This window comes from Novilysobacter antarcticus (assembly GCF_019802285.1).
Classification (GTDB): Bacteria; Pseudomonadota; Gammaproteobacteria; order Xanthomonadales; family Xanthomonadaceae; genus Novilysobacter; species Novilysobacter antarcticus.
In genome coordinates, this window is sequence record NZ_JAIEUJ010000002.1 from 857,751 (window position 1) to 958,600 (window position 100,850).

Annotated in this window: 83 protein-coding genes, 1 tRNA gene, 1 pseudogene and 1 riboswitch (1 of these 86 only partly in view); of the genes and pseudogenes, 40 read left to right on the forward strand and 45 right to left on the reverse strand. The window is 67.7% G+C overall.

The window, feature by feature from the left end:
* Positions 1 to 461, reverse strand: partial view of a helix-turn-helix transcriptional regulator gene (locus KZ491_RS08660; protein WP_222565405.1) — the beginning only. 517 nt of this gene lie to the left of the window's left edge; 461 of the gene's 978 nt are visible here — the first part of the coding sequence; its start codon is at positions 459 to 461; its stop codon lies off the left edge, out of view.
* A gap of 177 nt (positions 462 to 638) precedes the next feature.
* Between KZ491_RS08660 and KZ491_RS08665 the strand changes: the two genes are divergently transcribed.
* From KZ491_RS08665 to hemC, 4 genes are all read left to right on the forward strand, one after another.
* Positions 639 to 2,402, forward strand: a complete 1,764-nt coding sequence (locus KZ491_RS08665) for an SLC13 family permease (RefSeq protein WP_222565406.1) — start codon at positions 639 to 641, stop codon at positions 2,400 to 2,402.
* A 94-nt stretch (positions 2,403 to 2,496) separates the two neighbouring features.
* The gene (locus tag KZ491_RS08670) at positions 2,497 to 3,162 is read left to right on the forward strand and encodes an alpha/beta hydrolase (protein ID WP_222565556.1); all 666 of its coding nucleotides are present in this window, start codon (positions 2,497 to 2,499) and stop codon (positions 3,160 to 3,162) included.
* 39 nt (positions 3,163 to 3,201) lie between these two features.
* A complete protein-coding gene (locus KZ491_RS08675; RefSeq protein ID WP_222565407.1) occupies positions 3,202 to 3,957 on the forward strand; it encodes a LytR/AlgR family response regulator transcription factor in 756 nt (251 codons plus the stop codon).
* A 17-nt stretch (positions 3,958 to 3,974) separates the two neighbouring features.
* Positions 3,975 to 4,892, forward strand: a complete 918-nt coding sequence (gene hemC / locus KZ491_RS08680; protein WP_222565408.1) for a hydroxymethylbilane synthase — start codon at positions 3,975 to 3,977, stop codon at positions 4,890 to 4,892.
* Between the two features lie 48 nt (positions 4,893 to 4,940).
* Here hemC and KZ491_RS08685 read toward each other — a convergent pair whose 3' ends face one another.
* The 4 genes from KZ491_RS08685 to KZ491_RS08700 form a co-directional block, all read right to left on the reverse strand.
* Positions 4,941 to 5,606: a DUF481 domain-containing protein gene (locus tag KZ491_RS08685; protein ID WP_222565409.1), complete on the reverse strand. Its 666-nt coding sequence runs from the start codon at positions 5,604 to 5,606 to the stop codon at positions 4,941 to 4,943.
* A 97-nt stretch (positions 5,607 to 5,703) separates the two neighbouring features.
* Positions 5,704 to 7,029 carry an NTP/NDP exchange transporter gene (locus KZ491_RS08690; protein ID WP_222565557.1) on the reverse strand — a complete coding sequence of 442 codons (1,326 nt, stop codon included), beginning with the start codon at positions 7,027 to 7,029 and terminating at the stop codon, positions 5,704 to 5,706.
* A 14-nt stretch (positions 7,030 to 7,043) separates the two neighbouring features.
* Positions 7,044 to 8,948, reverse strand: a complete 1,905-nt coding sequence (locus KZ491_RS08695) for a M48 family metallopeptidase (protein ID WP_222565410.1) — start codon at positions 8,946 to 8,948, stop codon at positions 7,044 to 7,046.
* 33 nt (positions 8,949 to 8,981) lie between these two features.
* Complete coding sequence (locus KZ491_RS08700) at positions 8,982 to 9,581, reverse strand: LemA family protein (RefSeq protein WP_246606634.1); 600 nt, start codon at positions 9,579 to 9,581, stop codon at positions 8,982 to 8,984.
* Positions 9,582 to 9,648: 67 nt separating this feature from the next.
* On the opposite strand from KZ491_RS08700, the gene KZ491_RS08705 reads away from it, so the two are divergent.
* Positions 9,649 to 11,079 (forward strand): serine hydrolase domain-containing protein, encoded by a 1,431-nt coding sequence (locus KZ491_RS08705; RefSeq protein ID WP_222565411.1) that lies wholly within the window; start codon positions 9,649 to 9,651, stop codon positions 11,077 to 11,079.
* A gap of 121 nt (positions 11,080 to 11,200) precedes the next feature.
* Here KZ491_RS08705 and KZ491_RS08710 read toward each other — a convergent pair whose 3' ends face one another.
* From KZ491_RS08710 to KZ491_RS08735, 6 genes are all read right to left on the reverse strand, one after another.
* Complete coding sequence (locus KZ491_RS08710; protein WP_343225589.1) at positions 11,201 to 12,349, reverse strand: hypothetical protein; 1,149 nt, start codon at positions 12,347 to 12,349, stop codon at positions 11,201 to 11,203.
* Positions 12,350 to 12,847: 498 nt separating this feature from the next.
* Complete coding sequence (gene gcvH, locus KZ491_RS08715; protein WP_222565412.1) at positions 12,848 to 13,243, reverse strand: glycine cleavage system protein GcvH; 396 nt, start codon at positions 13,241 to 13,243, stop codon at positions 12,848 to 12,850.
* Between the two features lie 87 nt (positions 13,244 to 13,330).
* Complete coding sequence (gcvT, locus tag KZ491_RS08720) at positions 13,331 to 14,467, reverse strand: glycine cleavage system aminomethyltransferase GcvT (RefSeq protein ID WP_222565413.1); 1,137 nt, start codon at positions 14,465 to 14,467, stop codon at positions 13,331 to 13,333.
* A 102-nt stretch (positions 14,468 to 14,569) separates the two neighbouring features.
* The gene (locus KZ491_RS08725; protein WP_222565414.1) at positions 14,570 to 15,007 is read right to left on the reverse strand and encodes an NfeD family protein; all 438 of its coding nucleotides are present in this window, start codon (positions 15,005 to 15,007) and stop codon (positions 14,570 to 14,572) included.
* A gap of 3 nt (positions 15,008 to 15,010) precedes the next feature.
* A complete protein-coding gene (locus tag KZ491_RS08730; protein WP_222565415.1) occupies positions 15,011 to 15,964 on the reverse strand; it encodes an SPFH domain-containing protein in 954 nt (317 codons plus the stop codon).
* A 102-nt stretch (positions 15,965 to 16,066) separates the two neighbouring features.
* Positions 16,067 to 17,038: a potassium channel beta subunit family protein gene (locus KZ491_RS08735; RefSeq protein ID WP_222565416.1), complete on the reverse strand. Its 972-nt coding sequence runs from the start codon at positions 17,036 to 17,038 to the stop codon at positions 16,067 to 16,069.
* 113 nt (positions 17,039 to 17,151) lie between these two features.
* A riboswitch (yybP-ykoY riboswitch) is annotated at positions 17,152 to 17,251 on the forward strand.
* 108 nt (positions 17,252 to 17,359) lie between these two features.
* Between KZ491_RS08735 and KZ491_RS08740 the strand changes: the two genes are divergently transcribed.
* From KZ491_RS08740 to KZ491_RS08805, 14 genes are all read left to right on the forward strand, one after another.
* Positions 17,360 to 17,938, forward strand: a complete 579-nt coding sequence (locus tag KZ491_RS08740; protein WP_222565417.1) for a TMEM165/GDT1 family protein — start codon at positions 17,360 to 17,362, stop codon at positions 17,936 to 17,938.
* 49 nt (positions 17,939 to 17,987) lie between these two features.
* On the forward strand, positions 17,988 to 19,121 hold the full coding sequence (locus KZ491_RS08745; protein ID WP_222565418.1) for a sensor domain-containing diguanylate cyclase: 1,134 nt from the start codon (positions 17,988 to 17,990) through the stop codon (positions 19,119 to 19,121).
* A gap of 84 nt (positions 19,122 to 19,205) precedes the next feature.
* Positions 19,206 to 20,477 (forward strand): nucleoside permease, encoded by a 1,272-nt coding sequence (locus KZ491_RS08750; RefSeq protein WP_222565419.1) that lies wholly within the window; start codon positions 19,206 to 19,208, stop codon positions 20,475 to 20,477.
* Between the two features lie 10 nt (positions 20,478 to 20,487).
* Entirely contained in the window at positions 20,488 to 21,456 is a 969-nt protein-coding gene (locus KZ491_RS08755) for a ribokinase (protein WP_222565560.1), read from the forward strand.
* Between the two features lie 44 nt (positions 21,457 to 21,500).
* Positions 21,501 to 22,499, forward strand: a complete 999-nt coding sequence (dusB, locus tag KZ491_RS08760) for a tRNA dihydrouridine synthase DusB (RefSeq protein WP_222565420.1) — start codon at positions 21,501 to 21,503, stop codon at positions 22,497 to 22,499.
* Between the two features lie 121 nt (positions 22,500 to 22,620).
* Positions 22,621 to 23,856 (forward strand): methionine adenosyltransferase, encoded by a 1,236-nt coding sequence (gene metK, locus KZ491_RS08765; protein WP_222565421.1) that lies wholly within the window; start codon positions 22,621 to 22,623, stop codon positions 23,854 to 23,856.
* A gap of 674 nt (positions 23,857 to 24,530) precedes the next feature.
* Entirely contained in the window at positions 24,531 to 30,197 is a 5,667-nt protein-coding gene (locus KZ491_RS12860) for a hypothetical protein (protein WP_222565422.1), read from the forward strand.
* A 146-nt stretch (positions 30,198 to 30,343) separates the two neighbouring features.
* A complete protein-coding gene (locus KZ491_RS08775) occupies positions 30,344 to 32,200 on the forward strand; it encodes a S8 family peptidase (protein ID WP_222565423.1) in 1,857 nt (618 codons plus the stop codon).
* A 120-nt stretch (positions 32,201 to 32,320) separates the two neighbouring features.
* Positions 32,321 to 33,226: a 5'-nucleotidase, lipoprotein e(P4) family gene (locus KZ491_RS08780; RefSeq protein ID WP_222565424.1), complete on the forward strand. Its 906-nt coding sequence runs from the start codon at positions 32,321 to 32,323 to the stop codon at positions 33,224 to 33,226.
* Positions 33,227 to 33,334: 108 nt separating this feature from the next.
* Positions 33,335 to 34,273, forward strand: a complete 939-nt coding sequence (locus tag KZ491_RS08785; protein ID WP_222565425.1) for a hypothetical protein — start codon at positions 33,335 to 33,337, stop codon at positions 34,271 to 34,273.
* A gap of 29 nt (positions 34,274 to 34,302) precedes the next feature.
* Positions 34,303 to 37,044, forward strand: coding sequence for a glycerol-3-phosphate 1-O-acyltransferase PlsB (gene plsB, locus KZ491_RS08790; RefSeq protein WP_222565426.1), 2,742 nt, complete (start codon positions 34,303 to 34,305; stop codon positions 37,042 to 37,044).
* A 222-nt stretch (positions 37,045 to 37,266) separates the two neighbouring features.
* Entirely contained in the window at positions 37,267 to 38,397 is a 1,131-nt protein-coding gene (gene cfa / locus KZ491_RS08795) for a cyclopropane fatty acyl phospholipid synthase (protein ID WP_222565561.1), read from the forward strand.
* Positions 38,398 to 38,509: 112 nt separating this feature from the next.
* Positions 38,510 to 39,412, forward strand: coding sequence for a recombination-associated protein RdgC (locus KZ491_RS08800; RefSeq protein WP_222565427.1), 903 nt, complete (start codon positions 38,510 to 38,512; stop codon positions 39,410 to 39,412).
* 22 nt (positions 39,413 to 39,434) lie between these two features.
* Positions 39,435 to 40,247, forward strand: coding sequence for a YgjP family zinc-dependent metalloprotease (locus KZ491_RS08805; protein ID WP_343225582.1), 813 nt, complete (start codon positions 39,435 to 39,437; stop codon positions 40,245 to 40,247).
* Positions 40,248 to 40,295: 48 nt separating this feature from the next.
* Here the strand turns inward: KZ491_RS08805 and KZ491_RS08810 are convergent, their stop codons facing one another.
* Together KZ491_RS08810 and hemH are read right to left on the reverse strand one after the other, a co-directional pair.
* Positions 40,296 to 41,168 carry an alpha/beta fold hydrolase gene (locus tag KZ491_RS08810; protein ID WP_343225583.1) on the reverse strand — a complete coding sequence of 291 codons (873 nt, stop codon included), beginning with the start codon at positions 41,166 to 41,168 and terminating at the stop codon, positions 40,296 to 40,298.
* On the reverse strand, positions 41,165 to 42,148 hold the full coding sequence (hemH, locus tag KZ491_RS08815) for a ferrochelatase (protein WP_222565428.1): 984 nt from the start codon (positions 42,146 to 42,148) through the stop codon (positions 41,165 to 41,167). The genes KZ491_RS08810 and hemH overlap by 4 nt, the downstream gene beginning before the upstream one ends.
* A gap of 159 nt (positions 42,149 to 42,307) precedes the next feature.
* Between hemH and KZ491_RS08820 the strand changes: the two genes are divergently transcribed.
* From KZ491_RS08820 to KZ491_RS08840, 5 genes are all read left to right on the forward strand, one after another.
* On the forward strand, positions 42,308 to 43,195 hold the full coding sequence (locus KZ491_RS08820) for a lipid-binding SYLF domain-containing protein (RefSeq protein WP_222565429.1): 888 nt from the start codon (positions 42,308 to 42,310) through the stop codon (positions 43,193 to 43,195).
* Positions 43,196 to 43,268: 73 nt separating this feature from the next.
* A complete protein-coding gene (tatA, locus tag KZ491_RS08825) occupies positions 43,269 to 43,520 on the forward strand; it encodes a Sec-independent protein translocase subunit TatA (RefSeq protein ID WP_222565430.1) in 252 nt (83 codons plus the stop codon).
* Positions 43,521 to 43,564: 44 nt separating this feature from the next.
* Positions 43,565 to 43,999 carry a Sec-independent protein translocase protein TatB gene (tatB, locus tag KZ491_RS12780; protein WP_246606635.1) on the forward strand — a complete coding sequence of 145 codons (435 nt, stop codon included), beginning with the start codon at positions 43,565 to 43,567 and terminating at the stop codon, positions 43,997 to 43,999.
* Between the two features lie 32 nt (positions 44,000 to 44,031).
* Entirely contained in the window at positions 44,032 to 44,787 is a 756-nt protein-coding gene (tatC, locus tag KZ491_RS08835; RefSeq protein WP_222565564.1) for a twin-arginine translocase subunit TatC, read from the forward strand.
* Complete coding sequence (locus KZ491_RS08840) at positions 44,784 to 45,476, forward strand: RDD family protein (protein ID WP_222565431.1); 693 nt, start codon at positions 44,784 to 44,786, stop codon at positions 45,474 to 45,476. The genes tatC and KZ491_RS08840 overlap by 4 nt, the downstream gene beginning before the upstream one ends.
* Positions 45,477 to 45,521: 45 nt before the next feature.
* Here KZ491_RS08840 and KZ491_RS08845 read toward each other — a convergent pair whose 3' ends face one another.
* The 3 genes from KZ491_RS08845 to KZ491_RS08855 form a co-directional block, all read right to left on the reverse strand.
* A complete protein-coding gene (locus KZ491_RS08845) occupies positions 45,522 to 46,442 on the reverse strand; it encodes a hypothetical protein (protein ID WP_222565432.1) in 921 nt (306 codons plus the stop codon).
* A gap of 89 nt (positions 46,443 to 46,531) precedes the next feature.
* Positions 46,532 to 47,368 carry a BPSS1780 family membrane protein gene (locus KZ491_RS08850; RefSeq protein WP_222565433.1) on the reverse strand — a complete coding sequence of 279 codons (837 nt, stop codon included), beginning with the start codon at positions 47,366 to 47,368 and terminating at the stop codon, positions 46,532 to 46,534.
* A 106-nt stretch (positions 47,369 to 47,474) separates the two neighbouring features.
* Positions 47,475 to 48,206, reverse strand: coding sequence for a glutamine amidotransferase (locus KZ491_RS08855; protein ID WP_222565434.1), 732 nt, complete (start codon positions 48,204 to 48,206; stop codon positions 47,475 to 47,477).
* Positions 48,207 to 48,310: 104 nt separating this feature from the next.
* On the opposite strand from KZ491_RS08855, the gene glyQ reads away from it, so the two are divergent.
* Together glyQ and glyS are read left to right on the forward strand one after the other, a co-directional pair.
* The gene (glyQ, locus tag KZ491_RS08860) at positions 48,311 to 49,261 is read left to right on the forward strand and encodes a glycine--tRNA ligase subunit alpha (protein WP_222565435.1); all 951 of its coding nucleotides are present in this window, start codon (positions 48,311 to 48,313) and stop codon (positions 49,259 to 49,261) included.
* Entirely contained in the window at positions 49,261 to 51,351 is a 2,091-nt protein-coding gene (gene glyS, locus KZ491_RS08865; protein WP_246606636.1) for a glycine--tRNA ligase subunit beta, read from the forward strand. Before glyQ ends, glyS begins: the two co-directional genes overlap by 1 nt.
* Positions 51,352 to 51,504: 153 nt before the next feature.
* Here the strand turns inward: glyS and oleC are convergent, their stop codons facing one another.
* On the reverse strand, positions 51,505 to 53,211 hold the full coding sequence (gene oleC / locus KZ491_RS08870; RefSeq protein WP_222565436.1) for an olefin beta-lactone synthetase: 1,707 nt from the start codon (positions 53,209 to 53,211) through the stop codon (positions 51,505 to 51,507).
* The gene (locus KZ491_RS08875; protein WP_222565437.1) at positions 53,204 to 54,124 is read right to left on the reverse strand and encodes an alpha/beta fold hydrolase; all 921 of its coding nucleotides are present in this window, start codon (positions 54,122 to 54,124) and stop codon (positions 53,204 to 53,206) included. The genes oleC and KZ491_RS08875 overlap by 8 nt, the downstream gene beginning before the upstream one ends.
* 231 nt (positions 54,125 to 54,355) lie before the next feature.
* On the opposite strand from KZ491_RS08875, the gene argS reads away from it, so the two are divergent.
* Both argS and KZ491_RS08885 read left to right on the forward strand, forming a co-directional pair.
* Positions 54,356 to 56,041, forward strand: a complete 1,686-nt coding sequence (gene argS / locus KZ491_RS08880; RefSeq protein WP_222565438.1) for an arginine--tRNA ligase — start codon at positions 54,356 to 54,358, stop codon at positions 56,039 to 56,041.
* The gene (locus tag KZ491_RS08885; RefSeq protein ID WP_222565439.1) at positions 56,042 to 56,854 is read left to right on the forward strand and encodes an SPOR domain-containing protein; all 813 of its coding nucleotides are present in this window, start codon (positions 56,042 to 56,044) and stop codon (positions 56,852 to 56,854) included.
* 98 nt (positions 56,855 to 56,952) lie between these two features.
* On the opposite strand, the gene KZ491_RS08890 is transcribed toward KZ491_RS08885, so the two are convergent.
* Together KZ491_RS08890 and speA are read right to left on the reverse strand one after the other, a co-directional pair.
* Positions 56,953 to 57,807, reverse strand: coding sequence for an NAD(P)-dependent oxidoreductase (locus KZ491_RS08890; RefSeq protein ID WP_222565440.1), 855 nt, complete (start codon positions 57,805 to 57,807; stop codon positions 56,953 to 56,955).
* Between the two features lie 46 nt (positions 57,808 to 57,853).
* Entirely contained in the window at positions 57,854 to 59,743 is a 1,890-nt protein-coding gene (gene speA, locus KZ491_RS08895) for an arginine decarboxylase (protein ID WP_222565441.1), read from the reverse strand.
* Between the two features lie 214 nt (positions 59,744 to 59,957).
* On the opposite strand from speA, the gene speE reads away from it, so the two are divergent.
* On the forward strand, positions 59,958 to 60,809 hold the full coding sequence (speE, locus tag KZ491_RS08900; protein WP_222565442.1) for a polyamine aminopropyltransferase: 852 nt from the start codon (positions 59,958 to 59,960) through the stop codon (positions 60,807 to 60,809).
* Positions 60,810 to 60,815: 6 nt separating this feature from the next.
* On the opposite strand, the gene KZ491_RS08905 is transcribed toward speE, so the two are convergent.
* Both KZ491_RS08905 and KZ491_RS08910 read right to left on the reverse strand, forming a co-directional pair.
* Entirely contained in the window at positions 60,816 to 62,636 is a 1,821-nt protein-coding gene (locus KZ491_RS08905) for a DUF4153 domain-containing protein (RefSeq protein ID WP_246606638.1), read from the reverse strand.
* Complete coding sequence (locus KZ491_RS08910; RefSeq protein ID WP_222565443.1) at positions 62,620 to 62,958, reverse strand: P-II family nitrogen regulator; 339 nt, start codon at positions 62,956 to 62,958, stop codon at positions 62,620 to 62,622. Before KZ491_RS08910 ends, KZ491_RS08905 begins: the two co-directional genes overlap by 17 nt.
* Before the next feature lie 176 nt (positions 62,959 to 63,134).
* On the opposite strand from KZ491_RS08910, the gene ubiK reads away from it, so the two are divergent.
* Entirely contained in the window at positions 63,135 to 63,434 is a 300-nt protein-coding gene (gene ubiK / locus KZ491_RS08915) for a ubiquinone biosynthesis accessory factor UbiK (RefSeq protein WP_222565444.1), read from the forward strand.
* A 9-nt stretch (positions 63,435 to 63,443) separates the two neighbouring features.
* Positions 63,444 to 64,955, forward strand: coding sequence for a YifB family Mg chelatase-like AAA ATPase (locus KZ491_RS08920; RefSeq protein ID WP_222565445.1), 1,512 nt, complete (start codon positions 63,444 to 63,446; stop codon positions 64,953 to 64,955).
* A gap of 25 nt (positions 64,956 to 64,980) precedes the next feature.
* On the opposite strand, the gene KZ491_RS08925 is transcribed toward KZ491_RS08920, so the two are convergent.
* From KZ491_RS08925 to aceB, 3 genes are all read right to left on the reverse strand, one after another.
* On the reverse strand, positions 64,981 to 65,190 hold the full coding sequence (locus KZ491_RS08925) for a hypervirulence associated TUDOR domain-containing protein (RefSeq protein WP_222565446.1): 210 nt from the start codon (positions 65,188 to 65,190) through the stop codon (positions 64,981 to 64,983).
* A gap of 128 nt (positions 65,191 to 65,318) precedes the next feature.
* Entirely contained in the window at positions 65,319 to 66,614 is a 1,296-nt protein-coding gene (gene aceA / locus KZ491_RS08930; RefSeq protein WP_222565447.1) for an isocitrate lyase, read from the reverse strand.
* 55 nt (positions 66,615 to 66,669) lie between these two features.
* Positions 66,670 to 68,352 (reverse strand): malate synthase A, encoded by a 1,683-nt coding sequence (gene aceB / locus KZ491_RS08935; protein WP_222565448.1) that lies wholly within the window; start codon positions 68,350 to 68,352, stop codon positions 66,670 to 66,672.
* A 146-nt stretch (positions 68,353 to 68,498) separates the two neighbouring features.
* Between aceB and KZ491_RS08940 the strand changes: the two genes are divergently transcribed.
* Positions 68,499 to 69,467 carry a LysR family transcriptional regulator gene (locus tag KZ491_RS08940; protein ID WP_222565449.1) on the forward strand — a complete coding sequence of 323 codons (969 nt, stop codon included), beginning with the start codon at positions 68,499 to 68,501 and terminating at the stop codon, positions 69,465 to 69,467.
* Between the two features lie 10 nt (positions 69,468 to 69,477).
* On the opposite strand, the gene KZ491_RS08945 is transcribed toward KZ491_RS08940, so the two are convergent.
* The 7 genes from KZ491_RS08945 to oleD all read right to left on the reverse strand — a co-directional run bounded on the left by KZ491_RS08945 (position 69,478) and on the right by oleD (position 76,334).
* Positions 69,478 to 70,917, reverse strand: coding sequence for a glycosyltransferase (locus tag KZ491_RS08945; protein WP_222565450.1), 1,440 nt, complete (start codon positions 70,915 to 70,917; stop codon positions 69,478 to 69,480).
* Positions 70,918 to 71,055: 138 nt separating this feature from the next.
* Positions 71,056 to 71,679, reverse strand: a complete 624-nt coding sequence (locus KZ491_RS08950; protein WP_222565451.1) for a 1-acyl-sn-glycerol-3-phosphate acyltransferase — start codon at positions 71,677 to 71,679, stop codon at positions 71,056 to 71,058.
* A 57-nt stretch (positions 71,680 to 71,736) separates the two neighbouring features.
* Positions 71,737 to 72,153 carry an alternative ribosome rescue aminoacyl-tRNA hydrolase ArfB gene (gene arfB, locus KZ491_RS08955; RefSeq protein WP_222565452.1) on the reverse strand — a complete coding sequence of 139 codons (417 nt, stop codon included), beginning with the start codon at positions 72,151 to 72,153 and terminating at the stop codon, positions 71,737 to 71,739.
* Positions 72,154 to 72,162: 9 nt separating this feature from the next.
* Positions 72,163 to 72,957 (reverse strand): pseudouridine synthase, encoded by a 795-nt coding sequence (locus KZ491_RS08960; protein WP_425493113.1) that lies wholly within the window; start codon positions 72,955 to 72,957, stop codon positions 72,163 to 72,165.
* Positions 72,900 to 74,588, reverse strand: coding sequence for a ubiquinone biosynthesis regulatory protein kinase UbiB (gene ubiB / locus KZ491_RS08965; protein ID WP_222565453.1), 1,689 nt, complete (start codon positions 74,586 to 74,588; stop codon positions 72,900 to 72,902). Before ubiB ends, KZ491_RS08960 begins: the two co-directional genes overlap by 58 nt.
* Positions 74,585 to 75,253 carry a ubiquinone biosynthesis accessory factor UbiJ gene (locus tag KZ491_RS08970; protein ID WP_222565454.1) on the reverse strand — a complete coding sequence of 223 codons (669 nt, stop codon included), beginning with the start codon at positions 75,251 to 75,253 and terminating at the stop codon, positions 74,585 to 74,587. The genes ubiB and KZ491_RS08970 overlap by 4 nt, the downstream gene beginning before the upstream one ends.
* Before the next feature lie 82 nt (positions 75,254 to 75,335).
* Positions 75,336 to 76,334 (reverse strand): 2-alkyl-3-oxoalkanoate reductase, encoded by a 999-nt coding sequence (oleD, locus tag KZ491_RS08975; protein WP_222565455.1) that lies wholly within the window; start codon positions 76,332 to 76,334, stop codon positions 75,336 to 75,338.
* Between the two features lie 96 nt (positions 76,335 to 76,430).
* Here oleD and KZ491_RS08980 point away from each other — a divergent pair, with 96 nt between their 5' ends.
* Together KZ491_RS08980 and KZ491_RS08985 are read left to right on the forward strand one after the other, a co-directional pair.
* Entirely contained in the window at positions 76,431 to 78,221 is a 1,791-nt protein-coding gene (locus KZ491_RS08980; RefSeq protein ID WP_222565456.1) for an autotransporter assembly complex protein TamA, read from the forward strand.
* Positions 78,222 to 78,223: 2 nt separating this feature from the next.
* Complete coding sequence (locus KZ491_RS08985; RefSeq protein WP_246606640.1) at positions 78,224 to 82,159, forward strand: translocation/assembly module TamB domain-containing protein; 3,936 nt, start codon at positions 78,224 to 78,226, stop codon at positions 82,157 to 82,159.
* 36 nt (positions 82,160 to 82,195) lie between these two features.
* Here KZ491_RS08985 and ribA read toward each other — a convergent pair whose 3' ends face one another.
* From ribA to KZ491_RS09005, 4 genes are all read right to left on the reverse strand, one after another.
* Positions 82,196 to 82,891 carry a GTP cyclohydrolase II gene (ribA, locus tag KZ491_RS08990; protein WP_222565457.1) on the reverse strand — a complete coding sequence of 232 codons (696 nt, stop codon included), beginning with the start codon at positions 82,889 to 82,891 and terminating at the stop codon, positions 82,196 to 82,198.
* A 138-nt stretch (positions 82,892 to 83,029) separates the two neighbouring features.
* Positions 83,030 to 84,463 (reverse strand): magnesium transporter, encoded by a 1,434-nt coding sequence (mgtE, locus tag KZ491_RS08995; protein WP_222565458.1) that lies wholly within the window; start codon positions 84,461 to 84,463, stop codon positions 83,030 to 83,032.
* A gap of 236 nt (positions 84,464 to 84,699) precedes the next feature.
* Positions 84,700 to 86,589, reverse strand: a complete 1,890-nt coding sequence (gene mnmG / locus KZ491_RS09000; protein WP_222565459.1) for a tRNA uridine-5-carboxymethylaminomethyl(34) synthesis enzyme MnmG — start codon at positions 86,587 to 86,589, stop codon at positions 84,700 to 84,702.
* 593 nt (positions 86,590 to 87,182) lie between these two features.
* Positions 87,183 to 87,752 carry a hypothetical protein gene (locus KZ491_RS09005; protein WP_222565460.1) on the reverse strand — a complete coding sequence of 190 codons (570 nt, stop codon included), beginning with the start codon at positions 87,750 to 87,752 and terminating at the stop codon, positions 87,183 to 87,185.
* Positions 87,753 to 87,873: 121 nt separating this feature from the next.
* Between KZ491_RS09005 and KZ491_RS09010 the strand changes: the two genes are divergently transcribed.
* Positions 87,874 to 88,881, forward strand: a complete 1,008-nt coding sequence (locus KZ491_RS09010; protein WP_222565461.1) for a pyridoxal-phosphate dependent enzyme — start codon at positions 87,874 to 87,876, stop codon at positions 88,879 to 88,881.
* A gap of 11 nt (positions 88,882 to 88,892) precedes the next feature.
* Here KZ491_RS09010 and KZ491_RS09015 read toward each other — a convergent pair whose 3' ends face one another.
* From KZ491_RS09015 to bioB, 6 genes are all read right to left on the reverse strand, one after another.
* Positions 88,893 to 89,513 carry a hypothetical protein gene (locus KZ491_RS09015; RefSeq protein WP_222565462.1) on the reverse strand — a complete coding sequence of 207 codons (621 nt, stop codon included), beginning with the start codon at positions 89,511 to 89,513 and terminating at the stop codon, positions 88,893 to 88,895.
* A gap of 96 nt (positions 89,514 to 89,609) precedes the next feature.
* Entirely contained in the window at positions 89,610 to 90,626 is a 1,017-nt protein-coding gene (locus KZ491_RS09020) for a multidrug resistance efflux transporter family protein (protein ID WP_222565463.1), read from the reverse strand.
* Between the two features lie 45 nt (positions 90,627 to 90,671).
* Positions 90,672 to 91,583 (reverse strand): methyltransferase domain-containing protein, encoded by a 912-nt coding sequence (locus KZ491_RS09025; RefSeq protein ID WP_222565464.1) that lies wholly within the window; start codon positions 91,581 to 91,583, stop codon positions 90,672 to 90,674.
* Positions 91,580 to 92,359 (reverse strand): pimeloyl-ACP methyl ester esterase BioH, encoded by a 780-nt coding sequence (gene bioH / locus KZ491_RS09030; RefSeq protein WP_222565465.1) that lies wholly within the window; start codon positions 92,357 to 92,359, stop codon positions 91,580 to 91,582. Before bioH ends, KZ491_RS09025 begins: the two co-directional genes overlap by 4 nt.
* A 16-nt stretch (positions 92,360 to 92,375) precedes the next feature.
* Positions 92,376 to 93,596, reverse strand: coding sequence for an aminotransferase class I/II-fold pyridoxal phosphate-dependent enzyme (locus KZ491_RS09035; RefSeq protein WP_222565466.1), 1,221 nt, complete (start codon positions 93,594 to 93,596; stop codon positions 92,376 to 92,378).
* Between the two features lie 3 nt (positions 93,597 to 93,599).
* Complete coding sequence (gene bioB, locus KZ491_RS09040) at positions 93,600 to 94,748, reverse strand: biotin synthase BioB (RefSeq protein WP_246606641.1); 1,149 nt, start codon at positions 94,746 to 94,748, stop codon at positions 93,600 to 93,602.
* A 77-nt stretch (positions 94,749 to 94,825) separates the two neighbouring features.
* Here bioB and KZ491_RS09045 point away from each other — a divergent pair, with 77 nt between their 5' ends.
* Both KZ491_RS09045 and KZ491_RS09050 read left to right on the forward strand, forming a co-directional pair.
* Entirely contained in the window at positions 94,826 to 95,584 is a 759-nt protein-coding gene (locus KZ491_RS09045; protein ID WP_222565570.1) for a ComF family protein, read from the forward strand.
* Between the two features lie 59 nt (positions 95,585 to 95,643).
* The gene (locus KZ491_RS09050; RefSeq protein WP_222565571.1) at positions 95,644 to 96,177 is read left to right on the forward strand and encodes an HdeD family acid-resistance protein; all 534 of its coding nucleotides are present in this window, start codon (positions 95,644 to 95,646) and stop codon (positions 96,175 to 96,177) included.
* A gap of 37 nt (positions 96,178 to 96,214) precedes the next feature.
* On the opposite strand, the gene ubiA is transcribed toward KZ491_RS09050, so the two are convergent.
* Positions 96,215 to 97,117: a 4-hydroxybenzoate octaprenyltransferase gene (gene ubiA, locus KZ491_RS09055; RefSeq protein ID WP_222565467.1), complete on the reverse strand. Its 903-nt coding sequence runs from the start codon at positions 97,115 to 97,117 to the stop codon at positions 96,215 to 96,217.
* An 82-nt stretch (positions 97,118 to 97,199) separates the two neighbouring features.
* On the opposite strand from ubiA, the gene KZ491_RS09060 reads away from it, so the two are divergent.
* Positions 97,200 to 97,276 (forward strand) — tRNA-Arg (locus tag KZ491_RS09060).
* 55 nt (positions 97,277 to 97,331) lie between these two features.
* On the opposite strand, the gene KZ491_RS09065 is transcribed toward KZ491_RS09060, so the two are convergent.
* Complete coding sequence (locus KZ491_RS09065; RefSeq protein ID WP_222565468.1) at positions 97,332 to 98,120, reverse strand: extensin-like domain-containing protein; 789 nt, start codon at positions 98,118 to 98,120, stop codon at positions 97,332 to 97,334.
* Between KZ491_RS09065 and KZ491_RS09070 the strand changes: the two genes are divergently transcribed.
* Together KZ491_RS09070 and KZ491_RS09075 are read left to right on the forward strand one after the other, a co-directional pair.
* Positions 98,119 to 98,856 carry an SOS response-associated peptidase gene (locus KZ491_RS09070; RefSeq protein WP_222565469.1) on the forward strand — a complete coding sequence of 246 codons (738 nt, stop codon included), beginning with the start codon at positions 98,119 to 98,121 and terminating at the stop codon, positions 98,854 to 98,856. The genes KZ491_RS09065 and KZ491_RS09070 overlap by 2 nt on opposite strands.
* Before the next feature lie 63 nt (positions 98,857 to 98,919).
* Positions 98,920 to 100,641, forward strand: a complete 1,722-nt coding sequence (locus KZ491_RS09075) for a hypothetical protein (RefSeq protein WP_222565470.1) — start codon at positions 98,920 to 98,922, stop codon at positions 100,639 to 100,641.
* 81 nt (positions 100,642 to 100,722) lie between these two features.
* On the opposite strand, the pseudogene KZ491_RS09080 reads toward KZ491_RS09075, so the two are convergent.
* Positions 100,723 to 100,850 (reverse strand): annotated as a pseudogene (locus tag KZ491_RS09080) (acyl-CoA dehydrogenase); the annotation flags it as partial.

Here is a 100,850-nt window from a genome sequence, read left to right on the forward strand (position 1 = left end):
CTGTCCAATACCGCGGTGGCGACATGGCGGAACGCGGTCTCTTCCAGCCGGCGGGTGCGATGGGCGACCACCCTGACCCGCTCCACCGGCACGCGTCGCCCGCCGGCGTGATCGTCCAGCAGCTTCTCAATGCGCTGCTGCAGCGGCGCCAGGGCATTGGCCAACACTCCGCCGCCGCTGCGCAGCATCAGTTGCTGCGCCGCCAGCAAGGAGTGCAGCTCGTCGGAACTCAGCCACAGTCCGGGCAGCTCGAAGCGGTGGCTGTCCTCGGGGTCGTAGCGGAAGCCGGCCTCGCCGTTGCCGATCACCGGCGCCATCAACTGGTCGCGCAGGTAGGCCAGGTCGCGGTAGACCGTGGCCCGCGAGCACTCGAGCTCTTCCTGCAGGCGCGGCACCGTGACCGGATAGCGGGCGCCGGTCAGGATGCGGTGCAGGGCGTGGATGCGTTCGATGCGTTCCATGGTGCGCACTTTAGACGGTTCCGGAGGTTCCTACGCCAACTGCGCCCTGCGGCGCAACTCGCCCAGCGTCCCGCCTGCGGGCACAATGCGCCCCATGCATGACAGTCCCCGCCCCATGACAGCGCCGGCCCCCGCCATGCGAACGCCCGAGCCCCGCACCGCGCGAGCCAGCCGCTGATGCAGATCGACCTCTGGCTGACGCTGGCCGTCCTGGCCGGCGCGGTTTACCTGTTTGTCAGCGAGAAGCTGGCGACCGACGTGGTCGCCCTGCTGGTACTGGCGTCGTTGCTGGTGCTGGGACTTGTGTCGCCAACCGAGGCGCTGTCGGGCTTCAGCAGCGAGGCGACGATCACTGTGGCAGCGATGTTCGTGCTCAGCGCCGGCCTGCAACGCAGCGGCGCGCTGGAAGGCCTGGGCGAGGCACTGGCGCGGATCCGCTGGAGCTGGCTGTTCGCGCTGGTGATGATGGTGGTGATCGCCTTCATCTCCGCTTTCGTCAACAACACCGCGGCGGTTGCGGTGTTCCTGCCGCTGGTGATCGCGGCGGCGATTTCCCAACGCCGCGCGCCCTCCAAGCTTCTGATTCCGCTGTCCTACGCCGCCCAGTTCGGCGGCGTGTGCACGCTGGTGGGCACATCGACCAACCTGCTGGTCAACTCGCTGGCGGTGCAATCGGGCCGCGAGGGCTTCGGCCTGTTCGAGTTCGCGCCGCTGGGAATCATTTTCGTCGGCATCGGCATCACCTACCTGATGCTGGTCGGGAACTTCCTACTACCCGACCTGGGCGTGCCGGAAGTCGATGATGACGGGCTGGACGGCATCTTCCTGGTCGAATTGCTGGTGCCTGAAGGCTCCCCGGTCATCGGCACTGACGCGATGAAGGCGCTGCCGGAGGACATGGCATCCAAGATGACCCTCAAGCTGGTCCGCGACGGCGCGATCCGGGCGCGCCGCAATACCAGCATCGAAGCCGGTGACCGGCTGCTGCTGCGCGGGGAGTGGAGTCTGATCCAGCGCCTGCGCAAGCAGTACAAGCTGGAGTTCGACCACGTCGCGCGCGACCTGGAAGGCGACGTGGAAGCAGCGCGCCTGCACGCCAAGGTGATGATCGCGCCCGGCTCGCACCTGGTCGGCCACACCCTGGCCAGCCTGCGGTTCGGCCATGTCTACCGGGCCCGCGTGCGCGGCATGCAGCGGCAACAGCGCGCGCCCTTCTGGCAACACATCGACCACGCGCCGCTGGCCGTGGGCGACATCCTGCTGGTGGACAGCACCGAGGCCGCACTGTCGACCCTGCGCGACGATGCCAACTTCGTCGTCCTGGCCGAGCGCGCGCAGCCGCGGGTGGACAAGCAACGCGCCTGGACTTCGTTCCTGGTCATGTTCGCGGTGATCGGCGCCGCCGGCCTCGGCCTGTTGCCGATCGTTGCCTCGGCGATCCTGGGCTGCGTGGCGCTGATCGTCCTGCGCTGTCTGGAGCCCGACGAGGCCTATGCGGCGGTGGACTGGCGGGTGGTGATGCTGCTGGCCGGCGTCCTGCCATTGGGCATCGCGTTGGAGCGTTCCGGTGGTGCGGACTGGCTGGCCCAGAACGCCATCGGTCTGGTCGGCCAGATGGGCCCGGTGGCGTCTCTGGCGGTGATCTACCTGATGACCTCGGTGCTGACGGAGATGATGAGCAACAACGCCGCCGCGGTGTTGATCGTGCCCATCGCGATCGCCACCGCGGAGTCGCTGGGCGTGGATGCCAAGCCGTTCCTGGTTGCGGTCGCCTTCGCCGCCTCAACCGCGTTCGCCACCCCGGTGGGCTACCAGACCAACGCCATGGTCCACGCGGCCGGTGGCTACAAGTTCTCCGACTTCATGCGCATCGGCCTGCCGCTGACGGTGATCTTCTGGGTCACTGCGGTGCTGCTGATTCCGATCTACTTCCCGTTCTGACCTCACCGCGCCCGTCACGGCCGGACCGGCAACGGGCCAACTGGCCCGCGGCGGCGCAAGCGGGGACAATGGCGGGATGGAAACTACCGCTGCAATGCTCGAGACCGTCGAGCACGAGACCGGCCCGGCGCCGGAATGGTCCGTCATCTGGCTGCATGGCCTGGGCGCCGACGGCAACGACTTCGCCTCGATCGTCCCCGAACTGGTGGACCGCGACTGGCCCGCGCTGCGCTTCGTGTTCCCGCATGCGCCGGTGCGCGCGGTGACCGTCAACAACGGCGCCCGGATGCGGGCCTGGTATGACATCCGCGATTTCGACCTGGCCAACCGCGCCGACGAGGTCGGGGTGGAAGAATCGATCGCCCAGGTCGAGGCACTGATCGCGCGCGAGGTGCAGCGCGGGGTGCCGGTCGGCCACATCCTGCTGGCGGGTTTCTCCCAGGGCGGCGCGATCGTGCTGGCTACCGGGCTGCGCCGACGCGAACCATTGGCCGGGCTGGTCGCGTTGTCGACCTACCTGCCGATGGCGAACCGCGCCGGGGAACTCCTGCAGGCGGGCGCAAGCGCGCAGCCGTTGTTCATGGCCCACGGCACGCACGATCCGGTCGTGCCCTTCCAGGCCGGCGAACGCAGCGCGGAGGCGATGCGGAAACTGGGCTTCAATGTCGAGTGGCACGCCTACCCGATGGCCCATCAGGTGTGTGCCGAACAGATCAAGGCGCTGGGTGAGTGGATGGCGGCGCGTTTCGCCGCGGCTTGAACGGGGCTGCGGCTGCAAGGCCGCGATGGGGGATACGCGATGAAGGTGGTCATAGCCGACGATGAGCCGCTGGCACGCACGCGCCTGCGCAGCCTGCTGAACGACATGCCCGGCATCGAGCTGGTCGGCGAAGCGGGCGACGGGCATCAGGCACTGCAGGCGTGCGCCGAACACGCGCCGGATCTGGTCTTGCTGGATATCGCCATGCCCGGCATGGACGGGCTGGAAGCCGCGCGCCACATGGCGACACTGCCGGCGCGACCGGCGGTCGTGTTCTGCACCGCCTACGACGCGCATGCCCTGTCCGCCTTCGAGGCCGAAGCCATCGATTACCTGGTCAAACCGGTGCGTGCGGAACGGCTGACCGCAGCGCTGGAGCGCGTGCGCACCTTCCGCGCCGGCGTGGCCCGCGCCGGGAACACCCTGGCCAGTTCGAGTCCGCCGTCCAGCGTGGATAGCGCCCCTCGCAGCCACCTGTGCGCGCGTCTGCGCGGCGGCCTGCGACTGATTCCGCTGGCTGAGGTGCGGTACCTGTTCGCGGACGAGAAGTACGTCGTCGTCCACCACGCCGGCGGCGAGGACCTGATCGAGGAATCCCTGCGCTCGCTGGAAGAGGAATTCGGCGATCGCTTCGTGCGCATCCATCGCAACTGCCTGGTGGCCCGAGACCGCATCGTCGAACTTCGGCGCAGTCCCGAAGGCCAGGTGACGGTGATCCTGCGCGCGGTGGAGCAGCCGCTGGAAGTCAGCCGCCGCTGCGCTCCCGCGGTGCGCGACACCCTGCTCCAGCTGTAACCGGCGATAATGCCCGCATGACCATCCTGCGCATCGCCACCCGTAAAAGCCCGCTCGCCCTGTGGCAGAGCGAACACGTCGCCACCGCCCTGCGTGCCGCCCATCCGGGCCTGCAGGTTGAGCTGGTACCGATGAGCACCCGCGGCGATGAGGTGCTGGACCGGCCGCTGGCGGCGATCGGCGGCAAGGGCCTGTTCCTGAAAGAGCTGGAAGTGGCGATGCTGCGCGGCGAGGCCGACTGCGCGGTGCACTCACTCAAGGACGTGCCGATGGACCTGGAGCCGGGCTTCGCCTTGCCGTCCATCCTGGAGCGCGCGGACTACGCCGATGCGTTCATCAGCAACCGCTACGACGCTATCGGCAGCCTGCCCGAGGGCGCGGTGGTTGGCACCTCGTCCTTGCGCCGCCAGGCCCAGCTGCGTGCGCTGCGACCGGACCTGCAGCTGCGCGACCTGCGCGGCAACGTCAATACCCGCCTGGCCAAGCTGGATGCCGGCGAGTACGACGCCATCGTGCTCGCCTGCGCTGGTCTGCACCGGCTCGGCCTGGGCGACCGGATCCGCTCCCGGCTGCTGGTGCCCGACTGGCTCCCGGCACCAGCCCAGGGCGCCATCGCGATCGAATGCCGGGACGACGATCCGGCCATCGCCGCCCTCTGCGTTGCCCTCGACCATGCCGAGACCCGCATCTGTGTCGAGGCCGAGCGGGCGATGAACCGGGCCCTGCACGGCAGTTGCCACGTTCCGGTCGCCGGCTACGCCGCGCTGGACGGGGATGCGTTGTCGCTGCATGGCATGGTCGGCTGCGCCGAGGACGGCCGCTCGGTGCGTGCGTTCAGTACCGGCCGCGCCGATGACCCCGCCGCTGTGGGCCGTGACGTCGCCGCGGGGCTGCTAAGGCAGGGGGCTGGCGAGTTCCTGCCGCCGCAGGCCTGACAGCGCCCGGAACCTCGGGCCGCTTAGCGAGGGGCCGCATAGCGAGGTTCAGAAACGCCGGCGCAGCTTGAGCGAGGACTCGGCCGACTCCGTGCCGGTTTGCCCGGTTTCCCGGTGGCGGATCTGGAAGTCGCTTTCCAGCGTCCATTCCGGCCACAGCGACACGTCCAGCCCGAAGGACTGCTTGACGAAGGTGCTGCCGTTCTGGCCGGCTTCGAACTGGATGCGCTGCGACCAGTTGGCCCGGTCGTTGATGCGGTGACCGAAATCCACTGCCCCCCGCAGCACCGGGCCACGATGCTCAATGCCGTCATCGTTCAGCGGCGCCAACCGGTAGCCCGCCCCCACCTGCAGGCCAAGCCGCGTCGGGCCGTCGCGCAGGGCATCCACGTGGTAGCGCGTGCCAACCCGCCAGTTATTGGAGTAGCTGGCGGTGCGATCCCGCGGCCGTGCCGGTGCCCACAGGCTGATCCAGCGCTGGCTGCCCGGCAGCGTCGGCCGCGCCTTGCGCTTGTCATGGAACGTCAGTGACGGCGACAGAGCCGAGCCCCGCCGCCACTCCTCATCGCCACAGCGGGTGGAGTAGCAGAACTGCCGCAGCTGCGCCGGATCGCTTCCCAGCTGCACCAGCGCGGGATCACCGGATACGGCGGAGGCGGCGGGCAAGGTGGTGAACGGAATGACCGCCAGGGCCATCCCCAGTACGACGCTCATCGTTGAACATGCTTAATGGCGGCACATGAGTATGCCCCGTAGCCCACGCCAGGTTGAATACCGCGCTTAAACGGACCGCCCGCCGCCGATGCCGACCTCAGGGTTCTTCGCGCGGGCGCTCGTCGGGCAGATCGCGCTGCGCACGCACGATTCCCCACGCGCCCAGGGTCATGCCCAGGGCGACGAAAATGCCGGCCGCAAACACCATGCTCGAGCCCAGCACCGCGATGGCCTTGTGCAACCACACGAAGGTGAGGTCGCCGCCTCGATAGACCACCGTGTCGATTACCGCCTTGGCCTTGTAGCGCGACTCCCGATCGACCCGCGTATAGAGCGTCTCGCGGGCCGGCTTGGCCAGCGAGAACTCGCCGGACCGGGTCACCACCTGCACGATCGCCACCATCAGCGGCAGCGGCGACGCGGCCAGAAGGCAGTAGCCCAGGAGAATCGCAATCGCCGGGCCCAGCAGTGCCGGTGCCACCCCGAAGCGCTGCAGCAGCGCGCGCGTGACAAAGACCTGCACCAGCAGGGTCACACCGTTGACCGCCCAGTCCACCGTCGCGTAGTACCACGTGCCCGCCTCCGCGCCGGGATAGAACTGCTTCACTATCGCCGCCTGCTCGTTGTAGAGCAGCGTGCCCACGCCGACCCCGAAGAACATGGTGACCGCCAGTGCGCGCAGCAACGGCCGCTGCCAGACGAGTTTCAGCCCGGCCAGCATCGAACCACCCATCGCCTGGTCGCCGCCGCTCTCGCCGTGCTGCGCCTCGCGCCGCCGCGCCCACGGCCGCAGCTTGAGGATGCACAGCAGGCATATCGCCAGGAAGCCGGCGGACACCAGCAACAGGTTGGCCACCCCGATCACCTCGACCAGCAGGCGGGTGATGCCAGGTCCGACCAGCGCACCGATCGTGCCTCCCGCGCCGATGTAGCCGTACACCAGCTTGGCCTGCTGGTTGTCGAACACATCGGCCATGAAGCTCCAGAACACCGTCACCGCGAACAGGTTGAATACCGCCGTCCAGATGAAGAACGCACCGCCCCGGCCGGAGACGCCGGTATGGAAAAGGCCGAAGAAAAACACCAGGCAGGCGATGAAGAACAGGTACACGACCGGCAGGAACACGCGCCGCGGGAATCGCGCGACCAGCGCGCCATAGACCGGCTGCAGGACCACCATGGTCACGAAGGTGCCGGTGAACAGCAGTTGCAGGGTGTAGTCGCCCAAGGCGAAGCCCGCGCCATCGGCCAGAGTCAGCAGCCACTGCGGGAACACGGTGCTGGCATCACCGGAGGCACCCATCGCGTCGCGCACCGGACGCACCACGTAGTAGCCGCACAGCAGGCTGAAGAAATACAGCAACGACCACCACAGCGGCGGCGACTCGGCCAGCGCCGCGCGCAGTCGCCGGACCCGGCCCATTCCGCTGGAACCGCTCACGCCTGGGCCAGCATTGGCGGCAACGGACAATGCAATACGCCGCACACCGTACGCAGCAGCTCGGACTCCGCGACAGTGATCCGACCGTCATGACCGATGGCCAGCGCGATTGCCTCCACCAGCAGGCGTTTGGCCAAGGGATCGAGGGCATCCAGCGGCAGCCAGACGTCCTCCAGCGCCAGCACTCCGCGCGCGGGAACGCTGTAGGGACGGATGTGATTGGGCAGGATGCGCTGCATGCCAGCGATGTAGGCACGCCGCGCCAACGCGGCATCCCGATGCCCCGCGTCCGCCACCACGGCCAGCAAGGTGGCGATCTCGGCCTGCAGTTTGGCCGGTTTGCGGCGACCGGTGCGGGCGTAGCGCGACGGGTCCAGCGACTCGCGCAGCTGCACGGTCAACAGGCGCCCCAGGCAATACTCGAACAGCGAGACGTTTCCATCAGCGAAGACCATCGCGTTGGCCGCATCCAGGAACAGCTCCAGCTCGGGACGCGGCCTGCGCCGCAGGACCGGGAAGGCCAGCGCCGCCAGCGGCAGCCGCAGCATCGGATGCAGGCCGTGCAATGCATCGCGCATCTGGTCCAGCTCCAGGGCCACCGACTTTCCCATGCGCGCGCCCACCGCAAACAGCTGCTTGTCGGCGATCTGCGCGCGCTCGTCCAGCAGCAGACCCAGCACCAGCGGCATCACCCGCTCGCGGTCCGCCGCCACGGCGCGCAGCGGGTCAGGGATTCCGGCGACGATTGCATCGGCGTAGCGGTAGCTGTCGATGTCCGGCTGGCCCACCCGCTGTGACATCTGCTGCTCATCCAGAGCCTGGTCACTGGCAGCCACGGGCAACGGCAGCCCCTCGTGCAGGCCGAGCGCAAGATCCTCGTCCAGCCCGTGCGGCGGCCGGTCCATCCATCGCCGGGCCAGCGTATCCAGCGCGGCGTTGTTGAAGGACGGATCCAGCACCCGGATGCGCTCCAGCAACGGCGGATGGGTGGAAAGCATGCGCCCAAACAGGCCGCCGAACTGGAGGCCCTCGCCAAACAGCATGTGGCTGATCTCCTCGGCATCGCCGGCGGCCACCAGATGCGAGCCATCCGGCAGCCCGGCGATTTTCTTCAACGCGCCGGCCAGTCCCGCGGTCTGGCGGGTGAACTGCACCGCACTGGCGTCCGCCAGACGCTCGCGGCTGCGGCTGATGCCGGCGCGGATCATGCGCGCAAAAAACAGGCCGATCCAGCCCACGACCAGCGCCGCGACCGCGGCGACCACGACGAACACCGCGCCCGAGCCCCGCCCGCGTCCGCGTCCGCCCAACACGCCGAAGTGCAGGACCTTCCGGCCGATCAGCGCGATCATCGAGATGCCGAACAACACCCCGACCAGACGCAGGTTCAGGCGCATATCGCCGTTGAGGATATGGCTGAACTCGTGCGCGACCACGCCCTGCAACTCGTCGCGGTTGAGCCGCTCCAGCGCGCCACGGGTGACCGCGACCACCGCATCGGAGGGTGAGTAGCCGGCCGCGAATGCGTTGATGCCGGCATCGTGCTCGAGCACGTAGAGACGCGGCATCGGCACCCCGGAGGCGATGGTCATCTCCTCCACGACATTGCGGAAACGGCGCAGATCCGGGTCGGCGCTGTCCTCCGGCACCGGCTCGCCGCCCATTTCCAGCGCGATCGACTCACCCCCGCGCCCGAGGCTGGAAAGCCGGTACAGCGAGCCCAGCCCGATCACCAGCAAGGTGAGCACGCTGCACCAGACCAGCACCGTGGCGTTGGCGCCGATCACGAACCAGGCGACCAGGTCGACCGCTGCCACAACCCCGAGCACCGCCAGCGAAAACAGCACGACCAGTCGAGTGGAGCTGCGCCGGGCCGCGGCCTGGTGCTCGAAGAAATTCATCGGATCAGCCTGTCACCGGAACAGCCGTGCCGGTCAGAAAGCCACCTGCGGTGCCTGACGCATATGGGCGGCCTGGTCGGTCGGGATTTCCAGCAGGCCCGCGGGCTTGAAGCCGAAATTGCCGGCGATCACGCTGGCCGGGAACACTTCGCGCCGGTTGTTGTAGCTGGTGACGGCGTCGTTGTACGCCTGACGCGAGAACGCGACTTTGTTCTCGGTGCTGCTGAGCTCCTCGGTCAGCTGCATCATGGTCTGGTTGGCCTTCAGGTCGGGATAGGCCTCGGCCACCGCGAGCAGGCGCCCCAGCGCACCACCGAGCAGGCCTTCGCTACTGCCCATGCGCGCCATCGCCGCCGGATCGCCGGGCAGGTTCTTGGCCGCGGCCGCACCGGACATCGCCGCCGAGCGCGCGGTCATCACCGCTTCCAAGGTCTCGCGCTCATGGGACATATAGCCCTTGGCGATCTCTACCAGATTGGGAATCAGCTCGAAGCGCCGCTGCAGCTGAACATCGATCTGCGCGAACGCGTTCCTGTAGGCGTTGCGGGCTCCGATCAGGCCGTTGTAGATCGACACCGCCCAGAAGATGAACAGGAGCACTAACCCCAATAGAATCAGGAAGCTGAACATCATTGCTCGCAAACCTCTGGAAAACGGCGTTATGATCGGGTGAACCCAGCATACGCAGGCGATGCGACCGATGAAAGACGAATCGAACCGGCGGACAACGCTCGCCCGGCGCGTGGCCGCACTGACCTTCCTGCTTACGGTGGCATTGGCGTCCACGGCGCAGACTTCGCTACTGGGCGGAGACCCGCAGGCCAGCGCACCCCTGCCCGCCGACAGCTCGCCGATGGACGCGTTTATCGCTACGCAGGTGGTGCCGGATCTGCGCCCGGAGCAGCACCTGCCCGTGCCGGTACCGGTCAAGTCCAAGGGCCCTGCACTGCCGGCCGGATTCGATGTCGCCACCTTTGAGGCGATCGCCCAGCAGATGGTCGCCGACCAGCACGTACCGGGTATGGCGATGGCGATCGTGCACAACGGCGAGGTGCTCAGCGCTCGTGGCTACGGCATCACCGATGTCAGCGACGCGCAGCCGGTCGATGCGCATACCGTGTTCCGCCTGGCGTCGCTGTCAAAGGGCTTCGCCGGCACCATGGCCGGGCTGTTGGTCAACAACGGTACGCTGCGCTGGGACAGCCGACTGACCGACTACGTACCCGACTTCCGCCTGAGCCAGCCCGATGCCGCGCAGCAGATTACCGTCGCCGACATCCTCAGCCATCGGGTTGGCCTGACCAACAACGCCTACGACCGCGATCTTGAGCGCTACGTGCCCTATCGCGACCTCAGCCGCAAGCTCGCTACGGCGCCGATGAAGTGCGCGCCGGGCACCTGCTACGCCTACCAGAACGTCGCCTTCAGCCTGATCGGCGACATCGTGTTCGCGACCACGGGCGACTTCTACAGTCAGGAAGTCAGCCGTCGGCTACTTAAGCCGCTCGGAATGAATGACGCCAGCCTGGGCCTTGAAGGGATCGAATCGAGCGCGCGCTGGGCCAAGCCGCACGTGCGCGGCAAGGGCGGCTGGGTATCGGTGATGCCCAAGTCCACCTATTACGAAGTGGCGCCCGCCGCGGGCGTCAACGCCAGCGCCAGCGATATGGCGCAATGGTTGCTCGCCCACACCGGCCATCGCCCGGACGTGCTGCCGGCGCCGCTGGTGGCGACCCTGCATGAGCCACTGGTGGCTACGCCTGACCAGACGCGTTCGTCGCCCTGGCGGCGCGCGCGCCTGGATTCCGCCGGCTATGCGTTGGGTTGGCGGGTGTACGAGTACGCCGGCCATCGCGTGGTCTATCACGCCGGCGCGGTGCAGGGTTATCGCGGGATGATCGCGCTGGTTCCCGACACCGACCTGGGTATCGTGCTGTTGTGGAATGGCGAAAGCACGCTGCCGACGGGCCTGATGCCGACGATGCTCGACCGCGCGCTGAACATTCCGTCTTCATTGACGGCGTGGCTCGATCCGAAGATCGATCCCAACATCCGCTATGCCGCTGGCCCACAACAGAACAGCGACGCGCCCGGCTCGACCGCGACGCGCTCGACCGCCGCTCCGCAGTAATCGCCGCGCTGGCGGCTCCGTCGGTCCATCGACCTGACGAAGACCGGACTGAAAAAGCCCTCTACCGCACTGGTCGGTAGAGGGCTTTTTTGCTGCAGCCTGTTCGGCTACGTGTAGCTCTCTAGAGCAGGGCCTTCGGCGTCTCTGGTGTGGCGGTCGGTGGCATGACCGACTTCTTCTTGCTGGCGGACTTCCGGGCTGCTGCCGGCTTCTTGTCTGCGGCGGAATTGCCCGCTGACTTTGCCGCGGTCTTCGCTGGCGTCTTCGAGGTCGCGGACGTGCCGGACTTCTTCGCTGCGACCTTCTTTGCCGGAGCCTTCTTGCTCGCCGCCTTGCTGGCCGCCGCCTTCTTCGCAGGGGCCTTCTTGGCTGCCACCTTCTTTGTTGTGGCCTTCTTGGCTACGGTTTTCTTCGCACTGGTCTTGGCTGCGGCGCTCTTGCTGGCGACGGCTTTTTTCGTTGCGCTCTTCTTGGTCGCGGTCTTTCCGGCTGTCGCTTTCTTCGCCGGGGCCTTCTTGGCCGACGCCTTCTTGGCCGACGCCTTCTTCGCAGTCACCTTCTTGGCCGCTGTGCTCTTGGTCGCCTTTGCTGCAGTCGCGGCCTTGGCCGTGGCCTTCTTCGCAGGCGCCTTGCCTGCCGCGGTCTTCTTCACCGTCGCCTTCTTGGCAGCGACCTTTTTTACCGCCGGCTTTTTCACGCTGGCTTTTTTTGCCGTCGCTTTTTTCGCGGTGGCTTTGGTGGCTGCGGCTTTTTTCACCGTGGCCTTCTTTGCCGTGGCGCCAGCGGAGGCCGACTTGCTGGCAGCGGATTTCTTGGTGGCGGTTTTCTTTGCGGCCGCTTTCTTCGCCGGTGATTTTGCCGTCGCTGTCTTCTTGGATGGTGTCTTGCGCGGTGCCGGTTTGGCCGCGCCCGTCGTCGTGTCCGTCTGCGCGGAACTGGCATCCATCGCAGCGGAACCTGAGCCGTTGACGCCGGAGTTGGTGGCCGAGGTTTGTGCGCCAGACTTGCTTGCCGTCTTTCTCGGAGTGGGTGCTTTCGTTGCAGCTTTTCTCATGGCCATGCGATGGTTCCTCGTCAGTGGTCTATCGTCGATACAACCCGGTTCCAGGCAACGCCGTCTGCACGGCTTTCCGCCGCCAATACGCCTCACCCTGAAATACAAAAACCCGGCTCTCCGCAAGGGAAAAACCGGGCTCGGCGCGATACGTATTGCGGAGCTTCGACCCCGCCCTGTCACCATTCGACGTCGGCGACATGACCGCCACGCCATCAATCCGGGCGGTGGTCGGTTCAACAATGCGACTGGTCGTGGTGGCTTTGCTCACTCTTATCCGCGCAAGTCTGTACTTCGCGCAACCTAGTCACGCGATTTGTCGGTGTCAACAAAGTTGATGCGACGCGCGCAGTCACCGATCGGCTTGAGTTCTCCGTGTGCCATCGCATCAACGGAGGCTCATCGCGATCCATACCAGGAAAAATCCAGACACTGCGCTGCAGACAACGCTGCAAACCGCGCGGTGCAAGGCTGACACGACTGATTGACCGCGCCGACCCAGATGGCGAAATTTTCACCACCCCAAATTCACTGGTGACTTTTTGACCAGTATGCAGTCGATCGAAATGTCGCCAATCCGTCCCTGGTTTCGCGCTGCACCAAACCATTTGCGCAGCGCCGACGCAATTCTTGCGCCGCTTACGCGATGCGCATTGGACAAAAAAACACCCGCGCCGTTTCCGGCGCAGGTGCGATCGCGCAATGTCGCGAAATTCAGCCTTCGTCGTCTTCCACCATCGCGGCGTACGCGTCGGGGTCGAGCAGGTCGTTGAGCTGGTCGGGATCCTCGATCTTGATGGTGAACATCCAGCCTTCGCCGAACGCATCCTCGTTGATCGTCTCCGGCTTGCCGTCGAGGGCGTCGTTGATCGACTCGATGGTGCCGGTGACCGGGGCGTAGATGTCCGATGCGGCCTTGACCGACTCCACCACCGCGCAGGCGTTGCCGGCCTCGACGTGATCGCCCACCGCGGGCAGCTCGACATAGACCAGGTCGCCGAGCATGCCCTGGGCGTGGTCGGAAATACCTATGGTGACCGTACCGTCATCTTCGACGCGCACCCACTCGTGTGATTTCAGGAACTTCAGGTCGCCGGGGATCTCACTCATGGCATTGCTCCGCTTACCGCTGGTGGATGGAAGGGTCGCTAGTGTAACCAAGCAGGCGGGCGGCGATCACGGGCCGCGGACGCATTGTCAGTCAAGCACGCCCGGCTGCGCCTGGCCATCGCGGACGAACGGGAACTTCACCACACGCAGCGGCACTTCCTTGCCGCGGATATCGACGCGCACGTTGCCGGCGCGGCCCAGGGCGATCTCGCCAGCCGGCACACGGGCGAAGGCGATGCCCTTGCCCAGGGTCGGCGAGAACGTTCCGGAAAGGATCTCGCCATCACCCAAATCGGTGAGCACTTTCTGGCCATGCCGGAGCACGCCGCGATCGTCCATCACCAGTGCGATCATCTGCCATCCGGCACCGTCGCTGCGCTGGCGCTCAAGCACGTCGCGGCCGATGAACTCGCGGCCTTCGTCCAGGCTCACCGTCCAGCCCAGTGCGGCCTGGTAGGGAGTGACGTCCTCGTCCATGTCCTGGCCGTAGAGGTTCATCCCTGCCTCCAGACGAAGGGTGTCGCGCGCGCCCAGGCCCGCCGGTTTGACGCCCGAATCCAGCAGTGCCTGCCAGGTGGACAGCGTGGCTGACTCGGGCAGGACCAGCTCGAAGCCGTCCTCGCCGGTGTAGCCGGTACGGGCGATGAAGATCTCGGTACCGTCGCTGCCGCGGGTCTGGGCGAAGGAAAACTTGGGCAGCTTGCCGATCCGCTCGCGCTCGGCGGGATCCAGCAGTTCGATGACCTTGTCGCGCGCCTGCGGCCCCTGCACCGCGATCAGACCAAAGTCGGGCCGCTCGCTGACGCTGACATCGAAGGCCTTGGCGTGGCGCTCGATCCAGGCCAGATCCTTGTCGCGGGTGGACGCGTTGGAGACCAGGCGGAAGAAGTCCTCGGCGATGAAGTAGATGATCAGGTCGTCGATCACGCCACCGCGCTCGTTGAGCATGCAGCTGTAGAGCGCCTTGCCCGGCTTCTTCAGCTTGTCGATCGAGTTGGCCATCAGCAGCCGCAGCAACTCGCGCGTACGCGGCCCGCGCAGGTCGATGACGGTCATGTGGCTGACGTCGAACATGCCGGCGGACTGACGCACCAGATGGTGCTCATCGATCTGCGATCCGTAGTGGATCGGCATGTCCCAGCCGCCGAAGTCGACCATCTTGGCGCCGAGTGCGCGGTGATGGGCGTTGAGGACGGTGTGCTGTGGGGCCTTGTTGAGGGTCATGGTCGATCCTGGCAGGAATGATTCGACCATTATCCCAGACAGGAGCGTCGCCACGGGCCGGCGGCGTACTGGTGCCCCGGCCGCGTACGAGCCGCCCGTGGATCACTCCGCCGACTGCACCCGCAGGGTCATGCCTTCACTGCCCACCACGCGCACCCGGGTACCGGCGGCGAGATCCGGGCCGGTCACGTCCCAGTACGCATCGGCAATCTGGACCCGGCCGCGGCCCTGCACGATGGCCGTGGGCAGGGTTGCCACGTGACCGACCAGCGCATCGGCGCGGCGGTTGAGGCTGGGTCGGTCACTCTGCCGGCCACGACCCCGGAATCGGGTGCGATAGATCTGGATGGAGATCACGCTGAGCACGACGAACGCCACCGCCTGCGAGAGCAGCGACAGGTCGAACAGCAGCAGCAACACGAACACCGCCGCGGCGGCGACGCCCAGCCAGAGCAGGAACGCGCCGGGCACCAAGGTCTCCGCGGCAATCAGCACCAGCGCCACCACCGCCCATGTGACCGCCTGCCAATCCCAGTGCATGGCTCAGCGTCCGACCCGCGGCGAAGCAGACGCCGCGCCGGGCTGCTGGCCCAAAGCGTCCTTGGCCAGCTCGGCGATGCCGGCCAGTGATCCGATCACGCCGGCCGATTCCATCGGCATCAGCACGAACTTCTGATTGGGCGCCTCGGCGAGCGCCTTGAACGCCTCGATGTATTTCTGCGCCACGAAGTAATTGATCGCCTGCACGTTGCCGTTGGAGATTGCGTTGGACACCATCTCGGTCGCCTTCGCCTCGGCCTCGGCCAGCCGCTCGCGCGCTTCGGCTTCGCGGAACGCCGCCTCCTTCTCGCCCTCGGCGTGCAGGATCGCGCCCTGCTTCTGGCCCTCGGCCTTGAGGATCTCGGCCTGGCGGAATCCCTCGGCCTCGAGGATGTTGGCGCGCTTCTCGCGCTCCGCCTTCATCTGCCGCGCCATGGCATCGACGAGGTCGCGCGGCGGTGCGATGTCCTTCAGCTCGATGCGGTTGACCTTCAGGCCCCACGGATGGGTCGCCTGGTCCACGGCCACGAGCACCTTGGCGTTGATCTCGTCGCGCCGGGACAGGGACTCGTCCAGGTCCATCGAACCGATCGAGGTACGAATGTTGGTCATCACCAGGTTGAGCGTGGCGATCTCCAGCTGGGCGACCTCGTAGGCGGCCTTGGCGGCGTCAAGGACCTGGAAATAGACCACCCCATCGACCTTGACCACCGCGTTGTCTTTGGTGATGACATCCTGGCTGGGGACGTCGAGCACCTGCTCCATCATGTTGATCTTGCGCCCGATGCTCTGGTAGATCGGCACCAGAAAGTGCAGGCCGGGGGAGAGCGTGTGGGTGTATTTGCCGAATGCCTCCACCGTCCATTCGTAGCCCTGTGGAACCATGCGCACGGCCTTGAACACGACCACCACGAAAACCACCAGCAGCACCACTGCCAAGCCCGTTCCCAGATTCATCCCTGCATCCCCTTCAATGAGAAAGCGAGTATAGACACGCGCCGGCGGCAATCGCGCGGACCGCGGTCCACGCTCGTCGGATTGGCTTGCGGACGCCTCCGGTCAGCTCGCCACCACCCGGATCTTGTGCCAGCAGGCTTCCTCCAGTGTTTCCAGCACTTCCAGGGCCTGCAGGTTCTGCAGCAACTGATCCACGCTGGTGGCTCCCAGGATCACGCTGGAGACGTGCGGGTTGCGCAGGCACCAGGCGATCGCCAGCGGCGCGGGAGCGACGCCGAACTCCCGGGCAAGAGTGGTGAACTCGCGCGCGCGCTCGATCCGCCGGTGCTCCGGGTCGCCGAGGACGAATCCACGCAACCAGCTGATCGAGGGGTCGGCCAGGCGGCTCTGCTCGGGAATGCCGTCGTTGTACTTGCCGGTCAACAGGCCCGATGCCAGGGGCGACCACACCGTCGCACCCATCCCGTACTCGGCGTACAGCGGCGCGTACTCCAGCTCGACGCGCTCGCGGTGCAGCAGGTTGTATTGCGGTTGCTCCATCGTCGGCGCGACCAGATGGTTCTGCCGCGCCACCTTGTGTGCTTCGCGGATCTGCCCCACCGACCACTCCGAGGTGCCCCAGTAGAGCACCTTGCCCTGGCGCACCAGCGCATCCATCGCCCACACCGTTTCCTCCACCGGGGTGTCGGGGTCGGGTCGGTGGCAGTAATACAGGTCCAGATAGTCGACCCGCAGCCGGCGCAGGGCGGCGTGGCAGGCGTCGGTGACGTGCTTGCGCGAGAGGCCGCGCTGGGTCGGCCGCGGCTCTTCAGTGGAGCCGAAGAACACCTTGCTGGACACGCAGTAGCCGTCGCGCGGCAGGCGCAGGTCAGCGATGACATCGCCCATCAGCGACTCGGCAACGCCGTGCCCATAGCCCTCCGCGTTGTCGAAGAAATTGATGCCGTTATCCCACGCGGCCGCGATCAACTCGCGCGCGGTGGTTCGTCCCACCTGACCGCCGAAGGTTACCCAGGCACCGAAGGAAAGGGCCGACAACTGCAGGCCGGATGAACCGAGGCGACGGTATTGCATGGTGGCTCCTTGCTGGATGGCGCGGCTGCGATGCCCGCAGTGTAAGCGCCGGCACGGCCGCGCGCGGCCGGCTGGCAGCGTTGCGGCTGGCTGGCTAGACTGGGCGCGCTGTTCCTCCGGGGAGTAGCTCGTCTGCGCGTTGGCGCAGAAGCACGCATCAACATACTTGGCCCGCCGGCCATGGTGCATGCGGCCCGCGCCCAAGCGCAGGCTGAGCGAGACCGAAGGCAGGTTTGCGCGAACAACCCATGCTGGCCAACGGCCATCGGGGCCGGGCCGCGCGGCCTGCTTTCGCCTCGCCGCCCGGCCCCTGGATATCCAATGATTGATGCGCTTCCGTTCTCGACCGCCCTCATCTCGACCGCCACGGTTGCGTTGGCGGAGATCGGCGACAAGACCCAGTTGCTGGCATTGCTGCTTGCCGCGCGATTCCGCAGGCCGTGGCCGATCATCGCCGGCATTGCGCTGGCGACGGTACTCAACCATGCCGTGGCCGCGTGGGCGGGCAGCGTGGCCGCCGACTGGCTGCGACCGGACGTGCTGCGCTGGGTGGTCGCCGCCAGCTTCATCCTCGTGGCGCTGTGGACGCTGAAGCCCGACACCCTGGACGATGACACCACGATCGCCTCGCAGAGCGCATTCATTGCCAGCACGGTGGCGTTCTTCATCGCCGAGATCGGGGACAAGACGCAGATCGCCACGGTGCTGCTCGCCGCCAAATATGTCCCGTTGTGGCAGGTCGTGGTCGGGACCACGCTGGGCATGCTGCTGGCCAACATCCCGGTGGTGCTTCTGGGCAGTCGGTTTGCCAACCGCTTGCCGTTGACTGCCGCGCGCTGGGCAGCCGCCGGGGTATTCCTGCTGATCGGGCTGTGGGTGGCGCTGCGCGGCCTGGGCTGAACACGACGCGCCGCGCGTTATCCTCGCCCTTCAGGCCTGGGGAAAAGCGATGGATGGCAACCGCAATATCGGCGGGATGGTGGGCACGGTGCTGTCGCGACCGGACGAGATCATGCTCGCCGCCGGTGCATCAGGCGAGTTGCTCGTCGCGCGCCTGCGGCTGGTACTGACCGCGGCGCTCGTGCTGCTGCCGTTGACCAACGCACTGGCCGGCGGCCAGCCCGGTGAGAGCCTGATCGGCTTCGTCGCGGCGATCGTCGTCAACATCTTTGCGGTGCTGTGGTTGATCCTCGCCCACCGCTCCCGCAATTACCGCTGGCTGCCGTTCGCCACAGCGGCCTTCGACGTCACCGCCACCACCGCGGTACTGGCCTTGCTCGGGTCGCAGCACCTGCCGGCAGCGCTCAACTCGATGGTGGTCTGGTGCTGTTACGTGCTGGCGATCCTGATGACCGCGCTGCGCAGCGACGGCCGCATCACCCTGTTGGCAGGGCTCCTGGCGCTGCTGCAGTACGGGGTGCTCAACGCGGTCGTGTTTGCCATCGCATCGCCGGAGCAGTTGCTCTCGCACGACTATGGCGCGGTGACCCGTGCCACCCAGATCCAGCGCCTGATCCTGCTGGCGCTTACCACCGCGCTCACAGCCACGATTGTCTATCGCATGCAGCGCCTGGTGCAGATGTCCGGCATCGACGGCCTGACCCGCCTGCCCAACCGGATCTGGTTGATGCACCGGATGCCGCGCCTGCTGGAAGCGGCCCACGACCAGGGCCTCAGCCTGAGCCTGGCGCTGATCGACCTGGACAACTTCAAGGCGATCAACGCCGATGTCGGCCATCGCATGGGTGACCGCGTGCTGTGCCACCTTGCCCGTGTTCTCCAGGATGGGCTGGAGGACGATGAATGGCTGATCCGCCTCGGCGGCCAGGAGCTGGTCGTGGTGATGCCGCTGCCGGTGGGCGCGGCGTGGGAACGCATGGAGGCGTTGCGGCGCCGGGTGGCCGCCCACCCGTTCGATCCGGGCACGGTGAACGACGAACCGATCCGGGTGACGATGAGCGCGGGCATCGCGGGGAGCCCCCAGGACGGACGCGATACCTCACACCTGCTGGGTCGCGCCGACCGCCGCCTGAAGATCGCCAAACGCGAGGGGCGCAACCGCGTCGTCGTTCGCGACGACTGAGCGCGCCCTTCACTAGCTGGCGGATTCCCACTACGCTGCCCGATTGCTGCGGGCCGCCGCCGCGCACCCCGAGGAAGAGAACCGGTGAGCCTGAAACTCCGACTGATCCTGCTGAACGTTCTGCAATTCTTCATCTGGGGCTCGTGGCTGCTGACCATCGGCGCCTACTGGTTCCAGAACAAGGGCTGGTCGGGCACCGGCTTTGGCGCGATCTTCTCGACCATGGGCATCGCGTCGCTGTTCATGCCCTCGTTGATGGGCATCGTCGCCGACAAATGGATCAATGCCGAGCGCCTGTACGGCATCCTCCACCTGTGCGGGGCGGCCGTACTGTTCTACCTGCCCCAGGTGGACAATCCGCAATCGATGTTCTGGGTGATGCTGCTGTGCATGCTGTTCTATATGCCGACCATCGCGCTGGCGATCACGGTGGCCTACAACGCGCTGATCGTGGACGGCCGAGACGTGGTCAACGACTACCCGCCGATCCGGGTCTGGGGCACGATCGGTTTCATCGTCGCGCTGTGGACGGTCAGCCTGCTGCAACTGGAACAGTCCGCCGCGCAGTTCTACGTTGCCGCCGGCGCCTCGCTTTTGCTCGGCCTGTACGCCTTCACCCTGCCCAAGTGCCCGCCCAAGCTGGGCAAGGGCGAGAAGCGCAGCCTGGTCGACGTGCTTGGCCTGACCTCCTTCCGGCTGTTCCGCGACCGCAACATGGCGGTGTTCTTCGTCTTCGCGATGCTGCTGGGAGCCGCGCTGCAGCTGACCAACGCCTACGGCGACACCTTCCTGCACGACTTCGCCAACGATGAGCGGTTCGCCGGCCTGCTGGCGGTGCGCTATCCCGCCATCATCATGTCGATCTCGCAGGCCTCCGAGGCGCTGTTCATCCTGACCATCCCGTTCTTCCTGAAGCGCTTCGGGATCAAGGCGGTGATGACGATGAGCATGCTGGCCTGGTTCCTGCGCTTTGGCCTGTTCGCCTACGGCGATCCGGGCCCGGGCCTGTGGATGATCGTGCTGTCGTGCATCGTCTACGGCATGGCCTTCGACTTCTTCAACATTTCCGGCTCGCTGTTCGTGGAGAGCCAGAGCGATCCGAAGATCCGCGCCAGTGCGCAGGGCCTCTTCATGATGATGACCAACGGGTTCGGTGCCGTGCTGGGCAGCGTGCTCAGTGGCTTCATCATCGAGCACTTCTTCACCTACGCCGACCAGAGCAAGAACTGGCATGGCATCTGGATGACGTTCGCGTTGTACTCGCTGGCACTGGCGGTGCTGTTCGTGCCGCTGTTCAAGCACAAGCACACCCGCGGTCCTGCCGCCGAGCGCGCTGCGGCCCGCCTCGGTGTCTGAGCCGGTCGCCATGCACGCGCCGTGGTCTGCCAAGGTGGTGGTGATCGGGTCATTCAACATCGATCACGTGTGGGCACTGCCGGCATTGCCGCAGGTTGGCCAGACGCTGGTCGGCGAGTACCACACCGGCCCGGGCGGCAAGGGTTTCAACCAGGCCACCGCTTGCGCACGCGCCGGTGCGGCGACGGCGTTTGTGTGCTCGCTGGGAACGGATGCGGGCAGCCAGATCGCTCGCGAACTGGCCCACGCGGACGGCATCACGCTGCATGTCCAGGCAAGTGACGCGCCAACCGGCACGGCCGGCATCTATGTGGACGCGGCGGGCTGCAACACCATCGTCATCGGCCCGGGTGCGAACGCCTCGCTGAGCGCGGGCTTCATCTCTGAACACGCAGCGGTACTGCAAGGCGCAGCCGTGATGATCGCCCAGCTGGAATCGCCGCCAGCGGCGGTGGAGGCCGGATTCCGCCTCGCCCGCGATGCCGGCGCGGTGACGGTGCTGAATCCGGCACCGGCGGACGCGCGGCTCGGGGCCGAGTTGCTGGCATTGAGCGACGTCATCACCCCCAACGAGACCGAGTTCTGCGCGCAGCTGCAACGCCATCAGGGTCTGGAACTCGCCGCGGACGGCGTCGCTGCACTGGATGGTGCGCAGCTGCATCGGCATTGCCGCGACCTGCTCCCCGCCGGCAGCGTGATCATCACCCTGGGCGCGGCGGGCTGCTTCGTCTCCCACCCCGAAGCTCAGCGCCGCGGCGACGCCGAAGCCTATTACCGCGTCGCCGCCTCGCCGGCAAAAGCGATCGATACCACCGGCGCGGGTGACGCATTCAACGGCGCACTGGTCGCGTCGATGGCGCAGTTCCCGGCCCGCGCGTTTGCGCGCCACGTCGCGTTCGCCACCGCTTACGCCGGCCGTGCCACCGAGCAACGCGGCGCGGCCGCCGCCATGCCGCGGCAGGCGCCGCCGCCGGACTGAGCCCGGCCCAGGGCCGAACTTCGGCCGACCGGTAGAATGGCGCCATGCAGATCGGCCCGTACACGATAGATCCGAAAGTGGTCCTGGCACCCATGGCCGGGGTCACCGACAAGCCGTTCCGGGTGCTGTGCAAGCGGCTGGGCGCAGGGCTGTGCGTGTCGGAGATGACCACCTCGGACCCACGTTTCTGGACGACCGCGAAGTCGCTGCACCGGATGGACCACGACGGCGAGCCGGCCCCGATCAGCGTGCAGATCGCCGGCACCGTGCCGGCGATCATGGCCGACGCGGCACGCCACAACGTCGACCAGGGCGCGCAGATCATCGACATCAACATGGGCTGCCCGGCCAAAAAGGTCTGCAATGCCTGGGCGGGCTCGGCCCTGATGCGCGAACCGGCGCTGGTGGCGGCAATCCTTGAGGCCGTGGTCAGCGCGGTCGACGTGCCGGTGACGTTGAAGATCCGCACCGGCTGGGCCGCCGATCACCGCAACGCGCTGGAAATCGCGCGCATCGCCGAGGCCGCCGGCATCGCCGCACTGGCGGTGCACGGGCGAACCCGCGACCAGCAGTACAGGGGACTGGCCGAGTACGACACTATTGGCGAGGTCAAGGCGGCGCTGTCGATCCCGGTTCTGGCCAATGGCGACATCGACTCGCCAGGCAAGGCCGCCCAGGTGCTGCGCTACACCGGCTGCGATGCGGTCATGGTCGGCCGCGCCGCGCAGGGCCGGCCGTGGATCCTGCGTGAGATCGGACACTATCTGGCGTCTGGTGAACTCTTGCCCGCGCCCCGCCTGGACGAGGTTCGCGATGTGCTGCTGGAGCACCTGCACGATCTGCACGCGTTCTATGGCGAACGCTCCGGCGTGCGCATCGCTCGCAAGCACCTGGGCTGGTACGCCAAGGACCATCCGGAGAACGCCGCTTTCCGCGCCGTGGTCAACCGCGCGGACACCGCCGAGGTGCAGCTCCGCCTGACCCGCGACTACTTCGATGCGCTGATTGCAGGCGTATCGCCGGAGCTGTCTGCCGCCGCTTGAGTGCACGGCGTCCATCCGGATTAACGGCGGGGAAACCCGGATTCCGGCGCGATGCGCGCAGGAGGCGATGCCTGTATGATTCGCAGCCATCCCTCTATCCGAATGTAAGGATAAAGCCCTGATGTCCAGCTACCTGTTTACCTCCGAATCGGTCTCCGAAGGCCACCCGGACAAAGTCGCCGACCAGATCTCCGATGCGGTGCTCGACGCCATCCTGACCCAGGACAAGCGCGCCCGCGTGGCCTGCGAAACCATGGTCAAGACCGGTGTGGCGATTGTCGCAGGCGAGATCACCACCTCGGCCTGGATCGATCTGGAAGAGTTGACCCGGAAAGTCATCGTCGACATCGGCTATGACAGCTCGGAGGTGGGCTTCGACGGCGCCACCTGTGGCGTCCTGAATCTGATCGGCAAGCAGTCTCCCGACATCGCCGCCGGCGTTGATGGCAACGACAAGAATCAGAAGAAGCCCGAGGAGCAGGGTGCCGGCGACCAGGGCCTGATGTTCGGCTACGCCTGCAACGAGGCGCCCGAATTCATGCCCGCGCCGATCTATTACAGCCACCGTCTGGTCGAGCAGCAGGCCAAGATCCGCAAGAAGCGCCATTCGCCGCTGCCGTGGCTGCGTCCGGATGCCAAGAGCCAGGTCACCCTGCGCTACGACAACGCCGGCCAGATCGCCGGTCTGGATGCCGTTGTGCTGTCGACCCAGCACGATCCCGGCATCAAGCAGAAGGACCTGATCGAGGCCGTGCGCGAGCACATTCTTAAGCCCGTGCTGCCCAAGGCGTGGTTGGACGCGCTGCCGAAGAACAAGATCCACATCAATCCGACCGGCATCTTCGTGATCGGTGGCCCGGTCGGCGACTGCGGCCTGACCGGGCGCAAGATCATCGTCGATACCTACGGCGGCATGGCCCGCCATGGTGGCGGTGCGTTCTCGGGCAAGGACCCGTCCAAGGTCGATCGCTCGGCGGCGTACGCGGCCCGCTACGTGGCCAAGAACATCGTCGCTGCTGGACTGGCCGACAAGTGCGAAGTGCAGTTGTCGTATGCGATCGGCGTCGCCGAGCCGACCTCGATCTCCGTCACCACCTTCGGCACCGGCAAAATCAGTGACGACAAGATCGAGCTGCTGATTCGCGAGCATTTCGACCTGCGCCCGTACGGCATCGTCAAGATGCTTGACCTGATCCATCCGGTGTACCAGTCCACCGCCGCGTACGGCCATTTCGGTCGCAAGCCCAAGGTGGTCAAGTACAAGGACTCCGACGGTGCGGAACATGAAGCCACGGCCTTCTCCTGGGAGAAGACCGATCGGGCCGAGGATCTGCGCAAGGCCGCCAAGCTGAAGTAGCAACCCGGCAGGCCGCCCTGCCCCGCCACACAAAACGGACCGCTTGCGGTCCGTTTTTTTTATGTCCGCAGTTCGAGCCGTCGACCGCCCTCCAGTCGAATCGGTGCTGACGCGCGGGTATCCCCCGGCCAGACGAGCTGTGACGCAGGCCACGGCCTTCCACTGGACGTGAATGCAGGCCTGATTTGCGCAATTCGGCACAACTGACACGCTGCGTCACTAACTGACGCACTGCACAAAGCTGTCCGGACTAATTCGAGAAAACCCCGCAACCGTGCGCCCTCAGGGTATTTGGTTTGATTCTGAGCTGTGAGGCAAAGTTTTTCCTGTTCACTACCCAGTCATTTTGTGTGATATCGCTATATCCAATCCGGTCGGAATGTGACGCGAACCGTCATCTCTTCGGATTACGCGCTTGATCACCTGCTCAGGGGTCAAGCGCGCGCCGTTTTGGCGGTCGCGCGCAGTTTCCCTGCCGCGCGACCACCGGGCGGCCATTCATGGGGAGCCGGCGCGATGCGCGCAGGGCTCCAAAAACCTGATGCCCCAACGAGAGAAGACCATCCATGCCTGTCTCGACGACACCCAATAGCGCCGCTGCATCCGCCACCTCCAATCGCCATTCTCTTGCCCGCCGAGCACCCCTCTACGTCGCTCTCGCCACGGTCCTGGCGATGAGCTCGACCGGGGTCATGGCGGCGGAAACCTGCAAGACCTCAGATTCGGCGAACGGCTCGGTCGCCACCGGCGCCCAGGCACTTGCCTGCGGCGAGGGCAGCGTGGCCAGCCGCAAGGGCGCTACGGCCATCGGCGCGTACAGCAGTGCAACGGGCAAAGAGGCAACGGCGGTAGGAAACAATGCCAGCGCCTCCAAGGCCTCCGCCACAGCGCTGGGGGCCAATGCGACGGCAAGCTCGAAGAGCGCGACGGCTGTCGGCGCCTCGGCAGAGGCCAGTGGCAGCGATTCGATCGCGGCCGGCGATTCGGCCTACGCGGAAGGCAGCGGCAGCAGCGCCATTGGCAGCGGCAGCTACGCCGGCGCAGATGAATCCACGGCGATCGGCTATCTGGCCGAAGCCACTGCGGATAACAGCGTCGCGCTGGGGGCCAACTCCCTGGCGGATCGTGAAAATACGGTGTCGGTCGGCGCGGCCGGCAGCGAACGCCAGGTAACCAACGTCGCCGCCGGTACCCAGGGCACCGACGCGGTGAACCTGGACCAGCTCAACGACGTGGCGGCCGTTGCGGACGAAACGAACAAATACTTCAAGGCCAGCGGTGAAGGCGAAGCCATCGTGGACGGCGACGACGCGGTGGCGGCAGGCAGCGATGCCTACGCCGGCGCCGACTACGCCACCGCGATCGGCGCCAGCAGCAACGCACTCGGCGAAGGTGCCTCAGCGTTCGGCAGCGGTGCAATGGCCGCCGGCGACTACGCGACTGCCAGCGGCTTCAACGCCACCGCGACCGGCACCGACAGTCTGGCCAGCGGCAGCGGCAGCGAGGCTGTTGGCGATGACAGCACCGCCGTCGGTTCCGGCGCAGCTGCGCTGGAGACCGGCAGCACAGCAGTGGGTGCGGATGCACAAGCCTCCGGCGCCTACGCCACCGCCAACGGCACCGAGTCGGTGGCCGCAGGCACCCAGTCCACCGCCAACGGCTTCCGCAGCGAGGCCGGCGGCGACGGCAGCAGCGCGATCGGTGGCTACTCCAGCGCCTCGGGCTTCCTGTCCTCGGCGATCGGCTACAGCACCGACGCCTCCGGGGATTACGCCACCGCCGTCGGCGTCGGCGCCGCCGCTGCCGGCATGAGCAGCACCGCGGTCGGTGAATCGGCCGATGCCTCCGGCCTGGAAAGCACCGCCGTGGGCGGTACGGCATTTGGCTTCATCGCCACTGAAGCCACCGGCGAGGGCAGTGCCGCGTTCGGTAACGGCGCATGGGCCAGCGGCGATGAGAGCACCTCCATTGGCTGGCTGAGCAGCGCCGATGCCGACGGTTCCACCGCACTGGGCGCCGCATCTTGGGCGGCCGAAGCCGACTCCACAGCACTTGGCTACGGCGCCTACGCCGATGCGGGCAACAGCGTCGCGCTGGGTGCCGGTTCGGTGGCCGATCGCGAGAACAGCGTCTCCGTGGGTGAGGTTGGTGGCGAGCGCCAGATCACCAACGTCGCCGCCGGTACGCAGGGCACTGACGCGGTGAACCTGGACCAGCTCAACGACGTGGCGGCCGTTGCGGACGAAACGAACAAATATTTCAAGGCAACCGGCAGCGACAACAGCGATGCAGGCGCGTATGCCGAGGGGGATGACGCCACGGCGGCCGGCGAAGCCGCTAACGCGATCGGTAACGGCGCCTCCGCGTATGGCGCTGGAGCTGACGCTATGGCCGATGGTGCGACTGCCACCGGCTACAACTCCCTGGCCCTTGGCGAAGACAGCACCGCCGTCGGTTCCGGCGCAGCTGCGCTGGAGACCGGCAGCACAGCAGTGGGTGCGGATGCACAAGCCTCCGGCGCCTACGCCACCGCCAACGGCACCGAGTCGGTGGCCGCAGGCACCCAGTCCACCGCCAACGGCTTCCGCAGCGAGGCCGGCGGCGACGGCAGCAGCGCGATCGGTGGTTACTCCAGCGCCTCGGGCTTCCTGTCCTCGGCGATCGGCTACAGCACCGACGCGTCGGGCGATTACGCCACCGCCGTCGGCGTCGGCGCCGCCGCTGCCGGCATGAGCAGCACCGCGGTCGGTGAATCGGCCGATGCCTCCGGCCTGGAAAGTACCGCCGTGGGCGGTACCGCATTTGGCTTCATTGCCACCGAAGCCACTGGCGAGGGCAGCGCCGCGTTCGGTAATGGCGCATGGGCCAGCGGCGATGAGAGCACCTCCATCGGCTGGCTGAGCAGCGCCGATGCTGACGGTTCCACCGCACTGGGCGCGGCATCGTGGGCGGCCGAAGCCGACTCCACGGCACTGGGCTACGGCGCCTACGCCGCTGCCGGCAACAGCGTCGCGCTGGGTGCCGGCTCGGTGGCCGACCGCGAGAACAGCGTCTCCGTCGGTGAGGCCGGCGGCGAGCGCCAGATCACCAACGTCGCCGCCGGTACGCAGGGCACCGACGCGGTGAACCTGGACCAGCTCAACGAGGTAGCTGGCGTCGCCGACGAGACCAACCGCCTGTTCAAGGCCAGCGGTGAAGGCGAAGCCATCGTGGACGGCGAAGATGCGGTGGCGGCCGGCAGCGATGCCTACGCCGGTGCCGACTACGCCACCGCGATCGGTGCCAGCAGCAGCGCGTTCGGCGAGGGTGCCTCCGCGTTCGGCAGCGGCGCGCTGGCAGTCGGCGACTACGCGACCGCCAGTGGCTACAACGCCTCGGCCATCGGCAATGACAGCATCGCCAGCGGCAGCGGCAGCGAGGCCAGCGGCAACTCCAGCGTGGCGGTCGGCGGACGCCGCGCCGTGCTGGACGACAACGGCAATCCGGTCCTGGATGCCGACGGCAATCCCGTCTACACCAACACCGTGGCCTCGGCGGACGACAGCACCGCGATCGGTTCCGGTGCCAACGCTTCCGAGGTCGGTGCCACGGCGCTGGGTGCGGGCGCCGACGCATCGGGTGCCTACGCCACCGCCAGCGGCAGCGAGGCGGTCGCGTCGGGCCTGCAGAGCACCGCCAACGGCTTCCGCAGCGAGGCCGGCGGCGATGGCAGCAGCGCGATCGGCGGCTACTCCAGCGCCTCGGGCTTCCTGTCCTCGGCCATCGGCTACGGCGCCGAGGCGACCCGTGACTACGCCACCGCGGTCGGTGCCAGCGCTTCGGCCAGCGGCGCCGACAGCACCGCGGTGGGCAGCGCCAGCATCGCCAGCGGCACCAACAGCGTTGCGCTCGGCGGCGCCCTGTTCGGGTTCCTGCCTACCGAGGCCTCGGGCGCCTACTCCACCGCCGTCGGTGGGGGCGCCTGGGCACCGGGCTACAGCACCACGGCGCTGGGCAACGCGGCGCTGGCCACGGCCGACAACAGCGTCGCCCTGGGTGCGGACTCGTATGCCAACCGGGACAACACCGTGTCGGTGGGCGATGTCGGCAATGAGCGCCAGATCACCAACGTCGCCGCCGGTACCGAGGACAACGATGCGGTGAACCTGGGACAGCTCAATGCCATCGCCGGTGTCGCCGACGAAACCAGTCGCCTGTTCAAGGCGACCGGTGAAGGCGAGGCGATCGTGGATGGCGAAGATGCGGTGGCAGCCGGCAGCGATGCCCTGGCCGAAGGCGACTACACGGTGGCCCTGGGGGCCAGCAGCAGCGCCATCGGTGAAGGTGCCAGCGCGATCGGTTCGGGCGCCATCGCGCTGGGTGATCAATCCACCGCCAGCGGCTTCAACGCCGTTGCCGCGGCGGACGGCGCGAGCGCCTACGGTGCGGGCAGTGCGGCGGCTGGCGAGGGTGCCACCGCAACCGGCGCCTACAGCAGCGCATCGGGTGAGCTCGCCACCGCAACGGGTTCGGAAAGTGAAGCTGCAGGCTACCTTGCCACTGCCACGGGCGCCGGCTCCGTCGCCAACGGCGATGGCGGCGTGGCAACCGGCGCACTGAGCGAAGCATCGGGGGTGGAATCCACGGCCTCGGGCTTCTTCAGCCTGGCCAGTGGCGACGCCGCAACCGCCCTGGGTGCCGAGGCCTACGCCAGCGGCGTCGAATCGGCAGCGGTGGGGTTCCTGGCCGAGGCCAGCGGCGACGTCGCCACAGCGGTCGGAGCGGAATCCGTGGCCAGCGGACTGGCCTCCGCCGCAGTAGGCGCCCTGGCCGAAGCCAGCGGCGACTTCACCACCGCGGTTGGCGCGTTGTCGGCCGCAACGGGCTACAACAGCAGCGCGCTCGGCAGTGCCGCAGTAGCGGAGGGCGAGGACAGCACCGCACTGGGCTCGGACAGCCTTGCCGAAGCCGAGGGCAGCGTTGCCCTAGGTGCCGGCTCCTACGCGGACCGCGCCGATACCGTCTCGGTTGGCAGCAGCGGGCATGAGCGGCAGATCACCAATGTCGCTGCCGGCAGCATGGACACGGATGCGGCCAACATGGCGCAGATGGGTGCCATGGCCAATGCCTTGGGCGGGGGAGCCGGGTTCTCCGGGGGCGTGTTCAGCGCACCCAGCTACATGATCCAGGGCAACAGCTACGGCAACGTGGGTGACGCCTTCGCCGCCGTGGACGGCCGCCTGAGCTCGCTGCAGAACAGTGTTGACAACTTCACCGGACCGCAGGGTCCGGCGGGCCCGCAAGGCCCAATCGGCCCGACTGGACCGACCGGACCGCAGGGCGCGGACGGCCCGGCCGGGCCGACTGGTCCCACCGGGCCCACGGGTCCGCAGGGTCCCAAGGGCGACAGCATCGTGGGCGATACCGGTCCGCAGGGTCCCCAGGGCCCGACCGGGCCAACGGGTCCGACCGGCCCAACCGGGCCGACGGGTCCACAAGGTCCGCAGGGACCCGGCGGCAGCGGCGTTGCTGCTGAGAACAGCGTCACACCCGGCAAGGGTGGCGGTCTGGCCATCGGCGAAGGCAGCGTCGCCGTCGACGAGAACGACACGGCCATCGGCAACAACGCGGTCGTTGGCGCTGCCAACAGCACTGCTCTGGGCAACAACAGCAACGTGGACCCGGCAGCCAACGACGCGGTAGCCATCGGTGCCGACACCGATGTGTCCGCGAGCGGGGGCACCGCGCTTGGCCAGGGATCGTCGGTAACGGCGCAGGGGGCGGTTGCCCTCGGCCAGGGATCGGTCGCCGATGAAGCCAACACGGTTTCGGTGGGGTCCACGGCCAATCAGCGCCGGGTCACCAACGTTGCTGCCGGCACCCAGGCCAACGATGCCGCCAATGTCGGCCAGATGCAGGCCGGCAACGCGGCAACCTTGGATGCGTCGCGCAGCTACACCGACACCACCGCAACGCAGACCTTGAACGCCTCGTACAACTACACCGATACCAGCACGACCAACGCGCTGAACTCGGCCAAGGCGTACACCGACCAGCGCATGACCGTCATCACCGACGACTTCAACATGCTCCGCGGTGAGGTGAACGATCGCTTCTACGAGGTCGACAAGCGCTTCGACCAGATGGGCGCGATGAGCGCGGCGATGCTGAACATGGCCACCAGCGCCGCCGGTGTGCGCACCCAGAACCGGGTGGGCGTGGGCGTGGGCGTGCAGGGCGGTCAAGCCGCACTTTCGCTGGGTTACCAGCGGGCCCTGTCCGACCGCGCCACCGTCACCTTCGGCGGTGCGATGAGCGGGGACGACACCTCGGTCGGCGCCGGTGTGGGCTTCGGCTGGTAAGCCTTGGCGTCGCGGGTTCCGGCCCGCGACGCCGACCACGAATTTCTGATTGCTGCTCCTGCTCCATTTTTTACTTCTGATCCTGCAACTGTTCCAACCATTGCTTAGCGCACCACCTGACACACACCACAACCAGGAAGAACCAGATGACTCGCAAGAACCCATCGTTCCGCATCAGCCTGCTCGCCACCGCGGTTGCCGTGACCCTCGCCGCCCCCGCAGCGATGGCCGCCAGCACCACCAAGCTGGAGACCCGTGAGGCGCCCAGCGCCGCCACCGCCGCAGCGCCAGGCGCGCGACTGATCGTCACCTACCGCAATGCCGCGGCACCCCAATCCGTCAAGTTGCGCACCGTCAACAACGCCGCCGCGCGCAGCCGCTCGATGACCGCCGCATCGGCACGCACCGGCAGCAAGGCCCCGTCGGCGACGCTGATGCGCAAGCTTGCCGTTGGCGCCGACCTCATCCGCCTGGACCGCAAGCTTGGCTCGACCGAGCTCAACAACCTGGTGCGCGAGCTGAAGGCCGACCCGGCCGTCGCATCCGTCGAAATCGACGAAATGATGCAGCACACCGGCACGGCACGCATCAAGACGGACATGCAGCCCCAGCTGACGCCCGACGACCAGTACTACGCCCAGTACAACTGGCACCTGCAGGACAACGCGGGCGGCATCCGCGCCCCGGCCGCGTGGGATGTCTCCACCGGCGAGGGCGTGGTCGTGGCGGTGATCGACACCGGCATCGTCGAGCATCCGGATATGGACGCGAACATGCTGTTCGGCTACGACTTCATCAGCGACAAGGATGTTTCACGACGTCCAACCGATGAGCGCGTACCCGGCGCGCACGACTACGGCGACTGGAACGATGATCCGGCCGAGTGCCAGGTGGGCGAAAGCTCCTTCCACGGCACCCACGTCGCTGGCACGGTTGCCGAGCTGACCAACAACGGTATCGGCATGGCCGGTATTGCCCATAACGCCAAGGTCCTTCCGATCCGTGCCCTGGGCCGCTGCGGCGGCTACACCTCCGATATCGCCGACGCCATCGTCTGGGCGGCCGGCGGCGAAGTCCCCGGCGTGCCGACCAACCCCAACCCGGCCGAGATCATCAACATGAGCCTGGGTGGATCGGGCTCTTGCAAAGCGATCAGCCAGACGGCGATCAACCAGGCCGTCGCACTGGGCACCACCGTCGTGGTCGCCGCAGGCAACAGCAACTCGGAAGTTGCGAACTTCAGTCCTGCCAGCTGCGACAACGTGATTTCCGTCGCCGCCGGCCGGATCACCGGCGGACGCGCGTCCTACTCCAACTACGGCGCCAAGATCGACCTGACCGGCCCCGGCGGCGGCGGCGGCGTGGACGGCAACCCCAACGGTTACGTCTGGCAGGCGGCCAACGACTCGGCAACCTCACCGGAAGAAGGCCAGCCCACCTACATGGGCATGGCCGGTACCTCTATGGCGTCCCCGCACGTGGCCGGCGTTGCCGCGCTGGTCCAGAGCGCGGTGGTAGCCGCCGGCGGCGCGCCCAAGACCCCCGCCGAGCTGGAAGCGATCCTGGTCCAGAGCGCGCGTGCGTTCCCGGCCACCCCGGACAAGCCGATCGGCAGCGGACTGCTGGATGCCCCGGCCGCCCTGGCCAAGGCAATGGAAGTCCCGTGTGATCCGGACGTCGAGGAGTGCGCACCCGACGCGATCGAACTTAGCAACATGGTTCCGGTCGGCAACCTGTCGGGCACCTCGGGCAGCGAGACCCTCTTCAGCTTCGAGGTTCCGGCGGGCACCAAGCTGTTCAACCTGATGACCTACGGCGGCACCGGCAACGCCAGTGTCTATGTCAGCGCCGATGAAGCCCCCTCGGCCGACGCGTATGGCTACAAGTCGACCCGCCCGGGCAACAACGAGACCGTCCGCGTCAGCAACCCGGAAGCGACCACGTACTACATCCTCGTGACCGGCAGCTACAACGGCATGACGATCCAGGCTCGCGCGAACTGATCCAGAAGCACCGTAGCTAAAACGAGACCCCGGCTCCGGCCGGGGTTTTTTTTGCGCGCAAGGACGGCCGTGCCGGCTCGGATACACTTCCCGCACCTTCGTTGATAAGGACGGCCGTCCATGCGCCAGTGCGTGTCTGCTTCCTCCCTCCTGGGTGCGCTCCTGCTGCTCTCGGGCTGCCAGCACATGGCGACGGTGCCGGTCGGGCAGTCCACCGGGCAGGTCGACAGGGCGCACAGCAAGGCCGTGGTTGCCGATGACAACCTGCACGCCGTGACCTGGATGCAGACCTCAGCCGAGTACCGGGCCAACTCGATCCAAACCTATCGCGCGGCGCTGGCGCAGCTGGGTGCCGCCTTGGCCGACCCGCAGTGGGACGCCCTGGTACCGTCGGACCGCGTTGTGCCGGCCGCCGGCCTGAAGCCGGCGGTGGTGGTCGACATCGACGAGACCGTGCTGGACAACTCGCCCTACCAGGTCCGGCTGATCCGTTCCGGGCTCGCGTATGACGATGCAACGTGGGCGCAATGGGTCGCCGAGCAGAGCGCACGCCCGGTGCCCGGAGCCGTCGAGTTCGCCCAGGCCGCCGATGCGCTCGGCATCACCCTCATCTACCTCTCCAACCGCACCCTGGACCAGCGCACGGCCAGCCTGGCCAACCTGCGCGCGGTCGGATTCCCGGTTGCCGACGAGTCGGTGTATCTCGGCAAGGGCATGCCCGTCGAGGGCTGCCAGCAGGCCTCGGGCAGCGAGAAACATTGCCGCCGCCAATGGGTCAGCCGGAAATACCGCGTGCTGATGCAGTTCGGCGACCAGCTGGGCGACTTCGTCCAGCCAAGCCCCAATACGACGGAGAACCGCGCCGAGTTGATGCGACGCTACGGCAGCTGGTTTGGCGAGCGCTGGTGGATGCTGGCCAACCCGAGCTATGGCGACTGGCAGCCGGCCCTGTTCAACAACGATTGGAGCCTGCCCCCGGAAGCACAACGTGCGGCCAAACAGCGTGCACTGGATGCGCGCGACTGATCCAGCAGCGCTCGCTGCAGGTCAATCGGCCATTTCGCGACCGGCTTGGCTTGTGGGCCGCGCCAGCGACTCCGATGATGGCGGATTGCGACTGGGGAGCCGCAACTGATGACCCTGATACGACGCAGCATTTCCGCGTCCACGCCCTACACGGCGGCGATCGTGATGGCCGCGGCCATTATTGCCGGCGGTTGCAACCGCCATGCGGAGCCGGCAGCCGTTGCTGGCACCGGCGACACGCCCGTGGCAGCCGTCCAGCAGCTGGTCAAGGACCTGCGTGGGAACGATCTGGTGGCGTACGCCGAACACGCGCTGCCGCCGAAGCTGCATCAGGATGTCGCGATGGCCTGGTCGGAAGGCCGCACTACATGGCCGCTGTCGGAGCTGCCGTTGAGCGAGCAACTGCCCGGCTTCATCGTCACCTTGGCCGAACCCGACGCCGAGAAGACCCTGCTTGCCGCCTTCCACCGCCAGTTTTTCCGCGCCGACCGCGAACTGCGCACCGCCGCGTCAACGCTGGGGCTGTTCGCAGCGCAGTACGTGGAACACAGCAACAACTACAGCGACGCCGAGCGGGAACACTACGTGCAGTTGATCGTCGCACTCAGCACCTGGGGATCGAATGCCCCGCTGTCGGATCCCGCCTTGGCCAAGGCCGCCGTGCCGCAGCTGGTGGCCGCGGCGCGGCTGACCGGCCTGGGTCAGGCCGGGGCACTGCGCCAGGCGGGAATGGAGCGCAGCTTGACGCGGCTGGGCCCCTTTCTGGCCCGATTGAAGACTGTTCTTGACACGTATGGGCTGGATATCGATGGCGCCCTGGATGGCGCCCAGATCCGCCTGATCGAGCAAACCGGCGACACCGCTCAGGTGAGCCTTGCCTACACCCTGGCAGGCGAGACGATCGACGCGCAGATCATGCTGGAGCGACGGGAGGGCCGCTGGTATCTCAGCAACCTGCTGCGCCATGCGCAGGAACAGGCGGCCACTCCCTCCCCCTTGGCCACGCCGGCGGGACCTGACGCCCTGTCAAAGCCCCTCCGGCACTGATACGCGGTCGCAGACAGCGAACCGGCATAATGGCGCCAATGCCTAACCAGCCCCCCCTGCCATTCTCCTCGGAGGATCAATCGGCACCCGACGACGCCGCGGCGCCCCGCAGCGACGGGGCCGGCCACCAACCGCCCGGCGCGCCCGAGTCCACCAGCGCGTTCGAGCCGGGCGCAACCATGGGTGGCGATTCCGTTTCGGTGAATCCAGAGAACGCCCGCGTACCTGCCCTGGCCCGCGCCGCCGGCCGGCGGCCCTGGTGGGCGCGGCTGCTGGGAGGGCTGCTGTCGCCGTGGATATCCCTGACGGTAGAGCCGGCCAACCCGCTCAGCCATGCACCGCAACTGGCCGAGAAGCCGGTGTGCTACGTCATCGAGCACTACGGGATGTCCAACGCCCTGATCCTGGACCAGGCCTGCCGCAGCCAAGGCCTGCCCTCGCCACTGCGGCCGCTGCCAGGCGACCCGCTGGGCCGCAAGCGCGCCTATGTCGCCCTGTCGCGACGCAACGCAAGCGCATTGGGACCTTTGCAGCACCCGCTCAGCCCGCAACAACCCACCTCCAAGAGCCACTCCACCTCGCTGGCGCGTCTGCTCGATGCGCATCGCGATGACCCGGCACTGGACGTGCAACTCGTACCGGTTTCGATCTTCGTCGGCCGCGCGCCGGACAAGACCAGTGGCTGGTTCTCGGTGCTGTTCTCGGAAAACTGGGCGCTGGTGGGCCGCTTCCGCCGTTTCCTGGCGATCCTTCTCAACGGCCGCAGCACCACCGTGCGATTTGCCCCGCCGATAAGTCTGCGCGGGATCATTGCCGAGGACCTGCCGGCCGAACGCACCGTGCGCAAGCTCTCGCGCGTGCTGCGCACGCACTTCCGCCGCATCCGCGCCGCGGTGATCGGGCCCGACCTGTCAACCCGGCGCCTGCTGGTGGACAAGGTGCTGGCCACCGACTCGGTCAAGGACGCAATTGCCGACCAGGCACGGCGCGACAACTCCACGCCCGGCGAAGCGTGGAAGAAGGCCCATGGCTACGCCTATGAGATCGCCGCCGACTACTCACACCCCGTGGTCCGTTCCGCCAGCTTCCTGCTCACACCGGTGTGGAACCGGATTTACCGCGGCGTGCTGGTCCACCATCTGGACAAGCTCAAGCAGGCCGCGCCCGGCCATGAAGTGATCTACGTGCCCTGCCACCGCAGCCACATGGATTACCTGCTGTTGAGCTACCTGCTCTACACCCGCGGCATCGTGCCGCCGCATATCGTCGCCGGCATCAACCTCAACCTGCCAGTCATCGGCACCCTGCTGCGCAAGGGCGGCGCCTTCTTCATCCGCCGCAGCATCCGCGGCAGCGCGCTCTACTCCACCGTGCTCAGCGAATACGTCGCCAAGCTGGTGTCGGGTGGCTACTCCATCGAGTACTTCGTCGAGGGCGGGCGCTCACGCACCGGCCGCCTGTTGCCGCCCAAGGGCGGGATGGTGTCGATGACGGTGCGTGCCTTCCTGCGCCAGCCCACCCGCCCGGTGCTGTTCCAGCCCGTCTACATCGGCTACGAGAAGCTGATGGAAGGCAACAGTTACCTGGACGAGCTGTCGGGCAAGCCGAAGAAGGGCGAGTCGGTCTGGCAGTTGCTGGGCGGCATCCCCAAGGTGCTGCGCTCCAACTACGGCCAGGTGGTGGTCAACTTCGGCGAACCGATCAAGCTCGACGAGGTGCTGGCCGAGCACGCACCTGAATGGGACGGCAAGTCGCTGGGCGACGACGAGAAGCCGGCGTGGCTGTCGGGGGCGGTCGACTCTCTGGCCCAGCGCATCCAGGTCAACGTCAACCGCGCCGCCGACGTCAATCCGATCAACCTGCTGGCATTGGCGCTGCTGTCCACGCCCAAGCATGCAATGGGCGAAGGCGACCTGCTGGCCCAGATCGCCCTGTCAAAGACACTACTGGCCGAACTGCCCTACTCCGACCGCACGACCGTCACCCCGCATACGCCGGCGCAGATCATCGCCCACGGCGAGGACATCGGCGTGCTGACCCGCACCGCCCATCCGTTGGGCGACGTGCTGCTCGTGGCCGGCGACCAGGCGGTCCTGCTGAGCTATTTCCGCAACAACGTGGTGCATCTGTTCACCGCGACCTCGTGGATCGCCTGCTGTTTCCAGAACAACCGGCGGATGGCTCAGGAAAGCGTCCTGCGACTGGGCCGCAGCGTTTACCCGTTCCTGCAAGCCGAGCTGTTCCTGCCCTGGAGCGAGGAAGAGTTCGTCCAGCGCCTGACCCGCACCATCGATGTGTTCGTGCGTGAGGGCCTGCTGGAGCGGGTCAACGACGAGGAAGGCGGCATCCTTGCCCGCAACGCCGGCCAGACCGACGAGGTGTTCCGTCTGCGCGCCATCGGCCACTCGTTGCAACAGGCGTTTGAGCGCTACTACATCACCATCTCGGTGCTGGTGAAAAACGGCAGCGGTACGCTGTCCACCGGCCAGCTGGAGAGCCTGTGCCAACTGGCCGCGCAGCGGCTGAGCCTGCTGTACGCGCCGGCGGCTCCGGAGTTCTTCGACAAGACCCTGTTCCGCGGCTTCATCCAGAAGCTGCGCGAGTTGGGGCTGGTCCGGCTGGACGAGAATGCCAAGCTCGTTTTCGAGCTGCCACTGGAGGCGTGGGCACGCGATGCGCGATTCATCCTGGGCCGGGAACTGCGCCACAGCATCGAGAAGGTGAGCCCGGAAGCGGCACGATCGGACGAGGATCCCGCGGCCACAGAATGACTGCGGTGCACGCCTTGCCGGCGTATTTTGCCGGCGCAACTGAACGGCGCTAGGATGAACCGTGGCGATCGGCACAGTCGCGAGCCGAATGCTGGAAGTAGTCATTGAAGTACACCCGACGCGACCCCTGACCGAGGTTGCCGCATGTCGCCTTCATCGCCTGCTCCATCGCCCCGGACCCAGCCCCCGTCCAGCCCACGCCCCGCACCCGCCACCTCCGTTCTGGACACCGCGCCACAGCAGCTTGTTGCGGGCCTGCTGGGCAAGGCTGACATCCAGATCAACGGCAACCGTCCTTGGGACATGCAGCTGCATGACCCGGCCGCGCTGGAGCGTGCGCTGGCCGAAGGCAACCTCGGCCTCGGCGAGGCCTACATGGCCGGCGCGTGGGACTGCGAACAACTGGATGTCTTTTTCGAGCGCCTGTTGAGCGCGCACCTGGATCGCGAAGTCCACCCTGCCCGCATCGCCTGGCATGCGCTGCAGGTACGTATGTTCAACCGCCAGAACCGCACCCGTGCCTGGCAGGTCGGCAAGGCCCATTACGATCTGGGCAACGATTTCTACGAGGCCATGCTCGACCCTCGCATGGTCTATTCCTGCGGTTACTGGAAGGACGCGACGGACCTGGCCTCCGCGCAGGAGGCCAAGCTCGAGCTGATCTGCCGCAAGCTTGGGCTGCAACCGGGGATGCGGGTGCTGGACATCGGCTGCGGTTGGGGCAGTTTCATGGGCTACGCCGCCGAGCGCTATGGCGTGCAATGCATCGGGGTGACCGTGTCCACCGAGCAGACGCGCTACGCGCAGGAGCGGTATGCCGGTCTGCCCATGGAATTCCGCCTCCAGGACTACCGCGAGCTGGACGGCGACACCCTCGGCGGCCGGGTGGACCGCATCGTCAGCGTCGGCATGTTCGAGCACGTGGGCCACAAGAACCACCGCGAATACATGCAGGTCGCCCAGCGCTGCCTGGCTTCCGACGGCCTGTTCCTGCTGCACACGATCGGCAAGAACGAGCGCGATGCCACGCCGGACCGTTGGATCGACAAGCACATCTTTCCCAATGGCGAGACGCCCTCTATCGGCCAGATCGGTGATGCCATCGATGGGCTGTTCGTGGCCGAGGACATGCACAATTTCGGCGCCGACTACGATCGCACGCTAATGGCCTGGCACGCCAACTTCGAGGCCGCCTGGCCGCGCTTCGCCGACAAGCTGGACGGCCCCTTCCAGCGCAAGTGGCGCTATTACCTGCTCTCGTGCGCAGGCGCGTTCCGGGCACGGGAGCTGCAGCTGTGGCAGTGGGTGCTCTCGCCCGAGGGCGCGGTGGAGGGCTATCCCCGGGTCAGCTGAGCGGACCGTCCGTCTCGCGCACCCTGATGCGGGCATCTCCTTCCAGGCGGGCCGGTAGAATGCCCGGTCCGATGTCGCAAGACCCGCACGCCCCAACCTGGATTCCGCCCCCATGTTTTTCCGCAACCTGACCCTGTTCCGCTTCCCCACTTCCACCAAACTTGATGACCTCGACGCCGGCCTGCAGGAGTGCGCACTCAAGCCGGTCGGCGCGCTGGAACTGTCATCGCGCGGCTTCGTATCGCCGATCGGGCGTGATGGCGAAGAACTCTCGCAGCGCCAGGGCGACGCGATCTGGCTGACCGTGGGCGGCGAGGATCGGCTGCTGCCCGGCGCCGTGGTCAACGACATGCTGGCCCGCAAGCTGGAGGAGATCGAGCAGACCGAAGGCCGCAAGCCCGGCGGCCGCACCCGCAAGCGCCTCAAGGACGAGCTGATCACCGAGCTCATGCCGCGGGCCTTCATCAAGCCCAGCCGCACCGATGCGCTGCTGGATCTGGAACACGGGATCGTCGTGGTCGACAGCTCCAGCCGCAAGAGCGCGGAGAACGTGTGCTCGGAGATCCGCCGCGCGCTGGGCAGCTTCCCGGCGATGCCGCTCAACCCGGAAATCGCGCCGCGCTCGATCCTGACCGGCTGGGTTGCCGGGGAGCCGCTTCCCGACGGCCTGACCATCGGCGATGAGTGCGAGCTGCGCGATCCGGCCGACCAGGGTGCGGTGGTCAAGGTGCAGCGCATGGAACTCGACAACGAGGAGATCGCCAAACACCTGGAAACCGGCAAGCAGGTCACCCGCCTGGCGCTGACCCTGGATGACCATGTGTCCTTCGTCCTGGGCGAGGACCTGATCGTGCGCAAGTTCAAGCTGCTCGACGGCGCGGTGGACCAGCTGGAGTCCACCGACCACGACGACGTGCGCGCGGAGATGGAAGCCCGCTTCGTGCTCATGAGTGGGGAGGTCAAGCGCCTGTTCGCAGTGCTGCAGTCGGCCTTCAAGCTCAGCGCGGCGGACTGACGCACGGACCGCAGGCGCCGCCGTGCTCCGTCGCCTGCAAACCCTGGCCTGCGCCAAGCGACCACCCGCGCGGCGTTCGGTGCAGCGCGACACGTTCGAGCTGACCCTGGACGACGGCCAGTCGCTGGAAGTGGAGCGCCGCCGGGATCCCCGGGCGCGCCGGATCAAGCTCTCGGTCAGCGACCGCGGCGTGCGTCTGACGCTACCGCCGCGGGCCAGCGCCAGCGCCGCGGCGCGCTTCGCTCACGAACACCGGCAATGGCTGGCGCTGCAACTGGAGCGGCACACGCGCGACGTTCCGCCGCCATTGCAGCGTGACATCTCCGCCTCGCTCCCCTTGCGCGATACCCAGCATCCGCTGCGATGGGAACGCGGCCGGTTCACCCGGGTCGAGCTGGCGTCCGACGACGGGCTGGTATTCCTGCTGCCCGAGCGCGCCGGACCGGCGGCGCAGGCGCGGGCCTTGCGGGATTTCTACGAAGGCGAAGCGCGCGCCGACCTTGCCCGCTGGCTGCCGGACTACCTGGACGGGCTGCCACGCGCACCGCGCCAGTTCCGGTTCAAGTTGATGTCCTCGCGCTGGGGCTCTCTGGCGCCCGACGACTCCGTCGCCCTGGACCTGTCACTCGTGCTCGCACGGCCTTCGGCCTACCGCTATGTGCTGGTGCACGAACTTTGCCACCTCCTCCAGGCCAACCACTCGGCCGCGTTCTGGGCCGAGGTGGAGACGCGGATGCCGCGCTGGCGTGAGGAGCGCGAGTACCTGCGACTGCACGGCTCACGGCTGAAGGCGACGATGCGCTCGCTGCTGGCGCCCACCACCGACGCAGCCTAGGCGGGCGACGCTGCCAGCATTGCCCTTGGCGCCGCCGAAGCGCGCCGATCACACGACGCGGAAGAAGTCCGCGAACACCGCAGCCACCTCGGCCGGCTGCTCCATGTGCACATGATGGCCGCCCGGCATGGTGGTCAGTCGCGCGTCGCGCAGGCAATCGAATCGCGCCCGCCGCTGCTCTTCGGGGAAATAGACCTGCGCCGGCTCGGCGTAGAGCACCTGCGTCGGGCACTCCACCGCGCGCAACAACTCGCGCACCTGCTCCTCGCTGATGCGGATCGCCGTCGGCCGCGTGAGGCGTGGATCGCTGCGCCAGCTGAAACCCCGGGGACCGCCCTCACCACGTACCGGTACCAGGCCCCGATCGACCAGCAGGCTCGCCGCGTCGGGCTGGATATCCCCGGCCTGCAAACGCGCGCGGACGGCGGCGGCCGGATCGGGGAATACGCGCAACGGCTTACGCGGGCGGCCGGGGCGTGCGAAGGCCTCGCGCAGGGATTCGACGTGGCGCCCCTGCTCGGCCGACAGCGCGCCCAGTGCCTCTATCGTTCCCAAGCGCTGGATCCGCTGTGGCGCGGCGGCGGCCATCAGGCTCGCCACCGCACCGCCCAGGGAGTGGCCGAGCAGCGCGAACTCGTCCCAGCCCAGTGCATCGGCTGCCGCAAACACCGACCGCGCCATGGCGACCACGGTGTATTCGGCGGCTTCGGGAAAGTGGTCGCTGGCGCCGTGGCCGGGCATGTCCAGGGCGACCAGTTCAATGCTCGGCAAATGCGCATGCAGCGGGATGAAGCTGGCGGCGTTGTCCAACCAGCCGTGCAAGGCCAGCACCCGGGGGACCGTCCGGCCGGCGGGCGAAGCGCGCAAACCGGCCAAGCGGCCCAACCGGGTGTCAAGGACGAACTCGTGCAGACGATTCACGCCGGGGCCAGCGGCCACGCGTCCAGGCCGCGCCGCGCCACCCCGGCGATGACACCCGCATGCGCCGGCGAATCGTTGAGGCAGGGAATGTAGCGAAGCGTGCCACCGCGCGCGGCGACCTCCGCGGCCAGCTCCATGGAGATCTCCTCCAGCGTCTCCAGGCAGTCGGCCGCAAACCCGGGCGCGACCACGTCGATTCGCTGCACACCCCGCTCCCCCAGGGCCGCCAGCGCGGTGGTCGTCGCCGGCTCCAGCCAACGCTCCGCACCAAAGCGCGACTGGTAACTGATCGTCCACTCATGCGGCTCCAGCTCCAGCGCCTTGGCGATGGCCTGGGCGCCCGCTTCGGACTGGCGCTGGTATGGATCGCCGTTGCGGATGACCCGCTTGGGCAGGCCGTGGAAGGAGAACACCAGGTGATCACCGGCGCCGTTGCGGTCGCGATGGTCGCGGATCGAGTCGGCAATCGCAGCCACCCAAGCCGGGTCCACGTGGTAGTCATCGACCATGCGCACCTGCATCGCGGTCTCGCGCGCCAGCACGTCGCCCACGGTCGCCGTCGTGGTGGTGGAGTACTGCGGGTACAGCGGCAGGCCGAGCACCCGGCGGATGCCGCGAGCGCGCAGGTCGTCCAGCACCTTGGTCAGCGACGGATTGCCGTAGCGCATCGCGTCCACAACCAGTACATCCGGCATTTCGCGCTGGACGCCCTCGGCCAGGCGACGGGTGTAGACCGCCAACGGAGAACCGCCGTCCAGCCACACGCTGGCGTACTTGAGTGCCACCTTGGGTGAGCGGCGCGGCAGGATAATGCCGTGCAGAAGCGGCAGCCAGAACAGTCGCGGCAGTGCCACCACGCGGCGGTCCGACAGGAACTCGCCCAGGTAGCGGCGCACCGCCTCCGCGGTGGGCGCGTCGGGCGTGCCAAGATTGACCAGCACGACGGCGGTATCGGGGGACGGGGGAGCGGATTCAGTCATCCGTATAGGATGCCAGCTGCGGGTGGTTCCCACATGATTCATCGCCGCGTCACTAGCCTGAGGAACGCTCCAGCAAGAACTTCGACGCCCTCGCGCGGTCGATGTGAATGTACCGGCACCCCTCGGGTTCCATCCGTATCCCAGTTTCCGGAGTCCTCCATGTCGATAGTCCCCCGCCTTGCCGTGATCCTGCTCGCGCTCGCCGTGGCCGTCCCCGCCGTTGCCGGGGTGACCGAAGACGAGCGCGCCCGCAACGCGGTGCGCGTGCTCAACGAGATCCAGGCCATTCCGGAGTCCGGCATCCCGGATGTGATGCTCGACCAGGCCAAGGCCATCGTGGTGGTGCCCGATACGCTGAAGATCGGTCTGGTGCTGGGCGGCCGCCGCGGCCACGGCCTGGTGTCGATCAAGACCCCGCAGGGCACATGGTCGAACCCCTCGTTCGTCAAGCTCACCGGCGCCAGCATCGGCTTCCAGGCCGGCGTGCAGTCCTCCGACGTGGTTCTGGTGTTCACCAGCCAGCGCGGTCTGGACTCGATCGTCAACGGCAAGCTGACCCTGGGCGCCGATGCCAGCGTGGCCGCCGGGCCGGTCGGCCGTACCACCGGGCTGGCGACCGATGGCGGCCTCAAGGCGGAGATCTGGTCATGGTCGCGCGCGCGCGGCCTGTTCGCCGGCGTTGCGCTTGACGGTGCCGTGCTCAGCATCGATGACGCCGCTAACCAGAACGTTTACGGAGGCGGCACCACGCCGCGGATGATCTTCGAGGACCGCGCTGGCCAGCGCGCCTCCGATGCCGTGGTCGGCTTCCGTGACCAGCTTGAGGAAGCCACCGCGACCGCACGCGCAGCGCGCCAACACGAGCCGGCCCGTGCGCCGGCCGCCGGCGCTAATGCTCCTGCTCCGGCACCACTGCCGCCCGGTCCGCAGTACAACGCCCCGCTGAACGCGCCTCTCGATGCACCGACGCAGCCGCAGCCGTTCGAGCCCGTGGACAGCCCGCAGCCGCCGGCAATCCACACCGAGCCTCTGCCGCCCAACGGGTAAACGTCCGCACTGATCGGCAGTCGCCGGTAATTGCGGGTATTCTGGAAGCTCTGGTTCTTCTGCGGACACGTCGATGGGTAGTATGAGTATTGGGCACTGGGTAGTCGTGCTGTTGATCGTGGTACTGGTGTTTGGCACCAAGCGCCTGAAGAACGTCGGCAAGGACCTCGGTGAGGCCGTGAAGGGCTTCAAGAAGGGCGTGCACGACGATGACGATATCGATGCCAACCGCCCGCCGGCCCGCCTGGGCGATGACGCCCGTCGCGATGAGCCGTCCGCCCGCCGGCCCGCGGACGTGCGCGACGACGAGCAGATTCCGCGCTGAGCGCGGAGTGCCTCTGATCCGGGTGTGAACCCCGGCGGCCTGACATGTTTGACATCGGCTTTTCCGAGCTTTTCGTCGTCGCGATCGTCGCCCTCATGGTGCTCGGTCCGGAACGGCTGCCGCGTGCGGCGCGTTTCACCGGTCTATGGGTGCGCCGTGCGCGCGCGCAGTGGTACTCGGTCAAGTCCGAACTGGAACGCGAGCTGGCCGACGACGAGCTGAAAAAAAGCCTCGTGCGGACCCGCGACGAGCTGCGCGAGCTGGGCAACGAACTGCAGAGCCATGGGCGCGAACTGCAGGATGACCTGCGCCGCGAAGGCAAGGGCATCGAGCAATCGGTGAAAGACGCGGTCGCTCCGGTCACCAAAAGCGCGACCGGCACTGTGGCGCCCGCCATCGCGCAGGATCCAGGCCAAGACGCTGACAAAGCCCCAGCCGAAGCGGCCGCTACCCCCACCGCTCCGGTTTCGCGCCCATGAGCACGAATCCGGCCGACACGCCCCGTGACCCGATGGACGACGACACCGAGGCCGCACCACGCCTGATCGACCATCTGATCGAGCTGCGCGGGCGCCTGTTGCGCGCCGTGACCGGGCTGCTGGCAGTGCTGGTGCTGCTGCTGCCCTTCGGCAACAAGCTATACGCTGCGCTCGCTGCTCCCCTGCTGGCCAAGCTGCCACCGGGTGGTCAGCTGATCGCGGTCGAGGTGGCCAGCCCGTTCTTTGCACCATTGAAGCTGGCGTTTTTCGCCGCCTTGATGATCTCGATGCCCTGGCTGCTGTACCAGGCATGGGCGTTCGTCGCCCCGGGCCTGTACCAGCGCGAGAAGCGCCTGGCAGTGCCGCTGCTCGCATCGTCGGTGGCCCTGTTCTATGCCGGCTGCGCCTTCGCCTTTTTCCTTGTGCTGCCCGCGGTGTTCGGTTTCCTGACCAAGATCGCGCCTGAGGGCGTGGCGATGATGACCGACATCAGCGCCTACCTGGATTTCGTGCTGGTGATCTTCCTGGCCTTCGGCGCCAGCTTCGAGTTGCCCGTTGCGATGGTGATTGCCGCCTTGCTGGGCTGGGTCACTCCGGAACAATTGAAGGAATCGCGTGGCTACGCCGTCGTCGGGATCTTTGTCCTGGCGGCCGTCATCACACCGCCTGATGTGGTCTCCCAGCTGATGCTCGCAGCGCCGATGTGCTTCCTCTACGAGGTGGGCATCATCGCGTCGCGCTGGCTGGTGCGCGGTGACAGGACGGCGGTCGCCAGCGACCCGGAATGACCGCTCCGCTCCAACCGGGCGGCCTGTTGCAGCGCAGCGCCGCCTGGACCCTGGATGCCGCCCTGTGTGGTCCGCTCTCCGTGTTGCTGGCCTGGCCATTTCTTTCCGGTCGTGCCGCCGCGTTTGCACAAAAGATGAATCAGCTGCTGGACGCCTGTGGCCATGCCATGGGCCGGGCAATCATCGACGGCGTGCCGCTGCCGGCGCTGGGAATGACGGTGTTGCAGGATCCCGCGATCCGGGCGACCACGGCCGGGCTGGAGCACGCGTTGTGGGCGCTTGCCTGGCCACCCCTGACTGCGTTCGTCGTGGTGTCGGCGGTTTACCACATCGGTTTCGAAGCCGGCCCATGGCAGTCAACCGCCGGGCAACGGTTGCTGGGGCTGCAGGTCACCGATATCCGGCAGCAACGGCTGCGTCCGGGCCGCGCGCTGTTACGTCATGTCGCCGGCGCGGCATCGTGGTTGACCCTCAACATCGGCCACCTGATGGCCGCCCTCCCGCCCCTGCACCTTGCCCTGCACGACCACCTCAGCGGAACCCGGGTATGGGCTGCCACGTCGCGCATGCCTTCTTGGGCGGTCGCCTGGCTGGCCCTGGTCGGGGCCCTTTCGCTGGGGCTGGGCGCCTGGTGGATCGCAACCGCGATGGCCACGATGCAACTGGCGCTGGAACAATCGCTGCGGTGACGCCGCCCCGGACGCGCGCACCGTCCAGGGCGTGAATCCGCGTTGTCAGGCCGCGACGCCCTCGGTCGCCATCGCCCCTGCGGTTGCTCCGCCACCGCAGACGTCGCGCCACAGGTGGTACATCGCACCAAACATGACCACGTACATCGCCAGCATGCCTGCGATGTACAGGGGGATCGCCAGTACGGCCGCCAGCCACGCGCCGGCAAACTTGCCCAGCAGACCAATCAGCATGGCCAGAAGGATGATTGCGACGGCCACCACGATCATTGCCACGATGGCGGCGATCACGAACACCAGCAGCGGCAACAGGTTCTTGAACGCGCCAACGATGCCGTCGCCGAGCGCGGAAAATACGCCGCGCCGACGCAACACCACCTGGCCCAGCGCGATGGCCTGCACGCCGTAGAACACCAGTCCCACCACCAGCATCGCCACACTCGCAACGCCCATGCCCGCCGGCAGCTGGGTCAGCACCGCCGGGTCGGCGCCGCCTGCGATCGAGGACTGCAGCACCTGCAGGTACCAGCGCACGAATCCGCCGGCAAAGGCCATCAGCACGGCGACCAGGATCACGTACTGCAGCACCACCAGCATCACCATCAGGCCAATCGTGCGCAGGGACGTGGCGAGATCACCGAAGCCGCCGAACACGTCCGTTGCCCGCGCTCCGCTGCCGCTTTCGACTTTGTCCAGCAGGCGCAGGAAGCCCACCACCATCATCGCCATGATCACCAGCACCAGCACACTCATCACTGCCGTGCCAACCATCATGCCGGTGAGACTGTCGCCCATCGTCGCCGCCAAGGCAAGCTGGACGGCGACCCCGGCGAATGCCGCGGCGAGCACCACCACCGTCATCAACGCTGCACCGCCAAAAACTGCGCCGGGACCGTTGCGGCCGACGTTGATTGCGCGCGTCAGCCAGCCGAGGCCGGCCATGGGCCCCATTGCACGAGTGCTCATCGTTCTTCTCTCCCCTTGAATTCATCCCTGCAAGCCCCGCAATACAGGGCAACAAAAGCTCTCCCCCGAGAGCCTGTCCCTTATGGCCGTCAGGCCTCGAAGCCACCAGCGACGGCTTCGGTCACCGGCGCGTCCCCCACCATCTGGCGCCACGCAACATACACCGCGCCGCCCAGCACCGGCAGCAGGATCGCCATCAGCAGCAGCTGCGTGGCGAACATCGCGGCGTGGGCGCCGATGACGAACGCCAGCACTGCGCCCACCAGCTGCAACGCGAGGCTCAGCGCGATCATGCCGATCACCAACAGCACCAACATCACCAGAAACGCGCCCAGATTGCGCAGGCAGGCACGCAGACTCAGCTGCATCGCGGGGAAGGCCTTGCGCGGGGTGAAGATGACCTCGGGAATCGCCACGAAGGTAAAAAATCCGGCCACGACGCCGATCACAACCGCCGCCACCATCCAGCTGAACAACGCGCCCAGCGGCAGTGACTCCACCAATGCCGGATCGGGATTGGTCTGCAGCTCGACCATCACCGCGGAAATGCGCTGCAGCTGCTCCGACCCCACCATCGCCACCAGCAGGATCACCAGCGCGACCATGGCAAGGAACTGCGGCAGCAACATGGCGAGCAGGCGCGGCGCCTTGCCATCGCGCACGCCCTGCAGCAGGTGGCGCGGGCTGGCCGGCAGGCCCCGGTCGACCTCGCGGGCGGCATAGACGATGCCGGCGAACAGGATCGGCCCGGCCACCGCCATCAGGGCGCTCAGCCACACCTGCCCGCCCAGCGAGCCCAGTGCCGACAGCCCCCCCCAGATCAGACCCAGTAGTCCCAGCGTCAAAGGCGCCTTGCGCAGCAATGCAATGCCACCCAGCAACCACTCGGCCCCGGCGCCCATGGGCACCTTGCGAATCTCGTTCATCCCGCTCATCTCCCTGAAACCACTGATCCCGTGGGCCGCAATCGCGGCGCCCCTGCCCGCTCAATTGCGCGCCTTCCCCGCCCCGGAGGCGCCGGTCGCGTCCCGGTCAACCGCTCACACGCGCCAGTCCAGTGGCATGGTGCACGAACCGGCGCATGACCCGGCGCCCTTCCGGCGTTGCGGCGACATTGGCCAGCATCGCCGCAGGATCCAACCCCTCGCGCTGCAACGCAACCTTGCGCGCCTGGATGTAGCCGCGCATGTGGGTGGCGCTGAATTCCGGATGGAACTGCACGCCCCAGGCATTGTCGCCCCAGCGGAACGCCTGGATCGGTTCCAACGCGGAGCGCGCCAGTACGACCGCTCCATCGGGCACCTTCAGCACGCTCTGCTGATGGGTCAGCTGCACGGAAAAACGCTCGGGCATTGGCGCGAGGAGGACGTCATCGGACGCTGTCGGCAGCAGCTCGATCTCGAAGGTGCCCATTTCCCGGCCGGATGGGTTTTCGCCCACCTCGCCACCCAACGCGTGGGCCAGCAACTGGTGCCCGTAGCAGATACCGAAGATCGGGAAACCGGCACGCGCGGCGTCGCCCAGCCAGGCTGCGGTGGCTTCGCTCCAGTCACGGCGTTCGGTGACCATGGCGCCGGAGCCGGTCACGATCACGCCGGCGAAGCCCGCGGTGGACGGCAGGCTCTCACCGGCCTCCACGTTGACCGATACCACGCGCTCACGCGGCAGCCCGCTGGCAACGCGGATCCAGTGCGGGAAAGCGCCATGGCGGCGCATCGATGCGACCGGCTGGCCGGTTTCGACGATCAGGAAGGGAGCAGTCAACGGCAGGGTTCCAGTCAGGCGCGGCGAGCCGCGCGGCAGTAAAAAAGCGGCCCCCTCAGGGCCGGACGTATACTACCGTGCTTTGTTCCCACGGCCTTTCCAGCATGTCGCAGACCGATCCCGGCACCCCGGCTCCGCCGACCTTCCAGCAGCTGATCCAGCGACTCAACGCGTTCTGGGCCAACCAGGGTTGCGTGCTGATCCAGCCGCTGGACCTAGAAGTCGGCGCCGGCACCTTCCACCCGGCGACCTTCCTGCGTGCGATCGGTCCGGAACCGTGGAACGCCGCCTACGTCCAGCCTTGCCGCCGTCCGACCGATGGCCGCTACGGCGACAATCCCAACCGCCTGCAGCGCTACTACCAGTACCAGGTGGCGATGAAGCCCAGCCCGGACAACATCGTCGAGCTGTATTTCGACTCGCTCAAGGCGCTCGGTGTGGATCCGCTGGTGCACGATCTGCGCCTGGTCGAGGACAACTGGGAATCGCCGACCCTCGGCGCCTGGGGCCTGGGCTGGGAAGTCTGGCTGAACGGCATGGAGGTGACCCAGTTCACCTACTTCCAGCAGGCGGGCGGGATGGAATGCCGGCCGGTGCTGGGCGAGATCACCTACGGTCTGGAGCGCCTGTGCATGTACCTGCAGGGCGTGGACAACGTATTCGACCTGGTCTGGACCTACGGTCCGGACGGCCACCCGGTGACCTACCGCGACGTGTACCACCAGAACGAGGTCGAGCAGAGCACCTACAACTTCGAGCACGCCAACGTGGAGGTGCTGCTGCGCCGGTTCGACGAGTGCGAGGCCGAGGCGCTGGCGATGGTCGAACTCAACCTGCCGCTGCCGGCCTATGAGCAGGTCATGAAGGCCAGCCATTGCTTCAACCTGCTGGACGCGCGCCGCGCGATTTCGGTAACCGAGCGCCAGCGCTACATCCTGCGCGTGCGCAAGATCTCCCACGCCGTTGCCGAGGCGTATTTCGCCCAGCGTGAAGCGCTCGGCTTTCCCGGGTTGCGCGCTGCCCCGGCTGCGGCAACTCCGGCGGAGACACTGTGATGACTGCTTCAGACCACACCTCAATGCAACCACTGTTGATTGAACTGGGTACCGAAGAACTGCCGGTCAAGGCGCTGCCGGGCCTGGCTCGGGCCTTCTTCGACGGCATGATTGACGGCCTCGCCAAACGCGGGATCGCCTTCGAGCGCGACGGGGCCAAACCGCTGTACACGCCGCGTCGCCTGGCGGTACTGCTGCCCGGCGTGGCCAGCGAGCAGCCCGAGCAGTCCGCCGAGGTGCTCGGCCCGTATCTCAACATCGCGCTGGACGCCGACGGCCAGCCCACCCGCGCGCTGCAGGGCTTTGCCGCCAAGGCCGGCGTGGAATGGACCGCGCTGGACAAGACCAGCGACAACAAGGGCGAGCGCTTCGTCCACCGTTCGGTGAAGCCGGGTGCGCGCACCGCGGATCTGCTGGGCGACATCGTGGGCGAGGCGTTGGCCGCGATGCCGATCCCCAAGTCGATGCGCTGGGGCAACCACGACTACAGCTTCGCCCGCCCGGTGCATTGGCTGGTTGCCCTGCTGGGAAGCGACGTGGTGGAGATGACTCTGCTGGGCGTGCGCAGTGACCGCATGAGCCGCGGCCACCGTTTCATGCACGACAAACCGGTGTGGTTCACCGCGCCGGAGGATTACGTGGAGTCGCTGCGTGCGGCGAAGGTGCTGGTGGACCCCGACGAGCGCCGCGAGCGGATCGTGCAGCAGGTCCGGGCGGCGGCCTCTGCCTGCGGTGGTGAGGCGCGGATCGATCCGGGCATCCTGGAAGAGGTCAACGGCCTGGTCGAATGGCCCAGTGCGGTGACCTGCGGGTTTGAAACCGAATTCCTCGCGATCCCGGCCGAGGCCCTGATCGCGACCATGGAAACCAACCAGAAATTCTTCCCGGTGCTGGGCGCGGACGGCAAGCTGAGCGAGCACTTCGTCGGCATCGCCAACATCGAGAGCACCGACGTGGAACAGGTGCGCCAAGGCTACGAGCGGGTCATCCGGCCACGCTTCAGCGACGCCAAGTTCTTCTTCGTGGAGGACATGAAGCAGGGCCTGGCCTCGATGGTCGCCGGACTGGCCCACGTCACCTATCAGGGCAAGCTGGGCAGCGTCGCCGACAAGGTGGCACGCGTCGCCGCGCTGGCCGAGTCGATTGCCGGCCAGATCGGCGCGGATCCGGCCCAGGCCCGCCGCGCCGCCGAGTTGTCCAAGGCCGACCTGCAGTCACGTCTGGTGGGCGAGTTCCCCGAGCTGCAGGGCATCGCGGGACGGTACTACGCGGCGGTCGAGAACGAGCCGGTGGAGATCGCGAACGCCATCGACGAGGCCTACCTGCCACGGGTGTCGGGCGACGCCATAGCTCCATCCCCGCTGGGTCAGGTGCTGGCGATCGCCGAGCGGCTGGACACCCTTGCCGGCGGCTTCGCCGCGGGCCTGAAGCCGACCGGCAACAAGGATCCGTTCGCGCTGCGCCGCAACGCGCTGGGGCTGGCGCGGACGCTGCTGGAAGGCGGCCACGAGCTGCTGCTGCACGACCTGGTCGAGCGCGCGCTGGCGGCGCAACCGGTCCAGCACCCCGACATCAGTGCCTTCGATATCACCGCCTTCGTGTACGACCGCCTGCGCGGTTATTACGCCGACCGCGGCGTGTCGCCGCAGCAGTTCGAGGCGGTCAGTCACGTCGCCCACGACTCGCTGCCCGACTTCGGCCGCCGCCTCGCCGCGATCGGCGAGTTCGCCACCCTTCCCGAGGCAGCCGCGCTGGCCGCGGCCAACAAGCGCAGCCGCAACATCCTGCGCAAGGCCGAAGGTGCCGTGGCCGACACCATCGATGCCGCGTTGTTCGCCGAACCGGCCGAACGCGAACTGGCCGAGGCCATCGATGCCGCCATCGCCGACACCGACCCGTTGCTGGACGCGGGCGATTACGTCGCCGTGCTCGGCCGTCTGGCCCGGCTGCGGCCGCAGGTGGATGCGTTCTTCGAGCAGGTAATGGTCAACGCGGATGACGCGGCGGTGCGCAGCAACCGCCTCGCCCTGCTGCGCCGCCTCAGCGATCGCCTCGGCAGCGTGGCCGCCATCGAGCACCTGTCGGTCTGATCCGTGGCCCGATGGGGATTCGGGTTTGCCTCCTTAGCCGGCGCCACTGGCTGCCGGCTAAGGAGCGTCAATAGCAGACAGTGACGCGGCGCGCGGTGCTTGCGGAAGAGACCGGGTCAGCCGGCAAAGCGCGATAACGCGGAGCGATCCGCCCTAGCTTTGCCGGGCCGCCCACAGGGCCAGCTTCTCCCGCCCGATCTTGGCGTTGTGGCGGATATCGACGGGGAATCCCGGGTGCAGCGCAAACCGTTGGATCGCGGCCAGCGACGGACACGTGCGGGCCATCTCGCGCAGATCCCGCTCGATGGCGGGCCACTCGCGACGATGCACCCCCGGCGCCAGCTCGACGCACAACACCGGCTGCTGCGCCCCAAAAGTACCGACGCCGACCAGCGCCGTGCGCCGCACCCGCGGATGGGTGTTGAACACCGGCTCGACCTGTTCGGTGTAAAGCGGCCCTGCAGCCGTCTCCACGCGATGCGACTTGCGCCCGCAGAACCACAACCGTCCCCGCGCGTCCAGATAGCCCAGATCGCCCATCCGGTGGACGACGCGCTCTTCGCTCGCCGTCGGCGCGCTCCCATTCGAGGTGGTCGAGCGGCTTGAAACAGCTATCTGCTCGCGGATCTTCGCCGACCGGGTCTGCGCGTCGCGGTTGAAGTAGCGGTCGGTCGCGGTCGGTCCGGCGACGGTGATCTCGCCGACCTGACCGTCCGCCACGCACAACGCGTCAGACCAATCGGCGATCGGCGCGTCGCTGATGGCGATGATGCGTACCACGTTCGGCGCGGTCGGCTCGCCGACACAGGTGCCCGCACCGGCTTCGGTCGCCTCGCGGGTGGCCTGCAGTTCGCGGCCCTCGATCATCGCCACCGGCAGGGATTCGGTTGCACCGTATGGCGTCCAGAAGCGCGCGTCGGCGGGCAGCAGGTCCCGCAGCGTAGCCACCACATCGGCCGGCACCGGCGCACCGGCCGACATCACCCGCTTCAGGCTCGGCAACGGCTCGCCGTAGCGCGCCAGCACCGCCATCAGCGCCGGGGATCCAAACAGCTGGTCGACGCCGAATCGATCGATCGCGTCGTGCAGTTTGCGCGGATCGGCGTCGGCCGGCCGGGTCGGGTCCATGTCGGGGATGATCGAGGTCACTCCCAGCGCCGGATCAAACAGGGCGAACGGGGGGAACGTCGGCAGGTTCACCCCGCCGGGCTCGATGCCGAACGCATCTCGCAGCATCTCGACCTGGGCGAGGAAATGGCGATGCCGGTACACCACGCCCTTGGGCACGCCGGTGGAGCCACTGGTAAACAGGATCGCGGCAACATCATCGGCGTCTGTCGGGGCTGGCGCAGCCGCCTCGCCGGATGCGATTGCCCGGGCCCCGTCACCCTCGACCTGGGCCAGCGTCGCGTCGCTCAGCCACGGCCGGCGTGCGGTGGTGATCGCCAGCCGCGCAGACTTCGCCCAGCCCAGCAGGCGACGCGCGAGATGCGCCAGACCGATGCCGATGAAGGCATCCGGCTGCGCCTCGTCCAGGCACTGGCGCAGCGCGCGCCGGTCAATGCCGGGATCGACCAGCACCGGCACGGCGCCAGCCTTGAACAGCGCAAACATCAGCAGGAAGAATTCCGGCGACGGCCGCACCATCACCACGACGCGACTGCCGCTGCCGGCCCCGCGCAGCGCCAGCCCGGCGGCGATCGCATTGCTGCGCGCTTCAAGTTGCGCATAGGTCAAGCTGACGTCGTAGCTCGCCAGCCCATCGCGCCGGCGGGTGCCCGGGCAGCGCATCGCGACCCGGTCGGGATACTGCGCGGCCAGTCGCGGCAGGGCTGCGGCGATGTTGCTGGAATCAGTCACGGGGCAGCGGATGGCTGTCGAGGAACGTGCGGATGGCCGGGACCAGAACTTCGTGTCGATCTTCCAGTACGTAATGACCGGCGTCCTCGAACGCGTGCACCTCGGCGCGCGGAAGCGCGTCGGTGAAACCCTTCAGGAAGTGGCGGTCGAACACGAAATCCCGCAGCCCCCAGCCCAGGAATACCGGGCGGTCGGCGAACTCCGGCAGACGCCGTCCGGCCTCGACCACCAGCGGCCACGCGCGATCGCCTTCTGCCAGCGGGATGTCCTGCATGAAGCGCAGCGTGCTGATCGCGTTGTTCCAGCCGTTGTAGGGGGCGATGTAGCCGCGGCGCACGTCGGCCGGCAACGAGCGCGTGGTGCCCATCCAGGCCGCGCCGCGCGCGAAAAGGTTGAAGTGCCGGATCAGGAAGCCGCCAATCCTGGAATCCCGCCCGAAGCTCAAGCGCTTGGGCATCCGCTTGGCCGCCGGCAACGGGAACGCCGCGGTATTGAGCACCACCAATCGCTTGACCTGATCGGCGTGCCGCAGCGCCCAGCCAAACCCGATCATGCCGCCCCAGTCGTGCACCGCCAGCGTCACCGGGCCGGTGATGCGCAGATGACGCAACAGCGCGTCAACGTCGTCCACCCGCGACTGCAGGGTGTAGTCGTAGCGCGGCGAGGCGTCGCGGGCATCATCCGGCCGATCCGACAGGCCCATGCCAACGTGGTCGGGGACGATGCAGCGGTAGCGGTCGGACAGGCCGCGCACCAGATGCCGCCAGTAGAAACTCCACGAAGGGTTGCCGTGCAACATGACCACCACCTCGCCGTCGCGCGGACCTTCGTCGAGGAAACTCATCCCGATACCCGGCCGGACCTCGAAGCGGGCGGGAGTGAACGGATAGTCGGGGAAGTCGCTTGCTGTCATTGCCGGCTCTTGCAGGTCCCGCACGACGACCCGAGGCCAGGCGGAGAGTGGGCCATTATCGGCTGCCGGGACCGCGAACGCACCGCAGCCATTGCAAACCACCGCATGGCGTGGCGCGGAGGAGCGAGTTAGAGCCCACCCTGGACGCCGCTTCAGGGCTTGCCAGACCGTCCGGACGCGCCGTTGCGAACCGGGTAAAATGCCCGGTTCCGCCGCATCCGCCGAGTTCCCGTGAAAGCCACCCTGCACGCCCTGATCGCGCAAGCCATCGACGCCCTCCGCGCCGCCGGCACCCTGCCCGCTGATCTGCCCACGCCCGATTTCGTCATCGAGCGCCCGAAGGCGCGCGTGCAGGGTGATTTCTCGACCAACGCCGCGATGTTGCTGGCCAAACCCGCGCGCTCCAATCCACGGGCGATCGCGCAGGCCCTGGTGGAAGCGCTTCCGTCGAACGCGGATATCGGCACGGTCGAGATCGCCGGTCCCGGCTTCATCAACTTCCACATCAACGAGGCCGCCTGGCGCCGCCAGCTGGGCGAGGTGTTTGCCCAGGGCGAGCGCTACGGACGCAACCGCAGCGGCGAGGGCCGGCGCGCCGGCGTGGAGTACGTCTCCGCCAATCCGACCGGCCCGCTGCACGTCGGCCACGGCCGCGCGGCGGTGATCGGCGACTGCATCGCCCGGGTGCTGGACGCCAACGGCTGGGAAGTGGCGCGCGAGTACTACTACAACGATGCCGGCGTGCAGATCGAAAACCTTGCGCTGTCGGTGCAGGCCCGCGCCCGCGGCATCGGCACCGATGACCCGGCGTGGCCCGAGAACGGCTATCGCGGCGACTACATCGCCGACGTCGCCCAGGCCTATCTGGACGGCGCCAGCGTCGAGCTGGACGGCGAAGTGATCACCGGCGCGAAGGATGCCGACGACCTCGATGCGATCCGCCGCTTCGCCGTCGCCTGGCTGCGCCGGGAGCAGAACAGCGATCTGGCCGCCTACGGGGTCGGCTTCGACGTGTACTTCCTGGAAAGCTCGCTGTATTCCGACGGCAAGGTCGAGGAAACGGTCGCCGCCCTCACCGCCAATGGCCACACCTACGAGGATGGCGGCGCGCTGTGGTTGCGGACCACCGATTTTGGTGACGACAAGGACCGCGTGATGCGCAAGTCCGACGGCACCTACACCTACTTCGTGCCCGATGTCGCCTACCACCTGAGCAAATGGCAGCGCGGCTACGAGCGTGCGATCACCGAGCTGGGCGCTGACCACCACGGCTCGCTGGCCCGCGTCCGCGCCGGCCTGCAGGCATTGGATGCCGGCATTCCGCAGGGCTGGCCCGAGTACGTCCTGCACCAGATGGTGACGGTCATGCGCGGCGGCGAGGAAGTGAAGCTGTCCAAGCGCGCCGGCAGCTACCTGACCCTGCGCGAGCTGGTCGAGGAGGCCGGCCGCGATGCAACGCGCTGGTTCCTGGTCGCGCGCAAGCCCGACTCGCAGCTGACCTTCGACATCGACCTGGCCCGCAGCCAGTCGCTCGACAACCCGGTCTATTACGTCCAGGTCTCGCACGCACGGATGTGCGGGTTGATGCGCCAGCTCGACCAGCGTGGCCTGTCCTTCGACCGCGACGCCGGCCTGCGACTGACCCTGGAAGACGACGCCGCGACGCACGAACTGGTGGTGACGTTGCTGCGCTACCCCGACGTGGTGGAGACGGCCGGCCGCGACCTGGAGCCGCATCAGGTGGCCGCCTACCTGCTGGAACTGGCGCAAGTCTTCCAGTCGTATTACAACGACCATCAGTTCCTGGTCGACGACGCCGACCAGCGCCATGCGCGACTGGTGCTGGCGATGGCAACCCGTCAGGTGCTGGCAAACGGTCTGGAATTACTGGGCGTAAGCGCCCCCGAGGTGATGTAAGTGGCAGCACGACGCGGTAAATCACAGGCGCGACGCAACCAGGGCAACAGCGGCATGCCCGGCTGGGCATGGATGATCCTGGGCATCCTGCTGACCATCGTGGCAATCCTGCTGCTGCCCAAGGTACTCAAGTCCGACGGTGACGGCTTCTTCCGCCCGCAGCCCAATCCCGATGCGCAACCCGCTCCGGTCGCGGTGGACGACAGCGTCGTCGGCGCCGGTGCCACCGACAAGCCAGCCGCCCCGGCCAGCGAAGGGCCGAAGTACGATTTCTATACCCTGCTCCCGGGCAAGGAAGTCGCGGTCAGTGATGCAGAGCTCGCCGCATCCGAACGCGCCGAAGAGCAGCGCGCAGAAGCTTTGCGCGCGGCGGCCGCGTTGCGCGGCGAGACCCCGGCGGCAGTGGTGGCCCGCAATCCAGACGCCGCCGACCCGGCCCTACCGAGTCCGGTGACCGAGGAGCCCGCGACCCCGGCGCCGACACGCACCACGCCACCGGCAACCACCGCCGCGACCGCACCTCCGGCGCCAGCGCCGGCCGCGACTGCTGCGGAAAGCAAGCCCGTCGCCGCCGCCGACGGCAGCCGTTACCTGCTGCAGGCCGGCGCCTTCCAGGCCTCCGGGCAGGCCGAAGAGCTGAAGGCGCAGCTGGCGATGATGGGCCTGAGCGCCCGCGTCGAACCGGCGCAGATCAACGGCAACACCGTCTATCGCGTGCGGATGGGCCCGTACGGCAGCGCAGGTGACCTGGCCGATGCCAAGCGCAAGCTCGCCAGCAGCGGCGTCTCGGCGATGGCGATCAAGGCCCAGTAAGCCCGTCTACCACGTGGCAACGGCGCGCAGCCGCCGCGGCCCGTCCCGGCGACTGCGCGGCGTACGGACATGCGGTGCGCGCCCATATACGGAAAGCTTCAGGCGCCGCGCTTGAGTTTGATCAGCGCCGACGTGTCGCTTTCACCGTCACCCTGATCGACCAAGCGGCCATAGTCGGCCAGCGCAAGGTCCAGCGTGGACAGCTGGATCGACGCCTCGCGGGCGATATCGCGGACGATGCGCAGGTCCTTCAGCATGTGCGCGCTCTTGAAGCCGGGCGCGAACTCGCTGCGCATCATCGTCGCGCCGCGTTTTTCCAGGAACCAGTTGCCGGCCGCGCCCGCCATCAGCGTGGGCAGCAAGCGCTCCGGATCCAGGCCGAGCTTCTCGCCCAGCGCCAGCCCTTCGCAGACCGCCTCGTTGATCCCCGCGACCAGCACCTGATTGACGGCCTTGGTGGCCTGGCCGGCACCGGTCGCGCCCATGTGGCTGATACGGCTGGCATAGGCCTCCAGCACGGGCCGCACCTTCTCGAGTGCATCCGCGTCGCCGCCGGCCATCACCGAGAGCTTGCCGTTGCGCGCACCCTCCACTCCACCCGACACGGGCGCGTCGACGAAGCCGATGCCGTGTTCGTGCAGCATGGTCGCCGCGCGCCGCGCCGTCTGCACCGAGACGGTGGAATGATCGACCACCACAGCGCCGGGCTTGAGCACCTGCGCCAGTGCCTGGACGTTTTCCAGCACGTCGGCGTCCAGCGAGACGCACATCGCGACCACGTCGCAGTCGGCGAAGTTGTCGGCCGAACGCGCCGAACGCACCTCCAGTTCCTTGGCCAGTCCGTCGGCCTTGGACTGGGTGCGGTTGCCCACCACGGTCAACAGCCCGCGCGCGTGCAGGTAACGTGCCATCGGTGCACCCATCGCACCCAGGCCAATGAATCCGGTTTTCATGCAGTTCCTCGTGCCCATTGCAGGCGTTGGTTCAAGTGCCCGGCAACTACGCCAGCGGCGCATCGCTGAGATAGGTATATCCGGTAAGCCCGGCTTCCAGCGCGGCATTCAACCGCTCCGCCTCATCGGCAGGAAGATCGGCGGCGTCGACCTTGGCCCGGTAGTTGGCGCGCAGGTCCTCCAGCCGGTAGCCGACATAGTCGAGCATCACATCGGTGGTGTCGCCGCGGCGCTGCTGGGTCAATTGATACCCGTCGCCGTCGATCTGCACCGCCACCGCGTCGGTGTCGCCAAACAGGTTGTGGATGTCGCCGAGGATCTCCTGGTAGGCGCCGACCAGGAAAAACCCGAGCCGGTAACTCTCGCCCGGGTTGAGCGAGTGGATCGCCATCGAGGTGTCCAGGGTCTCGTTGCCGACGTAGGTATCGATCCGGCCGTCGGAGTCGCAGGTCAGGTCGGCGATCACGCCGCGACGCTGCGGCGCCTCGTCCAGGCGCTCGATCGGCATGATCGGGAACACCTGCTGGATCGCCCACACGTCGGGCATGGATTCGAACACGCTGAAGTTGACGAAATACTTGTCCACCAGCCGCTGGTTGAGCTCGTCCAGCACCGCCTGATGGCTCTTCTCGCCGGCGCTGAGGCGCTCACGCACGCCGTGGGCGATCAGGTAGAACAGGTCATCGATACGGGCCCGGTGGACCAGGTCGATCTGGCCCAGCGCGTAGGCGGTCAGTCCTTCGGTGTGGAAGTGCACCGCCTCATGGAACAGCTCGACCGCCGGCCGTGAATCCAGCTCGGCGTGGATCTCGCGCAGGTGGCGGATCATCGCCGGCTCATCGTCGTGCGCATCGGGCAGACGGCCTTCCGGCGCGGGCTCGACCTCGGAGACGTTGGCGATCAGCACCGCGTGGTGCGCGGTCATCGCGCGGCCGCATTCGGTGACAATCCGCGGCGGCGTCAGGCCGTGCTCGGCGCAGGCATCGGCCAGCGGCTGGACGATGCTGGACGCGTACTGCTGCACGCCGTAGTTGATCGAGTAATAACTGCGCGAGCGGGTGCCTTCGTAATCGATCCCCAGCCCGCCGCCAACGTCCATGTAGCGCACGTTCGCGCCCAGCTTGGACAGCTCGACCAGATAGCGGGTCGCCTCGCGCATGCCGCTGGCGATGTCGCGCACGTTGGAGATCTGCGAACCCATATGGAAATGCAGCAGGCCCAGGCAATCGGTCATGCCCACCTCGCGCAGACTCTTCCACAGGTCCAGCACCTGGCGCGGGGTGAGCCCGAACTTGGCCTTGTCGCCGCCGCTGTTCTGCCATTTGCCCGCGCCGAGGCTCGCCAGTCGCATGCGCACGCCGATCCCCGGCTTGACCCCGAGCGCTTTCGACTCTTCCAACACCAGCGCCAGCTCGGAGGGCTTCTCGATGACGATGAAAGTCTCCATCCCCAGCTTGCGACCAATCAGCGCCAAGCGGATGTACTCGCGGTCCTTGTAACCGTTGCAGACGATCAGCCCACCCGGCCGGCTCAGCGCGAGCACCGCCATCAGCTCCGGCTTGCTGCCCGCCTCGAGACCGAAGCCTTCACCGTGGTGCGAGGCCAGCGTGCCGGCCACGCCCTGGTGCTGGTTGACCTTGATCGGATAGACCGCGGTGTAGCCACCGGCGTAGTCGGCATCGGTCATCGCCTGCGCGAACGCTGCCTGCAACTTGCCCAGCCGGTGCCCGAGGATGTCCGGGAAGCGCACCAGCAAAGGCAGCTTGGCGCCGTTGGCGCGGGCCTGGTCGACCACCTCGGGCAGCGCCACCGCCGGACCGTCCGCCCCTGTCGGCCGTACAGTCACCCGACCCTGATCGTCGACGTCGAAATACCCCTCGCTCCAGCGCGGAACGGAGTAGGTCTTGCGGGCCTGATCAATCGACCAGTGGGACATCGGCAGCTACCGGCAGTGTGGGGGACGGGCATTCTATCGCCCCGGTGTGTGCGGCGTTGCGATGATCGAGGGCACAGGCAGCAGCCCCGCAATGCGTGCAGTGTTCGCGGCACCATGACCGGGCTTGGTTACACTTTGCAGCCTGCGACGCCCGACCGGGCCGCCTCCGATCCCGCCATCGCCGCGCGCGTTGGCCCCCACGCTGGACAGACCCATGACCCCCAAAACTTCCTGGCACTACGAGAATTTCGAACCCGCCGGCTCGGCGATCGGCTTTCGCATCACCCGCAAGCTGGACGAGGTGCAGTCGCCGTTCCAGAAGATCGAGATCTACGAGACCACCGACTGGGGCAACCTGATGCTGATCGACGGGGCGGTGATGCTGACCACCCGCGATAACTTCCTCTACCACGAGATGATGTCGCATCCGGCGCTGTTCACCCACGCCAACCCCAAGCGTGTGGTGATCATCGGGGGCGGCGACTGCGGCACCCTGCGCGAGGTGCTCAAGCACCCCGGCGTGGAGCGCGCGGTGCAGTGCGATATCGACGAGCAGGTCACCCGGATGTCGGAGAAGTATTTCCCCGAACTGTGCGATTCCAACGCCGATCCTCGCGCCCAGCTGCTGTTCGACGACGGCATCGCCTACATGAAGAACTGCGAGCCCGGCAGCGTCGATGTGGTGATCGTCGACTCCACCGACCCGGTGGGTCCAGCCGAGGGCCTGTTCAACAAGTCCTTCTTTGAGTCCTGCTTCCGCGCGCTCAAGGACGACGGCATCCTGGTCCAGCAATCCGAATCACCGCTGGTGCTGCTCGATCTGATCAAGGCTATGCGTGCTGAGATGGGCAAGGCCGGCTTCACGTCGTTCCAGACCCTGCCCTTCCCGCAGCCGTGCTACCCCACTGGCTGGTGGAGCTGCACCCTGGCACGCAAGGGCCAGGGCTTCGATTTCCGTGAGGCCGATGCCCGGGCCAAGACCTTCGCCAGCAAGTACTACAGCGCCGACATCCATCGCGGCGCGGCGACGTTGCCGCCGTTCGTGGCCGAAGCGCTGGGCGGGTAGACCGCCTCAGTCCGTCGGCTCGGCCGACGGATCCTCGATCCCGCTGCGCTGGCCGGCAACCTCCAGGTCCGGCCACCGCCGCGGTATCAGCTTGAGTTCGCCGCGCCGCAATGCATCGGGCAAGGTGCGCGTGCCATCGTCGAACAGCACCAGCGGCGCGACGTCGCGCCAGACGGCATTGTCGAAGGCATGCACGCGGCAGTGGACCGTGTGGTCCACACCCAGGTGGCACAGCAACACATCGCTCACGCCGTCACCATCAAGGTCGCGCACGATCGCGACGCACTCACTGCCCGGTTGGCCACAACCGGCCGAATCCAGATCGCCGGCCGCCATGGCGTCCCACCATCCGGCCCCCGGTTCGGGTCCGATCACCGGCACTGAACCGGGCAGCAGCGCAGCGCTGGCAGCGACATCGTCGCCGGCCCGGCGGTGCCCTCCCCAGGACGGATAGCGGGTGGTCTGCAGCAGCGCGCGCTCGATGCGCCCTGCCAGGTCTGGATTGGCCGTTACCTGCGGTGCCTGCGCCAATTCCTGCAGCGCCGCGTAGCCCGCGCGGCCGGAGCGGAAGCGCAGGTAGACGGTATCGAAGTCCTCCGCGCTGGTACGCCCGTCCAGCAAACGCTGGGCCTGGCTGGTGGCGGAGATACGTTGCGGATCCAGCACCGGCGAGTTGGCCAGCAGCACCAGCAGCAGGCCGGCCAGCGCGGCAGTCACGTTCACAGACTCGACGCGTGCCAGCCAGCGACCGCGCCGATCCAGCGCTGCCCAAGCGTAACCAAAGGCGTGCAGGGTGAGTATCGCCGCGGCGATCCCCGCCCAGATCCTCTCCACGCTCCAGCCGTACTGGCCGACACGCAGGCCCAGGGCCATCAGCGCCAACACCGCAAACACCGGCAGCACGACCAGCCCCGCGGCCGCCACCAGACGCAGCAGGCGCGGGTACGGCGCTGGCTCGTCACCGTCCTGGTACACCGCGTTGGCGAACACCACCATGGCCACGAGCAACGACATCAACACCGTGGCCGCCGACGCGGTGCCCCACAGCGGGGCCAAGCCGGTGAACGGCAGGGTCACCACGAACAGCACGGCGATGGCCGCCAGCAGCGGGAACAGGCCGGTGAAAATCGCGATCAGCAACCGTCGCATCACCTGCACGGGGCGCGCCTGGCTGCGTCCGACCAGCACGCCCAGACCGCCGAACAGCCCGGTGGCCAGATACGCGAACGCGGTGTCGGTGAATAGATCGGCGAAAAATTCCACGCCGATCAGCTTGAACAGCCCGGCCCACAGGCCCAGTACCGCCCAGCAGATTCCGGTGAAGACGCCGGCGACCAACACGGTCAGCAGATTTTGCCAGGCGTGGGCGAACAGCTCCGGGTAGGGTGCGCTCCAGCGGCCGTGCGCCTGCCGGCATTGCAGGAATGGGCCAGCCACAAACAGGGCCGCCGCCATGCTGATCGCGAACGGCGTCAGCACCGCCGAGGCCTCCAGCCCCGGCGCGCCGGTGGCTGCCCTCGCGGCCCAGGCACCCAGCGCGAGGAACACCAACCCAACCAATGTAGCGTTTTGCCAGAAGCGCGCGTCGTCCAGACGCTGGACCGACAAGGCCATTGCTGTGGGCACCGCCAGCACCAGCGTGTACCAGCACACACGGGTGCCCAGATCGCCGAGCAGCGGCCAGTCGCTGTCCACCCCGACCCAGACCACCCACAGCGCCAGCGCCTGCAGCAGCGCCAGCAGGACGATGAAACCCTGCACCTGGCGCGGCAACGGTTCCTCAGCGGGCGTCATCGCGCTGTCCGCACGCTCAAAGCGCGTCGCCATCCAGCTCGCCGGTGCGGATGCGTACCACCCGGTCCAGATCCCAGACGAAAATCTTGCCATCGCCGATCTTGCCGGTCCCGGCGGTTTTCATGATCGCCTCGACCACGGTGTCGACCTGGTCGTCGGTGATGGCGACTTCGAGCTTGATCTTGGGCAGAAAATCCACCACGTACTCGGCGCCGCGATACAGCTCCGTGTGGCCTTTCTGGCGGCCGAAACCCTTCACCTCGGTGGCAGTGATGCCGGCCGCGCCGGCCTCGGCAAGCGCCTCGCGCACGTCATCGAGCTTGAACGGCTTGATCACCGCCATGACCATTTTCATCGGGAACTCCGGGGTTGCAGGGCATCGTTGCAACGAGGATAGCGCGAAGCCTGGCAGCCGCTGCGCTAAACTGGACGCCAGGCTTGTCAGACTATTCCGACAGTCGATCGCGGGCCCGGCCGATTGTGGTGTGACTTCGCGCGTACCACTGTTGAACCATTGCCGGAGGAGCCAACATGATTGATCTCAACCACATCGATGAACTTGCACGCCGCCTCAGCGGCCTGGTACCGCCCAGCCTGCGCGAGGGTCGCGAGGAGCTGCAGCAGAACTTCAAGTCCGTCCTCCAATCCGGTCTGTCGCGGCTGGACCTGGTGACCCGCGAGGAGTTCGACGTGCAACGCGCCGTCCTGCTGCACACCCGGGAAAAACTCGACCAGTTGCAACGTACCGTCGCCGAGCTGGAAGCGCAGCTGGGCCCGCGCGTGAGCAGCGGCGCGGCGACCGCCGATCCCTCCGCACCGCCGCGCCACTGATCCGCCCCCATGAACCTGGCACTCGTGCACAGCCGTGCGCGGTCGGGTATTCGTGCCGCTTCAGTCCGGGTGGAAGTGCATCTGGGCGGTGGCCTGCCGTCGATGTCGATCGTCGGATTGCCGGAAACCGCGGTGCGCGAATCACGTGAACGCGTACGCGCCGCGATCCAGTGCGCCCAGTTCGAATTTCCGTCTCGGCGGATAACCGTCAACCTTGCCCCGGCGGACCTGCCAAAGGGCGGCGGCCGCTTCGACCTGCCGATCGCGCTGGGAATCCTCGCCGCCAGTGGGCAGATTCCGCTGGAAGCGCTGGGCGAGTACGAGTTTCTGGGTGAGCTGGGCCTGACCGGCGAGCTGCGCGCGGTCGATGCAGTACTGCCCGCGGCGCTGGCGGCCGCACAGGCCGGTCGCAAACTGGTGGTGCCACCCGCCAACGGGGCGGAGGCCGCCCTGGTCAGCCAGGTGGAAACCCGGACCGCGCGCACCTTGCTGGAGGTGTGCGCGATGCTGTCCGGGCACAAGTCGCTGCCGCGGGCCGAAGCCCCTGCGCTCGCCCGGAGCGCCGGCCCGGACCTGGCCGACGTGCGCGGTCAGGCGCACGCGAGGCGGGCGCTCGAGGTCGCGGCGGCGGGTGGGCATCATCTGCTGCTTGTAGGTCCGCCAGGGTGCGGCAAGACTTTGCTCGCCTCGCGGTTGCCCGGGCTGTTGCCGGCTGCCAGTGACGCCGAGGCGCTGGATTCGGCGGCCGTCGCCTCGCTGGGCGGGCGCGGGGTGGATGCCTCGCAGTGGCGCGAGCGGCCGTTTCGCGCGCCGCACCACACCGCGAGTGCGGTCGCCCTGGTCGGCGGCGGTACCGAGCCCCGCCCGGGCGAGATATCCATGGCCCACAACGGCGTACTTTTCCTCGACGAGTTGCCCGAATGGAGCCGGCGCACGCTGGAGGTGCTGCGCGAGCCGCTGGAGTCGGGCAACGTCACCATCGCGCGTGCCGCCCGCAGTGTCGAGTTTCCCGCGCGCTTCCAGCTCGTTGCGGCGATGAACCCCTGTCCCTGCGGCTGGGCGGGCGATCCCAGCGGGCGCTGCCGCTGCAGCCCGGACATGATCCTGAACTACCGTGCGCGCGTCTCGGGGCCGCTGATGGACCGGATCGACCTGCACGTCGAGGTGCCGCGCCTGCCGCCATCCGAGCTGCGTCCCGATGCCGCGCCTGCCGAGGGCAGCGATACCGTGCGCGAGCGCGTGGTCGCCGCGCGCAAGCTGCAACTCGAGCGCGCCGGCAAGGCCAACGCCCACCTCAACCAGCCCGAGACCGGTGCGACATGCCGTCTGGCGGAGGCGGATTTTGCCCTTCTGGAGCGTGCAATCGACACGCTGCACCTGTCGGCGCGATCGATGCACCGGATCATGCGGGTCGCGCGGACGATCGCGGACCTCGCCGGCAGTCCGCAGATCGAGACCACGCACCTGAGCGAGGCAATTGGCTACCGCAGGGTCGACCGCGGGATGCCGGTGACGGCGTAAACCGGACGCCGTTGCAACCACCTACTTACGTGATCTTCTCCAGCGCACTGCCCTTGTGGGCGGCGATGTGCTCGGTCTTGTCGCTCTTGATCTCGTACTGCGGCTCCTCCGCGCTGGCCCGGTGGGTGTGCCCCTTGTAGTCGAAATCGCGCTTGTGGACCTTGATGATCCTGCCGCTGACGTTGCCGGCCTCCGAGTTCCAACGCACGTGATCGCCAACCTTGAATTCCGCCATGACACCCTCCTCTCCTCTGGCTTGAACAGGGGCGGGAAACGCCGTAGCGGATACTCCGGTGCGCGCAAGGAAAATGCCGCCCCTTCCCTGGGCAGCATCCTCGCGTGCGGATCATGACCGCGTCAGGGTCAGGCCAGAGCGGGCTCGGACTGGAACTGCTCTTCCTCGGTGGACCCGGTCAGCGCGGTGGTCGATGACTGTCCGCTCTGGATCACCTGGGTGACCGCATCGAAGTAGCCGGTGCCAACCTCGCGCTGGTGCTTGACCGCGGTGAAGCCTTCGCTGGCGGCGGCGAACTCGGCCTGCTGCAGCTCCACGAACGCACTCATCTGGCGCTGCGCGTAGCCGCGGGCCAGGTTGAACATGCCGTAGTTCAGTGCGTGGAAGCCGGCCAGGGTGATGAACTGGAACTTGTAGCCCATCTTGGCCAGGTCGATCTGGAAGCGGGCGATGGTCGCGTCGTCCAGATTGGCCTTCCAGTTGAAGCTGGGCGAGCAGTTGTAGGCCAGCAGCTTGCCGGGGAACTTGGCGTGGATCGCCTCGGCGAACTTGCGCGCAAACTCCAGGTCCGGCTTGCCGGTCTCGCACCACACCAGGTCGGCGTAGGGAGCGTAGGCGAGACCGCGGCTGATCGCCTGATCGAGTCCCTTGCGGGTCTTGTAGAAGCCCTCGACCGTGCGCTCGCCGGTCACGAACGCCGCGTCGGTCGGGTCGATGTCGGACGTCAGCAGGTCGGCGGCCTCGGCGTCGGTGCGCGCAACGATCAGCGTCGGCACGCCCATCACGTCGGCCGCCAGGCGTGCGGCGACCAGCTTCTCGATCGCCTCGCGGGTCGGCACCAGCACCTTGCCGCCCATGTGGCCGCACTTCTTCGCGCTGGCCAACTGGTCCTCGAAGTGCACACCGGCGGCGCCGGATTCAATCATGCCCTTCATCAGCTCAAAGGCGTTCAGAACGCCGCCGAAACCGGCCTCCGCATCGGCGACGATCGGCTGCAGAAAGTCGATATCGCCGCTGCCTTCGGCGCACTGGATCTGGTCGGCGCGCAGCAGCGTGTTGTTGATGCGCTTGACCACGGCCGGCACCGAGTCGGCCGGGTACAGCGACTGGTCGGGGTACATCTGGCCACCCAGGTTGGCGTCCGCGGCGACCTGCCAGCCGGAGAGGTAGATCGCCTTCAACCCGGCCTTGACCTGCTGCATGGCCTGGTTGCCGGTCAGTGCGCCCAGCGCATTGACGAAGTCCTCGCGCTGCAGCGACTGCCACAGCTTGTCGGCACCCAGCCTGGCCAGGCTGTGTTCGACGGCAACAGTGCCGCGGAGCCGCACAACCTCCTCGGCCGAGTAGGGACGGGTGATGCCCTTCCAGCGGGGGTTGGTGTTCCAGTCGTCACGGATCTGATCAGCGGTGGGTTGAGTGCTCATGGCGGTGTCCTGTGTGGGGTGACGTTTAGGGCGGAGCGGGAGAAAACAGTGGGCGTCAGTCGAGACGGCGGTAGGCGGGAATGGTGAGGAAATCCTCCAGCGTGTCGGCGTGGCAGAGGCGGTCGAGCATGCCGATGGCCTCCTCGATCCGGCTGCCCCCGATGAGCTCGCGGCGATCGCCCAAGCGCGCCGGCAGGCCGATGAAGGCGCGCTCCAGCAGGGTGAAGTCGATCGGGGTGCCGTCGTCCAGCTGCGGCGGCTCGGCCTGGGGATCACCTGCGGCGATCGCCTGCTCCTGGCAGTGCAGCCACTGCCACAGCTGGGTGCGGGCGATCTCGGCGGTGGCCGCGTCCTCCATCAGCCAGTGGATCGGCACGCAGCCGTTGCCATCCAGCCAGGCGGCCAGGTAGCGAACGCAGACCTCGACATTGCCGTCGAAGCCGGCGCGGGTGATCGTGCCCAGCGGCGGCGTCAGCAGTTGGTCGCGCAACTGGCGCTCGGTGAAGGCCTGCACGTCCTCACGCAGCACGTGGTGCTGGTGGGCGCCGGGCATGCGCTCGTCGAAAATATCGCGGGCGATCGGGATCAGCGCCGGGTGGGCTACCCAGGTACCGTCGTGGCCGGCGGTGACCTCGCGCAGCTTGTCGGCGCGCACCTTGGCCATCGCCCGGTCGTTGGCCGCCGGGTCGTTGCTGATCGGGATCTGTGCGGCCATGCCACCCATGGCGTGGGCACCGCGGCGGTGGCAGGTGTGGATCAGCAACTCGGAATAGGCGCGCAGGAAAGGTTGGTCCATGCCGACCTGGCCACGTTCGGGCAGCACTCGGCCGGGGTGCGCGCGGAAGGTCTTGATGTAGCTGAAGATGTAATCCCAGCGCCCGCAGTTCAGACCGGCAATGCGGGTCTTGAGCGCGTGCAGGATCTCGTCCATCTGGAACACGGCCGGCAGGGTCTCGATCAGCACGGTAACCTTGATCTGCCCTTCGGCCACGCCGAGCGCGCGCTCGACGTGATCGAGCACGTCGTTCCAAAGCGCCGCCTCCTCCATCGATTCCAGCTTGGGCAGGTAGAAATAAGGGCCGCGATCGCGCGCAGCCAGCGCGGCGGCGTTGTGGAAGGCGAACAGCCCCAGATCGAACAGGCTAGCGGACATGGGCTGGCCATCGACCTGCACGTGCTTCTCGTCCAGATGCCAGCCACGTGGCCGCACCAGCAGCACCGCCTGCTCGTCGGTGGGCTTCAGGGCGTAGTGCTTGCCGGGGGTGCCGTCGGCGCGCGCCGCGGCGTGGAACTCCAGCGTTCCGTCGACCGCACCGCGCATGGACTGCTGGCCTGCGATCAGGTTCTTCCAGGTCGGCGACGTGCTGTCCTCGAAATCGGCCATGAAACAGTTGGCACCCGAGTTCAGCGCGTTGATGACCATCTTCGCGTCCACCGGGCCGGTGATTTCGACCCGGCGGTCGCGCAGCGCGGCTGGCAGCGGGGCGACCTTCCAGTCGCTCTCGCGGATGCTGCGGGTGTCCTCGCGGAAGTCCGGCAGCCGGCCGTTGTCCACCCCCGCCTGCCGGATAACCCGTGCGGCCAGGCATCCCAGGCGACGCGCATCAAAACGCCGATGCAGTCCGGTCAGGAACTCCCTGGCCGAAGCGCTCAGCAGTTGCGCCTGATCGTCCGCGACGGCGCTGACGCTGAACCCTTGGGTGGCGGGTTCCGTCTCACGCTTCATTACTGCCGACATGCCGTTGCTCCAGTGGTGGGGCACTCGACCATGCGTTGGCAATGAACTTATTTACAATGCAGATATATCAATACGATGTATAAGTTATACTTATAGAAATGACGAAGGCCGCGGCGGGAACGCGTCCCGCCCGCGCTTGGAGCCCCATGAGCATCGAACCACCCGCCGCACCGCGCTTTTCCTACAAGGGTGATCGACTCAAGCCGCTACGCGCGTTCTGCCAGACGGTGCGGCTGGGGTCGGTCTCCCGTGCAGCAGAGGCCCTCTACCTGAGCCAACCGGCGGTGAGTCTGCAGTTGCAGGCGCTGGAACGCGACCTGGGCGAACGGCTGCTGGAGCGCAGCGGCCGGCGCCTGGTGATGACCCGCCAGGGCGAGGCGCTGTACGACTTGGCACGACCGCTGGTGGAGGGCATCGACGAGCTGCCGGTCGCATTCCGCAAGCAGCTGCGCGGAATGGATGGCGGCGAGCTCAACGTCGCGGCCGGCAGTTCGACCATCCTGTACCTGTTGCCGGCAATCGTCGCCGCCTTCCGCGCCGCCCATCCGGATGTGCGGCTGAACCTGCACAACGTGACCGGCGCGGGCGGCCTGGAGCTGCTGCGCGCCGACGAGGTCGACCTCGCCGTGGGCTCGATGCTCGACGTCCCTGGCGACCTGGATTACGCGCCGGTCATGCGTTTCGAGCCGATGCTGATCACCCCGCTGGATCATCCGCTGGCAACCCGGGCCAAATTCGACCTGGCCGACCTGTCACCGTACGGGCTCATCCTCCCGCCACAGCGCTTGACCACCTATCGCATGGTCGATCTGGTGTTCCAGCGCCATCAGGTGCCCTACACGGTCGCCCTGGAGGTCGGCGGCTGGGAGGTGATCAAGCAGTACGTGGCGATGGGGCTGGGGATCAGCATCGTCACCGCGATCTGCCTGACTGAAGCCGATGACGCCCGGCTCGCAGCGCGTTCGCTTGCCGAATGGTTCCCCTACCGCAGCTACGGCGTGGTCGTGCGGCGCGGCAAGTACCTGAGTCCACAGGCGCGCGCATTCACCGAGCTGATCAAGCCGGACCTGTTTACCCGGCGCGACCGCGACGACAGCGGCCCGTCGGAACGGTAACCATCGACGGTCAATGGCGGATCGCGCGCGGCCGGCGACGCCCGGTCGCGTCGCGCCGCACATACCACTCCAGATCCCGCTTCCACCACAGGCGGATCGCGAACCAGCCCAGCGCCAGCGGTTCCTGCACGATCAGCACGTAGCGGACCGGCGTCCACGCCAGCGCCTGCAGCGCCGCAGCAAAGCGTGGGCCGGAGGCGAAGCGGCTCGCGATGACGCAGGTCGCGAGTGTCTCCAGTGCGACCACCAGCGCCAATGCCGTCCACTGCCCCGCCAGCATCAAGACCCACAACAGCACCGGATAGCCAATGCGCTCCAGCGCGATCAGCGCCAGTGGCGTTCCCAGCGGCCGCCCGCGTTCGCGGGTGATGCGCTCACCGAAACCCTGCCGGTACGGCTCCTGGACGCGCCGCTCTCCCCTGCCCGGCCGCGATTGCGCAGCGTCGTCGCGCTGAGCCCGACGGCGTAGTCGCAGTCGGCGCAGCGGGCTGCGCAGCAGCACGTCGAAATAGTGGTGGAGCTGGAGGAACGCCCCGGTCCAGCGCCGCGAGCGTTCCGGCAGGCGCAGCAGCGGCGGCACCGGCGTGCGGGCAACCACGTCGGGGACCCGGATATTGCGGTAGCCCGCATTCATCAGGGCCAGTGCGATGAAGTGGTCTTCCAGGCCGGTGAAGTCATCACCGCGGATCGGCTCGTAGCGGTGGAACAGGTCGCGCAGGTAGCGGCGCCGGTACGCCACCGCGCCGCCGCTGCCAATCGGCACGCCCCCGTCCGCGCGCGACACCCCGGCGTCGAGGAAGTCCTGCTGCAGCACCGCCAGGTGCGCGTGATAGCCGCGTGACATCCGCTGCAGCGCGGCCTGCCAGCGATTTTCCGCTCGCAGACGATCCGCGTAGTGGTCCTCACCCTGCCACCTGCGGAACGGGTCGGAGGTTTCCACGAGCTCGCGGGCGGCCTGCTGCAAAGGCAGCATCCGTCCGCTTGCGCTGGCGATGCCCACGCCCTGGTACAACTCGCGGACGCAGCGCTCGATGTAGTCCGGCGACTCCAGCACCGTATGCGCGTCCAGCACCAGCAGCACGTCACCCTCGAACTCGCGCGACTGGCGCTTCAAGGTGACCACACGGCCAATCGACCAACCCCGGGCGATGGTTTCAAGCCGTATCCCGTTGGCGCGGGCGAACTCGCGCGCAAGCTGCAGGCTGTGGTCGCGCTCGATGCCGCCATCATCGACCAGCAATACCCGCCGCGGCAGGCGCGTCTGGACCAGCAACGACGCCAGGCAGTGGACGATGGTGTCGTGATGGCGGCATACCGGGATGACGACGTCGACCACCGCGTGGCGCCAGTCTTCGGCCGGTGTCGGCACGGTGGAATCAGGCGGCCGCAGATGGCCAAGAATCGCCCACCACGCACCCGGCCCGGCAGCGAACCACGGCGCGCGCGACATGCTCAGCTCCGGCGGGCGTGCCGGCCCGGATGCGTGGTGCGACAAAATCTCATGGCGGGGGTCAGTGCTCCGGCGTCGGCGCAGGCCGCGCTGGGCGACCGATACTGTGACCACGTTCGCAATAACCATGCCAACTATTCAGGCGTCGTGCAGTTTTCCCTTGGACACCGATCGGTACCAGTTGCGTAGGCGAATCATGTCGGCCTCCATGTCACTCCCGGTGTGGAACGGTGCTGCCACCACCAGCCGCCGTTGCGGGTAGTGGAAGTACACCGGCAGCACCGGCACACCGGCGGCATCCGCGATCTTCCAGAAGCCGCTCTTCCAGCGCTCGACCGGCTTGCGGGTGCCTTCCGGGGCGAGTCCGAACCAGAGCTGCTCGGAGTCCCGCAACATCGCGGCCGCCTGCTCCACCACGCCGTGCGCGGCGGCGCGGTTCACCGGGATCACACCAAGCTTGCGCAACAACCATCCCAGCCCGGGCACGCGGAACAACGAGTCCTTACCCAGGATGCGAATGTCCAGGCCCAGGGCCAGCTTGGCCGCGAACCCCCAGACCCCGTCCCAGTTGGACGAGTGCGGCGCACCGATCAGCACCACCCGCGGCAGGTCGGGGAACTCGCCGGTCATCCGCCAGCCACCCAGCCGCAGCACGGTGCGGCCGCACCATTGGCCGAAACGGCTGGGCCGCACGCGCGGTGCATTGGGCGGCAGCTTCGGCACGCTGCCCGCCGGTACTTCCGGGTCGTTTCCCGCCTTCATCGAGCACACATCCCCCGCAGCAGCTACCCGGAATGATGGCACGGCGCACCGCCGCGATCAGTCCCAGTCGGTCCGCGAACGCCCCTGCTTGATGGTGCCGCGTTCTCGCTTGCCGGCCAGGCGGCGCTCCTCGGATCCGCGCGTCGGACGGGTGGGGATGCGCTTCTTGGGCGCGTGCAGGCTCTGGCCGATGAAATCCACAAGCCGCTCGCGAGCATCCTCGCGGTTGCGTTCCTGGGTGCGCAGGGTCTGAGCGTTGATGACCAGCACGCCGTCAGCGGTGATGCGGCGATCGCGTCGGGCCAGCAGGCGGGCGCGCACCGGCTCGGGCAGCGACGGCGACTGGGCGATGTCGAATCGCAGCTCCACCGCCGTCGATACCTTGTTGACGTTTTGCCCGCCCGGACCCGCCGAACGCACGAAGCGCTCGACCAGCTCAGACTCGGGAATGACGATGTTGCCGATCCGGACCATGCCCGGAGTCTAGAAGTACGCCAGTGCCTTGGCGAACTGCGCATCGGGCGGCGCAACGGTTTCCAGCACTTCCCCGCTCGCCGGGTGGGCGAACGCCAGTCGGTGCGCGTGCAACAGCATCCGGTGGATGCCGACCATGCGGAAAGCGCGGTTGTGGCGACCGTCGCCGTGGCTGGTATCGCCGATCAGGTGGTGGGACACGTGCTTGAGGTGGCGGCGGATCTGGCGGAACCGCCCGGTCAGCGGCTGCGCCTGCACCAGTGCGTAGCGCGAGCTGGCGAAGCCGGCCGAAGGCCAGTCGCATTCCGCGCGCGCCAGGAGCTGGAACCGGGTTTGCGCCGGCTTCTTCACCGGCTTGCCCGGGCCGCCGTCAAGCGGATGATCAACATCGAAATCCGCCTCCGGCCAGCCGCGACAGATCGCCCGATAGTCCTTTTGCAGCTCGCCGGCCATGACCGCCTTGCCGAGCGTCGAGGCGGTGTCACGGTCAAAGGCCAGCAGCAGGCAGCCGCTGGTGGCACGGTCCAGTCGGTGGACCAGGAACACCTTGCGACCGAACTGCTCGCGCAGCCGGTCGGCGGCAAAATCGGTCTCGCCGCGCGCCAGCGCGCTGTCGTGGACCATCAGGCCGGCCGGCTTGTTGACGACGGCCAGCCACTCGTCGCGGTACAGCACCGGCAAGGCGAGCGCGTCGTGCGAGGTGTCGCGGACGTCCGTTTCGATGGCCGCGCTGGCCGCCGGATCGCTCAACGACGCGGCCACGCCAGAAGCATCGCGGCGACCCCGGCGATTCCGGCGATCCACGAGGCGACCGGCACCGACCACTGCCCGGCTCCCCCGGCGTCAAAGCCGTACAGCACCGCCGACGCGACTAGAAGGCCGCTGCCGAGGATCGCCGCGACCGTACGCTTTTGCGTTTCGCGCGCGGTGCGGGCCAGTTCGGCCAGATCCGTCGAGCGCATCCGCAGCTCGTGTTCGCCGCGAACCTGCTGGGTCAGCCAGGTGTGCAGCAGGCGTGGCATCTCCGGCGCGTGGGTTACCAGTTCGGGCAGGTGGCGGCGGAATTCGCGCAGCAGGCGCCGGGGACTGTAGCGGGCGGCCAGGATCTTCTTCAGCACCGGCTTGGCCACGCCCCAGATGTCGATGCGTGGGTCCAGCTGGCGCCCCAGGCCCTCGATATTGAGCAGCGTCTTCTGCAGCAGGATCAATTGCGGCTGCAGGGTCAGCTGGTGGCGCTGGGCGGTGCGGAACAGCTTGACCAGCACCTCGGCGAGCGAAATCTCGCTCAGTGGACGGGTGAAATACGGCTCGCAGACGCCGCGCACGGCCGCCTCCAGCTCGTCCAGACGGCTGTCGGCCGGCATCCAGCCTGCGCGCAGATGCAGCTCGGCGATACGCCGGTAATCGCGGTTGAAGATCGCCATGAAGTTCTCCGCCAGGTAGTACTGGTCGTCGTCGGAGAGCTGGCCCATGATCCCGAAATCCAGCGCGATGAAGCGCGGATTGGCCTTGCGGGCGGGGTCGATGTCGACCCAGATGTTGCCGGCGTGCGCATCGGCATGGAAGAAATTGTCGCGGAACACCTGGGTGTAGAACACCCGCACGCCCTTGGCCGCCAGCGCCGGACGATCGATCCCGGCGGCGTCCAGGGCGTCGATGTCATCCGAGGGGATGCCGTACACCCGCTCCAGGGTCAGCGCGTTGCCGGCGGTGTGACTCCAGATCACCTCCGGCACGTACAGGTCGTCGCTGGGCGAACCGTCCGCCCGGGTCCAGAAGCGCCGCAATACGCTGGCATTTGCCCCTTCGCGCTCAAGGTCGAGCTCGGCGGCCAGCGTGCTTTCGATCTCGGCCACGATCGCGCGCGGCCGGATCTTTTCCGCGCGCGGATGGGTGCGCTCGACAATGCCGGCCAGCGCGCTCAACAGGCCGATGTCGGCCGCGACCTGGTCCTCGATGCCCGGACGCAGGACCTTGACCACCACCTCGCGCCCCGGGCTGCTGGCAGACGCCGGCAGGGTGGCTGCATGGACCTGGGCGATCGATGCCGACGCCAGCGGCGTGATGTCAAAGTCGGCGAAGGCCACGTCGACCGGCCGCCCCAGCGAGGCTTCCACGATCGCCCGGGCCACCTCGCCGTCGAACGGCGCGACGTTGTCCTGCAGGGTCGACAACTCGACCGCGATGTCAGCCGGCACCAGATCCGGGCGGGTGGACAGGATCTGGCCGAACTTGACGAAGATCGGCCCGAGCTCCTGCAAGGCCAGACGCAAACGGACGCCGCGCGGCTGGGCGACGATTTCGGCCGACGCGCGCGGCACGAACGGCCGCGCGAGCTTCAACCAGCGCTCGGCCGAGGTGCCGGCGAGCAACTCGTCCAGCCGGTAGCGCAGCAGTACGCGGCCAATCCGCCAAGCGCGCAGGACCGCTTTCACGACGCCGCACCCGGCACATCCGCGCCAGTACGAAGCCGGGCGACGCGGGCAACCAGCCGCTCCACGTCATCGCGCATCGCGTCCACGTCATCGTAGAAGGCGTCCAGCTCGGCGCGCGGCACGACGTCCCTGGATTCCTCGGTGACGTACTCCGCTGCGCTGCCCGCCAGCTCGCCGGCGACCACGCGGGCCTGCTTCAGCCCGGCCGCCAGGGCGTTGGCAATCTGCACGCCGAGCACATCGCCAAACACCCGCGCGAACGGCTGCTGCCAGTCCGGGTCGAAGCCCTCGGCCAAGCGCTGCAACCGCCGCGCCAGATCCGCATCGCCCTCCATCCGCAGCCGACCTACCGGGGGTGCGTCGTCGTTGCGCAGGAACGGCAACTGCCCCAGCAGGCCCGACAGGGTGCTGCGGATCGACAGGTCGCTTGCATCGGCGGCATCCACCGGGCCGACTTGCAGCTGCCCGCCGGCCACCCGGATCTGCAGGGCCAGTGCCGGCGAGGAGAGGTGCAGGGCAACGCGCCGACCATCGAGTGCGGCGAGGCTTTCGGCGGTTTGCGGATCCAGCGCGAGAGCGCGGTTCAAGGCCGTCTGCAGCGCGCGCCCGGCCAGGGGCTTGAGCGCCGCCAGCGGCGACGGCGGAAATGAGCGGGACTGGGTCATCCGCGCATTCTACTGGGCTTGGGCCTGTGTCCGGGGTCGGCACCCGCCACGGCCACGCTGCTTCCAGCAGGCGCTGGATGCGCTAGCCACGCGTCCCGTAATCGGCACGCACCCGGGCCAGGCCCTCGTCGAAGCCCACCGCCGGCCGGTAGCCGAAATCGCGCCGCGCAGGGCCCATGTCGTACCAGTGCGTCGTCACCAGCTGCTCGGCCAGAAACCGCGTCATCGGCGGCTCGCCGCGCAGGGGCAGCGCCGTCCAGAGCCCCTCGCACACCACGCCCGCCGCGTAGGCCAGGCGGAACGGCAGGGTTTTCTCCACCAGCGGCGCACCCACCGCGGCGAGCAGGCCGTTGATCGTCTCGCGCATCGTGCGGGGTTCGCCATTGCTGATGAAGTAGGCGCGGCCAGCGCAGGCGGCACCGACGGCCAGATGATCGAACGCATCGAAGTGGGCCTGGGCGGCGTTGTCGATATAGGTGGTGTCGACCAGATTTGCGCCATCGCCGACCAGCCGCAGCCGCCCGGCGTGGGCACGCTCGACCAGCCGCGGCAGCAACTGGTTGTCGCCGACGCCCCAGATCAGCCGCGGTCGCAGCGCGACGGTGGCCAATGCGGCGTCGTTGGCGGCCAGCACTTCCTGTTCGGCGATCAGCTTGGTGCTCGCGTACGGCGCCTTCAATCCGGTGCCGTAGGGCACGTCATCGGCACTGCCGCCTTCCACCGGATGGGTTGCGCGGTGGGTCACGCTGGGGGTGGAGGTGTACACCAGCCGGGTGATCCCGTGGCTGCGACACGCGTCCAGCACGTGTCGGGTGCCTAGCACGTTGGCGTCGTGGTACTCCTGCCACGGCCCCCACGCACCGGCCTTGGCCGCGTTGTGGAACACCGCCTCACAGCCTCGTGCCGCGGCGATGACCGCGTCGCGCCGGGCGAGGTCGCCCCGCACCTGCCGCACCCCCATCGCCGCCAGCGCCGGGTAATCGCCCCGGTTGAAACTCACCACTTCGTGGCCGCGCTCGCGCAGCCCGCGACACAGGGCCTGGCCGAGAAAGCCGCCACCGCCGGTTACCAGGATTTTCATCCGCGCATGCTACGACAACCCGCGACCGCCGCGACGGCGTGCATCGTACGGGCCGCGTTTATTTGGCATTGACGCGATAAAGGTATTCTTGCGCGCATGCGCCTTGCCCTGATCGCGGTTCCTGCCGCCCTTAGCTGTCTTCTGGTCTGCGGTACGGCCCAGGCCGCCCGAGTCGACAAGGTCACCGTGCTTGGCCTTGACGAGCCGATGACTGACAACGTGCGCAGTGCAGTGACGCTGTTCGCGGCTTCCGGCAAGGAGATTTCCGCCCGGCGCCTGGCCTATCTGGTCCGTGCGGCCGAGGATGAAACGCGCGAGGCGCTGGAGCCGTTCGGCTATTACTCGCCGACGATCACGGTTGACTACGAGCGCAACAACGGGGCGCCCGGAACGGTCACCATCACCGTGGTTCCCGGCGATCCGGTGCGGGTCCGCCGCGCCCACGTGGCGATCGACGGCGTCGGCTCGCGTGATCGTTACCTCAGCGAGGATCTGGCGAAGTTCAAGCCGCAGATGGGCGACATCCTCGACCACCAACTCTACGAAGCCAGCAAGATCCGCATCAGTCGCCGGCTGTCGCAACGCGGCTACTTCGACGCCGACTTCGCATCGCGCCGGGTGGAAGTCACCCGCGCCGACAATGCTGCCGACATCGATCTGGTCTGGAACAGCGGCCGCCGCTATGACATGGGCCCGATCGATTTCCAGCAAACGCCGGAAACCATCCTGCGCCAGTCGGTGCTCGACAAGCTGGTGTACTGGGAAACCGGCAGCTATTACCACCAGGGCAAGCTGGACCGCCTGCGCGACTCGCTCACCGCGCTGGACTATTTCTCATCGGTGATGATCAACCCCCTGCCCGACGAGGCGATCGACGGCCAGGTCCCGGTCGACGTGGTGCTGACCCCGGCCAAGCGCAGCATCTACACCGCCGGCCTGAGCTACGGCACCGACAGCGGCGCCGGTGTGCGCCTGGGGCTGGAGCGCCGCTACGTGAACAAGCGCGGCCACAAGGCGCTCGCCCAACTGGACTATGCCCAGCGACGCAAGACCCTCACCGCGCAGTACCGCATCCCGGCCTTCGCCTGGGTAGATGGCTGGTACACGGTCAGCGCACAGGCGGCCGACGAGCAGACCGACTACATGGACAGCCGCCGGATCGAGCTGGTCGCCAGCCGCAGCGGCAAGATCGACCGCTACCTCAATGTCGTCGCCTCCGTGCACGCGCTGCGCGAGCGCTGGTCCTACGCCGCCGATGATGACGGCGACCCGCTGACCGAGCCGGCATTCCGCTACGCGACGTTTACCTACCCCTCGCTGCGCGCCGAATACACCGATGCCGACGATCGGGTGTTCCCGCGCAACGGCCGCGCCGGCACGCTGATGCTGCGCGGCGGCGTGGAAGGTGCCGGCAGCGACGCGAATTTTGGCCAGCTCCGGGCCACCGCGAGCTGGTACCGCGGCATCGGCGAGCGCGGCCGGGTGATCGCGCGCGGGGAGCTGGGCCATACCTTCACCGAAGAGCTGGTGGCGATGCCACCGAGCCTGCGCTTCTTCGCCGGCGGCGACCGCAGCATCCGCGGCTACGCATGGCGCGAGGTGGGCCCGCGGGTGGAAGGCAGCGACGGCAAGCTGTACGCGCTGGGCGCCAAGAACGTGGCCACCGGCGGCATCGAATACGAACACTACTTCACCCAGAACTGGGGCGGGGCAGCGTTCGTGGACGCCGGCAGCGCGTTTGACAGCACGCCGGACTGGCGCACCGGCGTAGGCGCGGGCGTCCGATGGCGTTCGCCGGTCGGTCCTCTGCGGCTCGACATCGCCCACGGCCTGGACAGTCCGGACTCGTCGTTCCAGATCTACCTCAGCGTCGGCGCGGACCTGTGACCATGATCGGCTTCCCGAAGCGCCATCGCCTGGACCCGGACCTGACACCGGAGGAGCGCGAGGAGCGGATCGCCGAGCTGCGCCGCAAGCGCCATGCGCGCATGCGCGTTCTCGCCATCCGCAGCGCGGTGCTCACCGGCGCGCTGGTGGTGCTGCTGGTGGTCGTCGTCTACTGGCTGGTCAGCACGATCGGTGGCCGTGACGTCCTCCTGGGCCAGATCGTCCAGCGCCTGCCCGCCAACGCCACGTTGAGCTGGCAGAAGGCGGAAGGCCCGGTGTCGGGGCCATTGACGATGCACGATGTGCGTTTTACCTACGACGCGATCGTCTTCACCGCCCAGCGGGTGACGCTGGAACCCGCGCTGCTGCCGCTGCTGGGCAGGCACCTGCGCCTGGACGCGCTGCAGGTGGAGAACGCGACGCTGGACCTGCCGGCCAGCGACGAGCCGTTCGAGCTCCCGCGCTGGCCCGATTCCTTGCCGCAGATCGCCCCGCCACTGGCGATGACGGCCGACGACATCCAGATCGATGGCTTCCAGATCCGCAGCGACGGCGAGCCGACCATCAACATCCGTCGCCTGCGCGGCGGCTTGCAGGCCAAGCCCGGCAGCCTGCACGTGGAGGAGCTGGTGGTCGACAGCGACCGCGGCCGTTTCACCGCCCACGGCGACTACGCCCCGGCGGACAATTACCGCAGCGACCTGCTGGTGACCGCAGTGCTCCCGGCGGCGCCCGGCCGCACCCCGGCGCGGCTTGGCCTGGTCGCGCGCGGCGATCTGGACGAGATGGACCTGGGCCTTGGCGGCCGGGCGCCGGGTGAGATTCGCGCCACGGTGGTCCTGCGCGGCAAGGACCGGCTGGTCAGCCCGCCGGCCGCCACCAGCGGACCGGTCATGGCCAGCATCAACCGCCCGCAATGGCAGCTGCGTGCCCGTGCCGACGCGCTCGACATCGGCTTGCTGACTGATCCCGGGGCCGCCCCTGCGGAAGCGCCGCTGGCCCTGCAGCTCCAGGTCGACGGGGTCGGTGGCGATGCCCGCGTTCGCGGCGAGGTGCGGCAGGGCGAGCTCAGCGCCAAGGTGCTCAACTCACGACTGCGGGTGGAGGACCAGATCCTGGACCTGGACCCGCTGCGTCTGGAATTGCTCGACGGCACGGTGGTCGCGCGCGGCTCGGCCGACTTCAACGACCCGGCCAATGCCTCCTTCCGGTTCGCCACCAATGCACGCGGCATCCAGTGGGGCAGCCCGACCCCGCTGGCCGCCGATGCCGATTTCGGTCTCGCCGGCACCCTGCAGGCGTGGGCATTGATCGGCAACGCCACCCTGACCCGCGACGGCGAGCGCGCGACGCTCACCGTGGATGGACGCGGCAACAACGAGCGGATGGAGCTGAAGGCACTGGACGTGGCGATGCCCACCGGCACCCTCGCCGCCACCGGGCGCATCGCCTGGGCGCCGTCGCTGGCATGGGACATCGACAGCCGCCTGGCCGGCTTTGATCCGGGTTACTTCGCCGCGGGCTGGAACGGCGCCATCAATGGCCACATCACCAGCACGGGCAGCGCCCGCGACGATGGCGGGCTGGAAGCCACCCTCGAGCTGGCCGATCTGGGTGGCCGACTGCATGGCAAGCCGCTGGACGGCAAAGGGCACTTCGCAATGTCCGGCGCCTCCCCTGCGGGGGATGTCGCGCGCTACCAGGGCGAACTGGCCCTGTCGATTGGCGGCAGCCGCATCGACGCCAAGGGCAGCTACAGCGACCGGGTGGATGTCGACGCGCGCTTCGCCCCGCTGAACCTGCAGGACCTGCTACCCGATGCCAGCGGCACACTGCGCGGCACCGCGCGCGTGCAGGGCCCGGCGGCAGGACCGGACATCCGCGCCGACCTGGTCGGCAGCAAGCTGAGGTTTGCCGATTATTCCGCCAGCACGCTGACGATCAAGGGCGAGCTGCCGTGGTCCCGCGGCGACGGCCAGCTTGCCGTCCGCGGCGACGGCCTGGCGATCGGCGCACCGGTAGACAGCCTGGTCATCGATGCGCGTGGGGCGGTGGAGCAACTGCGCCTGAGCGCCACTGCCGGGCGGGAAGGTCTCGCGTCGCTCGCGCTGGACGCCTCGTTGAACCACCGCGGCAACCGCTGGCAGGGAACCCTGGCCCGGCTGGGCCTGGACATGGAGCGCGGCGCGGACTGGAACCTTCGCGCGCCGGCCGGGTTCGCCTGGGCGCCCGCGCCCAACGGCAGCAGTGCGACCCTCGAGCAGGCCTGTCTGGCCTCAAGCGCCGGCGGCTCGCTGTGTGTCAATGCGGACTGGCCGCGCCGTGGCCTGAACGTGGTCGGCGAAGGGCTGCCGGTCGCGCTCGTCGAGCCCTACCTGCCCGAGCGCGAGCATCGCCAGCCATGGCTGCTGCGCGGCGAGCTCGCGATCGACGCGCGCATCCGCCCGGTCGGCAATGGCTGGGACGGTGAGGCCCGCATCACCTCGTCCGGCGGCGGAATCCGCAACAGCGAGCGCTCGCGTACCGAATTGCTCAGTTACGACAACCTCGCCCTGAAAGCCACCTTCCGGCCGCAGGGCATCGAGGCCGAGTTGGGCACCGGCTTCAACGGCGACGGCCGCATCGACGCCAGCCTGCGCACCGGCTGGGATGCCTGGTCACCCTTGAGCGGCCAGCTCTCGCTGGACACCCGTGAACTGACCTGGATGGAACTGTTCTCGCCGGACATCGTCGACCCGACCGGGGCCCTAAGCGCACAGATCAGCATCGCCGGAACGCGCGATACGCCGCAGCTGGGCGGACGCGCGAGACTGGCGGATTTCAGCACCGAGCTGCCGGCCTTGGCCATTACCCTTCGCGAAGGCAACGTCCAGCTGGACGCGCTGGCCGATGGCAGCGCAAGGATCCACGGCAGCGTGCGTTCGGCCTCCAGCGCCGGCAACGACGGCAACGGCGTTCTCAACATCAACGGCACCCTGGGCTGGAAGGGCGACGAGACGCCGCTGGTGCTCCGCCTGAGTGGTACCGACGTGCTGGTCTCCGACACCCCCAACCTTCGTGCGGTGGCCAGCCCGGACCTGCAGCTCAATTATCAGATCGGCCAACCGACGCGTCTGACCGGCACCATTCTCGTGCCCGAGGCGATGGTCAACCTGGAAGGACTCGATCACGCAGTGTCGCCGTCGGCTGACGTCGTCGTGCTCGATCCCGTCAATCCCGACGACGGCCCGGGCGCGCCACTGGCCATGGACCTGCGCATCACCGTCGGCGACGACGTGCGGATGAAGGGCTTTGGCCTGACCGGCAAGGTCGACGGCAACATCCAGCTGCTGGCGAGGCCCGGACGCGAACTCGCTGCGAACGGTTCGATCAACGTCGCCGGCGAGTACAAGGCCTACGGCCAGGACCTGAAGATCACCCGGGGCCTGCTCAGGTGGTCCAATGATCCGGTCTCCAATCCCGTCGTCAACCTGCGCGCCGAGCGGGTGATCGGCGAGGTCACCGCCGGCGTGGATGTGAGCGGGCGCGCCAGTGCGCCGCAGGCCTCGGTGTGGTCCAACCCGGCCAGTTCGCAGCCCGAGGCGCTGGCCTACCTGACCCTCGGCCGGCCACTGTCCACGCTGACCGGTGATGAGCGCGGCGACCTCAACGCGGCCAACGCCGCGCTGACCGCCGGCGGCGGCATGCTGGCCTCGCAGCTGGCGACCAGGATCGGTCTGGAGGATGCCGGCGTCACCCAGAGCCGCGCGCTGGGCAGCAGCGTGTTCGGCTTCGGCAAGCAGCTCTCGCCGCGGATGTACGTCGGCTACGGTGTCTCGTTGCTGGGAACCGGCCAGGTGCTGACTTTGAAGTACCTGCTCGACCACGGCTTCGACATCGAGATCGAGTCGAGCACCCTGGAGGATCGCGGCTCGATCAACTGGCGCCTGGAGAAGTAGCCGGCCCCGGCAACCGCGACAGCTACCGGTCCGGGACTATTCGGCGGGAAGGCCGATCACGTGGCCCAGCTTCTCGCGCTTGGTCGCCAGGTACCGCTGGTTGCTGGGGTTGTGCCCGACCAGGATCGATATCCGTTCCGGGACCTGCACCCCGAGCTTCTGCAGGGCCACGACCTTGGCCGGGTTGTTGGTCATCAGGCGCAACGCACCAACGCCGAAATGGGCCAGCATCGGTTGGCACAGGCCGTAATGGCGCTGGTCTGCGGCGAAGCCCAGGTCCTCGTTGGCCTGCACGGTGTCGGCGCCGGCATCCTGCAGGTGGTACGCGCGGATCTTGTTGATCAGGCCGATGCCCCGTCCTTCCTGACGCAGGTAGAGCACGATGCCGCGGCCTTCAGTCGCGATCCGACGCAGGGCCTCCTCCAGCTGCGCACCGCAATCGCAGCGCTGGCTGAAGAAAGCGTCCCCGGTCAGGCATTCCGAATGCACCCGCGCCAATACCGGCTCGCCGTCGTCCAGATCGCCCAGGGTCAGCGCCACGTGTTCCTTGCCGCTGGCCGGATCGATGAACCCGTGCAGGCGGAAGGTCGCCCACGGCGTGGGCAGCTCGCAACTGTCGACGTAGCGGATTTCCGCATCGGCGTCCGCGCTCGACGGCACTGGCAGGCGCACGTCAGCCGCCGGCGTGGCATCGGCGGCGTGGGGATCGACGGCGGGACTGGGGTCACTCATTGCGGTTCCTGCACAACGTGGGGAATGGCGGCGAACGGGGCCATTGTCCTCCAACCGTCGCAGCAACAGTCCTGTGAATGGGTGCGATCGCGCAATTCACAAGCGCGCGCGGGGTGCCGGTGGCGCCGGCAGCAGAGCTCAGGCGATGGCGTGGCCCATCCAGGACAGCATCACCTTGGCGATGCCGAAGTAGATCAGGATGCCGATGCCATCCGCCAGCGAGGTGATCAAAGGCGAGCTGGCCGAGGCCGGATCGGCCTTGAACCGGTTGAGCAGGAACGGCAATGACATGCCCATCAGGCTGCCCACCAGCACGATCAGAAGCATGGTCGTGGCCACCACCAAGGCAATCGCCGGACCGCCACGGAACAGGCCGATCGCGCTGACCGCGAGGGCCATCGTCAGCCCCAGCAAGGTGGACACGACCAGTTCGCGCACCAGCATGCTGCCCCAGTCGCGCATCTCCACATCGCCGGTGGCCAGTGCGCGCACCATCAGCGTGGCGGACTGGGCACCGGCGTTTCCGCCGCTGGCGATCAGCAACGGCAGGAAGAACACCAGCGCCATGTTGGCGGCGATGAGATCCTCGAAGTGGGCGATGCCCGCGCCCGAGAACAGGTTCGCGAACACCAGCAGGACTAGCCAGTACACCCGCTGGCGGTACAGCAGGGACACCGTGGCGTCCTTCATGCTCATCGTCAGCGTGCCCAGGGTACCGCCGGACTTGTGGAAGTCCTCGGTCGCCTCGGCCTCGGCCACGTCCATCGCGTCATCGGAGGTGACGATGCCAACCATGCGCTCGTCCCGATCGATGACCGGCAGCGCGATGAAGTCGTAACGGGCGATCTTGTTCGCCGCCTCGACCTGGTCGGCGTCGACGTAGACGGTGACCGGATTGGGCGCCATGACCTCCAGGACGGGGGTGTCCGGGTCGGCCAGGATCAGCCGGCGCAAGGTCGCCACGCCGATCAGGTGGCGGTCGTGGTCGACCACGTAGGACGTGTAGATGGTCTCCTTGTCGGGGGCGACCCGGCGCAGCTCGGCGATCGCCTGGCCCGCGGTCAGGTCCGGGGTCAGGGTCGCGTACTCGGAGGTCATCAGCGCGCCAACGCTGTCGCGCGGGTAGCTGGCCAGACGCCGGATGTCGTCGCGCTCGGCCTGTGCCAGCGCCGGCAGCAGCCGTTCGCGGCGATCGGCCGGCAGCGTGTTGAACAGGTCCACGCGTTCGTCGGCGGACATCAGGTTGAGCAGCTCGAGCACCTGCGCGCGCGGCATGCCGGCAACCAACTCGGTCTGCAGCTCCAGCGGCAGATAGCCGAACAGCAACGCGAGCTGGTCAGCGGTAATCAGCGGCAGCACCTGCGCCTGTTGCTCCGGCTCCAGCCGGGTCAGTACGTCGGCCAGATCGGCGGCGAGGACGTCCACCAATTCGCGCCGAAGCGCCTCGTGTTCGCCGCGCTCCAGCTCGGCGGCGATCGCCTCAGCGACGAGGTCGGCATCGAAGTTGCCCTCCGCGTCAGCCCGGTACAGGAGGCGGGTGTCGGGCTGCTTCTTCTTCTTGAGGTTGATCACGGGGTGCCTCCGGAGGTCGCGACGTGGCGACCACGGAGGCGGGCAGCGCCGGCTTACCGGATCGCTGCAGGCTCCACGTACCGCCAGGGACTCGCGCGGTCCATGGTGTAGGGGAAAGTTCTAGGTCGACTCGGTCTGTCCACGGTGCGGGCATGGCCGGAGGAAACAGGCCCCGGCAGCCGCCGAAGTCTAGGAAGGGCCACGGCTGTGGTCAACCGGCACGCCGACTCGACGGTTCAGGCGACCCGGTGCCGGCGCGCGCCCACCAGATGCACCAGCAGCAACGAGATCGCCGCCGGGGTCATGCCGGGGATGCGTTGGGCCTGGCCAACCGTCTGCGGCCGCACCTGCTCCAGCTTGCCGGCCAGCTCCACTGACAGGCCGTGGACCCGGCCGTAGTCGAAATCGCCCGCGATCGGCGTGCTTTCGTGGCGGAGTTGGCGCGCGATCTCGGCGTTCTGGCGGTCCAGGTAGCCGGCGTATTTCACCCCGATCTGGACCTGTTCGGCGACCGCCGGATCCACCACGCCGGGACCAAGCGAGGGTATCGACACCAGCCGGGCGTAATCGATCTCGGGGCGCTTGAGCAGGTCGCGCGCACTGGTCTCGCGGCTCAGTTCAATGCCCAGACCACCGGCGACCTCGGTACCGAGCGGGTTGCCCGGAGACATCCAGATCGCGCCCAGCCGGGCGTTCTCCGCATCGATCGCGTCGCGCTTGGCGGCGAAGGCGTTCCAACGCGCATCATCGACCAGCCCGAGATCGCGCCCGGTGGCGGTCAGACGCAGATCCGCGTTGTCCTCGCGCAGCTGCAGGCGGTATTCGGCGCGGCTGGTGAACATCCGGTAAGGCTCGGTAGTGCCGTGGGTGATCAGGTCATCCACCAGCACACCGATGTAGGCCTCATCGCGGCGCGGGCACCAGCCCTCGTGTCCCTTCACCTGTCGGGCCGCGTTGACGCCAGCGAGCAGCCCCTGCGCGGCCGCCTCCTCGTACCCCGTGGTGCCATTGATCTGGCCGGCGAAGAACAGCCCGGCGACCGCCTTGGTCTCCAGCGTCGCCTTAAGGCCGCGCGGGTCGAAGTAGTCGTATTCGATCGCGTAGCCGGCGCGGGTGACATGGGCGTTCTCGAAGCCGCGGATGGAGCGCACCAGCTCCAGCTGCACGTCGAACGGCAGCGAGGTGGAAATACCGTTGGGATAGATCTCCGTTACGCCCAGGCCCTCGGGTTCGACGAAGATCTGGTGACTGGCCTTTTCGGCGAAGCGCACCACCTTGTCCTCGATCGACGGGCAATAGCGCGGGCCGATGCCATCGATCTGGCCGGTGTAGAGGGGCGAGCGGTCCAGTGCCCCGCGAATGATCTCGTGGGTGCGCTCGCAGGTCTCGGCGATCCAGCACGACACCTGGCGCGGGTGGTCATCGCGCGATCCCATGAAGGACATCACCGGGCGGGGGTCATCGCCGGGCTGCTCCACCATGACCGAGTAGTCCAGGCTGCGGCCGTCGATGCGTGGCGGGGTGCCGGTCTTCAGCCGGTCGACCACGAAGGGCCCTTCGCGCAAGCGCTGGGCCAGGGTGACCGACGGTGGATCGCCCACCCGGCCGCCGGCGTGGCTCGTCAGTCCGACATGGATCTTGCCGGCAAGGAAAGTCCCGGCAGTGAGCACGACCGCCGGCGCGCGAAAGCGCAGCCCCGCCTGTGTGGTCACCCCACCAACCCGTCCGGCCTCGAAATCGATATCGTCCACCGCCGACTGGAACACGGTCAGCCCCGGCTGGCGCTCGACCGCCGCGCGGATGAAGGCGCGATACAGGCTGCGGTCGGCCTGGCAACGGGTCGCCCGTACCGCAGGGCCCTTGCTTGCATTGAGCCGGCGCCACTGGATACCCGCAGCGTCAGCCGCATGCGCCATCACCCCACCCAGGGCGTCGATCTCGCGCACCAGATGGCCCTTGCCGATCCCGCCGATGGCCGGATTGCAGCTCATCGCGCCGATCGTCTCGATGTTGTGGGTCAGCAGCAGCGTGCGCGCCCCTGCGCGCGCGGCCGCCAGTGCCGCCTCGGTGCCGGCATGGCCGCCGCCGACCACGATCACGTCATATTGGTAGAAGTCGTTTTTCATGTCGCAAACCGGGAAGGCGGAACCCGCCAATGGCGCGCAGGCTGCCGGTATTGGCGCCAGCGCAGGGAAGGAAGTGTACGCCGATCAAGCACTTGCCACTAAAACCGACCCAGAGGATCGCGCCTGAAAGCGAGTGTCAGGACGTCCATCCCGCAACGCGGGTCAACCTTGGCACGCTTCGTGCGTTATCACTCATGCACCCAACGGGGCAGGCGCCAGGCGCCGGTCGGGATTGGAACAGGGCCGACCATGTGCCCGTCGGGGAAGCACCAGGGCCGAATGTCGGGGGACATTCGGCCCTTTTTTTGTCCGCCAGATGCACACCGTCACGCTTTGCGCGAGACACCAGTCGATCAAGCTGCGCCGGAAACGCAATGCCGCAACCGTGGCAATGCATCGCTTACAGCTGCCCCGAAAGGCGAAAGCCCCGCGTGGCGGGGCTTTCGGGTGTAGGCGCCGATGCCAGACAAGGGCGGAACAGGGGGGATCCGAGATTCCTTGTCGGGCATCAGCATTGAAGCGATAACTGATTACGTCGCATTGCGACGTTGTTTGTCAATAGCTGGCCTGCAGTGCCGGTCCACCGATACCGATCACTCGACCTGGCGTGAGGTGCGCGCGCGTTCGATCATGCGATCGGAGCGCGAATTGCGCGAGCCCTGGCTGGGAGGGGCGGCGGGACGGCTGGGCATTGCGGCCGGGCGCGGCTGCGCCGGCACCGGATTGCGCATCACTGCCGAGCTGGGTCGGTTGCCGGACGGCGGCGTGGACCGCTGGATGCGCTCACGCTGCAGACGCTCATAGTCGCGCCACGGCGCACGATCATTGCGTCCACCGGTGGGCGGCCGGTTGCCATGGTTGCCGCCATGGTTGTCGCCGTGCCCGGGACGCACGATCACCACTGGTGGCCGGTAGTAGCCGCCGCCATACCCGTAGCCGGGGTAGCCGTATCCCGGATAGCGGTAGCCCGGATATCCATAACGGTAGTTCAGGCTGCCGTAATATCCGGGATAGCGATAGTTGTTGTAGTAGCCGTCGTAATACCGGTAGCTGGTCGAGGGCTGGCCGTAGTAATAGCCGCCGCTGTCGTATTGGTAGCCGCTGCTGACGCAACCGCCCAGCAGGCCGATCGCGAGCGCGGGAAGCAGGATTTTGCGGAACATGCGCGGACCCCCCATTGATTGTTGAACCATACTCGGCTATAGCCGTTGAACTAGCGCTTAATCCATCGCGCCGTCAGACATGCTGCCGCCGGCGCCCACCACTTCGGCTACGCTTGTCGCCATGAACAACGCCGACACCGCCCAGATCCCCGCCAAGCCTGACCCCGCGCCGGACTTCGACGCCGTGCTGACGGCCGCCTCGCGCATTGCGCCGCACATCAACCCTACCCCGGTTCTGCATGCCCGCACCCTGGATGCGATCGCCGGATGCCGGCTGCTGTTCAAGTGCGAGAACCTCCAGCGTGCCGGCTCCTTCAAGTTCCGCGGCGCGAGCAATGCAGTGTTCTCGCTGACCGACGGCCAAGCCGCCAACGGCGTGGTTACCCAGAGTTCGGGCAACCACGGCGGCGCGGTGGCGCTGGCGTGCCGGGAGCGCGGCATTCCAGCGACCGTCGTGGTTCCGCGGGGCGCATCGCGGGTCAAGTTGGCAGCGATGGAGAGCTATGGCGCGCGCATCGTTCCCTGCGAGCCGACGCAAGCCTCGCGTGACGAAGTAACTGCGCGCGTACTGGAGGAAACCGGCGCGGTCCTGGTCCACCCGTTCAACGATCCACGGGTCATCGCCGGGCAGGGCACCGCCACGCTGGAGATGCTGCGTTTCGCCCCCGACATCGACACAGTGGTGGTGCCGGTCAGCGGCGGCGGCCTGATTTCCGGCACCGCGTTGGCCGCCCTCGGCGTCGATCCGTCCATCCAGATCTATGGCGCCGAGCCCGCCAGCGCGCGCGATGCCCACGACTCACTCAAGCGTGGCGAGCGCGTCACCGGGCGGGTCGCCGACACGGTCTGCGACGGGCTTCGCGCCGAGCTGGGAACCCTCACCTACCCGCTGGTGCGCCAGCTGGTACGCGACATCCTGCTGGTGGAAGACACGCAAACGATCGATGCCATGCTGCTGGTATGGGAGCGCATGAAGCTGGTGATCGAGCCGTCCGCGGCGATTGCCCTGGCGGCTGTGCTCGCAAACCCCGAGCTGTTCGCCGGACGCACCGTCGGCATTGTGCTCTCGGGCGGCAACATCGACCTGTACCAGTTGTCGGACCTGCTCTCGCTCGCGTCGCGCAGCTGACGGTCCAGCAGTCACCCGCCTGAAGGTGGCGCCGTACCGGAAGCGACGGCGAGGTGGCCCAGCCCTTCGGCCAACAGCAGGCGCGCGACGGCTGCACGCTGAGCCAGCGGTTGAGCGTGCAGATCGTCCAGCAGCCAGCTGATCGAGCGACAGCGCGCCTGGTGGTCCGCCCCGTTCAGACCTGCAACAAACCCGTCATTGACCAGCGCGGCGCGCACCCCCGCCGACTTCAGGCCCTGACGGGCCGAAACTTCGTCGAACGGCTGGCGCGGCGACTGCATGGCGGCGACGAACAGGTTCGCCACAGCGCCGGCAAAACGTCCGCTGTGCTCGGGCCCCAGTTTGTTGGCGACCTCGTTGAACGACGCCAGGCTGCGCTCGGCGGATGGGTCGAACAGCGGGCACAACACCTGGGCTTCGCGCGGATCGGACAGGATGCTGCGCGCGACCTGGAACAGCTGGTCAATCGCCGGATCCGGTGCTCGGAGCAGCAGCTCGTGGCCGTCTGCCACCAGTGCGGACGGGTCGAATCCCCATTGTTCAATGGCCGCGGCAGGCGATTGCTGCGCCCGCACTGGCATCAGGCTGGTGGCAATCAGCGTGGCCAGAGACACCACCGCTGCGAAAGTCATCGGATGAAACATCGCGGGCACTCACGGCTGTGCGGACAGAGCCCGAATTTAAGCATGCCGCGCTGAACCGCGGGCTCGTCCTGCACGCGCCACTGTTCAGCCGCCGCGTTCGCTTCGCAGCGCGCGCACCGCCGGAGGGCTCCCCACCGCTTCTCGCGCAGCGATCCAGCTGAACACCGCGATGCCCGCCATCACCACCAGCGCGCCGTACAGGGCGCGCCCCTGCGGCCACGCCTCGCCCAGCAGCAGGACGCCCAGCACTGTCGCAAACAGGATCTCTGCGGCCTGCATGGCTTCGGTCGCGGCCAGCGCGGTGGGGTTGTTGCGGACCATCCCGGTGGCCTGGAAGAACAACACCGTGGCGATGACACCCGCACCCAGCGCGACCGCGGCGGCAAACCAGACCTGCTCCACCGGCGGCGCGCCCGACTGCCCGGCGGCGAAGGCGGCGACCAGCCACCAGGCCGGCTGACTGGCCAGGGTCAGCCCGAACACCCGCTGGGTGGCGTTGAGCTCGACCCCATCGGATGAGGGCGTGACCCGCTCCAGATGCAGCAGCAGGCCGCGGTTGCCCAGCGGATAGGCGACCGCCGCCACGGCGACACAGCCCAGCGCGATCCAGCCGTCGCGGTCCAAGCCACCATCGTCGACACCGAACTGCATCATCAGCACGCCGGCGACCACGAGAAGACCGACGGCCAGTGCCGGGCGCGGAATCCGGGCGCGCTCGTCGTTGTAGAGGAAGGGCGCGCAGAGCATGCCGGCGATCACGGTCAGCTGGAACGTCCCGGCCACCAGCCACGAGGGTCCGCTTGCGGCGGCGTAGCTGAGCCCGAGGTAGAACACCACGAAGCCCACGGTGCTCCAGCCCAGCCACGGCAGAGGATGGGCCCGGATCGCGCGCCAGACAGGCCCCATGCCACCCTGCCAATGCATCAGCGGCACCAGCAGCGGCAGGGTGATCAGGTAGCGCAGCGAGGCCGTCCACGCCCAGTGCCCACCGCCGGTGGCCGCCGCACGGTTGAGCACGTAGGTGCAGGTGAAAAACAGCGCGGACAGCAGCGCGATCGCCACCGCCAGCAGCGCGCGCCGGCGCTGGGAGAGATCAGTCATCTCGGGAATCTACGCCAACGCAGCGATGCCGGCCCGGTGAGCCGGTCAGCGCTTGCGTACGCGGATGCTGGACGCGGGCACCTGCACCTCATCGATGCCACCCACACGGATGGGTGCGCCCGGCGGTGGGCCCCAGGCGTGGGCGTAGATCGCCTCCAGGGTGACCGGCAGCTGGCCGTCGGCGTTGCGCATCGCTTCGTAGACCTGGGCGGCGCGTGCAAAGCGCTGGCGGCCGGTGAGGCTGCGCCGGCGCGCGGCCAGGGCGTTGGTGGATCCCAGGCCCTGGAGTCGGCGCATCAGGCTGGCCATATCGGGCTGGCCGAGGTGGAACTCGTCGCGGTCCAGCACCGGGTCCTTGAAGCCGGCGGCGATCAGGGCATCGCCGAACGGGCCGATCGCCGTGAACGGACTGACATGCGGCACCTCGTCGACCTCGGTAAAGGCCTGGCGCAGTTCGATCAGCGTATCCATACCGAAGGTCGAGACCAGCATCAGACCGCCGGGCTTGAGCACCCGGCGCATCCCGGCGAAGACGGCCGGCAGGTCCTCCACCCACTGCAGGCACAGGTTGGAATACAGCACGTCGACGCTGCGATCGGCCAGCGGCAGCGCGCGCGCATCCGCGGCCACCGGTACGGGGCGCGGCGCGAACGGATTGAAGCGGAAACCCGCGCCTTGTCCGCGGACCTGAGCGAGCATCCCCGGCGCCACGTCCAGCGCGAGCACCCGCGCCTTGGGCCAGCGCTTCTGCAGAATCGCGGCCATGTGCCCCGGGCCTGCGCCCAGGTCGACCACGACCTCAGGCGCGGGCAACGCCAGGGCCGGGTCATCCAGGTAGTCCAGCGAGTCGGCCAGCCGAGAACCGATCTCGCGCTGCACCTCGTCCAGGCCCGCGTAGCTGTCCGCTGCGCGTGAGAACGCCCGGCGGATCTGGCGGTAGTCGAACAGCTCGCTCATGGATTTGCTCCGTTTGCGATGGATTGCAGAAAGTCGTCGATCGCGTCGGCCACCGCGTCAGGCGCTCCCAGGAAGGGCGCGTGGCCGGCGCTGGCGATCTCGATGCTGCGGCCGGAGGGCGCAAGCGCCGCCGCGGCGGCCATCGCGGCCGGCGGCACGAGGTGGTCGCGGCGGCCGGCAATCCAGAGACTGGGCACGCGCAGGGTCGGCAACCCGGCCCGCAGGTCCTCCTGGTCCAGCAGTTGCAGGCCTTGCTGGAGCGCCGCCGGCGACGGCTCGCCGCGCTCAAACGCCTGCAGCCGCAACTTGCGCAGCTCCTCCTGGGCGCTGTTTGAACCGAGGGCCTCGAGGGCGAGAAAGCCGTCCAGGGTGCCGCGGAAGTCATGCGCCAGCGCGCTGCCGAAATCACCGAACAGGGTCGGGCCGACGCCATGCGGCCAGTCGGGACCGTGCACAAACCGCGGCGACGAGGCGATCAGCACCAGCGCTCGCACCCGGTCGGGGTGATCCAGCGCGGCCCGCAGCGATACCAGGCCGCCCAGCGACCATCCCAGCCAGGCCGCGTCGGGAATGCGCGCCACCAGCTCGGCCGCCAACGGCTCCGGATCCAGCGAGGCGTCGCTTCCGCGTGAGTGACCGTGGCCGGGCAGGTCCACCAGATGCAGGGTATAGCGCTCGACGAGGCGGTCCACCAGCGGTCCGAACAGGCCGCTGTGCATCGCCCAACCGTGGATCAGGCCGAGCGTCGGGCCTTGCCCGCGGGTTTCGATATGCATGGGTTGCTCTGTGGATTCATGGGGTGGCACCGCGGCTGATGGCGGCAACACGGGCCTCGGCCCGGGCGCGGTCGCGTGCGCCGGACATGGCATCGATCAGACCGTCGATGTCGGCGGGCGCGTGCAACGCGGACAGGGTGACGCGCAGGCGGGCCTGTCCCTCGCCCAAGGTTGGCGCCGCGGCCACCTCCACCCAGTAGCCCGAGCGCTGCAGCGCGGCCGCCATTGACACCGCGCACGCGTCATCACCGACCAACAGTGGCTGGATGGGGGTCTGCGAGTCGAGCAGCGACAAGCCGGCGCGATGGGCGCGCTCGCGGAAATGCCCGACCAGCTCGACCAGCTTCTCCCGCCGCCACTGCTCCTTCCGGGCCAGCTTGAGCGCCGTCAGCCCGGCCGCCGCCTGAGCCGGTGGCAAGGCCGTGGTGAACAGATAGGGCCGCGCGGTTTCGGTCAGGTGCTCGATCAGCTCATGGGTGCCGGCAACCGCCGCGCCCTGCCCGCCCAGCGCCTTGCCCAGACTGGCCAGTTGCAGCGGCACCTGATCCACGCCCAGGTTGGCGGCGGCAATGCTGCCGCGGCCTTCCGGCCCGACCACGCCGATCCCGTGCGCGTCATCGACATACAGCAAGGCGTGCTGCACCCGGGCGACCAGCGCCAGTTGCCGCAGCGGCGCTACGTCGCCATCCGTGCCGAAGACGCCTTCGGTGGCGACCATCGCCATGCCGTCGGGCATGCCGCGCAACTGCCGGATCGCACCCTCCGGATCGCCATGCGGGTAGCGGCGCAGGCGGCAGCCGGCCAGGCGTGCGGCGTCAACCAGGCTGCCGTGGTTGAGCCCGTCCTGGGCGCACACGTCCTCATCGCCAAGCAGAGACTGCAGGACCGCCAGGTTGGCCAGATAACGGCTGCCGAACAACAGCACTCGCGGCGTCCCCAGCCAGTCGGCGATCTCCTCCTCCAGGCGTTCGTGGCTGCGATGGCGGCCACACGCCAGGTGCGACCCGGAACCGCCGGCACCGTCCACGGCCACGGCATCCTGCAGGGCACCGATCACGGCGTAATGCTGGGACAGGCCGAGATAGTCCTCGCTGCAGAAGTTCAGCAGCTCGCGTCCGTCGACGGTGCAGCGGGCGCCGTCACGATGGCTGATCGCGCAACGAGCATGGCTGCGCGGCGCATCGGCGCGTTGGGCCCGGATGGCTTCAATTCGCTCGCCCCAAAAAGCGCGCGCCATGGCTCAGCGCTTCAGGCCGGACACGGATTGCGTCGGCTGGGACGTTGCATGCGCGTCGCTGACGCGATGATCACAGCTGGCGTTGTGGATGATGTCGGCGTGCACTGTACCCCCCGGCTTCGTGGCCGCAGGGGTCACATTATCGTCCTTTCCGGGCATCGCCATCGCACGCATGCCGAGGCGATCGAACAGCGCGCGGTCGTGGTCGGTGCCCGGGTTTGCGGTGGTGAGCAGTTTCTCGCCGTGGAAGATCGAGTTGGCACCGGCAAGGAAGCACAGCGCCTGCAGCTCATCGCTCATCTGCTCGCGTCCCGCCGACAGGCGCACCATCGAGCGCGGCATCAGCAGCCGGGCGACGGCGATGGTGCGGGCAAACTCGAACGGGTCCAGTTCGGCCAGGGAGTCATCGTCTGCCAGCGGCGTGCCGGCGACCTTGACCAGGCGGTTGATCGGCACCGAGTCGGGATGGGCGGGCAGGTTGGCCAGCGCCTGCAGCAGCCCGGCGCGCTGCTCCCGCGATTCACCCATGCCGACGATGCCGCCGCAGCAGGTCTTCAGACCGGCATCGCGGACGTGGGCCAGGGTGTCCAGCCGATCCTGGTAGTCGCGGGTCTGGATCACCTCGCCGTAGAACTCCGGGGCGGTGTCCAGATTGTGGTTGTAGTAGTCCAGCCCGGCATCCTTGAGCGACTCCGCCTGGTGGCCGCTGAGCATGCCCAGCGTCGCGCAGGTTTCCAATCCCAGCGCCTTCACACCGCGGATCATCTCGGCGACCTTGGGAATATCGCGATCCGCCGGCGAGCGCCACGCCGCTCCCATGCAGAAGCGCGAGGCACCGGCATCGCGCGCGGCGCGCGCACGCTCCAGCACCGCTTCGGTGGACATCAACTTCTGCGCGTCCACCCCGGTGTGGTAACGCTGGGCCTGCGGGCAATAGGCGCAGTCTTCCGGGCAGCCGCCGGTCTTCACCGACAACAGCGTGCTGACCTGGACCTCGGCCGGATCGAAGTGCGCACGATGGACACTCGCCGCGCGGAACACCAGCTCGGTGAATGGCAGATTGAACAGGGCGAGAACTTCGCTGCGCGACCAGTCGTGACGAATGTCGTCGCACACCTCGGCGGAAACGCTGGCTTTACTGACAAGGGACATGGCGGTTTTCCGGCTGACGGCGCGTGGCGGGCCGGGCAGTCTGGAAAGCAACGGTCACGGCTGTCAACACATTGGCGATCCACACGGTGGGGCAAAACAGGATCGGTGCGCTGGCCCGATGCAGTAGCTGGCTCGCCAGAACACTGTGGCCAGGCAGCTGCCTGGTGTGCGGCGCGCACGGACGGGACGGACGCGACCTGTGCCCGCTTTGCGAGGCCGCAATGCCTTGGCATCCGCATGCCTGCCTGCGTTGTGCGTTGCCCTTGGACCAGCAGAACGCCGCGGCGACAACCGCACATGACACCGGATCGGCGACGTGCGCGAGCTGCCTGTCCGAACCCCCACCGCTGGTCGAGGTGCGCGCAGCGTGCACCTATGGGGCGCCAATGGACCGCCTCGCACCGCGCTTCAAGTTCCACGGCGACCTGGCGGCCGGACGCGTGTTGAGCGCGCTGATGGTTGAGGCGTTTGGATCGTTGCCGCGACCCGATGCGATCGTGCCGGTGCCCCTGCACCGCTCACGCCTGCGCCAACGTGGCTACGATCAGGCGCTGGAATTGGCGCGGCCGTTGGCAAGCGCGCTGCGGATTCCGCTGCTCGACGGAGTGATGTCGCGCGCCGTCGCCACCAGTCCGCAGTCGCGGCTGGATGCCGCCGATCGCCGCTACAACGTCGAGGACGCATTCGAGGTGCGGGCGCGCGTCGACCTCCCCGCGCACGTGGTGCTGGTGGACGACGTCATGACCACCGGCGCCACGCTGCACTCCGCGGCTCAGTGCTTGTACCTGGCCGGCGCCGTGCGGGTGGATGCCTGGGTGGCAGCACGGGTCCCGTGAAATTTGACAGCCATCGCCGCGCGCGCCTAGATGGCCCCATCTTCTATCGGGAGTTCGTCATGGTTATTGGCCGCAGCTGGTGGGTGCTGGTGTTGTTTGGCGTGATCGCCGTGGCGTTCGGGATCATCTCGCTGGTCTCGCCGGCCGCCACCGCGGTCGCGATGGTCTGGGCGTTCGGCGTCATGGCCATCGCCGAAGGGGTGATCAGCCTGTTTGCGCTGATTTCCGGAAACTCGCGGATCTCGCGTGGCTGGCTCGCCCTGTACGCGCTGAGCTCGCTTGCCTTCGGTGTGCTTGCGGTGCTCAACCCGCTGCAGATGGCGAGCGTCCTGCTGTTGCTTCTGGCCGCCTGGCTGCTCATCGCTGGCGTGTTCCGGATCGCCCTGGCAATCCGGATCCGCAAGCACATCCGCGGTGAGTGGCTGATCGTGCTGAGCGGCTTGCTGGTGATCGCGCTGGCGGTCCTTTTCGTCGCGTTCCCGTTGGCCGGGCTTGCCACCATCGCAATCTGGATCGGCCTTGGCGCCTTGCTGTATGGCGCCATGCAGATCTGGGTCGGGCTGAAACTGCGCAAGTTCGCCACGCGGCTCTAGCCGCGGCATCGCAGCCGGGACCACCACGCAGGGATAATCAGGCGCGCTGCATCCACAGGTCCAGCGCGATCCCGGCAAACACCGCCATCCCCACCCAGTGGTTGTGCACGAAAGCGCGGAACAACGGCCCGCGCTCGCGGGTGCGGCTGATCCAGAACTCCCATGCGACCAACCCGAGCGCGACGGCCAGCCCGGCGAGGTACCAGGCGCCCAGTCCGGCGCGCTGGCCGACCAAAAGCAAGGCGGTGAAGAACAGTGCGTAGAGCACTCCCTGGATGACCAGGTCCAGATCGCCGAACAGGATCGCGGTGGACTTGGCGCCCAGCTTGATGTCGTCGTCGCGGTCGACCATCGCGTACCAGGTGTCATAGGCCGTGGACCACAGGATGTTGGCGACATACAGCAGCCACGCCAGTGGCGGCACCTCGCCGGTGACGGCGGCGAAAGCCATCGGGATCGACCAGCCGAACGACATCCCCAGGTAGACCTGCGGCAGGTGGGTGTAGCGCTTCAGATAGGGATAGCTGGCGGCGAGCACCAGGCCGACCAGACTCAGCCAGATGGTCAACGTATTCATCGTCAGCACGAGCGCAAACGCGGCGAGCATCAGGACGGCGAACAGCGCCAGCGCCTCGCGGCCGCGTACCGCGCCGGTCGCCAGCGGCCGGTCGCGCGTGCGCTCGACATGCGGGTCCAGCCAACGGTCGGCGTAGTCGTTGATCACGCAGCCGGCGGACCGGGTCAGCCACACCCCGGCGGTGAACACGAACCACGTCCACAGCGGCGGCACGCCACCGGCCGCCAGCCACAGCCCCCACCAAGTCGGCCACAGCAGCAGCAACCAGCCAATGGGGCGGTCGTTACGGGTCAGCTGCCAGTAGAGGCGCAGGCGGGTCTTCCACGCAGGCAAATGCCCGGGCTCGAAACGCTCATAGTTCATCGCGCAATTATGGGCGATGACGCGCAGCCGGGTTTGGGGCTAGAATGCGCTCCCCGTGCGGTCTTCGCATGCGGCCCAAGATGCGCCTGTAGCTCAGCTGGATAGAGTAGTGGCTTCCGAAGCCATTGGTCGGGGGTTCGAATCCCTCCAGGCGCACCAATTTTCCCGGCGCACTGCCACACCAGCTCTCCTTTCTCTTCGAATCAGGATTCCCTCATCGACACGCACGCGCATGGCCGCGATCGAAGTGGAAGTGGTCGGCGTGGGCGCTGTTGTAGTCCGGCCCCAGAACGGCATCGAAGTAGCGGCAGGCGCCGTCGTGTACCGCGCGCAGGAAGCGCGCCTCGGGAGTCAGATTGTCGCTTGGGGCGTTTTGAGGGTCCGCATCGCCGCCCGGCACATCCCCGCGCGAACCCGTTCCCGAGCCGTCGGACTGCCAGTCGTTGACGACGCTGATCCGCCGGCCGTCATCCATGACGAAGGCGGCAACGTCGAGCGCATCCGCGCTTGCGTGTTGACTGCGCGCCCCCGTCGTCCGGCCGTACAGGTTCCGGCAGGCATATGAGCCGAAATGCTCGATTCGCAGGACCTTCGCATCCAATTCCGTCGCCGCGGCCTGCTGCAGTACATGGCGCTCCCACATCGCCAGCGACAATGTGGCGCGGCAACTCAGCGTGAACGGAGCGTTGACGGCGACGCTGGTGCGGGTGATGGCGACTGCATTCTCGAAACCGCAACCCGGACCTGTGACGCGGTCTTCCAGTGGCGTCCACGCCATCTGCGCGTCGGCCAAAGCCGCCGTGCACGCTTCAGGGTCGCCGGACGCCCGCGACAGCTTGAAGCCTGTCAGCAGGTTGGGCGGATCGTCGATCTGCAGCGGGGCCCACGGGTTCCACGCGTCCGGGATCGCGATACGGCTTGATTCCACGGCCCACCACGCCAGCAGGATCGCCAGCAGAAGGAGCAACCACGTGCGTCGCGCGTTGCTTGCGGTGTCGGTCATGAGCCGACTGTCGGTGATCGGGCGTCAGCCGCGCGTGGTCGTCAGGAACGCTACACGGCGCGGCGAGTACGCTGCGCCGATGTGCGGACGCGACAGCCAATTCTTTACGTGGCGCGAGATCCACGCGTTCTCCGGCGGCCTTGCGGTGAGCGCGCCGGCGCAGGATCCCGAGCCCAACTACAACCGCGCGCCGACCCAGACCGGGTGGGTGCTGGTGGCCGACGGTGACGGAGCCGTCGCCACGGAAATGCGCTGGGGCCTGCTGCCGTCGTGGGCGAAGGACACGCGTCTGGCGTACAGCACGATCAACGCTCGCTGCGAAACGGCGGCCACCAAGCCGGTGTTCCGTTCGGCGTGGAAGCAGCGACGCGGTCTGGTGCCGAGCTCTGGCTACTACGAATGGCGGATGGAAGATGGCGCCAAACAGCCCTACTTCATCCACGCGCGAAACTCGCCTGTGCTGTTCTTTGCCGGGCTGTGGGAGCAGCGTGGCGAGTTGCTCACCTACAGCATCGTGACCCGGGATGCGGATCCGGCGATCGCCCATCTTCACGACCGCATGCCACTGATGCTCTCCTCGGATCTGCTGGGCACGTGGATCGGAGGCTCGCCGGAAGACGCGGCGCAGATCGCTCTCTCGGCGGCGACCCCGGAGCTGGATTGGCATGCGGTCGATCCGGCCGTCGGGAACGTGCGCAGTAGCGGCGCGCAGTTGATACGTCCGCGGTCCGGTTGAACACGGGCATTGATTGTCCGGACATTTGTCAACACACTCGGGCTAGCTACAAGGAGACGCCGCATGACACCGCACGGTTCAGTCCTGGTTCTTTCCCTGGCACTCGCCACGTCCCCGTTGGTTGCCGCCACCGCCGGTGATGCGAGCTCTCCGGTGGCAACCCTTCCTGACGGAGGCGAGTTCGCCGCCGGTACGCACCGGTTCACCGCCGCGCATGTCGAGGGTGGTGATTTTGTCCGCTTGGCCGATGGCGTGGCCCCGGCGTCAGTGGAAATTACGGGCCACGATGGATTGGTGATTGATAGCGGGAAGTTCACGACCGCGCAACCCATCGATCTCGCGCGCGGGATCGCACTGGGACGCGGCAAGAGCATCTCGCTCTACAACAAGGTGCATCCTGGTCCGGCGGACACGGCCGATGCGCCCGCGAAGGAAGGTTTCCAGCTCTACACGCCGGAGCAGGTTCGCGAGATCTTCGCCAGTGGTGATGCCGCGCGCATCGCCAAGGCATTTACTTCAGTCGACGCCAAAGGCGTCGCGCCAGAACCGCTGAACGAAGCGTCGGTGCTGGCGGCATTGAGCGCCGCGAATGACGTAGTGCGTGCGCGGGAGCAAACGGCATGGCAGCTGACGGCTGAAAACGGGGATCTCGTGGTCAACGATGGCGTGTTCGACTTCCACTCGGTCAACGGCAATGTCATAGCAGCCAGACAGGGAAAACTGGTGTGGAATGGCGGCGGCCTGTTGTCGCGCGGTGGTGGTGGCGAGACGACTCTGCAAGGCACCACCGGCATCGAGCTGTTGGGTGGAAGCATCAGCAGCGCCGGTGCGGTCAACGGCACCGCCAGCCCGATCTACTACGATCCGCGCCAGCGACTCGATCGGGACCGCTGGACGCTGGGCAAGTACTTGGCGGTCGTGACCGACGGCGACATCAACGTCGGCCGTTCGGGAGAGCGCGGCCCCGAACTCCGGGTGTCGGACGGGATGTTGCAGATCAGCAGGGCGACCAAGCCGGTTGGCGCGAACGAGCCCGGTACCCAACACATCAACCTGCGCTCGGGCGCGATCAGCCTGGACGGCGAGCACCGCTCAACACTGTTGGCGCTGGAACGTGGCTTCGATATCGTCACGGTTATCAGCGGCGGCACCCTCAACGTTACAAGTGCGCAGTCGTTGATCGACACGCCGACCGAAAGCCCGTCGATGTGGAACATGCGAACCGTGTTGGAGGACGGCACGATCAACCTCGACAACGCTCAGCTGACCGGCCCTGACAGTGCGCTCAAGGGCGGGGTGGTCAACCTCACTCGAGTGTCGGCGATCTACAGTCCCACGGGCGCGCTGACGATCTCCGGCGGAACAATCAACGTCGGTCCGCAGTCGTTCATCGGCGCGATCAAAGGAGACAGCAAGGCGCATTCCCCCTACCCGACCGCGCAGCAGGACCTGGTCATCAGCGGCGGCACTCTGAATTTCCGCATCGCCGCTCCCGCAGCGACCGGTGCGCCATTGCTTGTGGGGACGCACATCGGCGGGATTTTCGCTGGGGACAACAACCCGGCGAAGCAGGGCGAACCCACACTGTCAATCGGCAAGGGCACACGGATCACTGTCGATGCCAGCGCATTGCCTGGCGGGGACTACCGGATCGCCAACTTTGCGTCCGTGGATGAGGGCGACGGCACGCTGGCGATCGCTGCGGCGCTGCCAGTGCGTGACCCTGTCGGCGCGGTCATCGGCGAGTTGAATACCGAAGGCCACTTGGACTTGAAGGTGAAATAGTTCGCCTTCAGCAGTCTCGGACCAAAAAAAAACCGCCCGGCAAGGGCGGTTTTTCTTATTGCTTGAGCAGGCGCGTGCTTTTCAGAACGCGTTGATCCCCGTCAGCTCCCGGCCCACCACCAGCTGGTGGATGGTCTCGGTGCCCTCGTAGGTGATCACCGACTCCAGGTTCATGGCGTGGCGGATCGCGCAATGCTCGGTGGTGATGC

Coding starts and splice junctions, on each gene's coding strand:
- KZ491_RS09035 (WP_222565466.1), bottom strand. CDS start 93,596: ATGGCGCGCGCTTTTTGGGGCGAGCGAATTGAAGCCATCCGGGCCCAA.
- KZ491_RS08700 (WP_246606634.1), bottom strand. CDS start 9,581: ATGATGTTCAGCTTCCTGATTCTATTGGGGTTAGTGCTCCTGTTCATC.
- bioB (WP_246606641.1), bottom strand. CDS start 94,748: ATGTCCCTTGTCAGTAAAGCCAGCGTTTCCGCCGAGGTGTGCGACGAC.
- plsB (WP_222565426.1), top strand. CDS start 34,303: ATGGCGCCAATGCCTAACCAGCCCCCCCTGCCATTCTCCTCGGAGGAT.
- ubiA (WP_222565467.1), bottom strand. CDS start 97,117: ATGAACTATGAGCGTTTCGAGCCCGGGCATTTGCCTGCGTGGAAGACC.
- oleD (WP_222565455.1), bottom strand. CDS start 76,334: ATGAAAATCCTGGTAACCGGCGGTGGCGGCTTTCTCGGCCAGGCCCTG.
- KZ491_RS08945 (WP_222565450.1), bottom strand. CDS start 70,917: ATGTCGCGCGCGCCGTGGTTCGCTGCCGGGCCGGGTGCGTGGTGGGCG.
- KZ491_RS08970 (WP_222565454.1), bottom strand. CDS start 75,253: ATGACCCAGTCCCGCTCATTTCCGCCGTCGCCGCTGGCGGCGCTCAAG.
- KZ491_RS08875 (WP_222565437.1), bottom strand. CDS start 54,124: ATGACAGCAAGCGACTTCCCCGACTATCCGTTCACTCCCGCCCGCTTC.
- KZ491_RS08730 (WP_222565415.1), bottom strand. CDS start 15,964: ATGAATCTGGGAACGGGCTTGGCAGTGGTGCTGCTGGTGGTTTTCGTG.
- KZ491_RS08905 (WP_246606638.1), bottom strand. CDS start 62,636: ATGGCGACGCGCTTTGAGCGTGCGGACAGCGCGATGACGCCCGCTGAG.
- tatA (WP_222565430.1), top strand. CDS start 43,269: ATGGGTAGTATGAGTATTGGGCACTGGGTAGTCGTGCTGTTGATCGTG.
- gcvT (WP_222565413.1), bottom strand. CDS start 14,467: ATGACCCTCAACAAGGCCCCACAGCACACCGTCCTCAACGCCCATCAC.
- KZ491_RS09070 (WP_222565469.1), top strand. CDS start 98,119: ATGAGCCGACTGTCGGTGATCGGGCGTCAGCCGCGCGTGGTCGTCAGG.
- KZ491_RS08775 (WP_222565423.1), top strand. CDS start 30,344: ATGACTCGCAAGAACCCATCGTTCCGCATCAGCCTGCTCGCCACCGCG.
- aceB (WP_222565448.1), bottom strand. CDS start 68,352: ATGTCGGCAGTAATGAAGCGTGAGACGGAACCCGCCACCCAAGGGTTC.
- KZ491_RS08920 (WP_222565445.1), top strand. CDS start 63,444: ATGAACCTGGCACTCGTGCACAGCCGTGCGCGGTCGGGTATTCGTGCC.
- KZ491_RS08850 (WP_222565433.1), bottom strand. CDS start 47,368: ATGAACGAGATTCGCAAGGTGCCCATGGGCGCCGGGGCCGAGTGGTTG.
- glyS (WP_246606636.1), top strand. CDS start 49,261: ATGACTGCTTCAGACCACACCTCAATGCAACCACTGTTGATTGAACTG.
- KZ491_RS09010 (WP_222565461.1), top strand. CDS start 87,874: ATGAACAACGCCGACACCGCCCAGATCCCCGCCAAGCCTGACCCCGCG.
- speA (WP_222565441.1), bottom strand. CDS start 59,743: ATGTCCCACTGGTCGATTGATCAGGCCCGCAAGACCTACTCCGTTCCG.
- metK (WP_222565421.1), top strand. CDS start 22,621: ATGTCCAGCTACCTGTTTACCTCCGAATCGGTCTCCGAAGGCCACCCG.
- KZ491_RS08910 (WP_222565443.1), bottom strand. CDS start 62,958: ATGAAAATGGTCATGGCGGTGATCAAGCCGTTCAAGCTCGATGACGTG.
- hemC (WP_222565408.1), top strand. CDS start 3,975: ATGACCATCCTGCGCATCGCCACCCGTAAAAGCCCGCTCGCCCTGTGG.
- KZ491_RS08690 (WP_222565557.1), bottom strand. CDS start 7,029: ATGGGCCGGGTCCGGCGACTGCGCGCGGCGCTGGCCGAGTCGCCGCCG.
- KZ491_RS08785 (WP_222565425.1), top strand. CDS start 33,335: ATGACCCTGATACGACGCAGCATTTCCGCGTCCACGCCCTACACGGCG.
- glyQ (WP_222565435.1), top strand. CDS start 48,311: ATGTCGCAGACCGATCCCGGCACCCCGGCTCCGCCGACCTTCCAGCAG.
- KZ491_RS12860 (WP_222565422.1), top strand. CDS start 24,531: ATGAGCTCGACCGGGGTCATGGCGGCGGAAACCTGCAAGACCTCAGAT.
- KZ491_RS09050 (WP_222565571.1), top strand. CDS start 95,644: ATGGTTATTGGCCGCAGCTGGTGGGTGCTGGTGTTGTTTGGCGTGATC.
- KZ491_RS08800 (WP_222565427.1), top strand. CDS start 38,510: ATGTTTTTCCGCAACCTGACCCTGTTCCGCTTCCCCACTTCCACCAAA.
- KZ491_RS08725 (WP_222565414.1), bottom strand. CDS start 15,007: ATGCACTGGGATTGGCAGGCGGTCACATGGGCGGTGGTGGCGCTGGTG.
- tatC (WP_222565564.1), top strand. CDS start 44,032: ATGGACGACGACACCGAGGCCGCACCACGCCTGATCGACCATCTGATC.
- KZ491_RS09025 (WP_222565464.1), bottom strand. CDS start 91,583: ATGAGCGAGCTGTTCGACTACCGCCAGATCCGCCGGGCGTTCTCACGC.
- ribA (WP_222565457.1), bottom strand. CDS start 82,891: ATGAGTGACCCCAGTCCCGCCGTCGATCCCCACGCCGCCGATGCCACG.
- KZ491_RS08980 (WP_222565456.1), top strand. CDS start 76,431: ATGCGCCTTGCCCTGATCGCGGTTCCTGCCGCCCTTAGCTGTCTTCTG.
- mnmG (WP_222565459.1), bottom strand. CDS start 86,589: ATGAAAAACGACTTCTACCAATATGACGTGATCGTGGTCGGCGGCGGC.
- KZ491_RS08940 (WP_222565449.1), top strand. CDS start 68,499: ATGAGCATCGAACCACCCGCCGCACCGCGCTTTTCCTACAAGGGTGAT.
- dusB (WP_222565420.1), top strand. CDS start 21,501: ATGCAGATCGGCCCGTACACGATAGATCCGAAAGTGGTCCTGGCACCC.
- KZ491_RS08950 (WP_222565451.1), bottom strand. CDS start 71,679: ATGAAGGCGGGAAACGACCCGGAAGTACCGGCGGGCAGCGTGCCGAAG.
- KZ491_RS09015 (WP_222565462.1), bottom strand. CDS start 89,513: ATGACTTTCGCAGCGGTGGTGTCTCTGGCCACGCTGATTGCCACCAGC.
- KZ491_RS08925 (WP_222565446.1), bottom strand. CDS start 65,190: ATGGCGGAATTCAAGGTTGGCGATCACGTGCGTTGGAACTCGGAGGCC.
- KZ491_RS09075 (WP_222565470.1), top strand. CDS start 98,920: ATGACACCGCACGGTTCAGTCCTGGTTCTTTCCCTGGCACTCGCCACG.
- KZ491_RS08705 (WP_222565411.1), top strand. CDS start 9,649: ATGAAAGACGAATCGAACCGGCGGACAACGCTCGCCCGGCGCGTGGCC.
- aceA (WP_222565447.1), bottom strand. CDS start 66,614: ATGAGCACTCAACCCACCGCTGATCAGATCCGTGACGACTGGAACACC.
- KZ491_RS08710 (WP_343225589.1), bottom strand. CDS start 12,349: ATGGCGTGGCGGTCATGTCGCCGACGTCGAATGGTGACAGGGCGGGGT.
- KZ491_RS08735 (WP_222565416.1), bottom strand. CDS start 17,038: ATGCAATACCGTCGCCTCGGTTCATCCGGCCTGCAGTTGTCGGCCCTT.
- KZ491_RS09020 (WP_222565463.1), bottom strand. CDS start 90,626: ATGACTGATCTCTCCCAGCGCCGGCGCGCGCTGCTGGCGGTGGCGATC.
- bioH (WP_222565465.1), bottom strand. CDS start 92,359: ATGCATATCGAAACCCGCGGGCAAGGCCCGACGCTCGGCCTGATCCAC.
- KZ491_RS08780 (WP_222565424.1), top strand. CDS start 32,321: ATGCGCCAGTGCGTGTCTGCTTCCTCCCTCCTGGGTGCGCTCCTGCTG.
- speE (WP_222565442.1), top strand. CDS start 59,958: ATGACCCCCAAAACTTCCTGGCACTACGAGAATTTCGAACCCGCCGGC.
- KZ491_RS08685 (WP_222565409.1), bottom strand. CDS start 5,606: ATGAGCGTCGTACTGGGGATGGCCCTGGCGGTCATTCCGTTCACCACC.
- KZ491_RS08745 (WP_222565418.1), top strand. CDS start 17,988: ATGGATGGCAACCGCAATATCGGCGGGATGGTGGGCACGGTGCTGTCG.
- KZ491_RS08985 (WP_246606640.1), top strand. CDS start 78,224: ATGATCGGCTTCCCGAAGCGCCATCGCCTGGACCCGGACCTGACACCG.
- ubiK (WP_222565444.1), top strand. CDS start 63,135: ATGATTGATCTCAACCACATCGATGAACTTGCACGCCGCCTCAGCGGC.
- KZ491_RS08890 (WP_222565440.1), bottom strand. CDS start 57,807: ATGAAAACCGGATTCATTGGCCTGGGTGCGATGGGTGCACCGATGGCA.
- gcvH (WP_222565412.1), bottom strand. CDS start 13,243: ATGAGTGAGATCCCCGGCGACCTGAAGTTCCTGAAATCACACGAGTGG.
- KZ491_RS08740 (WP_222565417.1), top strand. CDS start 17,360: ATGATTGATGCGCTTCCGTTCTCGACCGCCCTCATCTCGACCGCCACG.
- KZ491_RS08840 (WP_222565431.1), top strand. CDS start 44,784: ATGACCGCTCCGCTCCAACCGGGCGGCCTGTTGCAGCGCAGCGCCGCC.
- KZ491_RS08675 (WP_222565407.1), top strand. CDS start 3,202: ATGAAGGTGGTCATAGCCGACGATGAGCCGCTGGCACGCACGCGCCTG.
- KZ491_RS08665 (WP_222565406.1), top strand. CDS start 639: ATGCAGATCGACCTCTGGCTGACGCTGGCCGTCCTGGCCGGCGCGGTT.
- KZ491_RS08845 (WP_222565432.1), bottom strand. CDS start 46,442: ATGAGCACTCGTGCAATGGGGCCCATGGCCGGCCTCGGCTGGCTGACG.
- tatB (WP_246606635.1), top strand. CDS start 43,565: ATGTTTGACATCGGCTTTTCCGAGCTTTTCGTCGTCGCGATCGTCGCC.
- KZ491_RS08695 (WP_222565410.1), bottom strand. CDS start 8,948: ATGAATTTCTTCGAGCACCAGGCCGCGGCCCGGCGCAGCTCCACTCGA.
- KZ491_RS08755 (WP_222565560.1), top strand. CDS start 20,488: ATGCACGCGCCGTGGTCTGCCAAGGTGGTGGTGATCGGGTCATTCAAC.
- arfB (WP_222565452.1), bottom strand. CDS start 72,153: ATGGTCCGGATCGGCAACATCGTCATTCCCGAGTCTGAGCTGGTCGAG.
- KZ491_RS09005 (WP_222565460.1), bottom strand. CDS start 87,752: ATGTTCCGCAAAATCCTGCTTCCCGCGCTCGCGATCGGCCTGCTGGGC.
- KZ491_RS08670 (WP_222565556.1), top strand. CDS start 2,497: ATGCTCGAGACCGTCGAGCACGAGACCGGCCCGGCGCCGGAATGGTCC.
- KZ491_RS08820 (WP_222565429.1), top strand. CDS start 42,308: ATGTCGATAGTCCCCCGCCTTGCCGTGATCCTGCTCGCGCTCGCCGTG.
- KZ491_RS09065 (WP_222565468.1), bottom strand. CDS start 98,120: ATGACCGACACCGCAAGCAACGCGCGACGCACGTGGTTGCTCCTTCTG.
- hemH (WP_222565428.1), bottom strand. CDS start 42,148: ATGACTGAATCCGCTCCCCCGTCCCCCGATACCGCCGTCGTGCTGGTC.